The following is a 113,840-nucleotide window of genomic DNA, read 5'->3' on the forward strand; positions in this document are numbered from 1 at the left end:
TGCGGCGCTCCGAGGTTCCAGCGAACCTCTTTGAGTTTCTTTAAACCGAATTTATCGGCGCCAAAGGCACCGTTACGTAGACCCGTCTCTTGCACGAAGAACCTCCTCGAACCCGCGTATCTCGATCGCGCGAATGCCGCTAAACGCGCTTCTGTCGCGGTGACCACTGAATATAGCCTTCCGGCTCCGGTCCGGCGACCTAATACTTGGCAACGCCGTGCTTGCCAAGCCGATCCCGCGCATTTTGGTTTATTCCAGCCAAGGCTTTGATCTGGATCAAACACTTGTTGCGGCGCGGGGCGTTTAGCAGCGCTCAACACGCGACCATCAGCCGCGCGATAGCGCTACCATTTGGTTTGCGCCGCACAATCCACAGTAAAGCTCAGCGGGTCGCACCCTCGCCGATCAACGCAAACGGCGCCCAGAACGCCGGATAGGCATTTCGGGGCGAGGAAGGGTCGTTGAGATAGGCCAGCATCGACTGGCGCAGCGCCTCGGCCCGGCCAAGCTTCGGGTCAGCCTTGAGCCGATCGAAGGTCGATGTCGTCAGCCGCGTGGCGGCCGCGGAATCCACCGCCCAGTGCGACACCAGCAATGCACGCGCGCCGGCATAGAAGAACGATCGCGCCAATCCCGAAAGCGCTTCGGCGCCGGGCTTGTCGCCGGCGATCGTGTTGCAGGCTGACAGCACCACCCAATCGGCGTTGAGTTTCAGCTGCGCCACTTCGCTCGACGTGAGCAGGCCGTCGTCGAGTTCGGACGGCTGCTTCGGAATGCTGAGCACCAGCGAGGGCTCGGCGATCCCCTTCACGTCACCGGCGACGAGACCGTGGGTCGCGAAATAGACGATGCTGTAATTGGCAAGCGGGGCGCGCTTCACATTGGTTTCGCTGGCGTTCTCGCCGAGATGAATATCGCTTGCGGAAACGCCGAGATCCTTTGCGACCGCATTGAGTTCATCGGCGGTATCAGGCAGTTGCGACAGCACGCGCGAGAGCCGCGCGCGATCGACACCGGCGCCTTGCCAGAAGTCGGTATAGGCGACGTTGGTGACGCCGCGCGCCGCGGACTTGATCGCCGCCGGCCTGGCTGCGCCGCGCTTGTCGCCAGTGCTATCCTGCAACGGATTGAACAGCGGATCGCCGAAACCGGTCATCGGTTTGGTGGTTTGATCCTTGCGGGCAATCGCCCGCAGCGTCTTCAGGCTTGCGACCGACGGCAACACCGACACCGCGTGACGCTTGAGCAGCCAGGCGGCATCGCGATAACCGTCAAGTTTTTCCGGGATCGCGGCCGGCGGCTTCTCCGTCACCAGCAAATGAAACGGCAGCGCCGTCAACGCGCCGGTGGGGACAATCAGAAGGCTGCGCTTGTCCTTTATCCGCGTCTCGACGCGGCCCAGCAGGTGGTTGTACAGCCAATGGGCGGATTCGAGATTGAACAGCGTGGATTTGCCGGACGCATCGCTGGCATTGGCGATATCCAGTCCACGGCGGAAATCGGCGACCAACTCATATAGCCCTTCCGAGCCACGCCCGATCGGGGACCAGTCAAATCCCTCGCGCGTGATCGCGATGGCGTAGCTGTCCTTTACCGTGGCCGTGAGAAGCACCATCGCCTCGTCGCCTGATAACAGCGACTGAATCTCCTTCACCGTCATCGGCAGCGGATTCGACAGCGCGGCGTAGTCGGGAAATTCCGCAGACAAGGTCTTTTGCAACGACGGGCGTTCGGTCGAAATGGCGGCAAGCCTGGCCTTGGTCTTCTGCTCGGCAGCAAGGTCTCGCTTCGATCGCTCTTTCGAGACCGCCGCCACCAGAGCCTTGTCCAGCGCTTCCGCTTCCGCGGCGAGATCCTGATCCCGGCGAACCAGTTCGGCGAGCCGGTCGTTGCCGGCGGCCAGCCGCACCGCCAGCTTGTTGACGGCTGATGCTGCCGACGACTGGGTGCCGTGCTGGATCGCATTGAGCATCGCATCCAGCGCCTGATCGGTCGGGATCAATTTGTTGCGCTCCGCGTCCGCGAGCACGGGAAGAACGGCGCGGAGCTCCCCGCGCCCGCTCGCGATCAGCCGCTGCGCCAGCGGCAACGCCTTCTCCGGGTAACCTGTATTTGCTTGGAAGAGCGCCAGATTGTTCATGGATCTGGCGGTATCGGGATGATTGGGGCCGACCGCGCGTTCACGGATCGCCAATGCCCGCTCGAAAAGCCGCTCGGCATCACGGACGCGGTCTGTCGGCCCATCGTAAAGCTCCGCCAGATTGTTCAGCGAACGCGCCACGTCGGGATGATCGGGGCCGAGTACTTTCTCGCGGATCGCCAGCGAGCGCTTGATCAGCGGCTCCGCTTTGGCAAAGTGGCCTTCGACCTTCTCGACCTGACCCAGATTGTTCAGAAGCGTCGCGACCGCCGGATGCTCCGGACCCGCCGCTTTCTCATAGATCGCCAGCGCGCGCCTGAACAACGGCTTGGAGTCATCGTGGCGGCCCTGCTTCTCGTAATGGGTGCCCAGATTGTTCAGCGACTGCGCGACGTCGGGATGCCCGGACCCCAGCGACCGCTCACGGATCGCCAGCGCCCGCTTGAACAGCGGCTCGGCTTCGGCGTAGCGCTCCTGGCGCTGATAGAGCGCAGCGAGATTGTTTAGCGCCGCAGCGATCTCCGGCGACTCGGCGCCAGCCGTCTTCTCCAGGATCGCAATGGCCCGCCTGGACAGCGGCTCGGCTTCAGCGTCCCTGCCCTGACTGCCATAGAGCTGCGCCAGATTGTTCAGCGCGGCTCCAACGTCGCGATGCGCGGGGCCGTACTTCTTTTCCAGGGATTCGACCTGCCCCTGCGCCAGCGCAACAGCTTCGGCATATTTTCCGGCGCGGCTGAGCTCGTTGATTTTGGCGCTGACCGCCGCGGTCTCGCTCTTTTGCGCCGAGGACGGCGCACTGAGGCAAGTTGTCGCCAGCAGCGCGAGGCACAGCGAAAATACCAATCGATTGCGGGAATTCATGATGCGGACTTTGACCTTTGGCCATCTCGACGCGGGCGTCGATTAGGTCGCGCGAATAGCCGCAGCCGTTCAAACTCCGCTTTTGCAAATTCCGCTTTCGCGTGGCTGCTTAGGGTTTGGCGGGCTCTTTGGCCCGCGCCTCGCCCGCCAGCCGGACCAGCATCTTGCGCAGGGCGGTCCCGTTGGTGACCCGTTCCGGGAAATCCAGCCGCAGCGTGGCGGAGCCTGCCTGCATGTCCATGCCATCGGGGTCGCAGCCGGTGCAGGCCCAGTCGGCGCTGTCGGCCCCGAGCAGGCGCGTGGCGTAGAGGTTCATCGCCTCGCGGTGGTCCTCGTTCATGTGCTCCACGGCGCCCTGCTCGGCCTCCAGCAGCCCCTCCGCATCGCTGATATCGGTCAGGAACTGCTGGGGGGTCAGGTCGATGATCCGGCCAAAGCCGGCGACCAGATGGGCGCCTATGGGCACGATCCGGAAGAACGAAAAATCCCTAAAGTCTACAAAGACTTCCGCGGATGGATGGGCGTTGAGGTAGCGCCGGCGCAGGATCTCACCCTGGTCGCCTGTGGCCTCCTCGGCCCGCCCTGCCAGCATGATCCGGGCGCCCTCCAGGGGGTCGCCCGCGGCGCGCTCGTCCAGCATCAGTGAGACCCTGCTATCGGCAAGGATATTCCTGGTGTGCAGCGCCAGCCGGGAGATCAGCAGGATTGGCGACGCATCAAAATGACAGGCGATATTGACCAGCGAGCAATAGGGATCGCCGCTGCCGGCCATCAGGGTTCCCAACGCGCCCTGCCGGCTGCGCCGCAGCAGCGAGCGGGCCAGTTTGGAAGGGTTAAAATCAGCCGTCGGTTGCATGGGTTTTTCCAGCCATTTTACTGCAAAAAGGCCCTTTGCTCAGGCCTTGAGGGTGCTATATGGGTGCTACGCATCGTCCGCGGAATGTTTTTGCGGAACTCGGTCACACTTCAGCCCAGCTTGCATTGCTCGTAGACCGAATACGAAGCCCATTTATACGGCGCATGGCTGGATTGCCCGCCGTTTAAGCCACTTCTCTTTCGAAAGCAGGCTCATGCCCACAATCGCCTTGGTCGATGACGACCGCAACATTCTCACTTCCGTCTCGATCGCGCTCGAAGCCGAAGGCTATCGCATCATGACCTATACGGATGGTGCGTCGGCGCTCGATGGTTTCCGCACCTCGCCGCCGGACCTTGCGATCCTCGACATCAAGATGCCGCGCATGGACGGCATGGAGACGCTGCGGCGGCTGCGGCAGAAGTCCGATCTGCCGGTCATCTTCCTCACCTCCAAGGATGAAGAGATCGACGAATTGTTCGGCCTCAAGATGGGCGCCGACGATTTCATCCGCAAGCCGTTCTCCCAGCGCCTGCTGGTCGAGCGCGTCAAGGCCGTGCTGCGCCGGGGACAGCCCAAGGATCCGACCGCCGCACCGAAGGAGCCGGATGCACGTGCACTCGACCGCGGCCTGCTGCGAATGGATCCGGAGCGTCACACCTGCACCTGGAAGAACGAGCCGGTGACGCTGACCGTGACCGAGTTCCTGATCCTGCAGGCGCTGGCGACGCGGCCCGGTGTGGTGAAAAGCCGCAACGCGCTGATGGACGCGGCCTATGACGATCAGGTCTATGTCGACGACCGCACCATCGACAGCCACATCAAGCGGCTGCGCAAGAAGTTCAAGGTGGTGGACGACGATTTCGAGATGATCGAGACGCTCTACGGCGTCGGCTATCGCTTCAAGGAAGCCTGATCTGCACTTCTGGTCTTTTTTGTTTGAGCATGATCTTTTCGGAAAACCGGTGTCCACTTTTCCGGGTCATGCTTGAGCGGCTCGTTAACTGACGCCTTGGCGCGTCTGGGGTAGGATTGAGCGCGCGAGCAGCGCTTGCAGGGACAGTCGAGACAACCGGCAGTTTTAGCCATTGCTAGATCGAACGCAGCCTGATCGAGGCCGGAACAACGAGGATGCATCTGCGTCCCTCGATCGGGATTACGTTGCCGACGACAAGGCGCAGAGCCAGGGCTGGCGGCGGCCGCTGGGCTGGTTGCGTCGCGCCGGACAATTCTTCTTTGCACTCTCTTTCTCCAGTCTCACCCGCCGTATCGTCTCGCTCAATCTGGCGGGCCTCGTCGCGCTGGTGGCAAGCATCCTCTATCTGTCGCAGTTCCGCGCCGGCCTGATCGAGGCGCGCGCGCAGAGCCTGCTGGTGTATGCCGAGATCATCTCCGAAGCGATCGCGACCTCGGCCACCGTCGAGGGCGGCACCATCACCGTCGATCCCGACCGCCTGCTCGATCTGAAGCCCGGAGAAAGCTATGGCATCCCGGACGAGTATTCCGACTTTCCGATCAACCCGGAGCGCGTCGCGCCGGTGTTGCGCCGCCTGATCGCGCCGACCAAGACGCGCGCACGTATTTTCGACCGCGAAGGCGGGCTTATCCTGGACAGCCGCAATCTGTTTGCCCGCGGCGACGTGCTGCGGTTCGAATTGCCGCCACCGTCGGCCGACAAGCCCAATATTGCGGAGCGGACGCTGACCGCGATCCGCACCTGGTTCAATCGCGGCGATCTGCCGATCTATCGCGAACTCGGCCCCGAGGGGGGCAAAGGCTATCAGGAAGTCGCGCAATCGCTGGGCGGTCAGAAGAGCAGCATGGTCCGCGTCAATGAGCGCGGCGCGGTCATCGTGTCGGTCGCCGTGCCGGTGCAGCACTTCCGCGCGGTGCGTGGCGCGCTGATGCTCACGACCCAGGGCGACGACATCGACCAGATGGTCGGCGCCGAGCGCTGGGCGATCCTGAAAATCGGCGGCGTCGCCTCCGCCGTCATGATCGTATTGTCGCTGCTGCTGGCGAGCACGATCGCAGGTCCGGTGCGGCGACTGGCCGACGGCGCCGAGCGCGTTCGCCGCCGCATCCAGACCCGTGTCGAAATTCCCGACTTCACCCGCCGCCGCGACGAGATCGGCCATCTTTCCGGCGCGCTGCGCGACATGACCAACGCGCTCTATAGCCGCATCGAGGCAATCGAGATGTTTGCCGCCGACGTCGCCCATGAGCTGAAGAACCCGCTGACCTCGCTGCGCTCGGCGGTGGAAACGCTGCCGCTGGCGCGCAATGAAAACAGCCGCGCGCGGCTGCTCGCCGTCATCGAACACGACGTCAGGCGGCTCGACCGGCTGATATCAGACATTTCCGATGCCAGCCGCCTCGATGCCGAACTGCAGCGGCAGGATATGGCGCCGGTCGATTTCAGGCGCTTGCTGACGACGCTGACCTCGGTCGCCAATGAAACCAAGCTCGGCCACGACGTCTCGGTCGAGGCGCGCTTCGAGGGCCGCACCCCGACCGATACCTTCTCGGTGCCCGGCCATGATTCGCGGCTCGGCCAGGTCATCTCCAACCTCCTGTCGAACGCTCAATCGTTCTCCCACGCCGGCGGCAAGGTGCGCATCGTCTGCCGCCGCGTCCGTTCGGAAATCGAAATCGTGGTCGACGACGACGGCCCGGGCATCGGCGAGGATGCGCTCGAGCGCATCTTCGAGCGCTTTTACACCGACCGGCCGCATCAGGGTTTTGGCCAGAATTCCGGCCTCGGGCTGTCGATCTCCAAGCAGATCATCGAGGCCCATGGCGGGCGTATCTGGGCGGAAAACCGGTCCGGTCCGGCCGACGCCGACGGCAACCCGACGGTCGCTGGCGCGCGCTTCGTGGTCAGGCTGCCGGCGCCATGACCGAGAATGTCAGCGTGCACGCCTCCGCCGTGCTGGTTGGCGACCGCGCCGTCCTGATCCGCGGGCCGTCGGGTTCCGGCAAGTCACGGCTGGCCTTCGACCTGATTCTGGCCGGCCGTACCGGCCAGGTTCCACCGGCCATTTTGGTGGGCGATGACCGTGTCCATCTCGACACACTGGCCGGAGAATTGTGGGTCCGCCCGGCGGCTGAGTTGGCCGGCCTGATCGAAATCCGGGGCCTCGGGATTCGCCGCTGTGATTGCGTCAGCGAGGCGGTAGTCGGTCTGGTTGTCGATCTCGCGGCTGATGACGCGGAACGGCTGCCACCGCCCGAAGCCCTTGTCGTCGACCTTAATGGTGTTTTGATACCGAGAATCCCTGTCGGAACCGGCTTTCAGCCCCTTCCGCTGGTTGTCGCCGCGCTGACGACAACTGAAAGTTCACCTTCCGGTAATAATACGGCCGATTGTGTGAAGGGGTTTGGTAACCATATAAGCCCCACTATCGCGACCGAATAAGACCGGCGCAGGCTCCCCTCTCTTGCCACCGATTTCCGGGAGAATAGCCAAGATGCCCTCTTGCGCGGGGCCTCTGGATGGTCAAAGTGGCGCGTTCGTGCGGTGCACCAAAAGCACCCGCGAGGAGTTTCCGATGATTGGTCTAGTGCTTGTGACCCATGGGCGCCTTGCCGACGAGTTCAGGGCGGCGCTCGAACATGTCATGGGTCCGCAGAAACAAATTGAAGCGATTACGATCGGAGCCGAGGACGACTCCGATTTGTGTCGAAGCGACATTATCGAAGCGGTGAATCGCGTCGACAGTGGCGATGGAGTTGCTATCCTTACCGACATGTTCGGTGGCACCCCCTCCAACCTGGCGATCTCCTGCATGAGCCGCCCCAAGGTGGAAGTACTCGCAGGTATCAACCTTCCCATGCTGGTGAAGCTTGCCAAGGTGCGCGAAGAGCGCTCGCTTCCGGATGCCATCGCGATGGCCCAGGAAGCCGGTCGCAAGTACGTCACCATCGCCAGCCGCGTACTCGCCGGCAAATGAGCGACGAGGCCGCGCCCGGAAACGACGTCGGGCCGAGCGTGCCGGCCGGCGCCATTTCCCGCGAACTTCTCATCATCAACAAGCGCGGACTGCACGCGCGCGCGTCGGCCAAATTCGTCCAGATGGTCGAGCGGTTCAACGCCGAGGTCTGGGTGACGCGTGGCAACGAGACCGTCGGCGGCACCTCGATCATGGGATTGATGATGCTGGCCGCCGGCCCCGGCACCACGGTGACGGTTTCCGCCACCGGCCCCGAGGCGCAGGCCGCGGTCGATGCGATCGCGGGTCTCGTCGCCGACAAGTTCAACGAAGAAGGCGTTTGAGGCGCTTTGGTTAAGCCGAAGCCCGCACACTCCGCCGTCATCCTGAGGTGCGCGCTCTTGCGCGCCTCGAAGGATGGGCCGCGGGCTGTGTCCATCCTTCGAGGCTCGCTGCGCTCGCACCTCCCGAGCGAACGCAATTGCGTTCGTCCGGGGATGACGGAGATCAAAACGGATTGGTGACGATGCCGCCGTCGGCGCGCAATGCGGCGCCGTTGGTGGCGCTGGAGGCCTTCGAGCAGACGTAGCAGATCAGGTTGGCGATCTCCTCGGGCTCGGCATAGCGCTGCAACAGCGAGGCCGGCCGCCGTTCGCTGAAGGTGCGCGCGACGAGGTCGTCGACGGTCGTTCCCATGCCCTTGGCACGCGCGGCGAGGCGCACCGGCGCCATCTCGACCCAGGTCGGCCCCGGCATGACCGAATTGACGGTCACGTTGGTCGCCTTGGTGAGTTCGGCGGCGCCGCGCGCCACGACGAGCTGGGCGGCCTTGGAGAAGCCGTAGTGAACCATCTCCTTGGGAATGAAGACGCCGGATTCGCTGGAGACGAACACGACGCGGCCCCAATCCTTGTTGTCCAGCATCCGCTTCAGATAATGCCGGGTGAGCCGCACGCCGCTCATCACGTTGACCTCGAACATCCTCGTCCAGTCGGAATCCTCGATATCGAAGAATCCTTTCGGCTCGTAGATGCCGAGATTGTTGACGAGGATGTCGACTTCGGGAAATTGCGCTGTAAGCGCGGCGCAGCCTTCGGCGCCTCCGAGATCGATCGCCGCCGAGTGCACCTCGGCGGCAGGCGCAGCTTGCCGGACCTTTGCCATGGCCTCGGTGACAGCAGCTTGCTCGCGCCCGTTGACGATGACTTCCGCGCCCATCTGGGCAAGCCCGATGGCGGTTGCGAGCCCGATGCCGCGCGTCGAGCCGGTGACGAGCGCGGTCTTTCCAGTCAAATCGAGATTCATGCGTTCCCCCAAATTTTCTTGCCCAAATCTTCTTGTTCGCCGCCTATTTCTTTTCCGGCGGCACCACAATCACGTTCCAGATCGTGGCGGGGCCCGGCCCCCCTGAGAAAAACCTGCGCGTGGTGACCACCATACGCTCGCCATTGGCAGCATGGGCATTCATCCATGCCTCGCATTTTTCCAGCTTCCAGTCGCCGGTTTCGCAGATCCCGATGAAACCGGATCGCTTGGCCTCTTCGAGCGAGGTCAGGCCCGATGACCACGGCTCGTACGGCGTCAGGACCGCCGGATGATCGGCGCTGTAGAATGTAACGGGGTGGCCGATATCGCTGTAGGCCGCCACCACCGGCAAGGCTGAGAAGAACCGCCGGTGCCAGACTTCCGTCAGTTCGCGGGCGAGTTCGGAGCGCGCCCGGTAGCTGGCGCCCTCGTTGCGATGCTGGCCGGCATCATAGGCAGCGATCTGCGGCGATGCGATCAACACCGCCAATGTAAGCACCAGCCAGGTCGCGGTCAGCCGCAGCAACGCGATGCTCCGCACCCGCAACGCCGGGATCGCGATCAGCGCCAGCGGCGCCAGGAAGAACAGCGGGATGCCCCAATCGGTCTTGATATAGACCTGGAACAGCACTGCGCCGAGTGGCGGTCCGATCGCGACCACCGCCTGGATCAGCCAGACATTGAGTGCCTGCGTGGTGTTCACGCTGGCATTCGCACCGCGCGACCAGAACGCAAAAGACGGCTTGCGCCAGCGCGACGGCCACGCCAGCGCTACGCCCGCCAGCACCACCGGCAACGCCAGCAGCGCCAGATTATGGCCGACATAACCGAGCGCGAGGTTGTCGATCATGCGGCGGTCGCTGATCGAGTAGATTTCGCCGGCATAGGTGAACGGGACGAAATTCACGTCCCTGAGCCAGAGGAAGTGCGGGACCATCGCCACGACGAGCACGAAGATGGCCACCCACGGCGCCGGCGAGCGCAGGAATTGCAGGCGCTGCGGGTGGATCAACGCGGCGAGGCCGATGGCGCCGATCATGGTCAGCGCCCAGTATTTGGTCATCAGCGCCAGCGCGCCGGCGATCCCTAGCAACCATCCGGATTTCACGCTGCGCTTCTCGAATGCGTCGAGATAGGCCAGCACCAGAAGCGGCAGCGTCACCAGCTGCAGCAGGTCCGGATTGTACTTGAAGCCCTTGAAGTTGAAGATCGGATAGAGCGCGAGCATCACCACGACGAGGAAGGCGCGGCGGTGATCGACCACGCGCAGCGCCAGCAGCCAGCAGATCACGAGCCCCAGGCCCAGCGTCGCCATCGCCAGCGCATAGGTCGCCCAATCGGTGACCGGAAACACCCTGAACCAGGCGCCCGCCACCCATCCCGACAGCGGCGGATGCTTGCCATAGCCGAGCAGGAACTTCTGGCCCCAGCCGAACGCCTCGGCGACGTCCATATGGATGTCCTGGCCGGTCTTCAGATTGACCAGGATCAGCGTCCAGAGCGCGGCATGGACCACGGCAAAGCCGCTCACCAGCCACAAAGCGCCCTTGGGGTCGCTGGCGCATGAGGCCAGCCATGCCGCCAGCCGCCGGACGGACAATCTGCGCCGGGAACGCGCGGCGGCGGGTAAAATTGATGCAGTCGACATGGAGGAGTGCGTAGCGCGTTTTTGGCGCGCGTGGAATCAGCTTGGCGTGAAGAATGCCCCTTAAAATACAGCAATATGGTTGCCGCACGGGGATGTGAATGCTATCCCGCGCCCCATGACAACTGCCCCGATTTCCAACATCCGCAACTTCTCCATCGTCGCCCATATCGACCATGGCAAATCGACGCTGGCCGATCGCCTGATCCAGACCACCGGCGGGCTGACCGATCGCGAAATGGCGGGCAAGGAGCAGGTGCTCGATTCCATGGATATCGAGCGCGAGCGCGGCATCACCATCAAGGCGCAGACGGTCCGGCTGAACTACCGCGCCAAGGACGGCAAGGATTACATCTTCAACCTGATGGACACGCCGGGCCATGTCGACTTCGCCTACGAAGTCTCGCGCTCGCTGGCGGCCTGTGAAGGATCGCTGCTGGTGGTCGACGCCAGCCAGGGCGTCGAGGCGCAGACGCTCGCCAACGTCTACCACGCGCTCGACGCGGGTCATGAGATCGTGCCGGTGCTCAACAAGGTCGACCTGCCTGCGGCCGAACCGGAAAAGGTCAGGCAGCAGATCGAGGATGTGATCGGCATCAGCGCCGCCGACGCGGTGATGATCTCGGCCAAGACCGGGCTTGGCATTCCCGACGTGCTGGAAGCCATCGTCACCCGCCTGCCGCCGCCGAAGGGCGACCGCAACGCGACGCTGAAGGCGCTTCTGGTCGATAGCTGGTACGACGTCTATCTCGGCGTCGTCGTTCTCATTCGCGTCGTCGATGGCGTGATGAAGAAGGGCAGCCGCATCCGAATGATGGGTACCAACGCCGCCTATGACGTCGAGCGCGTCGGCTTCTTCACCCCGAAGATGACGCAGATCGACGAACTCGGCCCCGGCGAGATCGGTTTCATCACCGCCGCGATCAAGGAAGTCGCCGACACCCGCGTCGGCGATACCATCACCGACGACCGCAAGCCGATCACCGACATGCTGCCGGGTTTCAAGCCGGCGATCCCCGTGGTGTTCTGCGGCCTGTTCCCGGTCGATGCCGACGACTTCGAAACGTTGCGCGCGGCGATGGGCAAACTGCGCCTCAACGATGCAAGCTTCTCGTTCGAGATGGAGACGTCGGCGGCGCTCGGCTTCGGCTTCCGCTGCGGCTTCCTCGGACTGCTGCATCTGGAGATCATCCAGGAGCGGCTGTCGCGCGAATTCGATCTCAATCTGATCGCGACCGCGCCGAGCGTGATCTACAAGATGCACCTGACTGACGGTCAGGAGATCGAAATCCACAATCCCGTCGACATGCCCGACGTGGTCAAGATCGCCGAGATCCAGGAGCCATGGATCGAAGCCACCATCCTGACGCCGGACGAATATCTCGGCAGCGTGCTGAAGCTTTGCCAGGACCGCCGTGGTTCGCAGAAGGAGCTGACGTATGTCGGTTCGCGCGCGATGGTGAAGTATGATCTGCCGCTCAACGAGGTCGTGTTCGATTTCTACGACCGGCTCAAATCGGTCTCGAAGGGCTACGCCTCGTTCGATTATCATCTGACCGACTACAAGCCCGCGGATCTCGTCAAGATGCAGATCCTCGTCAACCTCGAGCCGGTCGACGCGTTGTCGATGCTGGTGCATCGCACCCGCGCCGAAGGCCGCGGCCGCGCCATGGTCGAGCGGATGAAGGAACTGATCCCGCCGCACATGTTCGTGATTCCGATCCAGGCTGCGATCGGCGGCAAGGTGATCGCCCGCGAGACCGTCCGCGCGCTGCGCAAGGACGTCACCGCGAAATGCTACGGCGGCGACATCACGCGCAAGCGCAAGCTTCTGGAGAAGCAGAAGGAAGGCAAGAAGAAGATGCGGCAGTTCGGCAAGGTCGACATCCCGCAGGAAGCCTTCATTGCCGCGCTGAAGGTGGATAGCTGAGGCGCGCTTCGCGCAGTTTGCCCGCTGGCTCAACGACCTGCGCCGCCCAAATCCTGGCGGTGAGATGCGAAAACCTGTGACCGGCCATTCGTCCGCCGCCTTGCTCTGCCGCGGCGGATAGGTCACCATCGTCCCGCGCACACAAAAAATACTACAAGCGCGAGGAAACGCATGAGCAAGCCCGCCGGTTTCTCCCAGTCCGGCTCCTCCTATGGCTGGATCGTCGTCGGCGCAGGCGCGCTGATGACCTGTGTCGGCTTCGGCACGATGCTGTCGCTGGCGGTGTTCCTGCAGCCGATCGCGACGGATACCGGCTGGTCGGTCAGCGGCGTCTCGGCGGCGGCGACGATCGATTTCCTTGCCATGGGATTTGCGGCGTTCTTCTGGGGCGCATTGTCCGACCGGTTCGGAACCCGCATCGTGGTTTTGGCCGGCGCCGTGCTGCTGGGTATCGGCCTGGTCGGCGCGAGCCAGGCCGCAGACCTCTGGCAATTCCAATTTTTCTTCGGCGTACTGATCGGGATTGCTGCGGGGAGTTTCTATGCGCCGATGGTCGCGGTGGCGAGCGCCTGGATCGAACATCGCCGCAGCCTTGCAGTGGCGCTGGTGTCGGCCGGCATGGGCGTATCGCCGCTGACGATCGCGCCATTCGCAAGCTATTTGATCACGACCTATGACTGGCGCACCGCGATGCTGGTGATCGGCATCGCATCCTGGGCGCTGTTGATCCCGGCTTCTTTCCTGGTGCGTCCAGCGCCGGAAGCCGCAGCACCTGCGAGCGACGGGACGGACGCGCCGGAAATACAGTGGTCCGTCGGACAGGCGTTGCGGACCCCGCAGTTCATCACGCTGGCACTGGCGCATTTCGCCTGTTGCGCGGCGCATTCGGGGCCGATCTTCCACATGGTGAGCTACGCGATGATCTGCGGCATCGCGCCGCTGACCGCCGTCACCGTCTACAGCCTTGCCGGATTCTCCGGACTTGGCGGCCGGCTGCTGCTCGGCGTCATGGCCGACCGCCTCGGCGCCAAGCCGGTGCTGGTCGGCGGACTGTTCGTGCAGGCGATGTCGGTCGCGACGTATCTCGCGGTCGGTCAGCTCGGCGAGTTCTATGCGCTGTCGGTGATCTTCGGACTCGCCTATGGCGGCGTGATGCCGCTCTATGCGGTGCTGGTACGCGAATATTTCGGCGCGCGCATCATGGGCACGGTGTTCGGCGCGGTCTCCGCCTTTGCCAGCCTCGGCATGGCGTTGGGGCCATTGGCCGGCGGATGGGTGTTCGACACTTTCCACGCCTATAACTGGCTCTACGTCGGCTCCTTCGCGATCGGCATTACCGCGGTCGCGGTGGCGCTGAGTTTTCCGTCGGCGAAGCGGCCATCGCAGCCATCGCTCGATCTCGGACGTGCCGCGGCTTGAGGTGCGCGCCTTTGAGATGCATGCCTGGCGCCGCCTTGATCGGGGACGGCGGATGGGCCACCATCGCCCCTCGCGCAAACAAAACAAGACAATGCGAGGAAGCGCATGAACAAGCACCCCGGCCTCGACCTCGTCGAGCGCGCGCGCATGCTGCAGCCATTGATCGCGCGCGACGCCGACGAAATCGAGCGGACGCGGCGGCTGACGCCTGATGTAACCGAGGCCCTGATCGAGAACGGGCTTTATCGTTCGTTGCTGCCGCAGAGCCTCGGCGGCGCCGAATTGCCGCTCGAGATCTTCATGCAGATGCAGGAGGAAATCGCCAAGGCCGATGCCTCCACCGCCTGGTGCCTCGGCCAGTGCAGCGTCTGCGCCATGACCGCCGCCTATCTCGACGCCGATGCCGCCAGCGAGATTTTCAACGTCGCGCCCGGCATCCTCGCCTGGGGCGCGATCAAGCATGAAGTGCAGGTCGTGCCCGGCGGCTACAAGGCCAGCGCGCGCTGGGATTTTGCCAGCGGCTCCCGGCAGGCGAGCTGGCTCGGCGCCCATGTCAGGATCGTCGAGGCCGACGGCAGTCCGCGGCGCAAGGCGGACGGTACGCCTGAGATCCGCACCATCCTGTTTCCGGTGGCTGATGCCACGATGTATGACGTCTGGGACGTCATCGGCCTGCGCGGCACCGGCACCGATTCCTACTCGGTCGACAACCTGTTCATCCCGGACAAGTTCGCGGCGCTGCGCGACGATCCTGCGGCGCTTCGCGAACACGGCCCGCTCTACAAGCTGTCCACCAACATGGTGTTCAGCATGGGCTTTGCCGCGACCTCGCTCGGCGTCGCGCGCGCGACGCTGGATGCCGCCACCGATCTGGCGCGCGGCAAGACGCCGCAAGGGCTCAAGGCGATGCGCGATAACAACGCCGTGCAGGGCCTGATCGGGCGCACCGAGGCGAGCTTGCGCGCCGCGCGCGCCTATCTCTACACCACCGCGGCTGAGGTCTGGCGCGATCTGGCGCGCGGCGACGCCATCACCGAACAGCATCGGATCGCGCTGCGGATCGCCGCGACCTGGACCATTCATCAATCGGCCTCCGTGGTCGACACCGCCTATCACATGGCCGGCGCCACCGCTGTCTTCAGCGCCAACAAGTTCGAACGGCGTTTTCGCGACATGCACGCCATCGCGCAGCAGATCCAGGCCCGCGATACCCATTACGAAGATGCCGGCAAGGCGATTCTTTTCGCCAATCTCGACACGCCGCCGACGGCGCGCTGATGGGGCTTGCGAAGAAAATGGCCGGAACGAAAGCTGCAAAAAAACAGCCCGCGAAAAGCCCGGCTTCCGCCGTCGAAGCCGTCTTCGACGCCTATCCCAAACCGGTGAGGACAAAATTGCTGGCGCTGCGCCGGCTGATCTTCGACACCGCGAAAACCACCAAGGGCGTCGGCGCGCTGGAAGAGACGTTGAAATGGGGGCAGCCGAGCTATCTCACGGCGGAGACCAAAAGCGGCAGCACGATCCGGATCGACCAGGTCAAGGCTGAGGCCGGGCAATACGCGGTCTACTTCCATTGCCAGACCAATCTGGTCGAGACCTTTCGCGAGCTTTATCCGGAGCTGCGCTATGAAGGAAACCGGGCCATCCTTCTTGGCGCCGAGGATAAGGTGCCCGAAGCCGAGTTGCGCCACTGCGTGGCGCTGGCGCTGACGTATCATTTGGGGAAGCGCAAGGGCGCGGGCGCGAAGTAATCTCCACCGTCATTGCGAGGAGCGCACAACGCTCGCTCCGAGCGTCGTCCCGAAGCGAATCCACTGTCGTCCCGGCGAAGGCCGGGACCCATACCCACCACCGATAATTGTTTTGCACGCTGGTCGTCATCTTCCTTTTTTCAATAACGGGGGCCGCGGCGTATGGGTCCCGGCCTTCGCCGGGACGACAAAAATTATTCTCGCGGCGCATTGCGCCCGAGCTTTGCCAGAAACTTCCTTGCCCTCTAATCGAGAGGGCGCAGGGAAGACCGGGTGCGCGCTGCACCCGCGGTCTCGCGTGCGGTTTGCACAAAACAAAATGCACACGAGCATACAGGGCAGCGGAGAACACCCGGCCTTCCCTGCGCAATGGCTTTACGGCTTATGCCGTGCTCTCCCCGGAGACGAGTTCTTGGTTGACTCCGTCGCCGCCGTTCAGCTCTCGCCTACCCGACAGCTTGACACCTGCAACGGATGCCAGGACCACACGGTTTTGCCGTACGCTTATCCACGCCGTCGTCGAGGCGTAAACCAGCGTCCACCGCAACCCGCCCAACGTCCGTGACGACGGCCGACGCCCTCTGAGTGGGACGGGATGGCCAAACATATGCACCTGATTTGTGTTCTGGTAAACAGAAATATTTTTTTGATTTGGGGCTTGACACGATTTCCGTAAATCAGAACTGATTTGCCCGTCGGGTTGTTTTGTCGCAGCCAACCGTCATTGCAAGCGGAACATTCGCCACTCGAATTTCGAGGCCTGCAAGTGCGCTCACATGAAAAAAACACACAAACACATCAGATTAAGAACACACAAACAAATCAGATTGCACTTGCCAACGAAAATGCGGCGGGAACAATCCGGTCCTGTCGGCATTATTGTCAACGCTTCGAATTCCGGGAGACTTCCATGAAAACGGCAAAGATCATGCTGGCTGGACTGGCCGCCCTCACCCTCGTTTCAGCGGCCTCAGCCCAGCAAGCGATGACAGGAACGGTCACGCGAATTGACCGGACCGACGGGACGATCGCAATCCAGTTGCACCGGACTCCAACGCAGAGCGGCACCGTCGGCGCCAACACCGACGGTGCTAAAACAGAGGGTCCTGCCGAAGAGCTCAAGACCAAGATCCAGGGCAATCTGTTGAACGTCCTGCACGCCGGCGACCGGGTCAAGTTTACGCTCACCGACGCGGGGGGGAGCAAAACCATCACCAACGTCGAGCGACCGTAACTGACGGGCACGCACAGCCGAATCGAAACGCAAAAAGGGCCGCGGCAAAACCGCGGCCCTTTCTCTTGGACTTTCTCTTGGACTTTCTCTTGGAAGGGTCTGTCGTTACTCGGTGCAGACCTTGGTCGTCTTCATGCCGGTTTCGGCCTCCGTCTTGGTCTTGTAAATGCCGTTGTCGACGACGACGGTGGTCGTGCTGGCCGGCTTGGTTTCGACCACGGTGCACTTCTTCGTGGTGCTGTCGCGAACGACGTAATATTCGGCAGCCATCGCGGTCCCGGCTACGCTCGTTGCGGCAAACGCCAGTGCGCCGATCATCAGAAATTTCTTCAAGGCATCCTCCTCCGATTTCTTAGTGATGCCATCAGCAACCCGCGGAGAAACCGGATGTTCCATTTTTTCCCGAATGGTTTGCACTTGCCGGATTCCATCCTGGCCTATGCACAGCGAGCCGGCCCGGTAACAGATCGGGAATAGTCGGCAATACCGCCCACTATAGACCTCGGTCTTTCCGGCGAGCGGAACAAACATATGACCGGGAACTTATAGACGTGATCGCAATCATGCGATGGAGGACGACTGAATGAGACGCATCGCATTGATTGGCTGCGCACTGCTGCTGGCAATGACCGCATCCGCTTCCGCCAGGCTGGGGATTGCGCCGCTTACCGTGCCGGATGACGGGGTGACCCAGGTCAAGCACGGACGTGGGCACGGTCACGGACATCGCATGGGCCGCGGTGGCCGGGGTCATCATTACGGTTGGGGCCGTGGGCGCGGGCACCATTACGGCTGGCGTCATCATCGTCGTCACTACTGAAACGCGGATTCGCCGGGTGATGCATTCATCGATCCATTGCCCCGACGAAAGCAGGCACCGGCGGTATGGACGGTCGCGCCGACAGGCGCGGCCAGTTCAGTTTCCTGACGCCGGTCAGCCCAATTCCATCTCGACGGCGATCCGGATCAAGTCGGAATGGTTCTTGGCGCCGAGTTTCTGCTTCAGCAGCGAGGTGGTGTTGGCCACGGTCTTGTAGGAAATATCGAGCGCGTCGGCGACTTCGACGATTTTGTCGCCGCGGCCGAGCAGGCGCAGGATTTCCAGTTCGCGCGCGGTCATTTGCGAGGCCGGATTGGCCTTGATGGAAGCGCCCGAGAACGTCACTGCCTCCGCCAGTTGCGGCGAGATGAAATTTTCTCCCGAAGCCACCTTGCGAACGGCCTTTACCAGCGTCCGCGGATCGTCGCCCTTGGCGACGTAACCCTGCGCGCCCATTTCCACCGCGCGAACCACGAAGGCAGGGTCGTCATTCATGCTGAACATGATGATTTTGGCGTCCGGATCCTCCTTGCGGATCCGTCGCATCAGCTCAAACCCCGAGACGTCGGGAAGTTTGATGTCGATGATTGTGACATCCGGTCGTCGCGTCATAAAGGCCTTGTGACCGGATTTTGCGTCCGCGGCGTCGTCAATTTTCACCGTCGCGTCCGAAGCGAACAGCGAACGGCAGCCGGAAACGACCACGGGATGGTCGTCGACGATCAGGATCCTGGTTGCCGATTTGGCGATGTTCTGCATCCTTGCAGCCCCTTTTGGGATAAATAGGCATTTCGCGATAATTGAAAAGAGAAACCTGCGCTACGGGAGTTAGAATAGTCCGAATGTGGCAGAATCTTTCCCTTCGCATGCGGCTAATTCTCCCGCTCGGCACCATGTTCGTGGCCGCGCTGCTGCTCGGGGCCCTCTCGCTGCAGCTTTTCGCGCCGGCACAACTGGTGGATGAAAGCGAGCCGGCATCGCGATCGGCAAAGGTGGTTGCCGAGGCGCTCAACAGCGCGCTGCTGACGTCCGCCAACCCGCGGCAAACGCTCGACGCATTTGTGCAGGCGCTGGGCACATCCGAAGCCATCCGCTTCCGCCGTACCGGTATCGAGACGACCACGCCGTCGCCGGCGGAGATACACCCCTCCCTTGGACGCGTGCCGCACTGGTTCGTCGATCTTCTCGGCCTGCCGGAGATCGGCGCCTCGTTTCCGGTGAGGATCGATGGAAAGCAGGTCGGCGACATCCTGTCTTCACCCGATCTTTCAGCCGACATCTACGAGAAATGGGTCGGCTTTCTCGCCCTCGTTTCATCCGTCATCGCCCTGATGCTCGTGACCGGCATTATCGCCTATTTGACCGCAGGAACCGTGGTCGACGCGCTGCGGAATTTGGGTGAAGGCCTGACCCGGATGCGGACGGGGGACTATCAGCACCTGATCGCAGCGACGGGGCCGCCGGAGATTCGCAAGAGTTCCGAATTGGCCAATGAACTCGCACGCACACTGAACCAACTGAGCCAGGACAATCGCAGCCTGCTGCGGAAGGTCGTCTCGCTGCAGGACGATGAGCGCCGCGACATCGCGCGCGACCTGCATGACGAACTCGGGCCATTGCTGTTCGGGATCCGGGCCAACGCGGTGGCGCTACAGGATGGCGCGGCACAGCACAGGAAACTCGGCACTTCGGTCGAGGCGATGCTTAAGTCGGTCGAGGCGCTGCAACTTGCGAACCGCCGTATCCTCGACCGGTTGCGGCCGCTTCATATCCAGGAGCTGGGGCTGGAGAAAAGTGTCCAGACCCTGCTGCAATATGCGCGATCGCAGGCGCCCGGCCTCAAGCTGAATGTGCGGATCGATCCCGCTCTGAACGACGTCGATGGGCTGCTTTCCCAGACCATCTACCGGGTTATCCAGGAAGGCGTGACCAATGTCCTCAGGCACGCAAATGCCAGCGCGATCAGCGTGGAGGCGACGATCGAAGGAAACCAGGTATTGGTGGAAATTTCCGACGATGGCGTTGGATTTACACCGGACCAGCCCTTTGGCCGTGGATTGACGGGAATGCACGAGCGCGTCCGGGCCCTGAGCGGGACATTCGAATTCAAGCGGCAGAACAGTCGGACCTACGTCCGGTGCCGTCTGCCAGCTGGCGTGTGAGGCGCACCGCTGGCCCTGGGATTCAGCGAACGATGCACGCGAAAGAACATCAGGTGGAAAGCTGGCGTGGCGACCGCGTAGTCACCAGGTGCGATCCGGCGCACCAGCGACATCCAGCGCGGTTGCCGGCGCAAACGGGGCGCAGCGTGTTTGCAGAATCTTCCCGGCCGCGTCAAACGTGAAGACAATGCGAACGGGCTTACCTTCGGAGTTCAGGTAATCGAGCATGACCCCGTCGGCAGACGGCGTGATCTCTTCCAGTCCGAAGGCATTGGGCGAGAACGCCTCGAGCCGGGGCCGCCAATATGATTCAAGCGCGGCCCGGCCCGCACAGGTGTTTCCGTCATCGCAGTCACATTCGAGGCTTGCCTCGGGCGCGTACAGGTCGAGCAGCGGGCCAAGCTCATGTCGCCGGCAGGCATCGAGCCAATCGACGACAACAGCCACCTGATCGATATCGTTGGCGATATCCTTGGCAGCACCCTCGGCAATTTCCTTGGGCTGGTTCGACATGTCCATTGGCTGCACCGACCGGTTAGCCGCAATTCAGTTGGAACCAAAAACAGTTTGGGTCCGCGGAAGTTCCAGGCGTGGGGCAGTCAATGTGCGCCATGCCGACGCTCGCCGTGCCGCCTTTTCCGCGCGGCGGCCGCGGCAGATACCGATTGAGGACAACCGCGCTTGCGAGCAAGCAATCTCTGGTAGCGGCAATCCGTGCAAACGGTGAGCACGCGGATTCAAGCGTGGCAGCGCATTTGCACCTTGCAGCCACACGCTGCATGCGTCGCGCGTCTGCCTACGCCACAATGCGGATTGACTAGCCTCCGACGCCGCGCCCATAATCCCGATGCAAGGGGCTTTCTGCACGTACCGACCACAAGAGTCGTGACAGTCTGGTGCAAAGGCGGGGTAACGGGCTTGTCGGCATCGCGGCGTCCAATGTTCGGCGAGCAACAGCGCTTCATGCTGTTTCTCATTGCGCCGGCGGCACTCCTGATGCTGCTGTTTCAGGTGCTGCCGATCGTGATCGGCGCCAATGCCAGTTTTCGCGACTGGGCGCTCTATAACCCGAAGAAGATCTGGGTCGGCTTCAGTCACTATTACGCGGTGCTGTCGGATCCGGCGTTTCTCTACGTCGTGCTGCCGAACACCTTCCTGTTCATGATCCTGAGCGTGGCCGGGGCGCTGGTGGCGGGACTGGCGCTGGCGCTGCTGCTCAACCGCCCGTTTCGTGGGCAAAAGCTGGTGCAGACAATTCTGCTGGTGCCGCTGATGGTGGCGCCGGTCGTCGCCGCGATCATGATCCGCTGGATCTTCAACGACCAGTTCGGCATCGTCAACGCGGTGCTGGAGGCGATCGGACTGGAGGGCCAGCCGTGGCTGGTGCAGCGCTGGAGCGCCTTCGGCATCATCCTGCTCACCGACATCTGGCTGTGGACGCCGTGGTTCACGCTGCTGCTGCTCGCCGGATTGCAGAGCCTGCCGAAGGAGCCGTTCGAGGCCGCCGCGATCGACGGCACCACGACCTGGCGCGTGTTCAGATTCCTGACCCTGCCGATGCTGCGCCCTGTCATCGTGGTGTGCGTGGTGATCCGCGCCATCGATGCCTTCCGCACCTTCGACATCGTGTGGACGCTGACCGGCGGCGGGCCGGGCCGCTCGACCGAGCTGTTCAGCCTCTATGCCTATGTGCACGCGTTCCTCAACCTCGATCTCGGCCGCGGCTCGGCGGCGGCGATCATTGGCGGGCTCATCATCCTCGTGATCGGCGTGGTGCTCTACCGCCTCGTCGACCGCATCGCAAAGGCATGAGCCCAAGAAACTTAGCCCAGGGAATTTCCAATGCCGATCGTAACCCGCCCCGATTTCCTGCCGGGATTGCCGAAATGGAGCCGCAAGACGCTGTTCGCGCTGGCGCTGTTCGGCATCTGCTTTGCGTTCGCTTTTCCGGTGCTGTGGCTGATCCTGACCTCGCTGCGGCCGGAGTCCGGCGTCTATTACGTCCATCGCGGCACCGAGTTCACGCTCGGCAGCTTCGCCGAGGTGCTGAGCGACGACCGCATCGTGTCGGCCTTCCTCAACAGCGCGCTGATCTCGACACTGGCGACCATCTTCTCGCTGCTGGTCACGGTATCGAGCGGTTACATGCTGTCGCGCTTCACCGGGCCGGCGTCGCGGATCTGGTTCGGGACGATCTATGTGTTCCGCTGCGTGCCCTATATCTCCTGGGTGCTGCCGCTCTACTTCGTGACCCAAAGCTGGGGCATCTACGACACCTATACCGGCCTGCTGCTGCCGCATGTCGCGGTGCATATCTGCTTCTTCTCATGGCTGATGAAGGGATTTTTCGACGGCATCGATCCCAGCATGGAATACGCCGCGATGATCGACGGCTGCACGCGGTGGGGCGCCTTCATCCGCGTCGCAATACCGTCGGCGCTGCCGGCGATCTCGGCGCTGGCGGTGCTGTGCTGGCTGTTCACCTGGAACGAATTCCTGTTCGCGCTGATCCTGACCGGCAACCGCGTGCCGATGATCACGGTGGTGATGGCGCAGTTCGTCACCGAGATGGGATTGCGCTGGAATTTGATGGCGGCGACCGCCGTGATGGCGCTGGTGCCGGCGTTCCTGGTGGCGCTGTTCGGGCAGAAATATGTGATCCGGGGACTGCGTATCTAGAAACGACGGGGACGCTGAATACGACGAGGGAAGAACACCAAAAACGAGGGAGGGAAGCGATGAAGCAACTGACAAAACTGGCTGTCGCAACGACGGTGGCCCTGTGGTCCGCCGCGGGAAGCGCTGATGCCCAGGTGACCGAACTGCGGATCGGCTACCAGCCGAGCCCGATCCAGGATGCCTCGATCGCGATGTTCGAGGCCTGGGGCGCCAAGAACAACGTCAAGATCGTCAAGGTGCCGAATTCCTACGGCGTCTATGTCGAGAAGATGACGGCGTCGCTGACGTCGAACTCCGACCAGTACGACGTGATCTGGCACAATGACGATTGGGGCCAGACCTGGGCGCATCTGCTGGAGCCGACCGACGACGTCGCCGCCAACAAGTTTGCCGACAAATGGAGCATGGCGCCGGTCGTGTTCGCCAACGCGCAAGGCCAGAACACGGTCGTGCCGATGGGCCAGACTTTCAGCGTGTTCTTCTACCGCTCCGACCTCGTCAAGCCGGAAGACGTGCCGAAGACGCTGGAGCAACTCGTCACGACGAGCAAGAAGCTGCAGGCGGACGGCAAGGTCAAGTTCGGCTATGTCGGCGGCATGTCGATGAACAACAGCTGGTTCAGCTGGTTCTGGTCGATGTGGGGCAACAATTGCGACGTGCTGCTGCCGCCCTATGAGCGCGACAACGCCAAGCTCGCCGCGAACGGGTGGAAATCGGGCATGACCGAGCCGTGCATGCAGAAGACGGTCGAATACTGGTGGGATGCGATCAACACCCACAAGATCGTGCCGCGCGGCATGCCGGCCTACGACCGCAACGAGGCCAACGCCGTGTTCATGGCCGGCGACGCCGCGTTCACGGTCGCGGACTCGCTGTGGTGGGGCACGTTCAACGATCCGGCCAAGTCGAAGATCGCAGGCAAGGTGGCCGCCACGCGCTTCCCGCTCGGTCCCGACCGCGCCAGGCCGTTCGCCTGGGACGATATCTGGGGCTGGGCGATCCCGAAATCGATCGCGCCGGAGCGCAAGAAGGCCGCCAAGGCGATGCTGGAAGCCATGATGCTCGACAAGGAAGGCCAGAAGAAGCTGTTCAAGCTGACCGGCGCGCCGCCGCCCAACACCGAGTTCTGGGCGGAGATCGCGGCGGAAGATGCCTTCATGAAGCTGCTCAAGGAATCGGTGCTGGATTCGCCGGACAAGGTGCGCGGCGCCTATTACTTCCCGCAATGGCCCGCCGTGCACAAGGCGTTCAACGACACCGTCACCAAGGCCGTCACCGGCAAGCGCGAGGACATCGCCAAGGTGCTGGCCGAAGGCGCGCCGCTGGTCAGCAAGGCGGCGCAATAAGTCGAAAGCAATATCCCGCCGCGGGAAGTCGCGGCGGGATTGTTTTGGGTCAACAGGATCTTTTTATTGACGCGCTTTCTTCACGCGAACCGGTATCCACTTCGCTTGAAAACGCTCTGGTAGGGTAACGGCAGGTAAATGGCAGCGATTTCACTCAGCAAGCTCAACAAGCATTATGGCTCGCTGTTCCACGCCGTAAAGGACGTCGATCTCGAGATCGCCGACAAGGAGTTCGTGGCGCTGGTCGGCCCGTCCGGCTGCGGCAAGTCGACGACGCTGCGCATGATCGCGGGGCTGGAGGACATCAGTAGCGGTGACATCCGCATCGGCAACCGGGTCGTCAACGACCTGCCGCCGCGCGACCGCGACATCGCGATGGTGTTCCAGAATTACGCGCTCTATCAGCACATGAGCGTCTACGACAATCTCGCCTTCGGCCTGCGCAACAAGAAGACTTCGGAAACCGAGATCAAGGCCGCGATCGACCGCGCGGCAAACATGCTCGGACTGCACGAATTGCTGGCGCGCAAACCGAAGCAATTGTCCGGCGGCCAGCAGCAGCGCGTCGCGCTCGGCCGCTGCATCGTGCGCAATCCCGAAGTGTTTTTGTTCGACGAGCCGCTGTCGAACCTGGACGCCAAGCTGCGCGCGCAGATGCGGATCGAGATCAAGCGCCTGCACGCCGCCATTCCGACCACGTCTGTTTTCGTGACCCACGACCAGGTCGAGGCCATGACGCTGGGCGACCGGGTCGTGATCATGCGCGACGGCCGGGTGCAGCAGGTCGGCACGCCGCTGCAGGTCTACGGCAAGCCCGCCAACAAGTTCGTCGCCGGCTTCATCGGCGCGCCGGCGATGAATTTTGTCAGCGTCACCGTGCGCAGCGATGGCGGCGCGACGACGGTCGAGGCTGATGGCCTCAAGCTGACGGTTAGCGGCGCGGATGCGCGTGCGCTCGCGGCCTATCATGACAAGCCCGTGATCATGGGGGCGCGGCCCGAACATCTCGCCCTCGGCGAGGGCGCGCCGGACGCAAGCTTTGACGCCCATGTCGAGGTCGTCGAGCAGCTCGGCTCCGAGATCCTGCTCGAGACCCGCGTCGGGAGCCACGGCATCACGGTGGCCCGGGTGCCCGCGGAAACGGTGATCGCGCGCGGCGATCAGGTCCGCGTCTCGGCCCAGCCCGGCCGGCTGCATTTCTTCGATCCGGAAACGGAATTGCCGATTACGGGGTAATCGTGCTCTCACGATCTTGTCATGGCCGGGCTTGACGCCGCCATCCATCCTCTTCGAAAGAGTCTTGCGAAGGTGATGGATTGCCGGGTCAAGCCCGGCAATGACGGAAAGAGGGTGTCGTCCCCCTCACCGCTTCACGGCGCCGGTCGGGCTGGCAAACCCTTCCATGGTCCGGATTCGCTTTTCCAGCCACCAGCCATATTCGGGCGCCCAGTCCTCGAACTTGCGGTTGATGCCGAGATCATGGGCCCAGTGATGGGCGATATTGGGGTTGTACTGCGATTGCCGGCCGACCGCGATCAGATCGGCCTGGCCTTTTTCCAGCACCGCTTCGGCCTGCTCGGCTTCGAGGATGATCCCGACAGCCATGGTCGCGATGTCGACTTCCTTGCGGACTCTTTCAGCATAAGGCACCTGGAAACCGAGGCCGCGCGGCACCTGCGCGGCCGTCGCCGAACCGGAAATGCCGCCGGAGGAACAGTCGACCACGTCGACGCCGCGCGCTTTCAACTCGTGCGCCAGCGCCACCGTGTCATCCATGTTCCAGCCGTTCTGCGCGCCATCGACCGAGGACACGCGCACGAACAGCGGCATCGTATCAGGCATTTCGCGCCTGACAGCCTCGACGATGTCGAGCGGCAGCCGCATCCGCCCCTGGCGGTCGCCGCCATACTCGTCGTTGCGGGTGTTTGAAATCGGCGACAGGAACGAGGCCAAGAGATAGCCATGGGCCATATGAACCTCGATCACGTCGAAGCCCGCCTTGACCGCATTCCCTGCGGCGTTGGCCCAGGTCTTCACCATGGCGCGGCAGTCTTCGGTGGTGAGCTGGCGCGGCGTCAGCCATCCCGGCGCCACCGGCTCGCTGGTCGGACCGACCGGCTGCCATAATTTGGCGCCGGCCTTGATCTCTTCTTGTGTGAGCGGCCCCATGCCGTTCATCGCCTTTTGCGAGGACGATTTGCGGCCGCCATGCGCGAGCTGAAGGCCGATCGCGGTGTTCTCGCGCTTCATGAAAGCGATCAGCGGCTTGAAACTTTCGACCTGGGCCTCGTTCCAGATGCCGAGATCGAACTCGTTGATCAGGCCGACTTCCTCGACGCCGGTGGCCTCGACAAAGACAAGACCAAAACCGCCGAGCGCGTAACGACCGAGATGCACCTGATGAAACATGCCGCAGGTCGCGCCCGGATCGGCGCGGTAATGCACCATCGGCGGCACCACCAGGCGATTCTTCAGCGTCAGATCGCGGATTTTGAGCGGCTGGAACAGCAGGGGGCGTGCGGGATCGGCGGAGGGCGCGTCGGACATCGGTGGCCTGTGGCGTGAACTGCGGTAGCGAATGATCCATCATTTGAAATCCACGGTCCAGCCAGCCCTTGCATGTCATGCATGCAGCGACGCTTCGGCCCCCTAGTCGCCACCGACAACGACATCGAGGCCGGCGGCCTTCAGTGAGGCGATGGTCGCCTCAAGATGGGTCCGGTCTCGGGTTTCGATGACAACCTCAAGCACCACCCCCTTGGCCGGCAGGTCGGTGAAGATGCGTTGATGCGACACCTCGACGATATTGGCGCCTGCCTTAGCCAGGACGGCGACAACCGTGCCGAGCTGTCCGGGCCGATCCACGATGTCGAACTTCAGCTTCGAAAGCCGGCCTTCCCTCGCAAGTTGACGCGTCAGTACACCGGACAGGAGCCGCGTGTCGATATTGCCTCCGCTCAGCACCAGGCCGAGCGAACGGCCCTTGAAGCGGGCCTGATCGGCGAGGACGGCCGCCAGGCCCGCCGCCCCCGCGCCTTCGGTCACCGACTTCTCGATGGTGATGAAAAGGCTCAACGCGTGCTCGATCTGCTGTTCGGTGACGAGTACGATATCATCGACGAGCGCGCGCACGATGTCAGACGTGATCTGACCGGGCGCCTTGACGGCAATGCCCTCCGCGAGCGTATCACCGCGCATCGCAAGATGTTTTCCCTTGATGAGGTTGTACATCGAGGGATAAAGCGCGGCCTGAACGCCGACGATCTCGATATCCGGCTTGAGGCTCTTGGCCGCAACGGCCATGCCGGATATCAGGCCGCCGCCCCCGATTGGAACGACCAGGACGTCGAGATCGGGCACCGAAGCCAGCATCTCGAGCGCGATAGTACCCTGACCCGCGATGATCTTGGGATCGTCATAGGGATGGATATACGTCAAACCCTGTTTCCGACCGTAGTCGGTGGCGAGCGTGGCGGTATCCTCCAGCGTCGCCCCACCCTCGATCACGGTCGCACCGTGCCGGCGCGTGTTCTCGATCTTCACCATCGGTGTGCCCACCGGCATGAAGATGGTTGCAGGGATCGAGAGGCGGGCCGCGTGATAGGCCACGCCCTGTGCGTGGTTGCCCGCCGAGGCCGCTGTCACACCGCGCCGCCGTTCGTCGGCCGATAACGCAGACAGCCGATTGAGCGCGCCGCGCTCCTTGAATGTCGCCGTAAACTGCAGGTTTTCGAATTTAAGCCATATGTTCGCGCCCGTGATGTCGGACAACGTACGGCTGGGCTCGAAGCTCGTCCGCTTCACGAAGCCGGTGAGCACGCCTGCCGCCGTCTCGATATCGCCAAGGGTAACCGGCAGGTGCGCGAGGGAAGCTTTCAACGTCTCGGTCATGGTCATCGAATCTCTGCCGACACATTCCACGCACCAAGGGCGAAGACGGAGACGGCGGGTTACGCTACCCGACCCACCCTATGAAGCTATTTCAAGAAAAAATACAGTGGCTTCGTAGGGTGGGTTAGCCGAAGGCGTAACCCACCGAGTAAGGGACGAGGATGGTGGGTTACGCTCCGCTAACCCACCCTACGACACCACGAAGCTACGAAGCTGCGCCCCGCCTTTGCGCGCGCCACCACACGCCGAAGGCGATCACGACCGCGGCCGCCAGGCTGAACCAGGTGATGGCGTATTGCATGTGGTCGTCCTTGAGATGGACATTGAGCGGCCCCGGTTTCGGAATGCCGCTCTCGGGCCGAGGGGATTCCAGATCGATATAAAACGGCGCGACATTCTTGCCGCCCTCGCCCCAGCCGAGCGCGCGCGCCATCGCAAGATGATCGCGGGTGAACCACAGCCGCTTGGTGATATTTTCCGACGGCGTCAGCGTGCCGGCGGCTTCGGGAAAACGGAGATAGCCGGTGAATTTGACCGGCTGGCCGGTGACGAGACGGCCGACCGCGCGGTCTTCCTGGGCACGGTCCTGCATCGTGTTCTGCACGAAGCCGGTATTGACCGCGACGATTGCCCCATCGGCGGTTTGCGCCGGCAGGAACGCCCAGGTGCCCGGGCCGGACACGTCGTTACGGACCGAAGAGCCGGAGCTATAGACCATCACATCGGGAAGCCGCGCGTAAGTTCCGGTGAAACTGACGCGGCGGAATTCGTCTTTGGCCGGTGTCAGCGTGCCCCATTGCGCCTGTTCCGGCAGCGCCTTGGGCGCATCGGCCAGCCTTTCGTTCAAGGCGGCGATCAGCGCGTGCTTCTGGACGCGCCGCTGCAATTGCCAGATCCCGAGACTGAGGCAGGTCACGATCATCACGAGCGTGAAGATGGCAAAGCCGAGCGTACCACGCCGCCGCGCAACAACGCCGGTCATTTCGGCTCGCGGTCGATCAGGCGGCCGGGCGCGGCCTTGTGATGGTACTGCAGCGCGATCAGCAGCGACTTCATCGAGCGCAGCGGCAACAGCGTGGTCGCCAGAATCAGCGGTAGCCACAGCGCCGCGTGCAGCCAGAACGGCGGCTGGTATTTGATCTCCACGATCAAGGCCGATCCGACCACGATCGCACCGGCGATCATGATGATGAAGATCGCCGGCCCGTCGCCGGCGTCGATGAAGGCGTAATCGAGCCCGCAGGCCTCGCAGTTCGGTCGCAAATCGATGAAGCCCGCATAGAGCTTGCCCTTGCCGCAGCGCGGGCAGCGGCAAGCGATACCGCGCAATGCGCTCTCGGTCAGCGTGGGAAGCGTCTCGGTCATTTGTATCCACCTTCTCCCGCAAGGGAGAAAGTGCACTCCATAGCGCTCTATGCAGATCCACGCAACTCTACTAAGTAATTGTATTTGCTAATTTTATCTACGCTGCGCGACAGCGGGCTCCGTGTTCCTCCACTCCCATATTCGGAACATCTTGAGGACACCATGGCCCGCCAGACGCGTTCTGCATCACTGGAAAATCGCACGCAACGCGCCCTTGAAGCGACTGCCCCAAGCGGCACAAACGGGAGGTGTGCATGACCTTAATGGATGGAAAGTTTGGAGAACTCAGTACCTTGCAACGACGGGACCACCAAACCGGTACGCAAGTCCTATCATTCCAATGTGCGTATTGAGTTTCAAATCCGTGGCTACCGTCACAACTGAAACACCGGGGGATACCAGCACCAGCGAATTGCTCCACGTTCCGAAGTCCGAGTAACGATACTCAGCACGAAGCATCCAGTTTGCGAAGATTTTCGCGTCGATGCCGACTCCGGCCGTCCAGCCCGTTCGGGTGGAGCTGTTCGTCGCCGTCGTAAGAAGCGGGATTGGCGTTGGTCCGCAAAGCGGATCAGTAAAGCTGGTTTCGCAGGTTATGGAGTTGGAGAAGTTCTGGAACGCGATACCGCCAGTCCCATAGAGCAGAACATTGGGAGCTACCAGATATCCGAGCCGACCCCGCACATTCGCATCCCATCGAGCTTTCACGCTCGATACGTTGAGGCCGGGGCCCGGGACACCCAGAATGCAGGTGACCGTGCAGCCGGGCGCGCCCACCGTCGTGACGGTACCATCAAAATACGCGGCATCGAGAACAATGCCGGCAACCCATTGAGGCGCGAACTGATAGTCGTATCCTGCAAAGCCGCCGTAGCGACCGTTTGAGGAGCGAAAGCCTCGAGGCGAACTACCGTCTACCGTTGGGGGAGGAATTACAAAGCCCGGCGCGACAACGCCAATCGACGTCGTGGTCCAATTGGCGTTGGCCTGCTCGCCGCCGAGCGAGGCTCCAATATAAAAGCCTGTCCAGGTCGAAACCACTGCTTCGGGCGCGTTATACCGAGGGGCTTTCACAGCCATGTCGGCAGCGGATGCGCCCATGGCGCTGGCCGCGAGAACGGATACTGCCAAAGCAAGTTTTTTCATAGAAGGCCCCGAGCACTCGTTGAACAGCACAACCAAAGCTTAGACGGGTTCATCGTGCCCAGATGTATCGTTCAAGCCACAGTCGGGACATTTCGGTCGAGCATGCGGAACCCTGCTCCACTCTTGCCAACGCGTCCGCCTCGCCAGGCGACCGGCATCGGGGTGTTGGTAGCCGACGAGCAACATTCCTGCGCCGACATATCCGGAAGGCTACGGATGGTGGCGGTTTGCCGCCCGTGGTGGGCGGCCACAGGACCAGCATCAGCCTTGAAGAGCAATTTGGAGCAGCTTGAATGAACTTTCCAGGAAGCGCGGCGCGACGCCAGCGGTGGCGCCTCGCAAGGATCGGCCCCCGACGGTCGGGTTGAGCGTCATCCGATCATATCAACCGGTCGCTTTGCAAAAATCCCTCGCCGTGTAAAAAAACCGCCTTGCCCCGTGATACCACCACCCCACTCTTTGGAAAAGAAATCTGGATTCTCTTTTCGAAAGGTGAAGTATCTTCTCGTTGACAAAAACCTTGTGCAGATTCCTGGGGGCGCCGTCTGTTTCAACAGGAACAATTTCGGCATCATAAATTAGGCCATGCAATTCCGCGAAGATCATGGCTTCGATGACCAATATATCAATGAAGTACTTTTTATGTTTGTCATCACCACGAAATTTCGTGCTTTGCGGATGATACTTTCTGGTTGCCATCCACGCATAGATCGCTCCTGAATCAAACAGAAAAGCGGCGGCGGCTTCTATGCCGTCCTTGTCTTTTACCGCAAGCGCGAACGCTTTCTGACGACGGACACCATTCTCGATGAGTGCCTCTGCAATGCTCAGCGGGGCATAGCTCTGCGCGCCATTACTGGTAAGATTGCTCTGGTAAAATTTACAAAAGTCAGACGCCGAGATATCCTCTATTTTAGCTTGTTCCAATACGGTTCTGTATCTAGTTCTTCCGTCTCTTGAAATGGTTTTCAGTACTTTTTCTCTGGCTTGCGCATACGCGTCACGCTCATAATTTTGTTTGCTGGGTGAACGGACGTATTTGGGTATTTTGATGCATTCAAACCCGGCTTTGATGAACGCATCGCGAATGATGCCGGAATCATCATCCAGGATGAATTGGCAGTAACCAATCGATCTAGGTAGCTGCTTTATAATATCGGCAATCGCACCTCGTTTCTCTTCATCACTTATGTGCTTGTCGAGAAAGACGAATGAGCTGAGCCGTCTCCAGTTATCTAAACTTGTTATCCTTGGAAAAATGCCCAGTACGTTTGTTTGGCAATACGGAAAAGCGCATATCAGCTTGCCGGCTCTGTTGAATGCTTTGGCTACCCGGTGCTCCTTCCGGTACGCGATATCTACGAACCAGGGCTGGGAAAAGATCGATACCTCGTCCGGGTGTGCGCCCGCGATCCAATCGCGCTTGCTACTCTTCGGCACGAGCGTCGCCGCCAAAAGGCGGCTCCTCCAATTTTCGAAATTCGCGATGTTCAATATCTTCCGGCGTTAATCGTTCAGTCTATCGGCACGCGCGGGAGCTCCCCCGACCGCCCGGTAGCCTGTTCAGAGTATTCGGGGGACGACGCAAGAGTGAGTGCGCAGAAGGATTACCCAAACCGGCAAGCCGCTCCGGCCAGCGCTGAACCGGTCTCCATGCTGTCAAGATCCGAGACTTCACCCGTCGGTGACCGTGTCGGCATGAGGATGGTTAACGCCCGGCGATACACGCATCCCGATCGTTAGCCCAAAAGGCAAACGAAAGAAAAAGGGCGGCCCTGCGGCCGCCCTCTTGTAACCAAATGATGCCAGATCAATGCGCGGCGTGCCCGACAGCGTCAGCGCCGCGGAACCAGACATAGATGCAGATGAACAGGAACAGCCAGACCACGTCGACGAAGTGCCAGTACCAGGCGGCGAATTCGAAGCCGAGATGCTGGGTCGGCGTGAAGTGTCCGGCATAGGCGCGGAACAGGCAGACCAGCAGGAACACGGTGCCGACCAGCACGTGGAAACCGTGGAAGCCGGTCGCCATGAAGAAGGTCGCGCCATACATGTTGCCGGAGAAGTGGAATGTGGCGTGGGCGTATTCATAGGCCTGCACGCAGGTGAACAGCGCGCCGAGCACGACGGTGAGGATCAGGCCGTATTTCAGGCCCTTGCGATCGCCTTCCAGCAGCGCGTGATGCGCCCAGGTCACCGTGGTGCCCGAGGTCAGCAGCAAGAGCGTGTTGAGCAGCGGCAGATGCCAGGGGTCGAAGGTCTCGATGCCCTTCGGCGGCCAGGTGCCCGGCACGCTGCAGGCGCCCGCCGCGGTGCCGGCGCCACAGCCGAACACCGCGTCGCGGGTGGCGTGGATGGCATCGGCCGGGAACAGCGCGGAATTGAAGAACGCCCAGAACCACGCGACGAAGAACATCACCTCGGAGGCGATGAACAGGATCATGCCGTAACGGTGGCTGATCTGCACCACGCGGGTGTGGTCGCCCTTGAACTGGGCTTCGCGGATCACGTCGCCCCACCAGCTCGCCATGGTGTAGAGCACGCCGATGGTGCCGACACCGAACACGATCGGCGCCGCCGCGTACATATGGTGCATCCAGCCGACGGCGCCGACGGCCATGATGAAGGCCGAGATCGAGCCGACGACCGGCCACGGGCTCGGATCGACGAGGTGGTAGTCGTGATGCTTCGCGTGCGCCGTAGCCATTGCGGTCTCTCCGTTAGCGGTGCCGTATCCTTCGGCACATCTTCGTCTCAAAAATTCAAAGTTGGGAATTTCGAAAGGCCGAAATTCCCAAAGTTACAGGCTTCCCTTGCGCTTGTCCGGCTCGCCCGAAGCCACTGGCTTCGGCGCCGGATCACGCACGGGATAGAAGGTGTAGGACAGCGTGATGGTGTTCAGCCCGTCATTTTCGCTGTCGGCGATCAGCGCCGGATCGACGTAGAACACGACCGGCATCTCGCGCTTCTCGCCCGGCGCCATGGTCTGTTCGGTGAAGCAGAAGCAGTTGATCTTCTGGAAGTATGCGCCGACCGTCAGCGGGGTCACGTTGTACGCGGCCTGGCCGACCGTGGGTCGCGCCGCCTGGTTGGTCACATTATAAAATACGGTGACGACCTCGCCGATCCTGACCTCGATCTCGTTCTGCTCCGGCTCGAACTTCCACGGCAGGCCGGCGCCGACATTGGCATCGAACCGCACCGAGATCTTGCGCGCCAGCGGGCCCTGCGAAGGCGCCGAGGTGGCGACCTGGGTAGTGCCGTTGAAGCCGGTGGCGCGGCAGAACCAGTTATAGAAAGGAACGGCGGCATAGGCTGCGCCGACCATGAACACCACGACGAAACCGCAGATCGAGGCCACCATCGCATCGCGCGTCAGGCCGCGGCGCGAAGCCTTGCGGCTTGCCTCCGGTTCCCCTTGCGCGATCGGTTGGTTTGCCATCTCCACCACCCTACATTTCCAGTTTACATGGGCCGAACTAGAACGGCCGGCCCCTTGACCATGGTGACGGCGAAGAACAGCACGACGAGCACGAGGAGCGCGAGCGCAATCGCGACCGACCGCTGGCGCCGGCTTCTTTTCTGCGCCTCGGTGAGGACGATTCCATCTGGCATCCGCTTGTCGTCCATTCCGGTCCCATGCGCCCCCTACCCGATCAAAGCCATGACGCCGCGCACCACGACTTCGAGCAGCAGCGTCGCGAACAGCGCGAACAGGTAAAGGATCGAGAAAGCAAACAGCCGCCTGGTCGCACGCAGCGCCTCGGTACCTTCGCGGCGGCGGTAGACGTTGATCGCCAGCGCCATCATGCCGGCGCCGAGCACCAGCGAGGTGATGCCATAGATCGCGTCGAAATAGCCGAGCGGCCAGGGGGCGACAGCGATCGCGACCAAAACGACCGTATAGAGCAGTATCTGCAGCCGGGTCGCGTCGGGGCCGGCAACGACCGGCAGCATCGGCACGCCGGCACGGGCATAATCGTCGCTGCGGAACAGCGCCAGCGCCCAGAAATGCGGCGGGGTCCAGAAGAAGATGATCAGGAACAGCAGCACCGGCTCCATCGACAGCGAGCCGGTCGCCGCGGCCCACGCCACGACAGGCGGCAGTGCGCCGGCCGCGCCGCCGATCACGATGTTCTGCGCGGTCCAGCGCTTCAGGAGCATGGTGTAGATCACGACATAGAAGAAGATCGTGAACGCCAAGAGCCCGCCCGCGAGCCAGTTGACGAGGATGCCGAGCGTCATCACCGAGAAGAACGCCAGGATCAGCCCGAACGCGGTCGCCTCTTCGCGCGTGATGCGGCCGCGCGGGATCGGCCGGTTGGCGGTGCGCGACATCAACGCGTCGATATCGCCCTCATAGGCCATATTCAGCGCACCGGAGGCGCCGGCGCCGACCGCGATGCAGAGGATGGAAGTGAACGCCAGGATCGGGTGGATATGGCCGGGCGCGATCACGAGGCCGACCAGTGCGGTGAAGATCACCAGCGACATCACCCGCGGCTTCAGCAGCGCGAGGTAGTCGCCGACCTCGGCCTCGGAAATCCGGGGCAACTCGATGGCGTTGTGATCGACGACCGACAAGATTGATCTCGCTAGGTTCTAGGCCGCGGCGCGCCCGAAGGAGCGCGCCGCGAATTGGAGGTTTATTGCACCCGCGGCAGCACTTCGAACTGGTGGAACGGCGGCGGCGACGACAGCGTCCATTCCAGCGTGGTGGCGCCGGGGCCCCACGGATTATCCGCCGCCTGCTCCTTCTTGATGAAGGCATCGATCACGCCATAGATGAAGATCAGCACGCCAAAGCCCGAAACGTAGGAGCCGAGCGAGGACACCAGGTTCCAGCCGGCGAACGCATCCGGATAGTCGATGTAGCGGCGCGGCATGCCTGACAGGCCAAGGAAGTGCTGCGGGAAGAACACCAGGTTGACGCCGATGAAGGTGACCCAGAAGTGCAGCTTGCCGATGGTTTCCGAGTACATGTAGCCGGACATCTTCGGGAACCAGTAGTACCAGCCGGCGAAGATCGCGAACACGGCGCCGAGCGACAGCACGTAGTGGAAGTGCGCGACGACGTAATAGGTTTCCTGCAGCACGCGGTCGACGCCGGCATTGGCCAGCACGACGCCGGTGACGCCACCGAGCGTGAACAGGAAGATGAAGCCGATCGCCCACAGCATCGGCGTCTTGAACTCGATCGAGCCGCCCCACATCGTGGCGATCCAGGAGAAGATCTTCACCCCGGTCGGCACCGCGATCACCATGGTGGCGGCGACGAAATAGGCCTGCGTCGCGCTGGACATGCCGACCGTGTACATGTGGTGCGCCCACACCACGAAGCCGATGCCGCCGATCGCGACCATGGCGTAGGCCATGCCGAGATAGCCGAACACGGGCTTCTTGGAGAAGGTCGAGACGATCTGGCTGACCATGCCGAAGCCGGGCAGGATCAGGATGTAGACTTCGGGATGGCCGAAGAACCAGAACAGATGCTGGAACAGCAGCGGGTCGCCGCCGCCGTCGGCGGAGAAGAAGGTGGTGCCGAAATTGCGGTCGGTGAGCAGCATGGTGATCGCACCGGCCAGCACCGGCAGCGACAACAGCAGCAGGAAAACGGTGACCAGGATCGACCAGACGAACAGCGGCATCTTGTGCAGGGTCATGCCCGGCGCGCGCATGTTGAAGATGGTGGTGATGAAGTTGATGGCGCCGAGGATCGACGAGGCGCCGGCCAGATGCAGCGCCAGGATCGCGAAATCGACCGCCGGTCCCGGATGGCCCGAGGTCGACAGCGGCGCGTACATGGTCCAGCCCGCGCCGACGCCGTTGGCGCCCGGCTCACCCTCGACGAAGGTGGACATCAGGAGCAGCGCGAACGAGGCCGGCAGCAGCCAGAACGAGATGTTGTTCATGCGCGGGAACGCCATGTCGGGCGCACCGATCATCAGCGGCACGAACCAGTTGCCGAAGCCGCCGATCATCGCCGGCATCACCATGAAGAAGATCATGATCAGGCCGTGCGAGGTCACGAACACGTTGTAGGTATGGGCTTCGTGGAACAGCTGGACGCCGGGATACATCAGCTCGATGCGGATCGCGATCGACATCGCCGCGCCAATGACGCCGGCGATGACCGCGAACACCAGGTACATCGTGCCGATGTCCTTGTGGTTCGTCGAATAGACGAAGCGCCGCCATCCGGTCGGATGTGCGTGCGCGTGGTCATCATGGGCGTGATCGTGGTGTGTCGCTGCGCCTGTTGCCATGTTCAAATCCTGCCTTGCAGTCCCTTTTCGGACCTTGCGGTCCCGTCGCCCTTGTCCCGTTGCGCTTGAAGCTGCCCGCTTACTGCGCCACCGCGCCACCAGCCGAGGCGTACGAATTCGCCGGGTTGGTCGCATATTTCTTCTTCGCGGTTTCCACCCAGGCCGCGAATTCCTGATCGCTCACGACCCGCACCGCGATGGGCATGAAGGCGTGATCCTTGCCGCACAGTTCGGAGCACTGGCCGTAGAACATCCCGGTCTTGGTGGCCTTGAACCAGGTCTCGTTCAGACGGCCGGGGATGGCGTCGATCTTGATGCCGAAGGCCGGCACCGCGAAGGCGTGGATGACGTCCGCACCCGTGGTCAGAACCTTGACCACCTTGTTGACCGGCACCACCATCTCATTGTCGACGCCGAGCAGCCGGGGCTTCTTGTCCGCGGCCATCAGCGAATCGAACTCGAACTTGCCGTGATCGGGATAGGCGTAGCTCCAGTACCACTGCTTGCCGGTCGCCTTGATGGTGAGATCGGCCTTCGGCACGTCGAGCTGCAGAAACAGCAACCGGAACGACGGCACCGCGATCGCGACCAGAATCAGCACCGGGATCAGGGTCCAGGCCACTTCGATCAGGGTGTTGTGGGTGGTCTTGGAGGGGACCGGATTGGCCTTGGCGTTGAATTTCACAACAACCATCACCAGCAGCACCAGCACGAACAGCGTGATGATGGTGATGGTGACGAACAGCCAGTTATGGAACCAGATGATGTAGTCCATGACCGGCGAGGCTGATTCCTGCAGGGTCCATTCCCACGGCGCTGGCTGCCCCAATTCGGCTGACGCCGTACCGCCGGCGACAAGGGCCATGCCCGCCACCGCAAATCCCAGCAACCGCCGGCCAATCTGGCCCTTCGACATCTTCATGCCGCTCGCGCTCCCTTGATAAATCCCCAAAGCATCCCCGCCGGATGGCCGGAAATGCCGCACGATCCGCCCCTACAAACAGCCCGCCGGAGGTGGCTTGGATGCACACCTCAAAAGTACCGGGGCCAAATCGCTAGAACGCTTCGAAATCCAGCCTCTCAAACCATAATTCGCAGGCTCTCGCAATGCAGTAGTGGGGACCAAAGCCATGCGTCACCGGCTAATCTCTGCATGTCAGGTTTTCCCGGTGAATCAGGCAAAACCCGCCTTTTTGTCCAGCTGCGCCGCTTGACAGGCGGATTACTGGATGTACGCAAAGGCAGGGTGCGCCGCGGGGACCTGATTCGCCGCTGAAGCACCCTTCCCGGCTTAGTATTAGGCTTGGCATCAGGCTTGGGAATTGCTTCGAGATTTAGCGAAAGACCGCCTTCAAGGCGCCGTCATTACGTATCAGTCCGAGTAATCATTCAGAGGATCGACCCGGATGAGGCGTTCGAAACATCAGGCAGGACGCAAGCCAGGGCCAGGCCGCTGGCTGGGCGGACTGCTCGCCACCGCGCTCCTGCTCGGCCTGACGGAGGCTGCCAGCGCCCAGGGCGCGGTGCGCTCGGTCCATGGCGACTGGCAGATCCGCTGCGACACCCCGCCGGGCGCCCAGGGCGAGCAATGCGCCCTGATCCAGAGCGTGGTAGCCGAAGACCGCTCCAACGCCGGCCTCACCGTGATCGTGCTCAAGACCGCCGACCAGAAGAGCAAGCTGATGCGGGTGGTGGCCCCCTTGGGCGTGCTGCTGCCCTCCGGGCTCGGCCTGAAACTGGACAATCAGGACGTCGGCCGCGCCGGTTTTGTCCGCTGCCTGCCCAATGGGTGCGTTGCCGAGGTCGTGATGGACGAAAAACTGCTCGGCCAGCTCCGCACCGCCAAGACCGCGACCTTCATTATCTTCGAGACCCCGGAAGAGGGCATCGGCTTTCCGCTGAGCCTGAACGGGATCGGCGAGGGGTATGACAAGCTGCCGTGAGGGGCCGGGCGCTCGCCTCAACGTCCGCTTCGCTTAGGCTTTCCGACCACGGCGCAGCCCAAGGGTTCTTCCGCCGACAAAAAAGCGCCGCCAAGGTAGATCCCCCCGTCATTGCGAGCCACCGGGTCGCAATGACGCGGAACGACACAGTGACCTCGCTCACAGCCGAGGCAACGGCAATCCCGCCAAGGTTTCCCCATCAACGCGGAGGAGACCGCCATGACGAATGACCAAACGTTCGAGACCCGTGCAGACGCTGCGAAAAGCGAGCTGACCGGGGAGCAACTCGACATCGTATCCGGCGGCAAATGGTTTGAAATCGTGCGCGTCGAGCACAGTGTGAAGTCCCCGCGAGACGCGGCGTCAGGATTGGCAACCGGGCGCCGCCAGCACTAACCCTGATCTGATTGGGCGTCGTCAGATTTTCGCCGTCAGGTTTTCGCCGTCAGGTTTTTCTTGGCCCTGCCGCTAGAACAGCAGCCCCATCAAAATCAGGTTTTCGTAGCTGCCATCGACCAGGATGGCCTCGCGCTGCACGCCTTCGATCTCGAAGCCGACCTTCTTGTAGAGCGCGATCGCGTTCACGTTGTTTTCCCGGACCGTCAGTTCGACCCGCTGCAGCCCGAAGGCCTGTGCGGCGCCGAGCGCCTGCGCGATCAGGCGCTTGCCGATGCCCCGCCCCCGGAATTGCGGCAAAAGGCCCATGCCGAGAACGCCGTTATGGGCATAAATCGGCCTTGGCTTCGGGGTCACGTCGCACCAGCCGATGACTTCACCGCCCGACAGCGCGACAAATTGCGGATAACCCTGTTCGATGATGTCGAGAATGAACGCCCGCGTCGCTTCCAGCGGCGGGGCCTCCAGGAAGGACAGATAGCGCCGCTCCCGCGCCACGATATCGAGGGTCCGGTGAAAGCTGTCGATATGGCCTTGCGTTATCGGAACAATTTCGATCGTAGCCATCGTGCCTGCAACGTGTTGATCCAGCCTCTCGCGAAACTACGAGGAAACAACTATCTTGGTTGCACCCCTCCGACAACGGACTGAATGTAATGACCAACTCCCCCGCTACAACCTCCCTGATCGACCGCGCCAACCTCGACCGCGATTCCGTCCGCCGGGAGATCGCGCGCGGGCTCGAAGGCGCCGACGACGGCGAATTGTTCCTGGAATATGGCCAGACCGAAGCGCTGATGTTCGACAATGGAAGGCTGAAGCAGGCGACCTACGACACTTCGCAGGGTTTTGGCCTGCGTGCGGTCAAGGACGACGCGGTCGGTTACGCGCATTCCTCCGACGTCTCGCTGCCGGCGCTGATCCGCGCTGCGGACGCGGTCGCAGCGGTCCGTGGCGGCTATTCCGGCAGCTTTGCCGCCGCCCCCGCTCACACCAATGTGAGACTCTATGGCGACGACAATCCGCTGGATGCGCCGGGTTTTGAGGCCAAGGTGAAGCTGCTCGCCGAAATCGACGCCTATGTGCGCGACAAGGACCCGCGCGTGCGGCAGGTGACGGCCAGCCTCAGCGCCACCTGGCAGGTGGTGGAAATCCTGCGGCCCGACGGCGAAAGCTACCGCGACATCCGCCCCCTGGTGCGGGTCAATGTTTCCGTGGTTGCCGGCCAGGGCGACCGGCAGGAAAGCGGCAGCAAGGGCTATGGCGGCCGCGAGGGCTATGCGCGCTTCATCGAGACCAAGGCCTGGCGCGATGCCGCCGACGGCGCGATCCGCGAAGCGCTGGTCAATCTGGAATCGGTTCCCGCCCCCGCCGGCGAAATGGACGTGGTGCTGGGGGCCGGCTGGCCCGGCGTCATGCTGCATGAAGCGGTCGGCCACGGGCTCGAGGGCGATTTCAACCGCAAGCAGACCTCGGCTTTCGCAGGCCTGATGGGCAAGCAGGTCGCCGCCAAGGGCGTCACCGTGGTCGACGACGGCACCATGGCCTCGCGGCGCGGCTCGCTGTCGATCGACGACGAGGGCACGCCGACCAACCGCACCGTGCTGATCGAGGACGGCATTCTGGTCGGCTACATGCAGGACCGCCAGAACGCCCGGCTGATGAACATGAAGCCGACCGGCAACGGACGGCGCCAGAGCTACGCCCATGTGCCGATGCCGCGCATGACCAACACCTACATGCTGTCGGGCGGGCGCGACCCCGCCGAAATCCTGGCCTCAGTAAAGAACGGCATCTACGCCGCGAATTTCGGCGGCGGCCAGGTCGACATCACCTCGGGCAAATATGTGTTCCAATGCACCGAGGCCTACAAGATCGAGAACGGCAAGATCGGCGCGCCCCTGAAGGGCGCGATGCTGATCGGCAACGGCCCGACCGACCTGCATCGCATCACCATGGTCGGCAACGACCTCTCGCTCGATACCGGCATCGGCACCTGCGGCAAGAACGGCCAGGGCGTGCCGGTTGGCGTCGGCCAGCCGACGCTGCGGATGGAGCGCATTACGGTCGGAGGAACCGGCTAGTGACGAGCGAAAACGAAACCACGGTCGCAAAACCTTCGAGTTGGCGCGCGCAGGTCGCGCAACTCGCCGCCATCGTGATGGTGGTGTTCGTCGCCAAGGGCGCCTTGGCCGAACCGTTTTACGTACCGTCCGGTTCGATGGAGCCGACGCTGCTGATCGGCGACGCGCTGCTGGCGTCAAAATTCCCCTATGGCTACGGCGCGGCGTCGCTGCCGATCCAGATCACGCTGCCGGAAACCGGCCGCCTGTTCGGCGAGACGCCCAAGCGCGGCGACGTCGTCGTGTTCCGCTGGCCCGGCGACCGCTCGCAGGCCTGGGTCAAGCGCGTGGTCGGGCTGCCCGGCGACCGCATCCAGATGCGGCAGGGCCAGCTCTTCATCAACGACCATGCTGCGACCTTGAAGCCGGATGGCGTGGGTGAAGCCGAAGACGACCGCGGCGGCAGCGAAAAGGCCTATCGCTATGTCGAGACGCTGCCAAACGGGGTCACGCATGCGATCTTCAAGATGCGCGACAACGGCCGGCTCGACAACACGCCAGAGGTAACCGTGCCGACGGGAAAACTGTTCGTGCTCGGCGACAACAGGGACAATTCCGCCGACAGCCGCGTCGCGGTGCGCGACGGCGGCGTCGGCCTGTTGCCGACCGACAATTTGATCGGCCGCGCCGACGCTGTGGTCGGCTCCTGGGATCTCGGCATCCGCAGCCAGCCGGTCTGGACCTGGCTGTCCGGCTTTCGCATGGCGCGGTTTTTCACGTCGGTGCATTGAGAAAGCGTGACCTTCGACGACGTCAGGACGTTCGCGCTGCTGTGGGACGAGGTCGAGGACGGCACGTCCTACGGCACACCGGCGCTGAAGGTGCGCAAGAAGCTGCTGGCGCGGCTCCGCGAAGACCATGACAGTCTTGTCGTGTTCGGCGTTCCCCATGGCGAGCGCGAGATGCTGGTCGAAAGCCAGCCGGGGATTTTTTACTTCACCGACCACTACCGCGATTATCCTATCGTGCTGATTTGCCTCTCGAAGGCCAAGCGCACCATCGTCGAGCCGCTGCTGCGCCGGCACTGGCGCACGCTGGCGTCGAAGAAGGCGGTGAAGGAATACGACGAATCATAGGATAATCCCGTCATTGCGAGCTGCGTAGGGTGGGCAAAGGCGCGCCAGCGCCGTGCTGCACCATCTTTGTTCGACAACTGGAATGGTGGGCACGCTTCGCTTTGCCCACCCTACGGGGCCACGGCAGAGCGATGAACCAGGACGAATTCCTCAACCTTGCGCTGCGCAATCCCGCCAATCAAATCATCGCCGAAAAGCTGTTCGAGCTGGCGCTGCCGGATGCCTGGATCGTGGCGGGATGTCTGGTGCAGACGGTGTGGAACGTGCTGACCAGGCGCGATGTCGGTTACGGCATCAACGATTACGACGTGTTCTATTTCGATCCCGATACATCCTGGGCGGCCGAGGACGCCGTGATCCGCAGGCTGCACGGCGCGCTCGGCAAGCTCGACGCCAAGGTCGAGGCGCGCAACCAGGCGCGCGTTCATCTCTGGTACGGCGAAAAGCATGGCCTGCCCTACCCGCCGCTGCGCTGCTCGACCGAAGGCATCGATCGGTTTCTGACGAGGAATACGCAGATCGGCATCCGCGGCACGCGCAATGGCTACGACGTCTATGCGCCCGATGGTTTCGACGATGCCGCCGGCCTGATCGTGCGGCCCAATCGCGGCCCGAATTTTTCGCCCGAGAGTTATGCGGTAAAGGCGGCGCGATGGAAGACGCTGTGGCCGGAGGTGACGGTGCTGCCGGTGGAGGATTCACTCGACCGTCGTCCCGGCGAACGCCGGGACCCATAACCACAAATGTTTGTGGTGGGTGCGATGGAGCTCCAACGCGTCGCAAAATCAACAACGGTGGTTATGGGCCCCGGCTCAAGGCCGGGGCGACGGAGAGTTTCTACCGCACCACGCCAGAGGTAAACCCGGCCTTGCGCCGCGGCGGCTTGATGTCTTTTTTCAGGAAGCAATGGCCTTCCGTGCCGGCATAGCCCGGCCGCGCATAGGTCCAGGCCCGGCACTTGTTGTCGGCGGTGCAGGCGGCCTTGCAGGCGTCGTCGCCGTCCTTGCTCTTGACGTCGAAATTCTTGTAGTCGCCGCCGAACCGGTCGATCGAGGTTTCGATCGCGCTGTTCCTCGGCTCGACCACGCCGGCGCCGCGCACGCCGGAGACGCAGCAACTGTCCTGGACGCGCGCCGGGACGTTGCTCTTGAGCCAGCACACCGCGCCGCTGGTCAGGTCGGTCGGATAGTTGAAACTCCACGACCGGCAACGCTTGTCGCGTTCGCACACCAGCGCGCAGTCGGCCGGATCGCCCGAGATCACCGGCGAACTCAGATAATCGCCGCCGGGGCGGTCGAAATTGGCCTGCGCCGCGGCTGGGCGTGCGGGTGCTGCCGCCGCCAAAAAGGCGAGCGTCACCAAACACGCCCTGAGCAGGCGGCCTATCCCCATGTGATTGCTTTCGAATGCGCGCGTTCCGAAGGTTGCCATTGGAGCGGCATCAACCTGTACGGCGGATGAACGGCCCAGAAACGCGGCAACGAGCCGAGCGTGATGATCTCATCACGCTCTATCCTTTTGTTTGCGCACGATCTTTCTCGGAAAACCGGTACCCACCCCGCATCAAGTGCGGGGCATGCTTTACCGGATCATGCGCTAGAAAGCGTATTCCTTGTAGGCCGGTTCCACGGAGCCGCCCCAGGCGCCGTTGAATTTCTCCAGCATCTCTTCGGCCGGCGTGCGGCCGGATTCGAGGATCCGCTCCAGCGGCTCGAGGTGACGGCTTTCGTCACGGCCGAGGTGATCGATGCGGCTGCGTCGCCGCAAGCCGGCATGCGACAGCTTCACGCATTCCCGCGCGATTTCGAACAGATAGCGGTCGCGGATCCGGGCCTTGAAGCCGAAGCGCGGCACGTCGTCGCGCAGCGCCTGACGCTCTGCCGCCGTCCAGTGCTTCACGAGATCCCATGCCGCGTCCAGCGTCGTGTCGTCGTACAAGAGGCCGACCCAGAACGCCGGCAGCGCCGGCAAACGGCCCCACGGCACGCCATCGGCGCCGCGCATTTCCAGATAACGTTTCAACCGTACTTCCGGGAAAATCGTCGAGAGGTGATTGGCCCAATCCGACAACGTCGGCCGCTCGCCGGGCAAGGAACTGTTCCTGCCGTCGAAAAAGGCGCGGAACGACGAGCCTGACACGTCGATATAGCTGTCACCGCGCTTGACGAAATACATGGGAACGTCGAGCGCATAGTCGACCCAGCGCTCGAAACCCATGCCGTCCTCGAACGCCCAAGGGATCATGCCGGAACGCGCATTATCGGTATCGCGCCAGATTTCCGAGCGGAATGACAGGAAGCCGTTGGGCTTGCCTTCGGTGAACGGCGAATTGGCGAACAACGCGGTCGCGATCGGCTGCAGCGCCACCGATACCCGCAGCTTCTTGACCATGTCGGCTTCGGAGGAGAAGTCGAGATTGGTCTGCACGGTGCAGGTCCGGTACATCATGTCGAGGCCGTATTGGCCGACCTTCGGCATGTAATTGGTCATGATCTTGTAGCGGCCCTTGGGCATCAGCGGCACCTGCGACCGCGACCATGACGGCGTCATGCCGAGGCCGAGAAAACCGATCCCCAAAGGGGTCGCGATCTCGCGCACCTGCGCCAGATGCGCCATCAATTCCGCCTGGGTCTGGTGCACGGTCTCGACCGGGGCGCCCGACAATTCGAACTGCCCGCCGGGCTCCAGCGAAATCGCGCCGCCGCCGGTGACGTCGTACAGCCCGATGATGTTGCCGTGCTCCATGATCGGCTCCCAGCCGAGCAGAAGCTGCATGCCCTCCAGCAGCGCGCCGATGCCGCGCGCGCCTTCGTATGGCACGGGGTGATAGCCCTCGAGCGTGAACGGGGTCTTCTCGTGCTCGGTGCCGATGCGGAATTCCGACGGCGGCTTCACGCCGGCCGCCAGCCACGCCACGAGTTCGTCGCGCGATTGCAACGGCGTCATATCGATTTGGTCACGCGCCATAAAAAATCCGGATCTTTGGCGATTCGACCGAACGCGCCGTGTGGCAGGGAGCATTGCGGACAGCGTTGTCCGCAAAAACGATAAGATGAAGGCGTATCATCGGGCGGGAACGCCGTCTCGCGCGGCGACTGCCCTGACTTCGCTGCACGAGCAGCCCAGCCGGTCGAGCAGACCGCAGAGCTTGATGGCGTCGGTGTCGGACAGTTTGGAGCCGACGTGTTTTTCGATCGCGGCGGAATAGGCGCTCCACATTTTCTTCTGCAGCTCGCGTCCCGTCTCCGTGATCTCGACGAACTGGCCGCGCTTGTCGATCTTGCATTCGCGCCGCGCCGCCAACCCCTCGTCGACCAGACGGTCGATCAGGCGCGAGGTCGAGTATTGCGGGATCAGCATCTGCTTCTCCAGCTCCACCGGGCGCATCTCGCCGGACGGCGCGCGCGACAATTCCAGCAGCGCGTCATACCAGGCGAGCGGCGGGAAGCCCGCCTTCTTCAAATCCTGCTCGACGGCGTCCAGCACCCGGCTCTGCACCCGCATCAGGCGGATCCAGGCGTTGGTCGCCTCGGTCGATGGTTTGCGTTTCATGGTCTGGTCCGTATCCGTCACAGGTCCGTGTCTGTCACGGGTTAGTGTACCGCACTAAATGCAGCTGCATCAATCTTGACTATTACATGCAGATGCATTTAGTCGTTCCGCGGCCCCAAGCCAAGGTTTCCAAAGGCAAGAACTTCCAAAGGGAGAAAATCCAATGAAATTGTACTATTCGCCAGGCGCCTGCTCGCTGTCTCCCCATATCGCGCTCCTGGAGGCCGGTCTCCCCTACGATCTGGTCAAGGTCGATTTGCGCGCCAAGAAGCTGGAAAACGGCGACGACTATCTGACGGTCAATCCGAAGGGCCAGGTGCCCGCGCTGGCGCTCGACTCCGGCGAATTGGTCACCGAAGGCCCGGTCATCGTCCAGATGATCGCCGATAAAGCCGCGGACAAGAATCTTGCCCCCACCCGCGACCACGCCGATCGCTACAAGCTGCAGGCCTGGCTCACCTATATCAACAGTGAACTGCACAAGAACATCGGCCCGCAGTTCAGCCCGGTGCTCTCCGATGACGCCAAGGCATTCTTCAAGGACCGGGCGATGGGCAAGTTCAGATATGTCGATGGCGAGCTCGCCGGGAACGACTACCTGATGGGCAAGCAGTTCAGCGTGGCCGACGGTTACATGTTCACGATGCTGTCTTGGGCCGAACGGATGAAATGGGATCTCGCGGATCTCTCCAACCTGATGGCCTACAAGGCCCGCGTCGGCGCACGCCCGAAGGTCCAGGAAGCGCTGACCAAGGAAGGCTTGCTGAAGGCGGCGTAAGCGGTTTTTATATCGGAGATAGGAAGAGGGCCGGATCGATGATCCGGCCCATTGTTTTACCCCGCGTCGTCCCGGCGAAGGCCGGGACCCATACTCCGTGACGTTGATTGTTGTAGAAGGTCTCTAACGCCGGCGCTCTTACCGATGGGCCGCGGCGTATGGGTCCCGGCCTTCGCCGGGACGACAACTTTTTTACGCAGCAACCCACAACAAGAACCCATCAGTATCGCGCCGGACTGAACGCCGATGGATCGGTAAACGTCGCCTCGCCGCTCATCATCTCGGCGAGCAGGCGGCCTGTGGTGGGGCCAAGGGTGTGGCCGTGATGACCATGCCCGAAATGCATCCACAGGCCTTTGTGCTTCGGTGCAGCCCCCACGACCGGCAGCATGTCGGGCATGCAGGGGCGGACCCCGCTCCAGGGTTCGGCCTCCACCGCGGTGCCGAGATCGACAAGCCGCCGCGCCGCCTGCTCCGCCCGTTCGAGCTGGCGCGACTGCGACGACCTTTCCGGTCCCATCAATTCGGCGCCCGACGTAATCCGCAATCCCTTCGCCATCGGCGCCATGGCGTATGCGAATTCGGGGTCGTGCAGCGGCAGATTGAGCCTGCCGCCGCCGCTGAAATGCCGATGGTAACCGCGCTTGCGCAGCATCGGAAAGCGATACTCGAACTTTTGCAATAGATCGGGAGACCACGGACCGAGCGACACCACGGCCGCCTCGGCGTCGATCGGGCCATCATCCGACTGAACCGTCCAGCCGGCAGGACTCGGCGTCAACGTGGTCGCATCCCCGTTGACGAAGGTGCCGCCTGCGCGTGTGAACAGATCGGCATAGGCCGATACAAGCCCGCCCGGGTCCGAGACCGTCCATGGGTCGCGCCAGTGAACAGCCCCCGCCCCGGTCTCGTTAAGCCCGGGCTCGGCCGCGGCAAGCTGTGCCGGGCTGATGATTTCCGATCGCACACCGAATTCAGCCGCCAGCATCTCGGCGACCAGCGCCACTTCATCCAGCGCAGCCTGGGTGCGGCGCAGGGAATGATAGCCGCTTCGCTGCACCAGATTGTCCGCGCCGGCTTCCCGGATCAGCACGTCATGCTCGCTTGTCGCCCGTGCGATGATCCGCGCGTAGGCCTGCGATATTTGCTGGTGCCGATCCGGAGCGGAATGCCACCAGTACCGCAGCAAAGGACCAAGATGCCGCGGCAGCCATTTTACGCGGTAATGGACATCGTTGGCGCGCCCTGTTGCGATCGCCGCCAGCGTCGCAAGATCGCGCGGCATCGGATAGGGCCGCACCGCTTCGGCCTGGATGAAGCCGGCGTTACCGTAGCTGGTCTCGCGGCCGGGCTGATTGCGATCGAGCAGCACGACCGACCAGCCGCGGCGCTGTAACTGCAGCGCGGTTGCGACCCCGACCATTCCGGCGCCGAGAACAATCACACTTCGCATTGTTGCGATCACCTTTGCATACGTCAGCGACCTGTCGCCAAGTCCTGCTTCAAAGTCCTGCTTCAAAGTCCTGCTTCAACCAATCTACGAGCAGCTGTACCAGATCGCGACAGTGAAAAAAGCGCGGATGCCCTGCGCAGAATGGCGCTTGACGCCTTGTAGCCTATGGACGACAAATGCCGCTCGTGACTGAGGTGCGTCATAAAGAGCTGAGAGTGGCGGAGACATTGTGGTGACCAAGACAACACGATTTGATGCCGCCGACTATCTCGACACTGAGAAGCGTCAGATTGCCTACATTGCGGCGGCGCTCGAATCCGGTGACGCGGATTTCGTGCGTGACGCGCTTGGCCTTGTTGCGCGCGCGCACGGCATGGCCGGAATTGCAAAGAAGGCCGGCCTGAATCGCGAAAGCCTCTATAAGGCGCTCGGTGAGACCGGAAATCCGGAGTTCGGCACCGTCATGCGCATCGTTCAAGCCCTTGGTCTGACCCTTTCGGCACGCCCGGCGGCGAGCGGAAGGACGCCAAAACCGCGCCGGGTCGCGTAAGCGCGCACAAAACTCTATTCACAAAATAAGGGCCGGATCGATGGATCCGGCCCTTTTTGTTTTAACTGGCGTGCTCTTTCCACATGTCGTCCCGGCGAAGGCCGGGACCCATAACCACAAATGTTCGTGGTGAATGCGACTGCTGCCGCTGCCAATTCCATAGGACACGGCGTATGGGTCCCGGCCTTCGCCGGGACGACGATAGGTTAGCGTTACGCCGCCGCCAGCTTCTTCGGCGGGAAGCGGCCATAGAACGTCTCGCCCTTGGCCGCCATGTCCTCCAGCAGTTTTGGCGGCGTGAAGCGGGAGCCGTATTTGGCCTCTAACTTGTGGCAGAGTTCGACGAACTTCCTGGTGCCCATGAAGTCGATATAGGACAGCGTGCCGCCGGTGAACGGCGCAAAACCGAAGCCGAGGATCGAGCCGACATCGGCCTCGCGCATGTCGGTGATGACGTGATCCTCCACCGTGCGTGCGGCTTCCACCGCCTGCACGACGAGGAAACGCTGCTTCAGTTCCTCGATGTCGAGCGTGTCGGGGTCGAGCTTCTTCGGCTGCAGATCGGCAAGTCCCGTCCACAGGCTCTTCTGGCCCTTGCCCTTCTCGGGATAGTCGTAGAAGCCCTTGCTGTTCTTGCGGCCGAGACGGCCCTGTTTCTCGACCAGCTCCACCATAAGCTTCTTCTGGTCGGGGTTGATCGAGTTCGGCCCGAGATCGGCTTCGGTCGCCTTCATCACCTTGAGCCCGAGGTCGAGCGCCACTTCATCGGAGAGCGACAGCGGGCCGACCGGCATGCCGGCCATCTTGGCGCAGTTCTCGATCATCGCCGGCGGCACGCCTTCGAGAAACATCTCGTTGCCTTCGGCGATGTAACGGCCGACGCAGCGGTTGGCATAGAAGCCTCTGCTGTCGTTGACGACAATGGGCGTCTTGCCGATCATCCGCGTGTAATCCAGCGCCGTGGCAAGCGCCGCATCGCCGGTGTTCTTGCCGACGATGATCTCGACCAGCATCATCTTCTCGACCGGCGAGAAGAAGTGGATGCCGATGAACTTGCCCTGGTCCTTGAACTCCTCAGCCAGCGAGTTGATCGGCAGCGTCGAGGTGTTGGAGGCGAAGATCGCGCCATCCTTCAGGAGCGGCTGCGCCTTGGCGTAGGTTTCGGCCTTTACTTTCCGGTCCTCGAACACGGCCTCGATGACGAGGTCGCAGTCTTTCAGCACGCCATAGTCGGCGGTGGCGCTGATGCGCGACATCACGGCGTCGCGGTCGCTTTCCTTGGCGCGGCCCTTCTTGATGAGATCGTCGATCATGGTTTGGGCGTGGCCCTTGCCCTTGTCGGCGCTGGCCTGGTCGCGGTCGATCAAGACCACGTCGATGCCGGCCCGCGCGGAGACATAGCCGACGCTGGCGCCCATGAAGCCGGCGCCGATCACGGCGAGCTTTTTCACTTTGGTCGGCGGCACGTTTGGCGGACGGCGCGCGCCCTTGTTCAGTTCCTGCATCGACAGGAACAGGCTGCGAATCATCGCGGCGGCTTCGTTGGAGCGCAGGATCTGCGTGAAGTAGCGCGACTCGACGCGGAGCGCCGCATCGATCGGCAACTGCAGGCCTTCGTAGACGCAGCTCATGATGGCGCGCGCCGCCGGGTAATTGTCGTAGGTCTCGCGGCGGTAGATCGCGTTGCCGGCCGGGAACATCTGCATGCCCGCCTTGGAGAACACCGGGCCGCCGGGAAGCTTGAAGCCCTTCTCGTCCCAGGGCGCGACGGCCTTGCCGCCGCCCTTGATCCAGTCCTTCGCCGCCTTGATCATGTCGGCGGGCGGGACGATGGCGTGAATGAGATTGAGCGCCTTGGCGCGGGTGAGGTTAACAGCCTCGCCCTTGAGCAGCAGCTGCATCGCATCGGCAGGCTGCACGATACGCGGCACGCGCTGGGTGCCGCCGGCGCCGGGGAACAGGCCGACCTTCACTTCGGGCAGGCCGAGCCGGGTCTTCGGGTTGTCGGCGGCGACGCGGTAGTGGCAGGCCAGCGTCAGTTCAAAACCGCCGCCGAGCGCCAGACCATTGATCGCGGCGACCCACGGCTTCCCTGAAATTTCGATATTGCGATACACCTGCGAGAAGCGGCGGCTCTGGTCGAACAGCATCTGGTTGGCGGCCTCTTCGCCCTTGGCCTTGAGCAGATCGGCATATTGATGGGCCATGCCTTCGAGCATCGACAGATCAGCGCCGGCGCACAGCGCCTCCTTGCCCGAGGTGATGACGACGCCCTTGACGGCGGCGTCGGCGGTGGTCTGCTTGACGATCTCCTCGAGTTCGGTGGCCGAGGTCTCGTCGAGCACGTTCATCGAACGGCCGGGCGTGTCCCAGGTGACGAGCACGATGCCGTCGGCGTCGGTTTCCAGCTTGAAATTCTTGAAGGCCATGTTGGTCGCTCCCAATGCGATTGCTGCGTAGGGTGGGCAAAGGCGCGCTTCGCGCCGTGCCCACCATTTTCATTCGGTGCTTGTGATGGTGGGCACGCTTCGCTTTGCCCACCCTACGAATTGCCGTCGCCTAGACCCGCTCGATGATGGTCGCGGTGCCCATGCCGCCGCCGATGCACAGCGTCACCAGCGCGGTCGACTTGTTGGTGCGCTCGAGTTCGTCGAGCACGGTGCCGAGGATCATCGCACCTGTCGCGCCCAAGGGATGGCCGAGCGCGATTGCGCCGCCATTGACGTTGATCTTGGAGCTGTCGATGTCGAAGGCCTGCATGTAGCGCAGCACCACCGAGGCAAAGGCCTCGTTGAGTTCGAACAGGTCGATGTCCGACTTCTTCATGCCGGAGCGCTCGAACAGCTTTTCGGTGACGTCGACCGGGCCGGTCAGCATCATCGCGGGCTCGGAGCCGATATTGGCAAACGCGCGAATCCGCGCGCGGGCCTTCAGGCCATGCTTGGCGCCGGCTTCCTTGCTGCCGAGCAGCACGGCGCCCGCGCCGTCGACGATACCGGAGGAGTTGCCGGCGTGATGCACGTAATTGATGCGCTCGACTTCGGGGTGCGACTGGATCGCGACCGCATCGAAACCACCCATCTGGCCCATCGCCACAAATGACGGCTGCAACTGGCCGAGCGACTGCATCGTCGTTGAGGGGCGCATATGCTCGTCCTTGGCGAGGATGGTGAGGCCGTTGATGTCCTTCACCGGCACCACGGAGTTCTTGAAGCGGCCCTCGTCCCAGGCCTTAGCCGCGCGCTGCTGGCTCTGCACCGCGTAGGCGTCGACGTCATCGCGCGAAAAGCCGTATTTGGTGGCGATCAGATCGGCCGAGACGCCCTGCGGCATGAAATAGGCCGGCACCGCCATCGAGGGATCCATCGGCCAGGCGCCGCCGGAGGCGCCGATGCCGACGCGGCTCATGGATTCGGCGCCGCCGCCGATCACGAGTTCATGCTGGCCGGCCATGACCTGGGCGGCGGCAAAATTCACGGCATCGAGGCCGGAAGCACAGAAGCGGCTGATCTGCACGCCGGGGACGGCCTGGCCGAGGCCGGCCTTGAGCGCCGCAAAGCGCGCGATGTCGGAGCCGGCCTCGCCGACCGGATCGACCACGCCGAGCACGACGTCGTCGACGACGTCGACGGCGAGATTGTTGCGCTCCTTCAACGCCCTTAGCGGCACGGTGGCCAGCGCCAGCGCGGTCACTTCATGCAGCGAGCCGTCGGCCTTGCCGCGGCCGCGCGGGGTGCGAACGTGATCGTAGATATATGCCTCAGGCATGGTTTTCTCCCGTTTCGGTGCAGGCCCTGGTCGAGCCAGACGAATTTCAGATTATTCCATCGTCATTGCGAGGAGCGTAGCAACGAAGCAATCCATGCTTCCTTTGTGGGTCTATGGATTGCTTCGCTGCGCTCGCAATGACGATGCGTATTTGCAGGACGCTTCAGAACGCTTCCGCCGCCAATTCCATGGTGGTCGCGCAGCCGGTCTGGATGCGCGCAAGGTGCACCGTCGTTTCCGGCAGCATCCGCTCCATGAAGAAGCGCCCGGTCACGAGCTTGGTGGTCAGATAGGGCGTGGCCCCGCCGGACGCAATCTTGTCCTGCGCCACCTTGGCCATCCGCGCCCACATATAGGCAAAGGTGACGAGGCCGAACAATTGCATGTAGTCGGTGGCGGCGGCGCCGGCATTGTCGGGCTTGGTCAGCGCGTTCTGCATCAGCCAGCCGGTGGCCTGTTGCAGATGGCCGAGCGCGGTCGAGAGTGGCGTCACGAACGGCTTCATCGCCTCGTCGGCACCGTGCTCCTTGGCGAAGGTTCCGACCTCGCCGAAGAACGCCATCACGGCGCGGCCGCCGTCGCGCGGCAATTTGCGCCCGACGAGATCGAGGGCCTGGATGCCGTTGGCGCCTTCATACAGCATGGCGATGCGCGCATCGCGCACGAACTGCTCCATGCCGTGTTCGGCGATGTAGCCGTGGCCGCCATACATCTGCTGCGCCAGCACCGAATTCGAGAAACCGACATCGGTCATCACGCCCTTCATGACCGGCGTCATCAGGCCCATGTGGTCGTCGGCTTCCTGGCGATCCTTCGGGTCGCTTGAGCGGTGGGCGACGTCGCTCTTCAGCGCGGTCCACACCACCATCGCGCGGGCCGCCTCGTTGAAGGCGCGGATCGTCAGCAGCACGCGGCGCACGTCGGGATGCACGATGATCGGATCGGCCGGCTTGTCCGGATCTTTCGCGCCCGTCAGCGACCGGCCCTGCAGGCGCTCGCGGGCGTAATTGACCGCGTTCTGATAGGCGACCTCGGATTGCGCGAGGCCCTGCACCGCGACGCCGAGGCGGGCCTCGTTCATCATCACGAACATGCCCTGCATGCCCTTGTTCTCTTCGCCGATCAGCCAGCCGGTGGCACCGTCGTAATTCATCACGCAGGTGGAATTGCCGTGAATGCCCATCTTGTGCTCGATCGAGCCGCAGGACACGCCATTGCGTGCGCCGAGCGAACCGTCGGCATTGACCAGCACCTTCGGCACCACGAACAGCGAGACGCCCTTGATGCCTGCAGGCGCGCCTTCGATGCGCGCCAGCACCAGATGGATGATGTTGTCGGCGAGATCGTGCTCGCCGGCCGAGATGAAGATCTTGGTGCCCGTGATCTTGTAGCTGCCGTCGGCCTGCTTGGCGGCCTTGGTGCGGAGCAGACCGAGATCGGTGCCGCATTGCGGCTCGGTGAGGTTCATGGTGCCGGTCCACTCGCCCGCCACCATCTTCGGCACGAACATGTTCTTCTGTTCGGGCTTGCCGTGCACCATCAATGCCGCGGTCGCGCCCATAGTGAGACCGCCATACATCGAGAACGCCATGTTGGCCGAGCTCTGGAATTCGGTGACAACCTGGCTCAGCGTGACCGGCAGCCCCTGCCCGCCATATTCTGACGGCGCCGACAGCCCGAGCCAGCCGCCTTCGGCGACCTGCTTGAAGGCTTCCTTGAAACCTTTCGGCGTGGTGACGCGGCCGTCATCGTGGCGGACGCAGCCTTCGAGGTCGCCGACCCGGTTGAGCGGCTGCAGCACTTCTTCGGAAAGCTTGGCCGCTTCATCGAGGATCGCTTCGCGGACATCCGCGGAAGCGTCGGTAAAACCCGGGAGGTTATCGTAGCGGTCGATCTGGAACACGTCGTTGAGCAGGAAGGTGACGTCTTCAACGGGGGCTTTGTAAGTCGGCATGGTGTTCTCCCGGCAGGGACAGAATGAATTGGCTGATACGTTTCAGATGAAGGTTGGCAGGCCAGCAGGCGCTTTACGTTCCTTAAAGATGGGACCTTATCCGGTTCCGGACGACGCGGCCTCACTGTTTTGCGAGTTGCGCGCCCATCAATTGATGCAACAGGTTCATCGCCTTGAGCGGCCGCACCATCACCTTGAAATGCGTAATCTTGCCATCCGCGAAGGTGATGATGTCGACACCGTTGATCACGATGCCGTCGATTTCTTTTTCGAATTCGAGCACGGCGCCATTGTCGCTGCGCCATTCGCCGACATATCTGAATCCCGGGCCGCCCAGCACTTTCTCGGCGCTCGACAGATATTTGAAGGTGATGTCACGCCCGCGCTGCGGGGTATGGACCACGGGACTCTCGAACACCGCGTCGGGGTGCAAGAGATCCCACAGCGCCGCCTGGTCGTGCGATTTCATGTAGCCGTACCATTTGTCGAGGGCGGTTATGGCGGCAGTCACGGTCATGAAGCGTCTCCGATCGGCTCTAAACGGGGTTCAGCCCAATCTTTATGCACGTTGACGCATATGCAACTTTATGCATAAAGTCAACGCGGCAATTGGTCGGGAGACTGGGCCCCTTCTACTTTGCATGGGGTTGTTTTCACGATTTTTGAAAGGGTCGGCGTTTGGCGCTCGGTGACGCAATCCTTGCTTGTCTGACGGAACGTCCGATGTCGGGCTATGAGCTCGCCAAGACGTTCGATTCCTCGATCGGGTTCTTCTGGAAAGCCGACCACCAGCAGATCTATCGCGAACTCTCAAAACTCAGGGATCGCGGCCATATCCAGGGCCACGAGGTGGTCCAGTCCGGCAAGCCCAACAAGCTGGTCTATACGCTGACACAAGAGGGCCGGGCCGCGCTGAGGCACTGGGGCGCCCGGCCGAGCAGCCCGCCAATGATGAAGGACGACCTCCTGGTGCGGCTGTGCGCGCTCGACAGCTTCGATATCGAGCCCTTGCGCGCCGACCTGATGGCGCGGCTGGAACATCACCGCGACCGCTACGCGCGCTACGAGCGCATTCTGAACAAGCTGTTTCCGACCGGCAAAGCCACCTCCGTCGCCGATACCGGCAAGCTGCTGGGACTGCGCATCGGTCTGCGCCACGAACAAGCTGTGGCGGAATGGTGCGAAGAGGCGATCGAGACCCTGGCCGCCGTCGCGAAACCTGCTCCCGTCCTGCTGCTCGAAGACACCAGCCGCGAAAGCAACGGCTGAGCGGCAGCGGAACCCGGCTGATCGGGTTCCAAGTTAACTTTCGGGCCGTCCGGCCCCATTCCTTAACCCGTTATTTACCGTAACGCGAAAAAGTCAGGTTCTGAGGCAGACGACCTGCGCGAAATTCGATTGTCTCCTGGGTGGGACGCGCGGGGAGGCTGAAGGCGCAGGAAGCGCCGGAGTCAGAACCGGACGAGAGCATGAATTCGCGCGTATCGTGGAGTGTAGAGGGCATCGATCCATCGGTCCGCGAAAGGGCCGAGGCTGCCGCGCGGCGCGCTGGCATGTCGCTGAGCGACTGGCTCAATTCCACCATCGGCGATTCCGCCCCGCCGAATTTCCGTGCGTCCCATGACGAGCAGCCGGCGATGCCGAGCGCGGAGAGCCGCGAGGTTGCGGACATTCACCAGCGGCTCGATTCGATCACCCGGCAGATCGATCAGATTTCCCGTCCCGCCCCGCGCAGCGACGCGCCCCGAACCGAAGCGCCCCGCGCTGAGCCGACCGTCGCGCGGCAGCTGAATGACGCCATTTCGCGGCTCGATGCGCGGCTGTCACAGATTTCAAACCACGCGCCGCGCCAGCCGACAGTGCAGGAACGGCAGCGCCAGGCCGAGATGGTCGAACGCGCCGCGGCGCAAGTCTATCGTCCCTCGCCGCCGCTGAGCCCGGCGTCGTTTGATTCGGCGATCGCCGAAATCGTCGCGCGCCAGAACGAACTGGACGGCGTGCCGTCCCGGCCGATGCCGCCGCGCAGCGCGCCGCCGATGGCGGCAGGTGTGCAGCCGATGGCCGCAGGTATGCCGCCGATGGCGCCGAGCGCCCCTGCCATGGCTTATGCGCCACCGATGCAGCCGCCTGCGCCGGCGCCCACACCTGCTCCGATGGTGCCCTCCGGCCCGGATTTTTCGTCGCTGGAGCGGCATCTGCTCAAGATCACGAGCCAGATCGAGGCGCTGCAGCGCCCCGACAATGTCGAGCAATCGATTGCAGCCTTCCGCACCGAGCTTGCCGATATCCGCCGCGCCATTACCGAAGCGATGCCGCGCCAGGCGATCGATTCGATCGAGAACGAAATCCGCTCGCTGTCGCGCCGGATCGACGAAACCCGCCAGAACGGCACCGACGCCAACGTGCTGGCCAACCTCGAGCGCGCGCTCGGCGAAATCTACGACGCGCTGCGCTCGCTCAAACCGGCCGAGCAGCTCGCGGGCTATGACGACGCGATCCGCAATCTCGGCACCAAGCTCGACCTGATCCTGCGTACGAACGACGATCCGTCGACGGTGCGTCAGCTCGAAGACGCGATCTCGGCGATGCGGGCGATCGCCTCCAACGTTGCGTCCAACGATGCGCTGGCACGGGTTTCCGACGATCTGCATGCGCTGTCGGCCAAGGTCGATCAATTGTCCCGCGCCGGCGACAACAGCGAGTCGCTGGCCAGCCTCGAAGCGCGCATTGCCGCGCTGACCTCGTCGATCGAAACACGCGAGCGGCCGGTCGCAAGCGACAATTCCGAATATATCGAAGGCGCGCTGCGCTCGCTGTCCGAACGCCTGGATCGGATCCCGGCCGGCAACGACAATGCTTCGGCGTTCACCCATCTCGAACAGCGCGTGACCTATCTGCTGGAACGGCTGGAGACCTCCGGCGGCGCAGGCGGCTCTGGCGGCGGGAATCTCGGGCGCGTCGAGGAAGGGCTGCAGGACATCCTGCGCCATCTCGAACACCAGCATGCGAATTTGGCCAGGCTCGCCGACAACACCAGCAGCTATGCGGCGCCGCAGTCGATGGATTCCGGCATCGTCGAAGCCGTCAAGCGCGAGCTGTCGGACATCCGTTTCAACCAGTCGGAAACCGACCGCCGCACCCAGGATTCGCTGGAGACGGTTCACAGCACGCTCGGCCATGTGGTCGATCGGCTGGCGATGATCGAAGGCGATTTGCGCGCTGTTCGCGCCGCACCGCCCGTGGCAGCGCCCGCCCCCGGTTCATTCGAAGCCCCGGCAGAAGCACCGCGCGCGGCGATGCCGCCATCGAACTTTGCACCGCCGGCCTATGTCCCTCAGGCTCAGCCGCAGGCGTTTGCGCCGCAGCCGAAACCGGAATTGCCGAATCCCGCAGCCTCCCAGGAGCATTTTGCCGCCGCGCCGCGCGACTTCCATCCCGCGGAGCCGGTAGCGCCGCCGGCCATTCCGCCGATGACGCCGCGCGCCATCAGCGAAATCCTCGAGCCGCACGCAGCCCCGCCGCGCACCGCGATCGCCCCGGAATTGCCGCCGGATCATCCGCTGGAGCCGGGCACACGGCCGACCGCACGGGCTTCGTCGCCATCGGAGCGGATCGCCGCGTCGGAAAGCGTGATCAACGAAATTTCCGCGGCCGCCAAGGAGCCGGTCAGTTCGTCGAGCTTCATCGCCGCCGCCCGCCGCGCCGCGCAGGCCGCTGCCGCCGCGCCCGCCAACGAGAAGGCGGCCAAGGCCGCTGCGAAGGCTAACTCGAAGGCCGCCAAGGTTACCGCCATCGACAAGGGCAAGACCGACGGCAAGGAGCCGTCGAACATCACTTCCAAGATCCGCTCGCTGCTGGTCGGCGCGAGCGTATTCGCGATCGTGCTCAGCACCTTCCAGCTGGCGATGACGCTGCTCGACACCGGCAGCGCGCCGCAAATACCGCAGATGGAATCCACCGATCCGGCGCCGGCCTCAAAAGCCCCGGCCGAGAGCAGCGCCAAGCCCGCCATGCCGGCACCGACTGGGCCCTCCATGATGTCGCCCGCCCCGATCGGACGGCAATCGAACAACTCCTCCGCACCGAACACGCTGGATGGCGCGCAAGTCGCTATTCCCCAATCCACGATTCCTCAGGCCATTATTCCTCAAGCCGCTATTCCTCAGACCGCGATCGCGCCACAGGCGGCGATGTCCATCCCGCCACAAGCGGTGATGTCGCCGATCAACGCCGGCGACATCACCGGCGCGCTCCCGGCCCTGCCGGCCAATGGCAAGCCTGGAGCGGTGCAGGTGCCGACAGGCGAGCAACTGCCCGATGGCATCGGCGGGCCGATGCTGCGCGCCGCTGCGCTGAAGGGCGATCCGGCGGCAGCGTATGAAGTCGGCGTGCGCTATGCCGAGGGCAAGGGCGTAGCAGCCAATCTCGACGAAGCCGCGAAATGGTATGACCGCGCGGCGCAAGCCGGCGTGGTGCCCGCGATCTTCCGGCTCGGCACCTTCTACGAGAAGGGCATGAGCGTCAAAAAGGACGCCGATGTCGCGCGGCGTTACTATCTGCAGGCGGCCGAACGCGGCAACGCCAAGGCGATGCACAATCTGGCCGTGCTCGACGCCGATGGCGGCGGCAAGGGCGCCAACTACAAGGTCGCGTCGCAATGGTTCCGCAAGGCGGCCGATCGCGGCGTCGCCGACAGCCAGTTCAACCTCGGCATCCTCTATGCCCGCGGCATCGGGGTCGAGCAGAACCTCGCCGAATCCTTCAAATGGTTCAGCCTCGCGGCCGCGCAGGGCGACGCGGATTCCGGCCGCAAGCGTGACGATATCGCCAAGCGCCTCGACGCCCAGTCGCTGGCCGCGGCCAAACTCGCAATCCAGACCTTTACGCCGGAGCCGCAGCCCGACGCCGCCGTCAATGTCGCAACCCCGGCCGGCGGCTGGGACCCGGCGCCTGCGCCCGCAGCTGCGACCAAACCCGCCGCCAAACAGGCTTCGACCAAGCGCGCCGCGGTCCGTTGAAGTCGCCGGCGGCGCCGCTGGCATCGCCCCGATAATCCCTCCATATAAAGCCGTATGATCTGACGGGGCCAGCGTGGCCTCGCACGGCTTTGCAGTGAGGATCGATTGTCTGCCGAAGAGGGTCAGGACGGAGAAGGCCGTTTCCGAAGGTCGCCAACCGGGCCTTCGGTCGCGCCGCCGCGCAAGCTGGCCGAGCAGTCCGCGCCTTCGCCCTGGCGATCTGCTCCGCCGCCGCCTCCTCCTCCGCAGCAACCGCAAACGGCGCGCAGCCAATGGCCGTTCGGGTCGATTCTCATCTTCGTGCTGCTGGTTTCCAGCATCGCCATTCAAGCCTATCGCGACCTCTCAAGGCCCGATGCCTGGGATTACTGGAAAGACCAGTATAGCTCGCCAAGCCTGACGTCCTCCGTGGTCGCCAAACTCGATCTCGATGGCGCCGCGCGTGACCGGCGCGCCCTGTTCATCAAGGGAGAGATTGGGCCCGCGGCGGCAAAGTGGTTCCGTGATAGGCTGGACGAGGCCCAGCTTGCGGCCGGCGACGTGATCCTGATGTCTTCGCCCGGCGGCGATTTGAATCAGGCCGCGATCATGGGCGAGATCATTCGCTCGCGCGGACTGATCACGGCGGTCGGCACCGCCGATGCCGCGGGCCGCGTCAAACCCTCCTATTGCGCCAGCGCCTGCGTGCTGGTCTATGCCGGCGGCAAGAGCCGCATCGGCGTGTCGGGCTCAGGCTTGGGCGTGCATCGATTTACCACGACAAAGCAAGTGGATGATCCGCTCGCCGAAGCCCAGAAGATATCAGGCGCGGTGCTGGGCTATATGACCAAAATGGGGGTTTCATCGTCGGTCGTGCAGGCGATGTCCGAGACCAAGGACATCCGCTGGCTTGCGCCCAAGGAGGCGCTCGCCATGAACCTCGTCACCGATCCGGTGGGGAAGCCCTGATTGCTGTCGTCCCGGCCTTGAGCTCAGATGTGCAATTGCACATCGGGGGACCCATAACCACCGGCCGCAATTGATTTGCGCGCTGAGCCTTATCTTCCTTGTTCAACAAGGCAGGCCGCGGAGTATGGGTCCCGGCTCAAGGCCGGGACGACGAAAATTATCCCCCCCCGCCGCGCATATGTGCAGGTGCGGCAAATAATTGCCTTCCGGGGCATTCTTTAGTCCCCCCTGCCACTGATCTGGGTTATGCAAAGACGCGGCAACCGGTCCGCGTGCGCTGACCCTGCGCGCCAATCGGATTCCACTGCCGGCAAATGCTCGAAACCATGCCCTGGGCGGCCGTTAGGCCAGGTCAGCGGCAGACAACGAGAAGCAGACGCGCGTGCAGCTCTACCTTCCGATCGCCGACATTCCGGTCAATGTTTTCCTCATCCTGGCGATGGGCGCGGCGGTTGGTTTCGTCTCCGGCATGTTCGGCATCGGCGGCGGCTTCCTGATGACGCCGCTGTTGATCTTCGTCGGCATCGCGCCCGCGGTCGCGGTCGCCTCGGTCGCGAGCCACATCGCGGCTTCCTCCTTCTCGGGCGCGATATCCTATTGGAGGCGACGATCCATCGATCCCATTCTGGCGGCGGTCTTGTTGACCGGCGGTACCGTCGGGACGGCGCTCGGGGTCTGGACGTTTACGCTGCTGCGCTCGCTCGGCCAGCTCGATCTCTTGATCGCGACGTCCTACGTCATCCTGCTGACCACGGTCGGCGGGCTGATGTTCTGGGAAGGCCTGCGCGCGCTGCTGCGGGCCCGGCGCGGCGGTGCGGCGACGATACGCCGCCCCGGCAGCCATGGCTGGATTCACGGCCTGCCGCTGAAGATGCGTTTCAAGCGCTCGAAGATCTACCTGTCCGTGATCCCCGTCGTCGTCATCGGCCTGATCATCGGCTTCATCGGCGCCGTCATGGGCATCGGCGGCGGCTTCATCCTGGTGCCGCTGATGATCTACGTGCTGCGGGTGCCGACCTCCACGGTCGTCGGCACCTCGATGGTGCTGACGCTGGTGACGATGATATTCGCTACCCTGCTGCATGCGGTGACCAACCATCTGGTCGACGCCGTGCTGGCGCTGATCCTGATGATCGGCGGCGTGACCGGCGCCCAGTTCGGCGCCCGCGCCGGCCAGAAGATCCGCGGCGAACATCTGCGGCTGCTGCTCGGGCTTCTGGTGCTCGCCGTCGGTATCCGCTTTGCCGTCGAACTGGTGATCCGGCCGGCTGATCTGTTCACGATCCGGGAAACGGGAGGCGGGGTATGATCGCGCGCGCCTCGCTAATCGTGGCAAGTCTCGTGCTTGGCGCCGCGCTCGCCATTTCGCCGGCCTGCGCCGAGCGGCTGATCGTGTCGGTGTCGAACCATCGCGTGACGGTGACGCCGAATTATTCCGGCGAGGAACTGGTGCTGTTCGGCTCGGTCGAAAAGGATGCCCAGACGCCGGCCGGCCGCAACAATTACGATCTGGTCGTGACCGTCAGCGGACCGCGCGCCGACATGGTGACACGGCGCAAGGAGCGCAAGTTCGGCATCTGGATCAACACCGACTCCCGGCAATTCCTCAAAGTGCCGACGTATCTGGCGCTGTTTTCCAACCGGCCGTTCGACGACATCGCGTCACCCGAAGTGCAGCGGCGGCAGCAACTCGGCCTCAACAACGTGCTGCTGACGCAGCGCGTCGGCCCTGATTTTGCCGACGTGGTGCCCAACGACCCGTTCCGCAGCGCGTTCGTGCGCCTGCGCAAACAGCACGGGCTGTATCGCGAGGAACAATCGGCGGTGACGTTCCTGACGCCGACGCTGTTCCGCACCGGTATTCCGCTGCCGGGCGAAGTGCCGATCGGCACCTACGACGTCGAAATCAAGCTGTTCGCCGACGGCGCGCTGGTCACGCGCACCGAAACCGCGTTCGAGATCGTCAAGGTCGGTTTCGAACAGTTCATCGCGAACGCCGCCCACAACAATGGTCTTGCCTATGGGCTGGTGACGGCCTTCATGGCGCTGATGACGGGCTGGATGGCGTCGATCGTGTTCCGGAAAGATTGAATCCCGACGTGGCTCGGATGAGCGAAGCGACATCCGGGCCGGTCTCGCGTTGGCTCCCGGATATCGCTGCGCTCATCCGGGCTACGATCCATTTCGCCAACAGGCTGACTGGCATCGACGCGTTCACGCAGCACCAGCGGCTTTGCCGGGCCGCGTCACCAGATAAATCCCGAGCGCCACCGGAATGATCCCAAGCAGGTCGCGGAATTCGACGTGCTCGCCGAGCACGAGGAAGGCGAACAGCATGCCGAGCGGCGGCATCAGGAAGTGATAGGCGCTGGCAGCGGTGGCGCCGCAGACTTTCAGCAGGTGGAACCACAAGAGATAGGCCAGGACCGATCCGCCCAGCACCAGGAAGGCGAATGCGCCGAGCAGCCGCGCGCCCGGCACGATGTCGCTGACGCTGGAAAACGTGAAGGCGAACGGCAGCAGCGCCAGGCCGCCTGCGAGATTCTGCACGCCGTTGCCGACCCAGAGGCTGCCCTTCGGCGCCAGCACCTTGAACAGGATGGTGCCGACCACGATCGAAGCCAACGAAGCCAGCGTATAGAGAATGCCGTGCCAGTCGTCGGTACCGACAGACATGCGGTGCCAGACGATGAAGCCGACGCCTGATATGCCGAGCAAGAGCCCCGTCACCTTGCGCCAGGTCAGCGCCTCGCCGAGAAACACCGCGGCCGCCACCGCGGTGAACACCGGATTGGCGCTGACGATCAGGCCGCCGAGGCCGGCGGATACGGTTTTGAGGCCGGTGTACCCGAGCCCGAGATAGAGCGCGTTGTTGGCGACGCCGAGCACGGCAAACACGGCCACGTCGCGCCAGCTGAGTTGCCAGCCTTCGTTGCGCAGTGCGGATATGCCGAGGATCAGGACGCCCGCGAGCGAAAACCGCGCCGTGAGCAGGATCAGCGGCGGACAATCGGTGACGCCGATCTTGCCGGCGACGAAGGCAAAGCTCCAGAGCAGGCAGAACAGCGTGATGGTGAGCGGCAGCCAGTTGAAACCGGTGCGGGGAACGGAAATCGACGGCGCGAGCGACATGGAAGTCTCCTTTGCCCATGATGTAGGCTCGCGCCTTGATATTTAGAAATTAAATGATAAACTGACGTCCAGTGGATTTATAAATACCCCTTTCTTGAAGGGTGGTGACGAGCCATGGCCATGCTCGATCTGGAACTGCTGCGCAGCTTCGTCTCGGTGGTGGATTCCGGCGGCTTCACCCGCGCGGGCGAGCGCGTCCACCGCACCCAGTCGACCGTCAGCCAGCAGATCAAGCGGCTGGAGGAGGACGTCGGCCAGCCGCTGCTGAACCGGAGCGGCAAGGACGTCACGCCGACCGAGGCCGGCGAACGATTGCTATCCTATGCGCGGCGGCTGCTGTCGCTGGCGGAAGAAGCCCGCGATGTGCTGACGCGCCCCGGCAGTGAAGGCGCGATCCGGCTCGGCGTGCCCGAAGATTTTGCCGCCTACCGGCTGGCGAAATTGCTGGCGGCGTTTTCACGCTCGCATCCCGGCTTGCGGATGGATGTCCGCTCCGACCAGAGCACTTACCTGAAGCGCGACCTCGAACGCGGCGAACTCGATCTGGCGCTGTTCAAGCGCGCCGCCGGCGAGAAGGTCGGCATCGCGGTGTGGCCCGAACGCGTGCACTGGGTCACCAGCAAGAGCCGGCCGCGCGACACCACCACGGGCTCGGTGCCGCTGATCGGCTTTCCCACCGGCTGCCTCTATCGCTCGCGCGCGATCCACGCGCTGGAAAGCGCCGGCCGCGCCTGGCACATGGCCTACACGTCCTCCAGCCTCTCCGGCATCCAGGCCGCGGTTGCCGCCGGCATGGGGCTGAGCATCCTGTCCGAAATGGCGATCCAGGCCGACCACCGCGTGCTGACAGCGAAAGACGGTTTTGCACCGATCGACCGTACGGAAGTCGCGCTGGTCGCCGCACCGGATGCCAGCCCCGCCACGTTGCGGCTCGCCGATCGGCTGGCGGAGTTTTGCAACGCGGTGCAGGCGAAGGCGGCTTAGTTAACTCGGTGCGCTCCCTCTCCCGCTTGCGAGGCTGGGGAGGGAGAGCCGCCAAGTAACACATGCCGAATGGTGCGTCGGGGATCAGTTTACTTTCATGTTGCCGGCGCCATCGCGGTCACCGGCAGGGTTGTATCCGGAGTCGTGCAGGTTCTTGATGTACACCCGGTGAGAAGGGCCATCGGCCGGGGCAAACCCCTCAGCCATGGAAGCGTTGGCGTCGTGGGGGTGGCGGCGCTGCGTTCCAGCCACCCTGGCTCCGGCATGTGCATTGTACGCACCGTTTTCAAAATTCGCAGTGCTCGCACCTGCTGCGCCGCCCGGCTCCGCCATCATCTTGCTGGCGGGGGTTGGGACGCCTTTGTTCAGGTAATCGCGATCCGGATACATTGCGCAGTCCGTGCACTGCGCAAATGCCGCGGACGTCGCTGCGGATGTCAGGGCGATCGACATCAAAGATGCGGCAACGAGTGTTTTGTAGTTCATGGTATTTGCTCCATGGTTAAGCGAGTCTCAGCTCGCCTTGATTTTGTAATCGACCTGTTGTCTCGGCGGGACAAGCCCGCTCTCCCGCTTAGGTCTTATGCGTTTTTCGAAGCAGTCGATGGAGCTCGCCGACGCACTTGGAGTCAGCACCGAGATCCTCGTGATACAGAGGCGAAAGGCCGCAAATCCATGTGCGGCTGTCGATGTTGGGCACAGAGCTGTTGCGCCAATCAACAATGGCTCACCACATAGTGAATTAGCGCTGACTCACTATTTCAAATCTGCGACTGCCGAAATCACGAACGTGTCAACCGTATTACGAAAAGGTAAGTTGGCTCGTATCAAAGGTGAGCTACGATTCGCTCTCGTGAATTTCGCATGAACAATTTGCCGCGTCTCGCGGTTCACCTCACAGGAAACGAGGAAGCGGTCATAGAGCGACGGAAGCAGCGTCGTTCTCTTAATAACACCGCGACGCTGCGATCGCGTGCAGTCTGTTGTCGCCGAGCACGTGCGCCATCAGGCATGGAGTCTGGAAGATCTTCGCAAACGCCGGATCGCGGATGCTGAGGCCGCCGGTATAGGCGCCGAACGCCGGCATGACCGCGCGTTCGCCGTCGCAGGCGAAGCATCGCCGCTCCATCGAACGGCCGCGAGTGGCGACGCGGGCCTTGGGGTGCAGATGGCCGGCGATTTCACCTGACGCGCCCGTGGGCTCATGGCGGAACGTGATCTTGCCGATCGCGACTTCATTGGCGACGACGCCGCCGAGATCGGACGGCAAGGCCGGATCGTGATTGCCCGCGATCCAGATCCAGTCGCGCCGCGCCTGCATCGCTGACAACGCCTCGCGGTCGGGCACCGACAGCCGTTCATGCGCGTCGCGGTCGTGAAAACTGTCGCCGAGCGCGATCACCATGCGCGGATCGTGCCGGGCGATCACGGCCGCAAGCCGGCTCAGCGTCGCCACGGTGTCGTAGGGTGGCAGCAGCACGCCGCGCGCGGCGAAGCTGGAGCCTTTTTCCAGATGCAGGTCGGAGACGACCAGCAGGCGCTGTTCCTGCCAGAACAGCGCGCCGGAGAGATCGGCGAGGAAAGTGACATCCGCAATCGCAACCTTCGAAACCCGCGCCATTTGATCATCGTCCGAAGATTGCGCCGATGCCGTCACGTTCTACCCTGTCGCTTCCTTGACGAGTTCCGCGGCGGCTTCCGCCAGCAACTCGTCGGCCGCTTCGCCATAAACTGACTCGCGGCCGATTTCCAGCATCACCGGCACCGCCAGCGGCGAAACACGGTCGAGTTCCCGATGGATGATTCGGCCCTGAATACGCGACAGCATATCACCGAGCCGCTTGAGATCGAGCAGCCCGGTGGCGGCGTCGGCGCGCGCGGCGCGCAGCAGCACGTGGTCGGCCTGGTGTTTGCGCAGCACGTCGTAGATCAAATCGGTCGAGAACAGCACCTGGCGGCGGGATTTTTCCTCGCCGGTGAAGCGCCGCGCGATCAGGCCGGATATCACCGCGCAGGTGCGGAAGGTGCGCTTCATCAGCGCGGATTCGGCAAGCCACGCCTCGAGATCGTCGCCCAGCATGTCCGGATCGAACAGCGCGTTGAGATCGAGCTTGCCCTGGCGGATCATGAACGACATGTCGCCGAGCCCCCACACCGCGACCGCATATTCATTGGCGACGAAGCCGAGCGGCCGCACCCGCGCCCGCTCCATCCGCCGCGTCAGCAACATGCCGAGCGTCTGGTGCGCCAGTCGCCCCTCGAAGGGATAGCAGATCAAATAATGCTTGTTGCCGCGTGGGAAGGTCTCGATCAGCAGTTCCCGCACCGCCGGCACGCGCGAAAAATGCCGTTGCAGCGACAGCCAGTCGCGCACCTGATCGGGCAGCGCGTTCCAGGCACGCTTGTCGTCGAGCAATTTACGCACGCGCTCGGCGAGATAGGTCGACAACGGAAACTTGCCGCCCATATAAGACGGCACCTTGGCATCCGCGTCGTTGGCACGCGAGACGTAGACCTGATCTTCGGCGAGCGCCTCATAGCGCACCACCTCGCCGCCGAACACAAAGGTGTCGCCGACCACCAGTCCCTCGATGAAGTATTCCTCGATCTCGCCGAGCATCCGCCCGCCGCGTCCAAGTGGGCCTAATGATCCCGAGCCGCCGCCGCGCGAACGCACCAGCCGGACTTTGAGCATCGGTTCTTCGACGATGGTGCCGACGTTGAGGCGATAGCTCTGCCGCACGCGGGGATTGGCGACACGCCAGCGGCCTTGCTTGTCCTGCTTGATGCGCGCGAAGCGCTCATAGGTTTTCAGTGCGTAACCGCCGGTGGCGACGAAATCGACCACGTCGTCGAAATCGGTTCGCGTCAAACCAGAGTAAGGCGCCGATGTCAGCACCTCCGCATAGAGCTCATCGGAAAGAAACGGCTCGCCGCAGGCGCATCCCAATACGTGCTGCGCCAGCACGTCGAGCGCGCCAGTGCGCAGCGGCGGGGTATCCTGCGCATTCTCCGCGATCGCATCGATCGCAACCGCGCATTCCAGCACCTCGAAGCGGTTGGCCGGCACCAGCACGGCGCGCGAGGGTTCGTCCAGTCGATGGTTGGCGCGGCCGATCCGCTGCATCAGCCGCGAGGACCCCTTCGGCGCGCCGACATTGATCACGAGGTCGATGTCGCCCCAGTCGATACCGAGGTCGAGCGAGGAGGTGCAGACCACGCCGCGCAATTTGCCGGCCGCCATCGCGTCCTCGACCTTGCGGCGCTGCGCGACGTCGAGCGAGCCGTGATGCAGCGCGATCGCCAGGCCATCGTCGTTCATGCGCCAGAAATCCTGGAACAGCATTTCGGCCTGGCTGCGAGTGTTGACGAACACCAGCGTGGTCTTGTTGCGCTTGATCAGCTCGTACATTTCGCCGAGCGCATGGCGGGCGCTATGCCCCGCCCATGGCAGACGTTCTTTGGTGTCGAGCATCTCGACCACGGGCGCCGCGGCGCCGCCGGCGACTACGATGTCGGCGGCTTCGATCTTGCGGTCGCGCTGCGGCACCAAAAACCGCGCCAGCGATTCCGGCTCGGCCACCGTCGCCGACAATCCGATGCCGCGCATTTCGGGCGCCAGCCGCCACAGCCGCGCCAGCCCGAGCGACAGCAGATCGCCGCGCTTGGAGGTGACCAGCGCATGCAATTCGTCGAGCACGATGCGCTTCAACGAGCCGAACAAGAACGGCGCATCGTCGGACGACAGCAGCAGCGCCAGTTGCTCGGGCGTGGTGAGCAGAATGTCCGGCGGATAGCGCCGCTGCCGCTGCCGGCGCGACACCGGCGTGTCGCCGGTACGGGTCTCGACCTTGATCGGCAGGCCCATCTCGGCGATCGGCGTCTCCAGGTTGCGCGCGATATCGACCGCGAGCGCCTTCAAGGGCGAGATGTAGAGCGTGTGCAGGCCGCCGGTGCGTTTGACGCCGCGGCCGGTGGAGATCAGTTCGGGGCGGGATGATTTTGCCGCAAGCTCGCTCTTCTCCCCTCCCCCCGCGCGCGAAGCGCGTGGTGGGGAGGGGTCGGGGGTGGGGGGTAGCGCGGCAGACTCGGTATTGGCATGGGAACGCGCGGAGACACCCCCCACCCCCGACCCCTCCCCACCGCTACGCGGAGGGAGGGGAGAAGAACGCATCGCGGATGACAGAGCAGACAACTCCACCAATGTCGGCAAAAAACCCGCCAGCGTTTTGCCGGCGCCGGTCGGCGCGATCAGCAGCGCCGAGCGATCTTCACGGGCCTTGGCCAGCAGTTCCAGCTGATGTTCACGCGGCGACCAGCCGCGCGACGCAAACCACCGAAGGAAGCGCTCGGGCAGCGGCGCGGCCGGCTCGGCCGATATGGCGGGTAGGATTCGGGGCGGCACAAAACAAGAACTAAGCCGTCAGGGCCGCTACGTCGAGGGGTGTTCGTTGGTTCTCGTCATTCCGGGATGGTCCGAAGGACCAGACCCGGAATCTCGAGATTCCGGGTTCGATGCTGCGCATCGCCCCGGAATGACGACAAACTACTCCGTCACCGGCTTGTCGGAAATATCCCAGTCCTTGCCGTTGAACTGCGAGATGAAGAGCGTCTTCATCGGCGTGTAGTCTTCCGGCGTGTAGCTGAAATTGACGCCGTCGAGGAAATACGGCGAGTGGAAGCCGGCCAGCGTCGTCGCCTGTTTCAGCACATTGGCGCGGGTCAGATCGTCGCCGCAGCGGCGCAGGATTTCCGCCATCGACGCCACCTGGCCGTAGCCGGCGAAGGCGATGGTGTTGTCAGGATCGACATTGGGCAGATATTTCTTGCGCAGCGCCTCGAACGCCATCACGTCGGGATCCTTTTCCCAGCGCGGCACGCCGACTTCCTTGGCGTAGCGGATGGCGACGATGCCGGTGGCATTCTCGAAACCGGCGGCGCTGAGGATCGAACGTCCGGTCGATCCCGCCGACAGCAATTGCAGCGGCTTCCAGCCTAGCTCGACCACCTTGCGGATCGACTGCGACGACGCCTTGCCGGTCGAGATGTTGTAGAAGACGTCGGCGCCCGATTTGGAGAGATTGATCAGCTGCGAATCGATGGTCGGCTCGGTCAGATCGTAGCTCTGCTCCATGATCACCTTGGCGGTGCCGCCGGCTTCCTCCAGAACCTTCTTGAACGGCGCCAGGAAATCGCGGCCGAAATCGTCGTTCTGGTAGAGAATGCCGATTTTGGCGTTCGGCTTCGTGGCCACGACGTATTTGGCGAGGATGCGCGCTTCGGTCGGGTACAGCGGCAGGCCCGCCATGGTCCATTTGAAATTCTTCGGATCGTTCCATTTCGACGCGCCGGTATTGAGCATCAGCTGCGGCACGCCCTTGGAGTTGAGATATTTATGCACGGCGGTCTGCGGCGCGGTGCCGAGCGAGCCGAACAGCGCCAGCACTTCGTCATTCTCCACCAGCCGCCGCGTCGCTTCCACGCATTTCGGCGCGCTGTAGCCGTCGTCCATGGTCAAGAACTTGACCTTGCGGCCGTTGATGCCGCCCTTTTCGTTCAGCATCTGGAAATAGGCCTCGCCGACCCGGCCGAGCACGCCGTAGAGCGAACCCGGGCCGCTGTGCGGCACGGTCTGGCCCAGCTTGATTTCGGTATCGGTCGCGCCCGGATCGTATTTTTTCTCGGCCGCCCACACGAACGGGGCGGGCATGGCGGCGGCAGCGAGACCGGCAAGAGCGGTGGCACCGAATTGGCGCCGGGTCTGTTTGTTTTTCATGCTGTTACTCCCTTATAGTTGTTCTTCATTGGTTATTGTCTGAAACCTGAATGCAGTGATCTGTCATTCAGTTCGCGCGGATCGAAATTGGCTTCGACTTGCGCTGCGTGAGCCGGTATTCCCGGCATTACTGGTCCCGGCCTACCCATTGGTTGTGAGATTCCGGCTGCCCGGTTCCTTCCGCCAGTGCCCGAACTTCGTCGAATGCGGAATGGACATGCTTTTGCACCAAGGCCGCCGCCAGGGTTTCGTTCCTGTCAGCAATGGCGGCCACGAACTCCTGATGATCACCCAGCGAACGGCGGCGAATGACAGGGGATGAGAAGTACTTCTGCCGCCACTGAAAGCTCATGAGAAACAAAGGCGTGAGCGTTCGAACGATGATAGCATTCTGGCTGGCCGCCGCCATTGCCAGATGAAACTCGACGTCTTCATTGGCGACATTGAGTTCGGCCTGCACCCGACTGTAATAATTGGCGACCAACCCCCGCAACCTGTTGAGATCGGCATCCGTCCTGCGCGCGCATGCGAGGCGGATCGCATGGGTTTCAAATATGACGCGGGCCTCGCTCACATCGCGCATGGTGCGCTCGTCAAACGGCAAATCCAGATTGGCCTGGATGACCAGGGAATCGAGCCCGCTGTCTTCGAGCGCGTTGCGCAGGAAAATGCCGGACTTCGGCCGGCGCTCGGTCAGCCGCAGCGCATCAAGAACCGCCAACGCTTCCCGCACCGAACTGCGGGTGACGCCAAAGCGATCTGACAGCTCGCGCTCTGACGGCAGCCGGTCGCCCTTCTGCAATCGGTGATGGCGGATGAACTCGATCGTCCGCTTGACCGCTCTCGATCCTTCGCCTGCCTGCTGCGGCACCGTCATCTGATCCTACCAATCTGGTAGGTCCAGATTGGTATATCCCTTTAGGTTTGTCCAGCCCGCCCCGCGGGGGGCATCGGGTTCATTCCCCTAGAGCAATTCTGGCGGTCAGCCCTTGGCTGCGACCGCCACCAGGCCCGGTACCGGGATGTTCTCCTCGGTGCGCGCCGAGCGATCTTCGAGCAGGGATAAATTCAGACCGGCCGCTTCCACCGCTTCGCGCACATGGGCTGCCGCGTGGGCATAGCGCAGCCCTGCGCCGAGAATGACGCCTTCGCCGGCATGCGTCTCGGTCGTGAAGGCGAACAGGCCGCCGGCGGCGAGCACGCGGCTTGATTCCGCCAGCACCGGCGCGAGATCGGCGACATAGATCATCACGTCGGAGGCCAGGATGAGATCGGCGCTGCTGTCAGGCCTCGCGCGCAGACCTTGCACGATGTCGCCGACTTCAAGCTCCGCATAAAAGCCGGTCGAGCGGGCCTTCTCGATCATGCGCGGCGACAGATCGATGCCGATGAAATGATCGACCTCTTTGGCGAACGCCGTCGCGACGAGCCCGGTGCCGCAGCCGAGATCGATGGCGCGCTTGAAGAAGGCGGGCTTGCGGGCGGCCGCGCGCACCGACAGCACCGCCCTGAACAGCAGGTCCGGGCCGCGATAACCGAGATCGTCCACCAGCGCGGAGTTGAACCGCTGCGCGTATTGATCGAACAGCACCTGCACATAGCCTTGCGGCATCGCGGCCAATGGTTCGGCGCCGAGGCGCATCAGCCGCAGGCGGGCGCCATGACGATCATCCGGATCGCCGTCCCACGCCTTGCGAAACGCCGCGATCGCCGCATCGCGCTCGCCGAGCGTTTCTCTGATATCGCCGAGCGTGAACCAGGCGGTGACGAAACTCGGCGCCAAATCCGTCGCCTGCAGCAGCAGGTCGGCGGCGCCGGGCAGATCGCCCTTCAATTGCAGGTCGCGCGCAAAATCATAACGGCGATCGGCCATCAGATCGCCGGAGGTCAGGAATATTCGCGTGGGCATGGGCTCTATGGGGCAGGTAAAAATCGGGGCAATACGCCCTATATAACCAAGATGCGTCCACAAGACATCCTGCTGCCAGCTCCCGCCGGTTTGTGCTGCAAGCCAGGCGGCTTCCATATCGACCCGGTTCGATCAGTGGAACGCGCCGTGATCACCCACGGCCATTCCGACCACGCCCGCCCAGGCCATGGCGCGGTTCTGGCGACGCAAGAGACGCTCGACATGATGCGGCTGCGCTATGGCGATAATTTCGCAGGCTCCACGCAGGCGATCGCCTATGGCGAGGAAATCAGGCTCGGCGACGTCACCGTCAAATTCCATCCCGCCGGCCACGTTCTGGGCTCGGCGCAGATCGCCGTCACCTGCAAGGACACCTGCATCGTCGCCTCGGGTGACTACAAGGACGCTTCGGATCCCACCTGCACGCCGTTCGAAGTGGTGCCCTGCGACGTCTTCATCACTGAAGCAACGTTCGGCCTGCCGGTGTTCCACCATGGCAACGCGGCCGATGAGGTAAAGAAGCTGCTGGCCTCTGTGGCGCTGTTCCCGGAGCGAGCGCATCTGGTCGGCGCCTATTCGCTCGGCAAGGCGCAGCGCGTGATCGCGCTAGTGCGCGAGGCCGGTTACGACGCGCCGATCTACCTGCATGGCGCGATGGAAGCGATCACGCACTATTATCAAAGCCGCGGCGTTGCGCTCGGCGAGCTTCGTCCGGCCAAGGGCGTAAAGAAGGCCGACCTCGCCGGCACCATCACGCTGGCGCCGCCGTCGGCGACCTCTGACATCTGGACGCGGCGGTTTCCCGATCCGGTCACGGCGTTTGCCTCGGGCTGGATGCGGGTGCGGGCCCGCGCCCGCCAGCGCGGCATCGAATTGCCGCTGGTGATTTCCGATCATGCCGACTGGGACGGGCTGACCGCGACCATCGAAGCCACCGGCGCCGGCGAGATCTGGGTCACCCACGGCCAGGAAGATGCGCTGGTGCATTGGTGCAAGACCAAGGGCCTCGCCGCGCGGCCGCTCGATCTGGTCGGCTACGGCGACGAGGACGAGCACGAGGCGCCACCCCCTGAAGGTACCGAAGCATGAACCGCTTCGCCGAATTGCTGGATCGCCTCGCCTATGAGCCCGGCCGCAACAACAAGCTGCGGCTGCTCACGGCGTATTTTCGCGAGACTGATGATCCCGACCGCGGCTATGCGCTGGCGGCGCTGACCGGCGCGCTGTCGTTCAAGCACGCCAAGGCCGGCCTGATCCGCGACCTGATCACCGACCGCGCCGACCCCGTGCTGTTCGGCCTGTCCTATGATTATGTCGGCGATCTCTCCGAGACGGTGGCGCTGATGTGGCCGAAGGCGGCGTTGCCCGGCCATAACAACCCGCCCCCGCCAACCCTTTCCGAAGTCGTCACCACGCTGCGCACCCTCGGCAAGACCGAGCTGCCAAAACAGCTCGCGCGCTGGCTCGATGAGCTCGATGAAACCGGGCGCTGGGCGTTGCTAAAGCTCGTGACCGGCGCGATGCGGATCGGCATTTCGGCGCGGCTCGCCAAAACCGCCGCCGCCAATCTCGGGGGCAAGGACGCCCATGACGTCGAGCTGATGTGGCCGGGATTGAGCCCGCCCTATCTCGACCTGTTCGCCTGGCTCGAGGGGCGCAGCGAAAAGCCAGTCAATCGCGATCCGACACCGTTCCGCCCGGTCATGCTGGCGCATGCGATCGAGGATTCGGATTTTGCCAACCTCGATCCAGCCGACTTCATCGCCGAATGGAAATGGGACGGCATCCGCGTGCAGGCGGTGAGCGGCCGCGACGAGCGCGGCCACATCCAGGCGCGGCTTTATTCGCGCACCGGCGAGGACATCACCAAGAGTTTCCCGGACCTCGTGCCGGCGCTGCATCTGCAAGGGTCTTCAAGTTTCGCCATCGACGGCGAATTGCTGGTGCTGCGCGACGGCCGCGTGCAGACGTTCAACGTGCTGCAGCAGCGCCTCAACCGCAAAGTCGTCTCGCCAAAACTGATCAAGGAGTATCCGATCCATCTGCGCGCCTATGACCTGCTCGGCGACGACGAGAACGATTTGCGCGAGCTGCCGTTCGTCGAGCGCCGCGCGCGGCTGGAGGCGTTCGTCAAAAAGCTTGACGATGCCAGGATTGACCTATCGCCGACGGTCGCCTTTGACAGTTGGGACGCGCTGACGGCGGCGCGCGCCGATCCGGCCCAAGCCGGCGCCGGCGAGGATGCCGACGCCGTCGAGGGCGTGATGCTGAAGCGCCGCGATGCGGCCTATCTGCCGGGCCGCCCCAAGGGCCAATGGTGGAAGTGGAAGCGCGACCCGCATCTGATCGACGCTGTCCTGATGTATGCGCAGCGCGGCCACGGCAAGCGCTCGTCCTATTATTCGGACTACACGTTCGGCGTCTGGACCTCGGGCGAGGACGGCGAACAGTTGGTGCCGGTCGGCAAGGCCTATTTCGGGTTCACCGACGAGGAACTGCTGCAGATCGACCGCTTCGTCCGCCGCAACACCACCGAAAAATTCGGGCCCGTGCGGCACGTCGTGCACGAACCCGACCAGGGACTGGTGCTGGAAGTCGCCTTCGAGGGGCTGGCGCGCTCGCCGCGGCACAAATCCGGCGTCGCGATGCGGTTTCCGCGCATCAGCCGGCTGCGCTGGGACAAGCCGCCGCGCGAGGCCGATCGGCTGGAAACGCTGGAGCGGATGCTGAAGAGTGACGCCAGCATTACCGCAGCGTAATCCCGCAGCCCATTGACGTCTGAAGGCGGGTTCCCCATTTGCTGTCCGCTATAGTAGATACTTGTTTGACGCGTTTTCTTCACGCGAACCGGTATCCACTTCGCTCGAAAACGCTACAATGCGCGGGCGTGACCCGCAGGAGAGATCGATGCCCAACGACGTCAGGGATTTGCCGGCCAGCAATGATGGCCTGAACCGCTTTCTCGGCGGCTCGCCGCTGGCGGTGGCATTCCGGCTGATCCTGCTGTCGGTCCTGGTCGGCGTCGTGCTCGCCGCTGTCGGCTTCGATCCCTGGAACATCCTGCACAGCATCCGCATGCTGTTCCAGCGGCTCTGGGATCTCGGCTTTGACGCCGTCAACTGGCTGTGGCGCTACTTCCTGCTCGGCGCCGTGATCGTGATTCCGGTCTGGCTGTTGTCGCGGCTGTTCGGCAGCCCGCGCGGGCGCTAAATCTCCTCGCCAAGGGACCGCAGCCGATGCAACTGCAATTTATCGGCTGCGGCGACGCACTTGGCTCCGGCGGACGCGCCAACACCTGCTTCCATGTCACCGGCGCCAGCGTCAATTTCCTGATCGATTGCGGCGCCTCGTCCCTGCCGGCGTTGAAGCGGCTCGGTGTCATCAGCGACGGCATCGACCTGATCCTGATCACGCATTTCCACGGCGACCATTTTGGCGGACTGCCGTTTTTCCTGCTCGATGCGCAGTTCACCCGCCGCACCCGTCCGCTCGTCATCGCCGGTCCGCAGGGAATCGAGACCCGGCTGACGCAGTTGATGGAGGCAATGTTCGAGCATTCCTCAAGGACGAAGCAGCGCTTCGAACTCTCCGTCGTCGCGCTCGATCCCGAAGAAAGCCGCAGCTTCGGCGCGGTCAAGGTGACGCCCTATCCTGTCGTGCACGGCGAATCCGGTGGACCATTCCTGGCCTACCGCATCGAGGCCGAGGGCCGTGTCATCGCCTATAGCGCCGACACCGAGTGGACCGAAACGTTGATCCCCGCCGCGCGTGAGGCCGACCTGTTCATTGCGGAGGCGTACTATTACGACAAGATCGTCAAAAACCATCTCAGCCTGAAAACGCTGGAAGCGCATCTGCCCGAGATCAACGCCAGGCAGTTGATCCTGACGCATATGAGCGACGACATGCTGGGGCGGCTGGGTTCGCTTTCCTACTCCACCGCAAGCGACGGTCTGGTGGTCGAGCTGTAAGCATGCATTCGCCGGCCGCTCCCTCGAAAGTCACGACGGCACAAATGTTTGCCATCGCGGGTCCCGCGATGATCGCGAACCTGACGACGCCGCTGATCGGCATCGTCTCGACCACGGCGATCGGGCGGCTCGGCGATGCCACGCTGCTCGGCGGCGTGGCGGTCGCCTCCGTGCTGTTCGACTGCCTGTTCTGGCTGTTCGGATTCCTGCGCATGAGCACAGTCGCGTTTACAGCGCAGTCGCTCGGCGCCGGCGACACCCAGGAATTACGCGCCATCCTGCTGCGCGGCTTCATCGCCGCAGGGCTGGTCGGCGCCGCGCTCATCCTGCTGCAGATCCCGCTCGCCAGCCTCCTGCTGGAGGCGATGGGCGGCAGCGAAGGCGTCACGCGCGCGGCGAAAACCTACTTTGCGATCCGGATCTGGTCGGCGCCGCTGGCGCTCGGCAATTATGTCATGCTGGGCTGGCTGATCGGACAGGCCCGCGCCAGGCTGGCGCTCGGCACCCAGATCACCATCAACCTGATCAACGCGGCAGCGACCGCGCTCCTGGTGCTGGTGCTCGACCTCGGCATCGCCGGCGCGGCGATCGCAGCCGTGATCGCGGAAGCGGCCGGGCTCCTGCTCGGCATTATGATCGCGCGGCGTCTTTCCCATGGGCAACCGGCCATCTCGCGCGCGACGCTGCTTGACCGCACAAAACTGACGCGGTTGCTGGCGGTCAATCGTGACATCCTGATTCGCACCGCGGCCTTGATCGCGGCCTTCCTGTTCTTCACCGCACAAGGAGCCCGAGCCGGGGACCTGACGCTCGCGGCCAATGCGGTGTTGAACAATTTCCTGATGATCAGCGCCTTCTTCCTCGACGGCCTTGCCAATGCCGCCGAACAGCTCTGCGGCCGCGCCTACGGCGCCCGCGACAGAAGCGGTTTCGCCGGCGCGGTCAAACTGGTCGTGATCTGGGGCTTTGGCTTTGCGCTCGCCGTCGCCGCCGTCTTCGCACTGTTCGGCCCCTCCCTGATCGACGTCATGACGGCGAGCGTCGACGTGCGGCGCATCGCGCGCGATTATCTGCCGTTCGTGATCTTCGCGCCGCTACTCGGCGTGTTCGCCTTTGCCTTTGACGGGGTCTATATCGGCGCCACCTGGGCGCGCGACATGCGCAACCTGATGCTGCTGTCGCTCCTGATCTTCCTTGGCGCGTGGCTGGCGCTGCGATCGTTCGGCAATGCCGGGCTGTGGGGCGCGCTACTGGTGCATTACGCGGCCCGCGGCGGGCTTGAGGCGCTGCGCTATCCGGCGTTGTTGAGGAAGTCGTTTGCGGAAAAGCCTGTGTAATCCGTCATCCTGAGGTGGCCGTGCGCAGCGCGGCCCTCGAAGGATGCACGGCCACGGGCCGTCTATCCTTCGAGGCTCGCTTGCGCTCGCGCCTCAGGATGACGGATCACATGGACTACTGCACCGGCCATTCCTCGGCGGTGATCGTCGCGGCATCGGCGCCGACGATTTCCGCCAGCGAGTCGCGCCCCGTGCGCAGCAAGGTCGAGGACAGATCGTTCTTGATGTCCTCGACCAGCCCGAGGCCCTTGTAGATCAGCGACGAGTAGAGCTGGATCAGGCTGGCACCGGCGCGGATTTTTGTGAGTGCGGCACCTCCACTATCGATGCCGCCGACCCCGATCAGCGGGAAGGCGCCTTCGGCACGCACATAGGTTTCCGCGACCATCCGCGTCGACAGCCGGAACAACGGCCGTCCCGACAGGCCGCCCTGCTCCTTGGCGCGGCCCGATTCGCGCAAGCTCGAGGGCCGCGCCAGCGTGGTGTTGGCCACGACCATGCCGTCGACCCGGCGCGAGCGCGCGATGTGCACGACATCGTCGAGTTCGGCCAGACTCAAATCCGGCGCGATCTTGAGCAGCACCGGGGAATCGCCGGCATTCTTGCGCACCCGCTCGCGCGCATCGATCACCCGGGCGAGGAGATCGTCGAGCGCGGCCGATTGCTGCAGATTGCGCAGGCCCGGCGTGTTCGGCGAGGAGACGTTGACGGTGAAATAGCTCGCGACCGGCGCAAAGGTCTCGATCAGCTTGACGTAATCGGCGGTGCGGTCGGCCGAATCCTTGTTGGCTCCGACATTGACGCCGACGATGCCGGAAAGATGCGCGCGCGAGGCGAGTCGCCGCAGCACAATCTCCGCCCCGTCATTGTTGAAGCCCATCCGGTTGATCACGGCCTCGTCGCGCTCCATCCGGAACAGCCGCGGCCGCGGATTGCCGACTTGCGGTTTCGGCGTCACCGAGCCGATCTCGACGAATCCAAATCCCAGCCGCAGCAGCGCGTCGGGCGCCTCCGCGCTCTTGTCGAAGCCCGCGGCCATCCCGATCGGATTGGGAAAGTTGAGGCCGAAGGCGCGCACCGCCAGCTTCGAATCGTCCGGCTTCGGGCGGATCGGCGGCAGCAGCCGCAGGCCCTGGATGGCCATGCGATGCGCATCCTCCGGATCGAACCAGCGCAGCAGCGGCAGTGAAAAGGCGTCGAAGGCGCGGATCACGGCGCAAGCTCCGGAATGTCATGATGGCCGTCGGACCGCGCCCGCATGTCGAGGATGGCGGTGACGGCGCCGAGATCGAGTTCGCCATAGAGATGCGGGAACAATTCGTCGTTGCGCGAGGGCTCCCAGCGCAATTCATCCCCGAGCGCATCGGCGTCGACCGCGATCAAAAACAGCCCGGTCTGGCCGAAATAATGTTTCCGCGCGGTTTCGGCGACCTGGGAGGCTGTGGAAAAATGGATGTAGCCGTCGCGCAGATCGTCCGCGCTGCCCCGATAGACGCCTTGCCGCTCGGCCTCGCGCCAGGCCGAGGCGGAGCTGATTTTGTAGATCGTGGGCACTCGCCGGCATTCCCTGTTTGTCGTTGAGTCTCTTGGGATTTTTCCCGGGATTCCGGGTCGGGCGCCGACCGTAAAGGCGGCTGGGGCTGAACTCAAGCGCCGCCGCGCCGTTCCGACCAGCATGGAATTTGCGGAAACCTCGGGTTTCAGGCAATAATTCCTAAACCCGACTTTGAGTGATCCCATGGCCAAACCATCCAAAGCCCGCATTCTCACCCACGGCCAGGTCTGGACCGCGCTCGACCGGCTCGCCGAGCGTGCCGGGCTGTCGCCCTCGGGCCTCGCCAAGCGCTCCGGCCTTGACCCCACCACCTTCAACAAATCCAAGCGCATCACGGGCGACGGCCGCGAACGCTGGCCCTCGACCGAATCGGTCTCCAAGGCGCTGGCCGCCACCAATTCCTCGATCGACACGTTTGTGCAGCTGATCGGCGACGGCGCGCGCAGCCAGCAATCAGTGCCGATGCTCGGCTTTGCCCAAGCCGGCAGCGGCGGCCATTTCGACGACAGCGGTTTTCCCGCCGGCAAGGGCTGGGACGAGGTGGCGCTGCCCGCCGCGGACGACGAGCACGCCTATGCGCTGGAAATATCCGGCGATTCGATGAAGCCCGCCTACCGCGACGGCGACATCATCGTGGTCTCGCCGGGCACACCGATCCGGCGCGGCGACCGCGTGGTGGTGAAGACGAGCGACGGCGAGGTGATGGTGAAGGAATTGAAGCGCCGCACCACCAGGACGCTCGAGCTGCAATCGCTCAACCCGACGCAGGCCGACCGCGCGCTCGACGCCGACGACGTCGAATGGATCGCGCGGATCGTATGGGCGAGCCAGTAGGGTTGTCCCCGGCTCCGGATGTCCTGCAGGACCTGCTGGAAGATTCGCTTCGCATCGTTTTGTGCGGGATGGCCGCGGGGACGGCGTCCGCCAAAGCCAGGGCTTACTATGCGCACAAGCAGAACAAGTTCTGGAAGATTTTGCACGAGACCGGGCTGACGCCGGCGCTGCTGCAGCCGCACCAGTACCGCGATCTGCTGCAGTATCGGATCGGACTCACTGATCTCGTGAAGACGCACTCGGGAATGGATCACGAGATCCCGCTATCCGAACTGCGACTGGATGCGCGATCTCGCCTGAGCAATTCGGTTGCGGCATTCCGGCCGAAATTCCTGGCGTTCACGAGCAAGGCGGCCGGACAGGGGTTTCTCGGCGGCAAGCGCGAATACGGCGAGCAGGCTGAGCGGATCGCCGACACACGAATCTGGATCCTGCCCTCCACGTCAGGCGCCGCGAACGGAAGCTGGCGGCCGGAAGTGTGGCACGCGTTTGCGGATCAGGTGCGGGCTGCTGCGGGGTGAGCAACGCTGCCGATTGATCGTCGCCCCGGCGCAGGCCGGGACCCATACCGCGAGGTGCGGTTTGTTTTGCGATGTAGCGGACGCCTTCGCTCACAACAGGCGCCGGTGGCTATGGGTCCCGGCCTTCGCCGGGACGACAGCAACTACTACGTCGCGTAATCCGGCTCTTTCCGATCAAGCATGCGCTTTAGCGCATCGAAGTGCCGCTGTGCCGGGGTCGGTCCCTTGTAGAGACGCTCGTCCTTGTATTCGCGCTGGGTCTTCTCCACCACAGGTGCGGGAAGCTGCTTCAGCTTCTGCCCGGTCCACATCGCGTAGATCTGCACCTGCGCGGCGCGCTCGACGTAATAGAGCATGTCGTAAGCCTCGGCGACGGTCGCACCGACCGTCGAGATGCCATGATTGGCCATGAACAGCACCTGCTTGTCGCCGATCACCTTCGCAAGGCGGGCGCCCTCGGCGGGATCGACGGCCGGGCCGGTATATTCGTCGTCATAGGCGATGGCGCCTGACAGGCCGACCTCGGTCTGGCCGATCTCCTTGATGCGGGGATCATCGAGGCGCGTCAGCGCGCTGGCATAGGGCATGTGGGTGTGAAACACCGCTTTGGCCTGCGGCAGCGCCTTGTGGATCGGGGCGTGGATGCAATAGCAGGATCGCTCGACCTCACCCTCGCCGCGCTTGACCTCGCCGTCATCGATGCCGACTTCCATGAAGGACGAGGCGGTGACCTCGGACCAGTGCATGCCGAACGGGATCTGGTAATAGCGGTCGCTGCGGCCCGGCACCGTGTAGGTCAGATGGTTGAAGATGCCTTCGGAAAAACCCTGGTTGAAGGCGAGACGATGCGCCGCGGCCAGATCGACCCGCGCCTGCCACTCCTCGGCGCTGCTGTCATTGTGCATGTTCGGCGAAACCAACTGCATACGTCTGCTCCCATTGTTGCCCGCCCCTCGATCGGGGGCTTGATGGCGGGAGTGTAGCGCAATTCGGCGCAGGCCGCGGCTGAAATTGCGGCGGGCCTGCCATCCGGATTTGCGGCGCTGCGTCGCGGTAGGGCGATGCGCTGCAAAGCCCAACTCTATCGTCGTCCCGGCCTAGTGCGCAGTTGCGCACGGGGGCCGGGACGACAATAACTCTACGCCGACCTTGCCAGCGCGCCGTCGATCATCGCCACGGCGTTGGCCAGACCATACACCGCGACGAATGAGCCGAAGCGCGGGCCTTTTTCCTGACCGAGCAGCACCTGATAGAGCATGTTGAACCAGTCGAGCGAAACGCCCGGCCGGCCATCCTTGCCCTTCTTGACGAGATCGAGGAACGGCTCGCGGCGGCCGATCTCGTAGACCACGTTCTGGATCTCTTCCGCCGTTGATGTCGCCGGCAATTGCGACAGCGCGTCGCGCAGATCCTGCAACGCGACCCGCTCACCATCGGTCGGCTCACGGAATTTTTTGGTCGGCGCCACGAAGTCGCGATAATAATTGATGGCGTAACCGACCAGCGCGTCGAGCTTCGGATGCGTCTGCGGCGTCACGCCGGGACGATAGCGTCCAATAAAACCCCACAGCGTTTCGGCGTTCTCCGCATTCGACGACGACACCAGCGTCAACAACAGCTGGAACGTGACCGGCATGTCGGCCTTCGGGGGCTGGCCGGAATGCATATGCCAGACCGGATTGGAAAGCTGCTGCTTGGCGTCCTGCCGCGGAAAGCCTTCGAGGAACTGCTGGTAGTCGTCGACGGCGCGCGGAATCACGTCGAAATGCAGGCGCTTCGCCGCCTTCGGCTCGCGGTACATGAACAGCGACAGCGATTCCGGCGACGCATAGCGCAGCCATTCGTCGATGGTGAGCCCGTTACCCTTCGACTTGGAAATCTTCTGGCCCTTGTCGTCGAGGAAGAGTTCGAAGTTGAATCCCTCCGGCGGCGTACCGCCGAGCGCAGAACAGATCTTGCCTGACAGCTTCACTGAGTCGATCAAATCCTTTCCGGCCATTTCATAGTCGACGCCAAGCGCGTACCAGCGCATCGCCCAATCCGGCTTCCATTGCAACTTGCAGTGGCCGCCGGTAACGGGAACGGTGATGCTTTCCTTGGTCCCCGGGTCTTCATAGGAGATCGTGCCTGCCTTGGCGTCATGCGCGGTTACGGGCACGTAGAGTACGAGGCCGGTGCGAGGGCAGATTGGCAAGAACGGCGAATAGCTGGCCGCGCGCTCCTCGCGCAGGCTCGGCAGCATGATCGCCATCACCTTCTCAATCCGCTCCAGCATGCGCAGCAGCGCGGCGTCGAACTTGCCCGAAGTGTAGTAGTCGGTTGCGCTGGCGAATTCGTAGTCGAAGCCGAAGGAATCAAGGAAGGCACGCAGCCGCGCATTATTATGCTGGCCGAAGCTCGGATGGGTACCGAACGGATCCGGCACCTTGGTCAAGGGCTTGCCGAGATTGGCTTCCAGCAGCTCCTTGTTCGGCACGTTGTCCGGCACCTTGCGCAGGCCGTCCATGTCGTCGGAGAACGCCAGCAGCCGCGTCTTGATCTTGTCCTCGGTCAGCACGCGAAAGGCATGGCGCACCATGGTGGTGCGCGCGACCTCGCCGAAGGTGCCGATATGCGGCAGCCCCGACGGGCCGTAGCCGGTCTCGAACAGCACCTCATCCTTCGGGCTCTTTTTCAGCCGCGCGACAATCGCTTTCGCCTGCTCGAACGGCCAGGCGTTGGATTGTTCGGCGAGCGCGCGCAAATCGCTCGGGTTGGCGGCAAGGTCGATGGTGGACATTTAAACGAGCTTTCTCCGAAGGGCAGGGAAAGAAGAGAAGGAAACGGGCAATATAGCCGTCATTGCGAGCGAAGCGAAGCAATCCATGGAGCAACAAGGGAAGAGTGGATTGCTTCGTCGCTTCGCTCCTCGCAATGACGGCTGATGGTTGGCAGCCTAAAACGGGCTGATGGAAAAATAACGCAGCCACAAATCCGTATAGCGGCCTTTTTCCCAGAGCCGGAACAGCGCCCAGTTCAGCGACTGCCGCAGCAGATCGTTGCCCTTGCGGACCGCGATGCCGATGCCCTCGCCGAAATAGCGGCTCTCGACGAACGGCCCGCCCGAGAAGGCGCAGCATTCGCCCGAATCGGTGCCGTTGATCCAGAACGCCAGCGCGATCGCGTCGCCGAAGATGAAATCGACCTCGCTCCGCCGCAAAGCCAACCGCAGCGCCTCGTCATTGGGGTATGATTTGATCTCGGCGTCGGTGAACATCGCCTTCAGATAGGCCTCATGCGAAGTGCCGCCGATAGCGCCGATCTTCTTGCCTTCGAGATATTCGGGACGCACCTCCGGCATGACAGCGTCGCGCCGCGACACGAAGCGCGCCGGCGCGCGGTAATAGGGGTCGGTGAAATCGATGCGGGCGCGCAATTGCGGCGTCACTGCCATCGACGCGATGATGGCGTCGCCGCGGTTGCTGGTGATAGCGTCGATCAGGGTCTCGAACCGGCGCATCTGGATGGTGCAGGTGACCTTGATCTCGTCGCACAGCGCGCGCGCCAGATCGACGTTGAAGCCGGCCGGATTGCCGTCGGGGCCGGTGAAGTTGAACGGCGGATAGTCGGTCTCGGTCAGGAACCGGATCACGGTCAGGCGCGACAAATCGGGCCGGTCCGGACGCCGCCTCGGGTCCCAGAAGCCTGGCACCGCCTGCGGCGCCGCCTCGACCGCGGGCCGGGGCGCGGTTTGTGCGGACACCTCACCGGGCAGCAAAACGGCCAGCGCAGCCGCGATCGACATCCCGGTCAGCAGGCTGCGGACGGATTTTGGCAATCTGGCGCTTTGTAACAAGGCTGGCTGGTGGGGCATTGCCGGCGTTTTGTTGTGGAATTGGATGGCCTTATAGACCATCCGGCATCCGATGCGAGGCCGTTTTGCGGGGCTTTGGTACGGCTCAGAGGTATTTCTTCAGATCGGTCGCGGCTTCCTGGGGCGTCCGTTTCAGGTTGAACGGCGAGACGAAGCGGCCGTCGCGATCCATCAAATAGATCAGCGCGGTGTGGTCCATGGTGTAATCGCCGTCCTTGAGCGGGACCTTCTTGGAATAAACCCGGTAGGCCGACAGCACCTTGGACACCGCCTCGGGGTTGCCGGTCAGGCCCTTCAGATGCGGATCGAAGCTGGAGAGATAATCCTTCATCGCGGCCGCGGTGTCGCGCTCCGGATCGACCGAGACGAAAAAGGCGTTGACCCGGTCGGCGTCCTTGCCCATCGCCTTCAGCACTTCGGAAATCTCGAACAGCGCGGTCGGGCACACATCAGGGCAATGGGTGAAGCCGAAGAAGATCAGCGTCGGCCGGCCCTTGAGATCCTTGTCGGTCACGGTCTGGCCGGCCTGGTCGGTCAGTTGAAACGGCCCGCCGATCGCGGCCGGCGCCGTGACGGTGCGCAGGCCGCCCAGCGCCCACAGCATGATCAGGAGGCCAACCAGCAGGCTGACGGCAAAGGATGCGACAATCACCAGCGGTCGGATGCTCCGGTCCATGCAAAAAATTTCCCTATGTCCGGATCAGAAGCAGGCCGAAATACCGGCGGCGATCATTTCAAAGAACACCGTGGTCCCGTAGTGGAACCACAGCGCTGCGGCGCCGCACACGGCAAGCCCGCCGAGGCTGGCGGCGCCCCAGACGATCGCAGACGCCACCCTGCCCTGCGGCCGGGGTGCCGCGATCATCCCGTGCTGGGTGGAAATCGGCTGAACCATGGGGTTCAGATAGGGCCAGTTCCAGGACCAGGCAAGCGCCATGGAAGCGCGGCCGATCACGTCATGCGGAGGAATATCTGCCGTTTCAGCGCGACGCCGGGCGATCTCAGGGAGACGCCGGGGCGATCGCAGTGCGACGCCGGGATCTCAGTGCGACGCCGGGCGATCTCAGCGAGACGCGGGCTTGATCGCGGACGCCTGGGCGTCGAGATAGCAGGGCTTGAACATCGCCTGCAATTGCTTGCCGCGCAGGAAGATCATGCGCTGGGTCAAGCCGCCGCGCTGGGCGATCCAGCGCCGGATTGGCGTCGGGTACATCGAATACAGCATCTGGGTGGCTTCGGCGTTGGTGATCGCCCGGCCGTTGGCGCCGAAATCCCAGGCGGCATGGAAACCGAGATTGGCGTGCGAGGTGACGCAGATCTTGTCGTGGGGAACGGCGCCGAGAACGATGGTGCAGGCCGAGGCGCACAGGCCGTCGATGATCACCATCTCGCCGGAACTCCGCAGGCCCTGGTATTTATCGACATAGGTGCCGATCCGGCCGCCGCGATCGTCGGCGATCCGGACCACCGCCTGGCTCGATACAACCCCTGCCAGCAGCAGCACCGCCGCAAGCAACCCCGTCGCCAGCTTCATATCCCAGCCCCAGTCCTGAAACGTCGAACCCGAATCTGATTGTCTTAGTGATGCAAGACTTCGCGAGCGTCGTTCGAGACCGTGATTTTGTCTAGGCGGCTGGAGCCGCTCAAAACAAATTCAAATTAAGTGTTGCAACGGCGCTGCACCCGAGGTGAGAAAAGGTCCCAAACTGGAACAAGTTAACGTTTCCACGGTGGCGGCTTCGCCACAGGCAAGGGGCATTTGCCGTTGACCGCGCTGGATGGCGTGGCTTGAATCAACATCGGAGCGTTTTCCAGCGAAGTGGGCACCGGTTCGCGCGATGAAAACGCGTCAAAGCGACAAACAGAGCCCCTTTCCGATTTCAATCGGAAGGGGGCTCTGGGTTGGGGGAGGACATGGATGGCAGAGGACGCAGACGTGATCGTGGTCGGCGGCGGGCTGGCCGGCCTGGTCGCGGCATGTGAAATCGCCGACGCCGACAAGCGCGTCATCGTGATCGACCAGGAGGGCGAACAAAGCCTTGGCGGTCAGGCGTTCTGGTCGTTCGGCGGCCTGTTCCTGGTCGACAGCCCAGAACAGCGCCGGCTCGGCATCAAGGACAGCTACGATCTGGCGCTGCAGGACTGGATCGGCACCGCGGGCTTCGACCGCGACGAGGATCTCTGGCCGAAGAAGTGGGCGGAGGCCTATGTCGCGTTCGCTACGGCTGAGAAGCGCGACTGGCTGCGCGCGATGGGCCACCGTATTTTTCCTGTGGTCGGCTGGGCCGAACGCGGCGGCTATGACGCGATGGGGCACGGCAATTCGGTGCCGCGCTTTCATGTCACCTGGGGCACCGGCCCGGGCATCGTCGAGCCGTTCGAACGGCGCGCCCGCGAGGCGCAGAAGAACGGCCGGCTGACTTTCAAGTTCCGCCACCGCGTCGATGCGCTCAGTATCACCAACGGCACCGTCGACGGCGTCAGCGGCTCGATCCTCGAACCCACCAATGTCGAACGCGGCCAGAGCAGCTCGCGCCAGGTCACCGGCGATTTTAGCTTTCGCGCCCAGGCAGTGATCGTTGCCTCCGGCGGCATCGGCGGCAATCACGATCTGGTCCGGCAGAACTGGCCGAAGCGCCTCGGTGCGCCGCCGAAATTCATGATCTCGGGCGTGCCCGAACATGTCGACGGACGGATGATCGGGATCACCGAGGCTGCCGGCGCGCGGCTGATCAACCGCGACCGGATGTGGCATTACGTCGAGGGTATCAGGAACTGGTCGCCGATCTGGCCGCGCCACGGTATTCGCATCCTGCCGGGTCCGTCATCCCTATGGTTCGACGCCACGGGAAAACGGCTGCCCGCGCCGCTGTTTCCCGGCTCCGACACGCTCGGCCAGCTGCACTACATCATGTCGACGGGCTACGATTATTCCTGGTTCATCCTGACCCAGAGCATCATCAAGAAGGAGTTCGCGCTGTCAGGCTCGGAACAGAACCCCGACCTCACCGGCAAGAGCTGGCGCATGACCATCAAGCGCGCCACCAACAAGGGCGCGCCGGCGCCGGTGGAAGCATTCAAGCAAAAAGGCGCCGACTTCATCGTGCGCGATAATCTCGCCGACCTCGTCAGCGCCATGAACGCGCTCAGTGGCGACAATCTGCTGCAGCTCGATCACATCAAGCGCCAGATCGAGGCGCGCGACCGCGAGATGACGAATCCCTACGTCAAGGATGCGCAGGTGATGAACATCCACAATGCGCGGCGCTATATCGGCGACAAGCTGATCCGCACCGCCAAACCGCATCGCATCCTCGACCCCGAGCATGGTCCGCTGATCGCGGTGAAACTCAACATCCTGACCCGCAAGACGCTCGGCGGCTTCGAGACCGATCTCGACTCCCGCGTGTTCGGCACAGGCGGCGACATCATCAAGGGGCTGTACGCTGCCGGCGAGGCCGCCGGTTTCGGCGGCGGCGGCGTGCACGGCTATCGCTCGCTGGAGGGCACGTTCCTCGGCGGGTGTCTGTTTTCGGGGCGGAATGCGGGACGCGCGGCGGCGAAGGCGGCGGGCTGACAAGGCCGCAGAATACCTGGGCGATCGAAGCAGTTGCTGCGGCCGTTCCGGCCTACTTGCGCGGGGGATACTTGCCATGATGCCGAAGATCATATGGGCTCTGTCCATCGCGGCCGCTGTGATGGCCGGGAGCGACGTCCCCGCCCGCGCCCAGGCCAACGCCGCCGCGCCGGCGCCGTCACCCGCCAAACTCGAGCGCCTGTCGCAATTTTTCGAAAACGAAGTGACTACCGGGAAGCTTCCCGGCGCGGTCGTGCTGATCCAGCAGCATGGCCGGCCGGTCTATCTCAAGAGCTTCGGCGTTCGGGACGTCGCCACCAAACTGCCGATGACGCCTGATACGATCTTTGCCATCCATTCGATGACCAAGCCGATCACCAGCCTGGCTGCGATGATGCTGATCGACGAAGGAAAACTGGCGCTGGCCGACCCGGTGTCACGATACATTCCGTCATTTGCCGCCACGAAAGTCGGCGTGGAATCCAAACCGAAGGACGGCAACCCGATCCTGGAACTCGTGCCGCCGAACCGGCCGGTGACGATCGAGGACCTGCTCCGGCATACGTCCGGCATCACCTATGAATACATCGGCAGCGAATTGATCATGAAGGCCTATACGGACGCGAATATCTTTGAAGGACATTTCAACAATGCGGAGTTTGCCGAACGTATTGCCCGCCTGCCACTGGCGAGACAGCCCGGCACACTCTGGCGCTACGGCCATTCCACCGACGTTCTCGGACGCGTCATCGAAATTGTCTCCGGCAAATCGCTGTACCACTTCCTGAAAGAGCGCATTCTCGATCCGCTTGGCATGACCAGCACGAAGTTCGTGCTGCAGGGCTCGGCTGAAGCGGCGCGCATGGCCGAGCCGCTGCCGGGCGATACCGTCCTGCGTATGTCGGGGGAGGAACGGCGCAGGCACGCCGAATGGGAGTCAGCCGGCGGCGGCCTGCTCTCGACCATCACGGATTATGCACGATTTGCGCAAATGCTGCTGGGCGGCGGCAAGCTGGACGGCAAGCAGTATCTCAGCCCCGCCGCGTTCAAGCAGATGACGTCAGACCAGATCGGACCGGGCTCCGGCGTCGGACGCGATTACTATTATTTTCCCGGCGATGGTTTTGGCTACGGCTATGGCCTTGCGGTTCGCGTCGAACCGGGAAATGCGAAGCCGCCGCCGGCAGGTTCGATCGGCGAACTGAAATGGGATAGCGGCAGCGGAACATACTTCGGCGTCGATCCCAAACTGGACATGGTCTACATCCTCATGGAGCAGACCCAGCTGGAACGCTCACGCATCACCCCGGCCTTCAAGGCGCTGGTGTATGACGCGTTCGAAAAATAAGTGACCTCAGCGGCGAAGCAGTGGGCTGATCGCCGGCAGAACTCACCGCGCATATCCGGCGACGCCGTCCCACAGCAATTTCAAGGCCGTGACGACAAGCAGCGCGTAACAGGCGCGGTAGAGCTGCACCTGGTCGAGGCGCTGATGCAACCGCCAGCCGGTCCAGACGCCGGCAAAGGCGACGGGTATGCCAAGCAGCATCATCGTCACCAGGGCCTGCGAGAGATGCCCGATCAGCAGCCAGGGCCCGACCTTGATGAGGTTGCCGACGGTGAAGAACATGCTCGTCGTGCCGGCATACATCTGCTTGGAGAGCCCGAGCGGCAGCAGGTACATCGCCAGCGGCGGGCCGCCGGAATGGGCGACCATCGTCGTCACGCCCGACGCGCCGCCGGCCAGCAGCGCCGTGGCCGGCGAACGCGGCCGCACCGAGACGCCGGCGCCGCCGCGCAGCCACAAGCCGGCAAACACCAGGGTGATAAGCGCCATCACGATCTCGATCGCGTGGCGGTCGAGATCCCTGAGCACGAAGAAGCCGACGCCGATGCCGACCAGAAGACCCGGCAACAAAATCGAGAGGTCCGGCTTCGACCACGTCGACGGCTTCCAGTAGCGCAGCGCGAAGACATCCATCGCCACGAACAGCGGGGCCAGCATCGTGCCCGCATCGATCGGGTTCATCACCAAGGCCAGCAGCGGAATGCCGATGATCGCGAAGCCACCGCCGAAAGCGCCCTTCATGAAGCCGATCACGAAGATTCCGGTCGCGGCAACGCAAAGTGTCGCTGGCTCAATCGTCATGAAGAATCCGGTGCGGACATCGATCCTCCACCATCGATCACATGACTTTTTGCGTTGCAATCGGACAATTGCACTCCGTGCAATATCGTCGGCCGCCCGCAGCGCTCCGGCAAAGCCAAACCAACCCGGCTTTAAGTTGGATTCCCCGATACGTGACAATTTGAGCGGCCTTCATTGCCAAGAACGCAGTAGCCGATCGCGCCCCGGCGCGCTAAGGAGGCGCGCCACTTTAAAAAACGGAGAACACCATGTCAGTCCAGCGTTTCGAAACCGGCCCGCGCATGAGCCAGGTCGTCGTCCACGGCAACACCGTCTATCTCGCGGGCGTCGTCGCCAACAATGCAGCCGGCGAAAGCGTGACCAAGCAGACGCAGGACGTGCTCAAGACCATCGACGGCCATCTCGCCAAAGCCGGGACCGACAAGTCGAAGCTTCTGTCGGCCACGATCTACATCACCGACATGAAAACCTTCCCGGAAATGAACGCGGTGTGGGACGGCTGGGTGTCGGCGGGCAACACCCCGGCGCGCGCCACGGTCGAGGCCCAATTGGCGTCCCCGCAATACAACGTCGAGATCATGGTGGTTGCGGCGAAGTGATTTTTCGCGGCGCGAGGGTTTGCCTGCCCTCGCGCCGTACCTTTCCTTGATCCGTATCTCAATGACCGCGTTTCCTTGACCTCTGAGGTAATCGAAACACGCGCGCGAACCTTCGATAAAGGGTCAGCCGATCCATTCGGCCGCAACGAAGGAGAGCCCCATGACCGACGCGCAGACCATTGCCAACAGTTACATCGATTTGTGGAACGAGCGAACCCCGGCCCGCCGCCGCGAGATCCTCAGCCAAAACTGGGCCAGAGACGCCCGCTATGTCGACCCCTTGATGAGCGGCGACGGCCATGACGGCGTCGATGCGCTGATCGCAGGCGTGCAGCAGCGGTTTCCGGATTTCAAATTCAAGCTGATCGGCGAGCCCAATGGGTACGGCGACCACGTCCGGTTCTGCTGGGGCCTCGGCCCCGACGGCGCTGACAGCCCGATCAAGGGCACGGATTTCGCCGTGCTGAGCGACGGCCGCATCCGCAGCATCACCGGCTTCCTCGATCAGGTGCCGGCGAGCGCGTGAGCGAAAGGCTGTGCGGCTGCCTGGATACTTCCAGGTAGCCGCCGACGCGCCCCAAATTATTTCGGGAACCTCTTGGCCTTTGCCGCATCCAACCCCAATACATTGCTATTGGTGGAACCATCATGCGTCAGGCCCACACGCCTCATATTCCGCCCGTCGACACTGGTGACCTCGACCTGATCCGCCGGGCGCTGGCCCGCGACGAGACCGCGGCTCGCGCCATCATGCAGGCGAACAACCGCCGGCTCTACCGGCTCGCCCGTGGCATCCTGCGCAATGATGGCGAGGCCGAGGACGTCGTGCAGGAAACTTACGTCCGCGCCTTCACGCATCTGGAGAGTTTTCGCGGCGATTCCAGCCTGGCGACCTGGCTGGCGCGGATCGCGATGAACGAGGCGCTGGGACGATTGCGCCGGCAGCGGCCGGGCGTGGAACTGTCGTCGTTGCCACAGGGCACGCTCGAAGCCCAGATCATCCAGTTTCCCCGCGCCGCCGCAGACGACCCGGAAAAATCCATGGCCCAACGTGAAATTCAGCATGTCGTCGAACACGCCATCGACGAATTGCCGGAACCGTTCCGGCTCGTCTTCATCACCCGGGTGATCGAGGGCATGAATGTCGAGGAGACCGCCGAGATTCTGGGGCTCAATCCTGTGACCGTGAAGACGAGGCTGCATCGCGCCCGCGTCATGCTGCGCGACAATGTCGAGAAGAAGATCGGCCCCGTCGTGATGGACGCGTTTCCGTTTGCCGGCAGGCGCTGCGAACGGCTCACCGATGCGGTGCTGAACCGGCTCGGCTTAATCTGATTTTTTCGGGAACCTCCGGCCACCTGCGCCATCCAACTCCTGTGCAATCAACTTGAAAGCCGACCGCTCGCGTCGGCGCCACAGGAGTGTCACACCATGTTCGTTCGATTGAGCGCGGCGATTGCCGCATTGAGCCTTTTGGGCGGCGCCGCACTGGCGCAGGGCGCAAAGCCCACCGACCCGCAGATCGCGCATATCGCCTACACCGCCGGCGTCATCGACGTCGCCGCCGGCAAGCAAGCGATCACCAAGGCCAGCAACAAGGACGTCAAGGCGTTCGCGGAGGGCATGGTGCGCGACCATGAAGCCGTGAACAAGCAGGCGCTCGACCTCGTCAAGAAGCTGAAGGTCACGCCCGAGGACAACGACACCAGCAAGACGCTCTCGAAGCAGGCCGCGGACAAGCTGGCCGAACTCGGCAAACTGAAAGGCGCCGACTACGACAAGGCCTATATCGCCAACGAGATTGCCTACCACAAGGCGGTCAATGGCGCGCTGGAGACACTGCTGATCCCGTCAGCCAGCAATGCCGAGCTGAAGAGCCTGCTGCAGACCGGCCTGAAGCTGTTTCAGGGCCACCAGCAGCACGCCGAACACGTCGCCGCCGGCCTGAAGTAAGGGAGACTGCCATGCTGCCGAGACGCACGTTTCTCATCGGGACCGCCCTGCTATCGGGCGCCATCGCCATCCCGGCGCATGCCGCAACCATCCAGATCGTGATGGACAATCTCGTGGTGTCGCCGGCGCAGGTAACCGCCAGGGTCGGCGACACCATCGAATGGATCAACAAGGACATCTTCGCCCACACCGCCACCGCGCGAAACGGCGATTTCGATGTCGCCATGCCGCCGAAGAAGACCGTGACGTCGGTGCTGAAGAAGGCCGGCACGGTCGAATATTACTGCCGCTTCCATCCCAACATGAAGGCCGTGCTGACGATCGCGCCGTAAGCCGGTAGCCTCGTCAGGTCAACGTCCCTCGCTGCAACACCATCGCCAGCCGCACCGCGACGGCGGCCTGCCAGACCGGATAGAGCACCGAGGTGAGATCGAGATCGAGCGCGCTGTCGACCGCCATCAGCGTGCCGGCCAGCGTGCCCGTCAGCAGCATCCGCATCCATAACGCCGCATCGCGCGGCCCGGCCGGCAGCAGCGCGATCGCCAGCGCCATCAGGCCGGCGCCGACGAAACCGCCGGCGAGGCCCGCCAGCACGTTGCGCATCATCTTGGAGGCGCCATAGGCCTGCATGTCGATCCAGATTGCGGCGTTCACCGCGCAGACGAAAGCGACCATGGTGACAATGCCGGCAAGCAGCGCCGCCCAAACCGGATTGGCGCTGCAGCGCCGGACCACGAAGAAGACGAGCACCGCAAACGGAACCGCCACCAGCGCCATGCGCAGATTGCCGGAACCGCCGGTGAACTTGTCGATCAATTGCGGCGTGAGCGGCGTCAACAGGCCCGACAGCAGACCGCCGGCAGCGATGACAAGCAAATTGTTTCGGGAGGTGTTGTCGGCAGCGATGGCCTGGGTCAACGCGTTCGCCTCCATCTCTGCGGCAGCGCAATTTAGCACAATAGTACTTGTGATTGTAGTCGCGCACAGCGCGAGGCCGGTTCACAAATAAAAGCCGCGCCAACCCGAAGGTTGACGCGGCCATGGCCGTTCTGTTGCCAGGTGGACCAACCCCGAACAGGTTACGCCGCGAGGCGCACTTCGTTCAATGCAACGTTATCGTTTGCATTTAGGTTTTTGACCCGATAACGGCGGTATCATGCCGAGCACAATTCAGAACTTCTTTGCGACCATCGATCCTGGTTCGCCCCCGCCATAGCAGCCTTGGGATTTTGCCTTGCGGCGAAATCGATCTCACCGAAATGAGACCTTTAAGCTCAAGCTGCTAAGGTGGAGGCGCCGGGTACTGCCCCCGGGTCTGCCCGCAGTCCATTCTAAGGTTCAGCGCCATCGTCTTGCGACGGGTGGACTCTACGCGGGATCGGTGAGGAGCACAATGGGCGCTATGCGGCGAGGTTCCGTGCGCTCTTCCGTTTGCTCCAGAACCACCAACCAAATAGGAGCCACCATGCCCCTACCACCGCCCACATGATTGGCGCGATCTTGGATTCAGCCTCCTGATTTACAGTTTTCCAAACATCGAAGCCATCAACAAATGCGAGACGAAGCGCTTTGTCCTCAACAGCCGAACACTCTGCACCAGCCTTTGGCTTCTTAGTACGGGTGCCGAGTAGTCGCTTGTTCGCTCGATCAATCGTGTAGACATACTCAACACACTCAGTGTCCGTACGAAACAGGATCGTCGTGTTATCCCACTTAGCGATGTCGTAGCTGTACGTCTCCAAATTCAGGATGTTGCCGAATGCGATTTCGGCTTGAGCTACAGTGCATGTCTTCTCATCCCTCATACATCGGATCTTAGAAGTCTGAATTGGAAATGCTTGTCGGGCATTCTCCATCGTCCATGTACCGGACGCGACCACGTACCCGCGATCCCATGAGTCTGTGTATACAGAGACGCCGGAGCGCGGCATCACGGGATTATGGGCAGCAATGAGCGAATTCGCTCCGATGACAATGGCTAGAGTCCCGGCGAGAGCAATAATGAGAAATAGTATGCCCCAGCCTATCGCCTTGAGAAATCCCACGTCACCCCCGATTTCCTAAAGCCCAGCAAGGCCGATCAGCGCAGTGCAACCTACCTCGCCTCATTCTGTTAGCTGGCAGCAAGGCGTCGTGCTAAATTCATACGAACAAGCTTTCGGAAGCGATCGGATGGTAACGACGGATCAACGCGACGAAGCAGCGCAACGACATTAAAAACAATGAAGAAGGGCGTTATCAAGAATCCGTGGGGCGACCACCAACCAGCAACCGCGCAGAACATCAAATCGTTCAAATGTCTTTGGCGAGCGCAATGTTGACAAGCCACGTAGGCACCAGTTTCCCATCTTGAATAAATGAGAGCAGACCAAATTCGATAGGATTGGTGGACATCAACACTGTGGTTGTGACCACAACTATTGCATGGCCCTCTATGCGACTGTTCTACAATTGAGTCGATCTTGGCTTGAGGAACTTTCTCAAGATAGCCGAGCATGATCTTGCCGCGATCACAACAATGACCGGTGCAGTATCGATACGAACCATCCTTGATCGATCCACCTCGATAAGATGTTCCGCAGTAATCGCATGTTGCCATAGGAGCCCCCTCCCGTTTTCAACTTCTACGGCGGCATCTTTCAGACAACAACATCCAAGTGTACGCTGTCAAACTTACGTTTGTGGTTCAATGCCCGCTTTGAGATGAGCTAACGGTTTGGAGCGGGCGAAGGGAATCGAACCCTCGTATGCAGCTTGGGAAGCTGCCGTTCTACCATTGAACTACGCCCGCGAACGCATTTGCGTCCCCCTGATTAGCCGACCCCGGGCGTTCCGCCAAGCGGTACCCGCGCCTTCCCGCCCCAGGCCCTTAACGGCTTACAAAGATTCCAGATGCGCGCTTTGATGGCGGTGTTATGATCCTGCCGGGGTTGGTGGCGTATGGCGGGGCGTGGCTACAGCATTTTTGACACGGGGATCGGCCGGTGCGGGATCGCATGGGGCGAGTTCGGCGTTATGGGCGTGCAGCTCCCGGAAGCCCGCGAGATCGACACAAGACGGCGGCTGTTCCAGCTTTATCCCGACGCCCGCGAACTACGCCCTCCCGAAAATGTCGCCATCGCGATCGAAGGCATCGTGGCGTTGCTGCGCGGCGGCTACAGCGACCTTTCCGATGTCGCGCTCGACATGACCGGGATTCCCGCCTTCAACCAGCGCGTCTATCAGCTCGCCCGCACCATCCCGCGCGGCGAGACCCGTACCTATGGCGAGGTCGCAAGTGCGCTGCGCGCCTCGGGCGCGGTGTATTCGGTGGCGCAGGCGATCGCCCGCAACCCCTTCATGATCATCGTGCCCTGCCATCGCGTGCTCGAGGCCGGGCACTATGCCGACAAGATCTCGCCGAACGGCGGCGCCATCTCCAAGCGCCGGCTGCTGTCGATCGAGGGCACCCACCCGACCGCCAGCAAGACCCTGTTCGACGTGCTGCTGCCGGTTGCGCCGCCGCGCCCGCCTACCTAAATTTACGGGATGGCCGCGACCACGCTGCTCGAGCGCAAATCCATTTCGGTATCCGATTTCCGCTGCAGCGCGGGACCCGGCGATAAGCCTTTTGCCGAGCAGCACCGCTGCCACTCGATTTCCTATGTCCGCAAAGGCAGTTTCGGCCTGCACTGCCGCGGCAAGTTCAGTGAATTGGTGGCGGGATCGGTGCTGATCGGCCATCCCGGCGACGAATATACCTGCACCCATGACCACGTCTGCGGCGACGAATGCCTCTCCTTCTTCCTGGGGCCGGAACTGGTGGATGCGATCAGCGAAGCCAGGAATATCTGGCAGATCGGCTCGGCGCCGCCGCTGCCGGAACTCATGGTGCTCGGCGAGCTCGCGCAGGCGGCGGCAAATGGCAACAGCGACATCGGCCTCGACGAGATCGGGCAGGTATTCGCCAGCCGCTTTGTCGAGGTGGTCTCCGGCAAGCCACGTAAAGCTGGTCCCGACGCCGCCCGCGACCGCCGCCGCGCGGTGGAAACCGCGCTGTGGATCGATGCCAATTCGCACCGCGAAATCGACCTGGAAGATGCCGCCGCGCAAGCCGGCATCAGCCCGTTCCACTTCCTGCGGCTGTTCTCGAACGTGGTCGGCGTCACCCCGCATCAATATCTGCTGCGCTCTCGGCTGCGCCATGCGGCGCGGCGGCTCGCCGATGACGACAGCCCGATCACCGCTATTGCCTATGACGTCGGCTTCGGCGACCTCTCCAATTTCGTGCGCACCTTCCATCGCGCCGCCGGCGCCTCGCCGCTGCGGTTCCGCCAGGCCTCACGGGGGAAGCGCAAGATTCTCCAAGAACGGCTTGCCCTCAACTAGCTAGGGTTTCTCCAGGTTGCGCGGCATTCCCGCGCGCACTTCTCACTGGAGAACAGCAATGTACGACCACATCGGATTACGCGTCGGAAATCTCGACGCCAGCGTACGCTTCTATACGGCAGCGCTCGCACCCCTCGGCTTTGTGCTGTGCTCGCGCGATGATTCCGGCGCCGGCTTCGGGCCAAAGGGCGAACCCGCGCTCTGGCTGCATCTGCACAAGGGCACTGCCGGCACCGGCGCCCATGTCGCGTTCCGCGCGCCCGACCATGCCGCGATCAAGCAATTCCATGCCGAGGGCCTGAAGGCCGGCGGCCGCGACAATGGCGGCGCGGGCGCGCGCGCGGATTACAGCCCGACTTACTACGCGGCGTTCCTGATCGATCCTGACGGCAACAATGTCGAGGCGGTTTGTACGTAGGCCACTTCATCCCTCCCTCACCGTCATTGCGAGGAGCGAAGCGACGAAGCAATCCATACTTGCTTTGCCGCACTATGGATTGCTTCGCTTCGCTCGCAATGACGGAGCTAACACCTTCCACCCTCATTCGAAGGACTCCTCACCATGGCTTCCATCCACAAGGACATCATCATCGACGCCAATCCCAATGACGTCTGGGACGCGGTGCGCGATTTCGGAGCGTTGCATACGCGGCTGGTGCCCGGCTTCGTGCTCGACACCCGCCTCGACGGCGACGCGCGGATCGTGACGTTTTCCAACGGCACGGTGGCGCGCGAACTCTTGGTCGATTGCGACGATGCGCGGCGGCGGCTGGTCTATGCTGTCATCAGCGAACGGATCAAACAGCACAGCGCCTCGGTGCAGGTGACCGCGGAAGGCAACGGCCGCAGCCGGCTGGCGTGGACCGTCGACGTGCTGCCGCATGAAATCGCGACCTACATGAACGCGCAGATGGATCAGGCGGCGCTGGCGATGCAGAAGGCGCTTGGGAAAGCCGCGGCATGATTTCCGCGTTTCTCGAAGCGCTCGGCGCGGTCGGTCCCTCAGCCGACCGCGCCGGCAAGATGGATCTCTACGGACGCTTTGTCGGCTCCTGGGATCTCGACGTCAGGCAATTTGCCGACGACGGCCGCGAGCGCCGCCGCGCCGGTGAATGGCATTTCGGCTGGGCGCTGGAGGGGCGCGCGATACAGGACGTCTGGATCGTACCGCCACGCGGCGAAGGGCGCCACGGCGACGCCACCGCCAAGATCAATTCCTACGGCACGACGCTGCGGGTCTACGATCCGGATATCGATGCCTGGCGGATCCAATGGACCGACCCGGTGGCGCGAAGTTTTCTGCAGATGATCGGCCGCGCTGAAGGCCGTGACATCGTGCAGCACGGCACGCGGCCGGACGGCCAATTGATGCGCTGGAGTTTTTCCGAGATCACACCTAACTCGTTCCTGTGGCGCGGCGAGATCTCCGCGGACAACGGCGCGAGCTGGCGTGTCAATAGCGAGTTCACCGCCCGACGCCGAGCACCGTGATCTGTCGCACAGATCAGCCTTTCGCCCGCTCCTAGCGTCACCATTTGCGCCCGGATGGCACCGCCTCCGCGGGCCGCGGCGCATTGGGAGGTCGAACCATGACTGGAACTGACAAGGTTATGTGTCAGGCGGCCACGCTGCTGCTGCTGTTTGCCCTGACGACGACGCCGGCGAAAGCGCAATTCGCCGACTTCGGTGGCGGTGGAGGTGGCGGCGACGACATGATGACGCAGATGGCGCCGATGCTGGACATGATGAAGGCGAAGATGGGCAAGCGCCGCTTCGGCATGATGATGCAGACCATGGGCCCGATGATGGGCCGCATGATGGAAGGTGGCGGCGGTGGTTTTGGTGGCATGATGGGCGGCGGTGGAATCCCCGGCGGCTTCGGTGGCGGCTATGGCGGCGGCATGGCCAACGGCTATGGCGTCAACATGGGTGGCATGGGCGGCGGCGACATCATGGGCATGCTCGGCGGCGCCGGCGGCGGCGAGATGATGAGCATGATCCCGCAGCTGATGCGCATGGCCAATATGGGCGGCGGCGGCCGTCTCAGCCGGCGGCACCGGCGACGGTAAAGCGACGTCAACGCCTGAACTATCTCCGTCATCCTGAGGTGCGCGCTCTTGCGCGCCTCGAAGGACGACGGCCCATCTGCGACCGATTCATCCTTCGAGGCTCGCTGCGCTCGCACCTCAGGATGACGGAGATGCAGTTACGACAACGCCGGACGAGCCTTCGCAAGGGGACCCCGCTTCGGTCCCCACCGCGTCAGGATCACGCTTGCGCAGGACAGCAGGCCGAGCAGCATCATCGATGCGGCCGTCAGCATGAAGTAGTCCGTGGCGGTGGCATCGTGTGTCGACAGCCACCAGCCGCCGATGATGATGAACACCAGACGCGCGGTCTGCGCCAGCACGGGGCCGAGCACCTTGGCCGCGCCCTGCGATGAAAAATAGCAGGTCGTGGCAAGGCCAAGGAATGCATACATCGGCGCCGCCGTAGACAGATACTGCCGGCTTGCGGCGCGCACGCCCGCATTGTCGGTGAAGAGATTGACCCAGATGTCGGGGAAGATCGCGATCAAGGTCGCCAACGCGCCGACCCCGACAAAGGCCACGCCGCCCGCGATCCAGCAGATCCTGCGGGCTCGCGCGATGCGTTTCGCGCCGATCGCCATGCCGACCATCGGCACCGTCGCGATGCCGACCGCGAAGGCGATCGACGTCAGCATGAACTCGAGCCGCGCGCCGATGCCGTAACCGGCCAGGATCTCGGTGCCGAAACCCGCCAGCATGTAGGTGAATATGCTGATCGTCAGCACCGACTGCAGCGGCGAGAAGCAGGCGATGGCGCCGACCTTGAGGATGTCGATGAACATCGCCCAGCGAATCCGCAGGCCGATGAGCTTGGGAACGACGCGCGCACGGCCGGAAAATAGATACCACGTCATCACGGAGATGCTGACCATAAAGGCGATCAGCGAACCGGCGGCGACGCCGCGCATGCCGAATTGCGGAATCGGCCCGAGGCCGAGACCGAGCGTGCCGCCAAGGATGATCTGGCAGACGGCGGAAATAAGCATCAGCAGCGACGGCAGTTTCATGTTGCCGGTGCCGCGCAGGATGCCGGCCATCGTGTTCATCAGCCACGGCACGACGGCGCCGCCGAAAAATATCTGCGTGTAGCCGATCGCCTGCGTCAGCACGTTGCCGCGGCCGCCGAGCAATTCCAGCAACTTGGGGCCGAAGATCAGCATGCCCAGCATGAAGACGAGCCCGAAGCAGAGGCCGATCAGCAAGGCATGCGCGGCGAGCACCGACGCCCGCTCCGTGTCCCCGGCGCCGAGCGCACGCGCGATCGCGGATGCGACACCGCCGCCCATGGCGCCGCCCGACATCGTCATGGTCAGGATCACGCAGGGAAACACCAGCGCCATCGCGGCCAGCGATTCCACCCCTAACCGGCCGATATAGGAGGTCTCGGCGATCACCACGCAGGTGCCGGCCGAGAGCGCAATGACGTTGGGCCAGGCGAGCCACAGCAGCGTGCGCAGGATCGGACCGTCGATCAGCGCGTTCTTCGCCGGCGGCGGCGGTGGCGGCAGCGGGCGTTCTTCCTCGTCGACGGGAATTTCGGCAACGCCGATATCGGACATTTCTGCTCCCGCGCGCGAAAGGCAACCTTAAGGTCGCGCGCCCATTCAATATTTTGGGCGCATTATCTCGCTGCGCCGAGCTGTTTCCTAGCACGGCAAGGCCCGATTCCGCGTGCGCGCAACGCAATGGGGCCCTGCGCGATTGCAGGCGAGCGCGCTCCCTTTAGCCAATCGACCAGACGAACGGTGCCTTTCCACCGGTTGACGGCTTCAAATGGACCGGAATATGGCGGCCGCAGCCGGCCGCCAGGCCCTCGAACAATCCCTGCAGGACACTGGCGCAGGCCGGGTGATAATCGCCGACATCGGCCATCAGCTTCCAGCTTTGCTGCCGGATTTCGAACGTGCCGTCGGACTCGCTGATCTCAACCGCATCATCCTGCGCCTCGAACAGCGCACGCAGGAAGCCAGCAAATTCCTTCGGCCCGCCGCGGCGCGCCCCGAGGTTTTGCGCGATCTCGTCGAAATATTGCATGCCGATCAGCTTGCCGGTGAGGTGCAACAGATATCGGGCATCCTCCGGGCCGAAGCATTGCACCATCACGGGAGCCGCGGTCTTCACATATTCCATCGCGTAGTTGCGATAGGCCTTTTCCAACCGCGGCTTCGGCCAGCTTGCAACAGGCAATGCCGGCGCGGTGGTGGGATCGAAGCGCGGCGCTTCGAGATGCCGCGCGAACACCATCCGCGCATCTGACTCGAGCGGATGATCGTATTCGCAGTAATAGCCTTCGAGGCCGTCCTGGCCGTCGACGCTTTGCTTGGTGCACACGAAGCCGAGATTCAAATTGCCGAGCGCCACGCCGTTATTGCCGTGCCATCCCCGCAGCATCGCGCGCGACACTTCGCCGGGCACGCCGCAGATCGCCGTGCCCCGCCAGATCCAGCGCGGCGGCGGATAACGGATCCAGGCCTTGCGATCGGTCTCGTACATGTACTCGACATGGACGCCGCCGATCCAGTTGGAGAGATAGTGATACTGCGCAGCCGCGACCGCCGGCGGCAGATGGCTGAGCCCGAGTTTTTCCAACCCCGGCAGGAAGCGTTCCTGCTGCTGGCGGCGAAACACCCGGAACACGAATTCGGCGGCGTCCGCCGTGCCGCGGCGGGAGACGACGGTGAGAACGAGGCCGGTGAAAAACGCGTGATAGAGATCAGCGATGCTGCGCCACTTCGCCCATTGCGCTTGCTGCGCGCGGTCATCCTTCGCCTCAGTCATCGCCATCCCGGTTCCCTTCTCTTTCCGCAAGCAGGCGTTGCGGTTCAATTCACGCGAATTTCATGGCAGGCACCGCGAACAATGGCCGGCTTTCCGCATTGGTGGAACGATATGCACCGCATTGTACATCGATATGCAAGGAGCCGTCATGCATAGCCATCTTCGGCTGGCGCTATGTCTGGGAGCGCTGGCGCTTCCTCTCGCCGCCTGTAACGAACAGGCTCCGTCGGGCTCCGCCGACCAGACCTATGGTCCCTCGCCCCAGCTACCATCGCCGCAAACCTCGTGGATACCGACCGTCAACATCGCCGCCGCCAAGGGCTGGCCCGAAGGCGGCAAGCCCACCGCCGCCAACGGCATGGCCGTGAATGCCTTCGCCAGCGGGCTCGAACATCCGCGCACGGTCTACGTGCTGCCAAATGGCGACGTGCTGGTGGCCGAGTCCAACGCCCCACCGAAACCGGACGGCGGGGGCATCAAAGGCTTCTTCTTCAAGTGGGCGTTAAGCCGGGCCGGCGCCGGCGTGCCGAGCGCCAATCGCATCACGCTGTTGCGCGACGCCGATGGCGACGGTACCGCTGAAACCCGCAGCATCTTTCTGAGCGGACTGAACTCGCCGTTCGGCATGGTGCTGGTGGGCGATGATTTCTATGTCGCCAATACCGACGCGATCATGAAATTTCCCTATCACGCCGGCGACACCAGAATCACCGCACCGGGCGAGAAGCTCGCCGACCTGCCCGCGGGCACCCTCAATCATCACTGGACCAAGGACCTGACCGCCAGCCCCGACGGATCGAAGCTTTATGCGACCGTCGGCTCCAACAGCAACATCGGCGAGAACGGCATCGAGGCCGAGAAGGATCGCGCCGCCGTATTGGAGGTCGATCGCGCCAGCGGCACATGGCGGGTGTTTGGCTCAGGCCTGCGCAATCCGAACGGACCTGCATGGAATCCACACACCGGCGAACTCTGGGTGGTCGTCAACGAGCGCGATGAACTCGGCAACGATCTGGTGCCTGATTACATGACCTCGGTGAAGGACGGCGCGTTCTATGGCTGGCCCTACAGCTATTTCGGCGACCGCGTCGATACCCGCGTCGAGCCGCGACGTCCCGACATGGTCGCCAAGGCAATGGCGCCGGACTACGCGCTCGGCGCGCATACCGCTGCACTCGGGCTGGCGTTCAACACGGGCGATCTGTTTCCGCAAGCGATGGCGGGCGGCGCTTTCATCGGCCAGCACGGCTCGTGGAATCGCAAGCCGCGCGCCGGCTACAAGGTGATCTTCGTGCCGTTCGAGGGCGGCAAGCCTTCCGGCAAGCCGCAGGACGTGCTGACCGGCTTTGTCAGTGATGACGGCGAAGCCCGCGGACGTCCGGTCGGCGTGCGGCTCGACAAGCAGGGCGCGCTATTGGTGGCCGACGACGTCGGCAACACGATATGGCGCGTGACGCCTTCGATGACGTCGGCTGCGCGGTAGGCACCAACCACCGTCATTGCGAGGAGCGTCGCGACGAAGCAATCCATCTTTGCTTGTGAGCATGGATTGCTTCGCTTCGCTCGCAATGACGAGGGTGAGAATTACAACCGGAAATGCTTGCTCAGCTTCAGGCCCTGCGCCTGATAGTTCGAGCCGATGCGCTGGCCGTACATGGCGTCGGGCCGCGCCAGCATCTTTTCATAGACCAGACGGCCGACGATCTGGCCGTGCTCGAGGATGAACGGCACTTCGCGCGAGCGCACTTCCAGGACGGCGCGCGAGCCCTGCCCGCCGGCGCCGGCATAGCCAAAGCCGGGATCGAAGAAGCCGGCATAATGCACGCGGAATTCGCCGACCAGAGGATCGAACGGCACCATCTCGGCGGCGTAATCCGGTGGAATCTGCACCGCCTCTTTCGAGGCCAGAATATAGAACTCGCCGGGATCGAGGATCAGGCTGCCGTCCGGGCGCGCCGCGATCGGCTCCCAGAATTCGTCGACCGCATAGCCGCCGCGGCGGTCGACATCGACCACGCCGGTATGGCGCTTGGCGCGGTAGCCGACAAAGCCGCCGGAATTCGCGCCGCTCAGATCGACGCTCAGCGCCACGCCATTGGCGAGATCGGCGTCGTCGATGTCGACCAGCCGCTCAGCCTCATGCAGCGCGTCCAACTCGTCCGCGTTGAGGATGGCGTCGCCGGTGCGGAAGCGCACTTGAGACAGCCGGGATCCCTCGCGCAGCAGCACTGGAAACGTCTTCGGGCTGATCTCGGCATAGAGCGGCCCGTGATAGCCGGCGCCGATCATGTCGAAGCGGCGGGTGCCGTCCGCGATCACGCGGGTGAACACGTCGAGCCGCCCGGTCGAGCTCTTGGGGTTGGCGGCGGCGACGATCTCCGGCGGCAGCGCGAGGCTCTCCAGCAGCGGCACGATGTAGACGCAGTTGGTTTCCAGCACCGCCCCGTCAGTGAGGTCGATCTCGTGCAGTTTCAGCTCGTCGATACGCTCGGCGACCGTCGCACCCGGCCCCGGGAGGAAGCTCGCGCGTACCCGGTAGGCGATGTCGCCGAGGCGAAGATCGAGGCTTGCGGGCTGGATCTGGCTCTCGACAAAGGGATAGGCCGGCAGGATCAGGCCCGCATCCGCCATCGCCGCGATCATGCGGTCGGGCAGAATTCCGTTGGCGTCGGGCGGCAGCGTGAAAGGCACGGCGGTCCTCAAGGGAGCCCGGGAGGATGACCCAGATGTCATCCAAACCTCATAAATATGGGCATTTAGGGGTTATCCGATGGCCGGCTTGACGAAAAGGGCGCGAGGGAATATCAGCATGACTTATCCCGTGGTGATTTGAGCCGGCCGGCTTGCAGCCACGTTAAATAAGTCGCTAAACAGGCCGGGGACACGTGTGATCCCGGCCTGTGGAAATTTTTCCAGGCCGGTTTTTTGTGACCATTTTCAATGGTGGTCACGACGGAGGTCACATGCCTGAGGCTAAGTCTACCACCCGCTATCGTCCCGAAACCCGCCTTGTCCATGGCGGCACGCTACGCTCGCAGTTCGGCGAGACGTCCGAGGCGCTGTTCCTCACCCAAGGCTACGTCTACGACAGCGCGGAGCAGTGCGAGGCCAGGTTCAAGGGCGAGGAGCCCGGCTTTATCTATTCGCGCTATTCCAATCCGACGATTGAGATGTTCGAGCGCCGCATGATCCAACTCGAGGGCGCGGAAGCCGCGCGCTCGACCGCGACCGGCATGGCCGCGGTGGCGACCGCGATCCTCGCACCGCTCCGGGCCGGCGACCACGTGGTCGCTTCGAAAGCCCTGTTCGGCTCCTGCCTTTACGTGGTGCAGGATCTCTTGCCGCGCTACGGGATCGAGACGACGCTGGTCGACGGTCTTGATCTCGACCAATGGCAGCGCGCGTTGCGGCCGAACACCAAGTCCTTCTTCCTGGAGAGCCCGACCAATCCGACGCTCGACGTGCTCGACATCCCGGCGATTGCCGAGATCGCGCACAGTGGCGGCGCACGGTTGATCGTGGACAATGTGTTCGCCACGCCGATCTGGCAGAGCCCGCTGACGCTCGGCGCCGACGTCGTTGTCTACTCCGCCACCAAGCACATCGACGGCCAGGGCCGCTGCCTCGGCGGCATCATCCTGGCCTCGGAAGCGTTCGTCGCCGAGCACCTTCATAACTTCATGCGCCATACCGGCCCGTCGATGTCGCCGTTCAACGCCTGGGTGCTGCTCAAGGGACTGGAGACGCTGGCGGTACGTGTACGCGCGCAGACCGAGACCGCGGGCAAGGTGGCCGATGCGCTGGCGAAGCATCCGAAGATTTCGCGGCTGATCTATCCCGGCCGTGCCGATCATCCGCAGGCCGAACTGGTGAAGCGGCAGATGCGCGCCGGCTCGACCCTGGTCGGCTTCGAGGTCAAGGGCGGCAAGCAGGCCGCGTTCCGCTGCCTCAACGCGCTGCAGATCTCGCGGATCTCGAACAATCTCGGCGACGCCAAGAGCCTCGTCACCCATCCGCCGACCACGACGCATCAGCGTCTGACGCCGGAGGCGCGCGCCGAACTCGGCATCAGCGAGGGCTTCATTCGCTTCTCCGCCGGGCTCGAGCATGCGGATGACCTGATCGAGGATTTCGAGGCCGCGCTGGAGAAGGCGTGAGGTGCTTGCCACCAACACCATCGTCGTCCCGGCCTTGAGCCGGGACCCATAACCACAGGGTCGTGTGAGTTAAGGAAGTCGTCGACCACTGCCTTTTAGCCGCACGGCCGCGGCGTATGGGTCCCGGCCTTCGCCGGGACGACGGCGGTGTGTAACGGCAACACGGCTACATCGGCCGGTACGTCCGCACGTTCGACGGCACGTTGACGCCGAGCTTGATCTGGCCGACCGAGCGGATGATGTCGTCGCCGAGCAGCTGCGCGAAGCAGGCGTAGCCCCAGTCGCTCATGTGCAGGCCGTCGGCGATGACGAAATTGTCCATCGGGATCGCCTGCTTCTCGTGCCAGTCGCGCATCACCTCGAAGCGCGGGAAGATGCCGACCTTGCGCAGTTCGGCGACCTTGTTGAGCAAATTGATCATCTTGCCCGCGCTCTCCGCGCGTTCGTTGACGCGCGGCGAATATTGCGGATCGATCAGCACCAGATCGGCGCCGGTCGCCTGAATGCGCGCGACACCGTCTTCCACCAGCTTGATGGTCTCAGCCGGATCGAGATTGCGCAGCACGGCATTGGTGCCGACCTGCCAGATCACCAGGTCCGGATGCATGTCGATGACCGAGGTCTGCAGGCGCTTCATCATTTCAGGCGCGTCCTCGCCGCCCTGGCCGCGATTGATCACGGTGATGTCGGCGGTCGGATATTGCCGGTGCAGCTGCGCTGCGAGGCGGTTGGGATAGTTGAATTCCGGCGAGGTCGCGCCGAAGCCCGCGGTCGACGACGATCCGAACGCGATGATCACCACCGGCTCGCCCGCGGCCAGCTTGCCCGCGACACGCGGCAGCGATCCCATCTTTTTGGCGCCACCCTTCGGCGGCAGGCAGGGAACACGGCTGAAGATGTCGGCGGCCGATTTCGCGACCTCTTTGGCCTTGTCGATCGCCTTGCCGGTAACGCTCCTCTGCGCCGCCGGACCGGACGGCTCGGCGGCCGCCACGCTGCCCGCACCCGTGGTCGACGCCGCCGGCGGCTTGGCGGCTTCAGTTTTGGCCGTGTCGGACAGCGTCGCCTGCTGGGCGGTCTGGGTCGCCTGCGCCTGCACCGGCAAAACGGACGCCGGCATCAGTAGCACCATCGCCGCGATGGCGAACGCTGCCAGCGATGTCGACGGCAAAAAAGGGCAGTAACGACTCATTTACGCTAGTTCCTCAATTCTGCTGGGCCGGGTTCACATGCGCCGCGTCGATCACGAATTTCGACAGCGCGCGGCCAAGGCAATCGTGCACCCGCTTGGCCAGGTCAGGGCCATGCGACGTGGTGGACAGGTCGAAATCTCCGGCGTCGCTCCAGTGCCGCATCATGGCGAAGCGGTCGAACAAGGGAATGTCGTGCTGCTGCGCCACCACACGGATATTATCCAGGTAGGGCGGCGCGGAAATCATCGTTTCAGTGCGCGGGCTGTATTGAAGATTCATCAGGATCACGTCGACCCCCGCCTTCTGCAACGCAGCAACGCCCTCTTCGACACCGGCGCGGAAATCATCGGGATCGATCGATCGGATAGCATCGTAGGTGCCGGTCTGCCAGATAACCAAAGTAGGCTTCTTTAGCTCGACCAGCTTAACAAGTCCGCCAGCGACCTCTTCGGCCGTCTTCTTGACCTGTAGTTCTACGGATACGTTCACGGCGACTTTCGGCAGCGCCTCCTTCAACATCGCCTGCAGCCGGCCGGGATAGGCGCTGGCTTCGGACGACGGGATGCTCGACGACCGGCTGCCCACCACCAGAATTTCCAGCCGGCGGTCGCCGGCAATGGCCGTCTCGACCTTGGGCAACTTACTCTCGGACGTCAGCAGATAGGCCGGAACCTCGCAATTGGCAGGGGCATCCTCGGCGCGCACGGGAGCCACGGCCAGCAAGCCGGCAATCAAGGTCAGCCCCAGGATCATCACCGGGTTGGACTTCATCAGCCCCCTCCCGCCATATCGGCGTTGCCAACAGCGCCCTTTTTCTTCGAGGCATTCTTGTCGGCGGAATGCTTGTACCACGAAATGACCCACGCCATGCCGGACATGATGAGTACCCCGGCGAGGCTGATCAGGAAATGCAGCCCCGCTCCACCGGAGATTTCGGCCAGCACGAAATGCCCGGCAAAGGCGAGGAAGACGCCGAGGCAGAATATCTCAAGCGAATGCTGCCCGCACAGGATCAATGGTCGCAGCCAGGGCGATTTCAGCCCTGGCCAGTCCTTGTGCAGGAAGCGGACGGTGATCGCCGCCAGCGCCAGGAAGTGCGCGAACCGCAGTACATCCAGATCGGTCTTGGTGATCGGGTACATCCACTGCTCGATCAGCTTCGGCATGAAGCGGCTCAGTTGCGGGATGTGCCAGGTCAGCGTGACGAAGAAGGCGGCCAGCAGATAGGCAATGCAGATCCACATGGTGATCCGCGAGGAGAGGATCGCCGACATCCGCTCGGCGCCGCCGAGCGCGCACCAGGCGCCGAACACGAACAGCAATTGCCATGCGAACGGATTGAAGGCCCAGAATCCGTTCGGATAGGCCGACAAATACAGATCGAACTGCCAGGTCGCCGCGTAGAGCGCCACCGACAGCGCCAGCGAGACGTCGGGCCGCCACTTCATCAGCCACAGGATGAGGGGCAGGAACAGCATCAGCACGATATAGAGCGGCAGCACGTCCATGTTGACGGGACGGAATCTCAGCAGCAAGGCCTGGATGATCGTGACATCCGGCTGCTTGAGGAAATCCATGATCCCCATTTCTTCCGAATACAGCGGGTTGTTGAAATTGGTGGCGACGTAGGAAATCTCCGCCAGGAAGATCGTGAACAGGAACACATGCGCCACGTAGATCTGCCAGACCCGCCGCATGATGCGGGCGGTGGCGATCACGAAGCCGGATTCCAGCATGGCGCGGCCATAGACGAACGCCGCGGTATAGCCGGAGATGAAGATGAAGATCTCGGTGGCGTCGGAAAAGCCGTAATTGCGGATCGTGAACCAGGTCAGGATGTTCGCCGGCAAATGATCGATGAAGATCAGCCACAGCGCCAGCCCGCGAAACAGATCGAGCCGCAATTCGCGCTCGCCGGCCGCCGGCAGCGTGATCGCCGGCGCGGAGGCTACCGCGGCGTTACTCACGGATGGTCCGGCAATTTGATCGGCAATGGACGACATCGGGCACCGTTTTGGCAGCGAATCTGACGCAAATTGCACGGCACGAGGGCACAATATCGGCCCCCCAAGCACGCAAGACAAGCCAGATACGGCGATCCGGACCGCGCGGGTGCGCCTTAGGGCGAAACTGTGTTGAAACAAGGATGGAATAGCGTGGACGCCCCGCCCCTGCCGGCCGGCCCCGCGATTGGTTCCATCGGCTTTCTTCGCTATGATGCGGCACAGGATTCTGGAAGCTTTTATTCATGTATCGCGCCGTCACCCGTCAGATCGAAGTCACCGTCGAACCGAACTTCATGCCGGAGCACCCGTCGGTCGCGAAGGGCCAGTATTTCTGGTCCTACACCATCGTCATCACCAATTCGGGCAATGAGACGGTGCAGCTGCGGACGCGGCACTGGATCATCACCGACGCCACCGGCCGCAAGCAGGAAGTCCGCGGCGAAGGCGTGGTCGGCGAGCAGCCGGTGCTGGCCCCCGGCGAACGCTTCGAATACACCTCCGGCGTGCCGCTCCCCACCGCGTCCGGCTTCATGACCGGGCGCTATCAGATGGTCAACGAAAGCGGCGAGAAATTCGAGATCGACGTGCCGACATTTTCGCTGGATAGCCCGGATAACAAGCGGGTGTTGAATTAGGGGGCAACGCACCCTCCACGCGTCGTCCCGGCGAACGCCGGGACCCATACCGCGTGATTTCTCGATAGAGCCTCGGTAACAGAGACCGTTCGCCAAACTTCTTCCTGTGGTTATGGGTCCCGGCGTTCGCCGGGACGACAGCGTTGCTTGTTGTCGCACCGAGGTCCAAACGTGGCTGCGCGTCCTCGCGACGCATGGCGCCCGAGCTTTGCCAGAAACTTCCGCGCCCTCTCATCAAGAGGGCGCAGCGAAGACCGGGTGCGCGCTGCACCCGCGGTCCCGTGTGCGGTTAGCACTAAGTAGGCTGCACACGAGCATACAGGGCAGCGGAGAACACCCGGCCTTCCCTGCGCAATGGCTTTACGGCTTATGCCGTGATCTCCCCGGAGACGAGTTCTTGGTTGACTCCGTCGCTGCCGTTCAGCTCTCGCCTACCCGACAGCTTGACACCTGCAACGGGTGCCAGGACCACACGGTTTTGCCGTACGCTTATCCACGCCATCGTCGAGGCGTAAACCAGCGTCCATCGCAACCCGTCCAACGTCCGTGACGACGGCCGACGCCCTCTGAGTGGGACGGGATGGCGATAGATGCGCACTGATTTGGGTCGGCCGACAACAGAACTATTTTTGATTTACGGAAATTTTCTGCTTGACACGATTTCCGTAATTCAGAACTTATTTGCCCGTCGGGTTATTTTGCCGCACCTCTCTCCGTCATTCCGGGGCGATGCGCAGCATCGAGCCCGGAATCCATCGGGCGGCCTGATGGATTCCGGGCTCGCGCTACGCGCGCCCCGGAATGACGGAGAGAGTCTTCGCGTGGTCCCGGATGTCGCTGCGCTCATCCGGGCTACCTGCTCTTCGTGCAACGACCGCTACCACGGACGGCCGCAACAGGAACCAAAACCCACACCATCCGTTGAAGGTCCGAAACCAAACCCTCGCCGGAGATTGTAATGGCCCCTCGCGCCTATTGGAAAGGCTCGCTGAAGCTTTCCCTCGTGTCATGCCCGATTGCGCTGTATCCGGCCTCGACCTCGGCCGAGAAAACCCGCTTCCACATGATCAACAAGGAGACCGGCAACCGGCTGAAGCAGCAGATGGTCGATAGCGAGACCGGCGATGTCGTCGAGAGCGACCAGAAGGGCCGCGGCTACGAGTTGAAGAAGGGTGAGTATGTCGAGGTCGAGAAAGAGGAGCTGGAGGCGGTCCAGATCGAGAGCAATCACACCATCGACATCGACAGCTTCGTGCCCCGAGACGAGATCGACAAGCGCTATCTCAACAACCCCTATTATATCGTACCCGACGGCAAGGCCGGTATCGACGCCTTTGCCGTGATCCGCGACGCCATGAAGGACCAGGACCGCGTCGCACTGGCGCGCATCGTGCTCACCAACCGCGAACACGTCATCGCGATCGAACCGCTCGGCAAGGGCCTGCTCGGCACCACGCTGCGCTACCCCTACGAGCTGCGCGACGAGGACAGCTATTTCGACGACATCAAGAGCCCCAAAATATCGAAAGACATGATCGAACTCGCCAGCCACATCCTCGATACCAAGGCGGCGCATTTCGATCCGTCCAAGTTCAAGGACGAGTACGAAAACGCGCTGAAGGCGCTGGTCCGCCGCAAGGCCTCCGGCAAGCCGCTGAAGGCCGCCCCGCGCGAGGAGAAGGCGGATAACGTCATCAACCTGATGGACGCCCTGAAGCAGAGCCTGAAAGGCAAGGCAGCCACCAAGCGGCGGGCGAGCGCGCCGGCCTCGCGCCGCGCGCCGCAACGGCGCGCGGCGAAGAAGGCGCACCGGTCGGCCGCGCGGGCCCGCAAGGCGGGGTAGCCCTCAATCCCTCCGTCATTGCGAGGAGCGTAGCGACGAAGCAATCCACAGTTGCTCTGCCGCGCCATGGATTGCTTCGCTTCGCTCGCAATGACGGTGTAGAACGCCTACTTCTTCGCCTTCCGCTTCTTCGACGTCTTCCGCTTCTTGGCTGTCTTCCTGGCCTTCTTCGGCACCTTCTTGCCCTTGGCGCGCGCCTCGGAAAGTCCGATCGCGATCGCCTGCTTCTTGCTCTTCACCGTCCTGCCGGAGCGGCCACTCTTCAAGGTGCCAGCCTTGCGTTTCTTCATTGCGCGCTTGACGTCGGCCGAAGCCTTCCTGGAATATTTTCGTGCCATGGATTACCTCCCGGTGTCCGGGAAAATAATCGTCGCATTGCACGAAGGTTCCGGCCCGCAACCCTCAGGCCACCGCGGCATGGAGTTCGGCTGAGGTCTTCGCGGCCCGCAGTCGCGCGAGCGTATCCGGCGATCTCAACGTCCGGGCTACCAGCGCCAAAGCTGTGAGCGCTTCGCTCTCCACTGCCGCAGGCAACAGCAGGACGAACACCACGTCCACCGCCCGTCCGTCGATGGCATCAAATTCGATGCCCTGCTTCAGCTTTGCAAGCAGCCCATAGGGCCGCTTCAAGCCCGTCAGCCGGGCGTGAGGAATGGCGATGCCATTGCCGGTCCCCGTTGATCCCAGTTCTTCCCGCTTCAGGAGATGCGACGTGACCTGATCGACCGCCAAGCCGAGATTGGCGGCGGCCATGGCCGCCAATTCCTGCAACAGCGGCCCCTTCTGCGAGGCCCGAACGTCGATCATGACGTCGGTTGGCGATAGCAGATCGGAAATCTTCATCGTAACTCCGGGCGGATCGCCGCGTTAGAGCGGGATGACTTCTCTTCGTTTCCTCATCCCTCTCTAACTCTTTGTTTGTGCATGATCTCATCGGAAAACCGGTACCCACTTTTCCGGATCATGCTCTAATCCGGCGCGCGCAGCCGATAGCCTATTCCGGTTTCAGTCAGAACGAATTGCGGGCGCTCCGGATCCGCCTCGATCTTCTGTCGGAGCTGCCGCACATAGACGCGGAGATATTGCGCGTCGGTCAACTCATCCCACAGCTCCTTCAGCAGGAATCGGTGGGTCAGCACCTTGCCGGCATGCTGCACCAGCACGCGCAGCAATTCATACTCCTTGGGTGACAATTTGACATCCTTGTCACCCACCTTGACGATCCGGCGCACAAGATCGACCGAAAGATCGCCCGATCGGAATACCGGCCGCTCGCCCTGCACCTGCAACTGGTGGCGCAGCGCCGCCCGCATCCGCGCCAGCAACTCATCCATCCCGAACGGCTTGGTCAGGTAGTCGTCGGCGCCAAGGTCGAGCGCCTGCACCTTGCCGACCTCGTCGCCGCGGCTCGACAGCACCACGATCGGAACGCTCTCGTTGCGGCCACGGATCATGCGCAACAATTCGTGGCCCTGGATGTCGGGCAGGCCGAGATCGAGGATGATCAGCGCCGGTCCCTCGGCCAGCTTTTCCAGCGCAATCTTGCCGTTGGAGGCCTCGAGGATGTCATAGCCTTGCGTGCTCAGCCCCATCCGCAGCAGCTTGCGGATCGGCGGCTCGTCATCGATGACCAGGACTTTGATGGGCGCGGCGTTCATGCGGCTGTATCCAGAGAGTTGGACGCCGCCGGGATCGGCAGGCGAATGGTCAATACCGCGCCGCTCCGGTCAAGCCGGTTGGCGGCCGAGATCGTGCCATGCATCGCCTCGACGAAGCCGCGCGAAATCGCCAGGCCGAGGCCGGTGCCCGGGCGGACATGATCGCCCTTTTGCGCGCGATGGAACTTGTCGAATATCATATCCAGCTCCTCGGGCGTTATGCCATCGCCTTCGTCAATGATTTGCAGGGATACCCAATCCCTTTCCCGCGAACTCCTGATCGAAATCGTGGTATTGGCCGGCGCATATTTCGCCGCGTTGTCCAGCAGATTAAAGAGCACCTGTTCGAACAGCACCGCGTCAAGCTGCAGCATCGGCAAGTCGGCGGCAAGCTCAAGCGAAACCTTGTGGCCTCCAAGAATCTTGCTGGCGCGCCGAAGCACGCTGCCGACGATCTCGCCGATATCATGCAACGCCGTGTTCGGCACCACGGCGCCGGATTCCAGCTTTGTCATGTCGAGAAGATTGGCGATGAAGCGGTTGAGCCGTTCGGACTCGTCGATCACGGTTGCCAGCAGGTCGCGTTTTTCGGTGTCGCTCAGGCCGCTGTCAAGGTCCCGTATCGCGCTTGCGGCGCCGAGCACCGAGGCCAGCG

Annotated in this window: 109 protein-coding genes, 1 tRNA gene, 1 other RNA gene and 1 riboswitch (1 of these 112 running past the window's edge); of the genes, 53 read left to right on the top strand and 58 right to left on the bottom strand. The window is 63.1% G+C overall.

The window, feature by feature from the left end; translation table 11 throughout:
• Positions 1–382: 382 nt before the first annotated feature.
• Both JQ629_RS05410 and JQ629_RS05415 read right to left on the bottom strand, forming a co-directional pair.
• Positions 383–3,001, bottom strand: a complete 2,619-nt coding sequence (locus tag JQ629_RS05410; protein WP_212411689.1) for a CHAT domain-containing tetratricopeptide repeat protein — start codon at positions 2,999–3,001, stop codon at positions 383–385.
• A gap of 109 nt (positions 3,002–3,110) precedes the next feature.
• Positions 3,111–3,857, bottom strand: coding sequence for a HugZ family pyridoxamine 5'-phosphate oxidase (locus tag JQ629_RS05415; protein WP_212411690.1), 747 nt, complete (start codon positions 3,855–3,857; stop codon positions 3,111–3,113).
• A 214-nt stretch (positions 3,858–4,071) separates the two neighbouring features.
• Between JQ629_RS05415 and JQ629_RS05420 the strand changes: the two genes are divergently transcribed.
• The 5 genes from JQ629_RS05420 to JQ629_RS05440 all read left to right on the top strand — a co-directional run bounded on the left by JQ629_RS05420 (position 4,072) and on the right by JQ629_RS05440 (position 8,133).
• Complete coding sequence (locus JQ629_RS05420) at positions 4,072–4,773, top strand: response regulator transcription factor (RefSeq protein ID WP_016843287.1); 702 nt, start codon at positions 4,072–4,074, stop codon at positions 4,771–4,773.
• Positions 4,774–4,945: 172 nt separating this feature from the next.
• The gene (locus JQ629_RS05425) at positions 4,946–6,757 is read left to right on the top strand and encodes a sensor histidine kinase (protein WP_212411691.1); all 1,812 of its coding nucleotides are present in this window, start codon (positions 4,946–4,948) and stop codon (positions 6,755–6,757) included.
• Positions 6,754–7,275 (top strand): HPr kinase/phosphorylase, encoded by a 522-nt coding sequence (locus JQ629_RS05430; RefSeq protein ID WP_212411692.1) that lies wholly within the window; start codon positions 6,754–6,756, stop codon positions 7,273–7,275. Before JQ629_RS05425 ends, JQ629_RS05430 begins: the two co-directional genes overlap by 4 nt.
• A 133-nt stretch (positions 7,276–7,408) precedes the next feature.
• Positions 7,409–7,810 carry a PTS sugar transporter subunit IIA gene (locus tag JQ629_RS05435; protein WP_021076632.1) on the top strand — a complete coding sequence of 134 codons (402 nt, stop codon included), beginning with the start codon at positions 7,409–7,411 and terminating at the stop codon, positions 7,808–7,810.
• Positions 7,807–8,133, top strand: coding sequence for an HPr family phosphocarrier protein (locus tag JQ629_RS05440; protein ID WP_212265809.1), 327 nt, complete (start codon positions 7,807–7,809; stop codon positions 8,131–8,133). Before JQ629_RS05435 ends, JQ629_RS05440 begins: the two co-directional genes overlap by 4 nt.
• A 163-nt stretch (positions 8,134–8,296) precedes the next feature.
• Here the strand turns inward: JQ629_RS05440 and JQ629_RS05445 are convergent, their stop codons facing one another.
• Together JQ629_RS05445 and JQ629_RS05450 are read right to left on the bottom strand one after the other, a co-directional pair.
• Positions 8,297–9,094 carry an SDR family NAD(P)-dependent oxidoreductase gene (locus tag JQ629_RS05445; RefSeq protein WP_212411693.1) on the bottom strand — a complete coding sequence of 266 codons (798 nt, stop codon included), beginning with the start codon at positions 9,092–9,094 and terminating at the stop codon, positions 8,297–8,299.
• Positions 9,095–9,137: 43 nt separating this feature from the next.
• Entirely contained in the window at positions 9,138–10,742 is a 1,605-nt protein-coding gene (locus JQ629_RS05450; RefSeq protein WP_212411695.1) for a glycosyltransferase family 39 protein, read from the bottom strand.
• 115 nt (positions 10,743–10,857) lie between these two features.
• Here JQ629_RS05450 and lepA point away from each other — a divergent pair, with 115 nt between their 5' ends.
• The 5 genes from lepA (at position 10,858) to JQ629_RS05475 (ending at position 17,073) form a co-directional block, all read left to right on the top strand.
• Positions 10,858–12,669 (top strand): translation elongation factor 4, encoded by a 1,812-nt coding sequence (lepA, locus tag JQ629_RS05455; RefSeq protein WP_212265806.1) that lies wholly within the window; start codon positions 10,858–10,860, stop codon positions 12,667–12,669.
• A gap of 171 nt (positions 12,670–12,840) precedes the next feature.
• Positions 12,841–14,088 carry an MFS transporter gene (locus JQ629_RS05460; RefSeq protein WP_212411697.1) on the top strand — a complete coding sequence of 416 codons (1,248 nt, stop codon included), beginning with the start codon at positions 12,841–12,843 and terminating at the stop codon, positions 14,086–14,088.
• 105 nt (positions 14,089–14,193) lie between these two features.
• The gene (locus JQ629_RS05465) at positions 14,194–15,366 is read left to right on the top strand and encodes an acyl-CoA dehydrogenase family protein (protein WP_212411699.1); all 1,173 of its coding nucleotides are present in this window, start codon (positions 14,194–14,196) and stop codon (positions 15,364–15,366) included.
• A gap of 17 nt (positions 15,367–15,383) precedes the next feature.
• Entirely contained in the window at positions 15,384–15,839 is a 456-nt protein-coding gene (locus JQ629_RS05470) for a DUF1801 domain-containing protein (protein ID WP_212411702.1), read from the top strand.
• Positions 15,840–16,749: 910 nt separating this feature from the next.
• Entirely contained in the window at positions 16,750–17,073 is a 324-nt protein-coding gene (locus JQ629_RS05475) for a hypothetical protein (RefSeq protein ID WP_212265257.1), read from the top strand.
• Between the two features lie 105 nt (positions 17,074–17,178).
• On the opposite strand, the gene JQ629_RS05480 is transcribed toward JQ629_RS05475, so the two are convergent.
• Positions 17,179–17,391, bottom strand: a complete 213-nt coding sequence (locus tag JQ629_RS05480) for a hypothetical protein (protein ID WP_502752478.1) — start codon at positions 17,389–17,391, stop codon at positions 17,179–17,181.
• Between the two features lie 616 nt (positions 17,392–18,007).
• The gene (locus JQ629_RS05485) at positions 18,008–18,652 is read right to left on the bottom strand and encodes a response regulator transcription factor (protein ID WP_212411704.1); all 645 of its coding nucleotides are present in this window, start codon (positions 18,650–18,652) and stop codon (positions 18,008–18,010) included.
• A gap of 83 nt (positions 18,653–18,735) precedes the next feature.
• Between JQ629_RS05485 and JQ629_RS05490 the strand changes: the two genes are divergently transcribed.
• Positions 18,736–20,055: an ATP-binding protein gene (locus tag JQ629_RS05490; RefSeq protein WP_212411705.1), complete on the top strand. Its 1,320-nt coding sequence runs from the start codon at positions 18,736–18,738 to the stop codon at positions 20,053–20,055.
• A gap of 81 nt (positions 20,056–20,136) precedes the next feature.
• Here JQ629_RS05490 and JQ629_RS05495 read toward each other — a convergent pair whose 3' ends face one another.
• Positions 20,137–20,574 carry a nuclear transport factor 2 family protein gene (locus JQ629_RS05495; RefSeq protein ID WP_249134841.1) on the bottom strand — a complete coding sequence of 146 codons (438 nt, stop codon included), beginning with the start codon at positions 20,572–20,574 and terminating at the stop codon, positions 20,137–20,139.
• Between the two features lie 420 nt (positions 20,575–20,994).
• Between JQ629_RS05495 and JQ629_RS05500 the strand changes: the two genes are divergently transcribed.
• The 4 genes from JQ629_RS05500 (at position 20,995) to JQ629_RS05515 (ending at position 25,316) form a co-directional block, all read left to right on the top strand.
• Complete coding sequence (locus tag JQ629_RS05500; protein WP_212411708.1) at positions 20,995–21,867, top strand: carbohydrate ABC transporter permease; 873 nt, start codon at positions 20,995–20,997, stop codon at positions 21,865–21,867.
• 30 nt (positions 21,868–21,897) lie between these two features.
• On the top strand, positions 21,898–22,734 hold the full coding sequence (locus JQ629_RS05505) for a carbohydrate ABC transporter permease (RefSeq protein WP_212411710.1): 837 nt from the start codon (positions 21,898–21,900) through the stop codon (positions 22,732–22,734).
• A 59-nt stretch (positions 22,735–22,793) separates the two neighbouring features.
• On the top strand, positions 22,794–24,080 hold the full coding sequence (locus JQ629_RS05510) for an ABC transporter substrate-binding protein (protein ID WP_212411712.1): 1,287 nt from the start codon (positions 22,794–22,796) through the stop codon (positions 24,078–24,080).
• 138 nt (positions 24,081–24,218) lie between these two features.
• On the top strand, positions 24,219–25,316 hold the full coding sequence (locus JQ629_RS05515) for an ABC transporter ATP-binding protein (protein WP_212411714.1): 1,098 nt from the start codon (positions 24,219–24,221) through the stop codon (positions 25,314–25,316).
• Between the two features lie 126 nt (positions 25,317–25,442).
• Here the strand turns inward: JQ629_RS05515 and JQ629_RS05520 are convergent, their stop codons facing one another.
• The 12 genes from JQ629_RS05520 to coxB form a co-directional block, all read right to left on the bottom strand.
• On the bottom strand, positions 25,443–26,627 hold the full coding sequence (locus JQ629_RS05520; protein ID WP_212411716.1) for an NADH:flavin oxidoreductase/NADH oxidase: 1,185 nt from the start codon (positions 26,625–26,627) through the stop codon (positions 25,443–25,445).
• Positions 26,628–26,729: 102 nt separating this feature from the next.
• Positions 26,730–27,971, bottom strand: coding sequence for a threonine ammonia-lyase (locus JQ629_RS05525; protein WP_212411994.1), 1,242 nt, complete (start codon positions 27,969–27,971; stop codon positions 26,730–26,732).
• A 205-nt stretch (positions 27,972–28,176) separates the two neighbouring features.
• Positions 28,177–28,953 (bottom strand): SURF1 family protein, encoded by a 777-nt coding sequence (locus JQ629_RS05530; protein WP_212411717.1) that lies wholly within the window; start codon positions 28,951–28,953, stop codon positions 28,177–28,179.
• Positions 28,950–29,336 carry a DUF983 domain-containing protein gene (locus JQ629_RS05535; protein WP_212036687.1) on the bottom strand — a complete coding sequence of 129 codons (387 nt, stop codon included), beginning with the start codon at positions 29,334–29,336 and terminating at the stop codon, positions 28,950–28,952. Before JQ629_RS05535 ends, JQ629_RS05530 begins: the two co-directional genes overlap by 4 nt.
• A 285-nt stretch (positions 29,337–29,621) precedes the next feature.
• On the bottom strand, positions 29,622–30,482 hold the full coding sequence (locus JQ629_RS05540) for an outer membrane protein (protein WP_212411718.1): 861 nt from the start codon (positions 30,480–30,482) through the stop codon (positions 29,622–29,624).
• Between the two features lie 384 nt (positions 30,483–30,866).
• Positions 30,867–31,937 (bottom strand): hypothetical protein, encoded by a 1,071-nt coding sequence (locus tag JQ629_RS05545; RefSeq protein ID WP_212411719.1) that lies wholly within the window; start codon positions 31,935–31,937, stop codon positions 30,867–30,869.
• Between the two features lie 355 nt (positions 31,938–32,292).
• Positions 32,293–33,189 (bottom strand): cytochrome c oxidase subunit 3, encoded by an 897-nt coding sequence (locus tag JQ629_RS05550; RefSeq protein ID WP_212411720.1) that lies wholly within the window; start codon positions 33,187–33,189, stop codon positions 32,293–32,295.
• 93 nt (positions 33,190–33,282) lie between these two features.
• Positions 33,283–33,924, bottom strand: coding sequence for a cytochrome c oxidase assembly protein (locus tag JQ629_RS05555; RefSeq protein WP_212411721.1), 642 nt, complete (start codon positions 33,922–33,924; stop codon positions 33,283–33,285).
• 23 nt (positions 33,925–33,947) lie between these two features.
• A complete protein-coding gene (locus tag JQ629_RS05560; protein WP_192735385.1) occupies positions 33,948–34,112 on the bottom strand; it encodes a cytochrome c oxidase system small membrane protein in 165 nt (54 codons plus the stop codon).
• An 18-nt stretch (positions 34,113–34,130) separates the two neighbouring features.
• A complete protein-coding gene (locus JQ629_RS05565; RefSeq protein ID WP_212411722.1) occupies positions 34,131–35,066 on the bottom strand; it encodes a heme o synthase in 936 nt (311 codons plus the stop codon).
• 62 nt (positions 35,067–35,128) lie between these two features.
• Positions 35,129–36,748 (bottom strand): cytochrome c oxidase subunit I, encoded by a 1,620-nt coding sequence (ctaD, locus tag JQ629_RS05570; RefSeq protein WP_212411724.1) that lies wholly within the window; start codon positions 36,746–36,748, stop codon positions 35,129–35,131.
• 79 nt (positions 36,749–36,827) lie between these two features.
• Complete coding sequence (gene coxB, locus JQ629_RS05575; RefSeq protein WP_212411726.1) at positions 36,828–37,670, bottom strand: cytochrome c oxidase subunit II; 843 nt, start codon at positions 37,668–37,670, stop codon at positions 36,828–36,830.
• A gap of 484 nt (positions 37,671–38,154) precedes the next feature.
• Between coxB and JQ629_RS05580 the strand changes: the two genes are divergently transcribed.
• Both JQ629_RS05580 and JQ629_RS05585 read left to right on the top strand, forming a co-directional pair.
• The gene (locus JQ629_RS05580; RefSeq protein WP_249133544.1) at positions 38,155–38,691 is read left to right on the top strand and encodes an invasion associated locus B family protein; all 537 of its coding nucleotides are present in this window, start codon (positions 38,155–38,157) and stop codon (positions 38,689–38,691) included.
• A 219-nt stretch (positions 38,692–38,910) separates the two neighbouring features.
• Positions 38,911–39,087: a hypothetical protein gene (locus JQ629_RS05585; protein WP_212411728.1), complete on the top strand. Its 177-nt coding sequence runs from the start codon at positions 38,911–38,913 to the stop codon at positions 39,085–39,087.
• Between the two features lie 72 nt (positions 39,088–39,159).
• Here JQ629_RS05585 and JQ629_RS05590 read toward each other — a convergent pair whose 3' ends face one another.
• A complete protein-coding gene (locus JQ629_RS05590) occupies positions 39,160–39,654 on the bottom strand; it encodes a GNAT family N-acetyltransferase (protein WP_212411730.1) in 495 nt (164 codons plus the stop codon).
• Positions 39,655–39,743: 89 nt separating this feature from the next.
• On the opposite strand from JQ629_RS05590, the gene tldD reads away from it, so the two are divergent.
• The 4 genes from tldD (at position 39,744) to JQ629_RS05610 (ending at position 43,023) form a co-directional block, all read left to right on the top strand.
• Positions 39,744–41,171, top strand: a complete 1,428-nt coding sequence (gene tldD, locus JQ629_RS05595) for a metalloprotease TldD (protein WP_212411732.1) — start codon at positions 39,744–39,746, stop codon at positions 41,169–41,171.
• Complete coding sequence (gene lepB, locus JQ629_RS05600) at positions 41,171–41,941, top strand: signal peptidase I (RefSeq protein WP_349631211.1); 771 nt, start codon at positions 41,171–41,173, stop codon at positions 41,939–41,941. Before tldD ends, lepB begins: the two co-directional genes overlap by 1 nt.
• Before the next feature lie 6 nt (positions 41,942–41,947).
• Complete coding sequence (locus JQ629_RS05605; protein WP_212411734.1) at positions 41,948–42,286, top strand: MmcQ/YjbR family DNA-binding protein; 339 nt, start codon at positions 41,948–41,950, stop codon at positions 42,284–42,286.
• A 131-nt stretch (positions 42,287–42,417) separates the two neighbouring features.
• A complete protein-coding gene (locus JQ629_RS05610) occupies positions 42,418–43,023 on the top strand; it encodes a nucleotidyltransferase family protein (protein ID WP_212411736.1) in 606 nt (201 codons plus the stop codon).
• Between the two features lie 100 nt (positions 43,024–43,123).
• On the opposite strand, the gene JQ629_RS05615 is transcribed toward JQ629_RS05610, so the two are convergent.
• From JQ629_RS05615 to JQ629_RS05625, 3 genes are all read right to left on the bottom strand, one after another.
• Complete coding sequence (locus JQ629_RS05615; RefSeq protein WP_212411738.1) at positions 43,124–43,678, bottom strand: PAN domain-containing protein; 555 nt, start codon at positions 43,676–43,678, stop codon at positions 43,124–43,126.
• A gap of 204 nt (positions 43,679–43,882) precedes the next feature.
• Positions 43,883–45,253, bottom strand: a complete 1,371-nt coding sequence (locus JQ629_RS05620; protein ID WP_212265282.1) for a glutamate--cysteine ligase — start codon at positions 45,251–45,253, stop codon at positions 43,883–43,885.
• A 96-nt stretch (positions 45,254–45,349) separates the two neighbouring features.
• Positions 45,350–45,838 (bottom strand): MarR family winged helix-turn-helix transcriptional regulator, encoded by a 489-nt coding sequence (locus JQ629_RS05625; RefSeq protein ID WP_212265283.1) that lies wholly within the window; start codon positions 45,836–45,838, stop codon positions 45,350–45,352.
• A 163-nt stretch (positions 45,839–46,001) separates the two neighbouring features.
• On the opposite strand from JQ629_RS05625, the gene gstA reads away from it, so the two are divergent.
• Positions 46,002–46,616, top strand: coding sequence for a glutathione transferase GstA (gene gstA, locus JQ629_RS05630; RefSeq protein ID WP_212411740.1), 615 nt, complete (start codon positions 46,002–46,004; stop codon positions 46,614–46,616).
• A 220-nt stretch (positions 46,617–46,836) separates the two neighbouring features.
• Here gstA and JQ629_RS05635 read toward each other — a convergent pair whose 3' ends face one another.
• Positions 46,837–48,069, bottom strand: a complete 1,233-nt coding sequence (locus JQ629_RS05635) for an NAD(P)/FAD-dependent oxidoreductase (protein WP_212411741.1) — start codon at positions 48,067–48,069, stop codon at positions 46,837–46,839.
• A 229-nt stretch (positions 48,070–48,298) separates the two neighbouring features.
• Between JQ629_RS05635 and JQ629_RS05640 the strand changes: the two genes are divergently transcribed.
• Positions 48,299–48,619 carry an addiction module antidote protein gene (locus JQ629_RS05640; protein ID WP_212411742.1) on the top strand — a complete coding sequence of 107 codons (321 nt, stop codon included), beginning with the start codon at positions 48,299–48,301 and terminating at the stop codon, positions 48,617–48,619.
• Between the two features lie 212 nt (positions 48,620–48,831).
• Here the strand turns inward: JQ629_RS05640 and JQ629_RS05645 are convergent, their stop codons facing one another.
• From JQ629_RS05645 to JQ629_RS05660, 4 genes are all read right to left on the bottom strand, one after another.
• Entirely contained in the window at positions 48,832–51,048 is a 2,217-nt protein-coding gene (locus JQ629_RS05645) for an FAD-dependent oxidoreductase (RefSeq protein WP_212411743.1), read from the bottom strand.
• A 130-nt stretch (positions 51,049–51,178) separates the two neighbouring features.
• Positions 51,179–52,387 carry an acetyl-CoA C-acetyltransferase gene (locus tag JQ629_RS05650; protein WP_212411744.1) on the bottom strand — a complete coding sequence of 403 codons (1,209 nt, stop codon included), beginning with the start codon at positions 52,385–52,387 and terminating at the stop codon, positions 51,179–51,181.
• A 163-nt stretch (positions 52,388–52,550) separates the two neighbouring features.
• Complete coding sequence (locus JQ629_RS05655) at positions 52,551–54,341, bottom strand: acyl-CoA dehydrogenase C-terminal domain-containing protein (protein ID WP_212411745.1); 1,791 nt, start codon at positions 54,339–54,341, stop codon at positions 52,551–52,553.
• Positions 54,342–54,462: 121 nt separating this feature from the next.
• Complete coding sequence (locus JQ629_RS05660) at positions 54,463–54,858, bottom strand: nuclear transport factor 2 family protein (protein ID WP_212265289.1); 396 nt, start codon at positions 54,856–54,858, stop codon at positions 54,463–54,465.
• Between the two features lie 161 nt (positions 54,859–55,019).
• On the opposite strand from JQ629_RS05660, the gene JQ629_RS05665 reads away from it, so the two are divergent.
• The 5 genes from JQ629_RS05665 to JQ629_RS05685 all read left to right on the top strand — a co-directional run bounded on the left by JQ629_RS05665 (position 55,020) and on the right by JQ629_RS05685 (position 62,398).
• Entirely contained in the window at positions 55,020–55,610 is a 591-nt protein-coding gene (locus JQ629_RS05665; RefSeq protein ID WP_212411746.1) for a PadR family transcriptional regulator, read from the top strand.
• 200 nt (positions 55,611–55,810) lie between these two features.
• Positions 55,811–59,359: a tetratricopeptide repeat protein gene (locus JQ629_RS05670; RefSeq protein WP_212411747.1), complete on the top strand. Its 3,549-nt coding sequence runs from the start codon at positions 55,811–55,813 to the stop codon at positions 59,357–59,359.
• Between the two features lie 105 nt (positions 59,360–59,464).
• Complete coding sequence (locus JQ629_RS05675) at positions 59,465–60,307, top strand: COG3904 family protein (protein ID WP_212411749.1); 843 nt, start codon at positions 59,465–59,467, stop codon at positions 60,305–60,307.
• A gap of 382 nt (positions 60,308–60,689) precedes the next feature.
• Entirely contained in the window at positions 60,690–61,616 is a 927-nt protein-coding gene (locus JQ629_RS05680; protein ID WP_212411751.1) for a sulfite exporter TauE/SafE family protein, read from the top strand.
• A complete protein-coding gene (locus tag JQ629_RS05685) occupies positions 61,613–62,398 on the top strand; it encodes a TIGR02186 family protein (protein ID WP_212411753.1) in 786 nt (261 codons plus the stop codon). The genes JQ629_RS05680 and JQ629_RS05685 overlap by 4 nt, the downstream gene beginning before the upstream one ends.
• 123 nt (positions 62,399–62,521) lie before the next feature.
• Here JQ629_RS05685 and JQ629_RS05690 read toward each other — a convergent pair whose 3' ends face one another.
• On the bottom strand, positions 62,522–63,439 hold the full coding sequence (locus JQ629_RS05690; RefSeq protein WP_212411755.1) for a DMT family transporter: 918 nt from the start codon (positions 63,437–63,439) through the stop codon (positions 62,522–62,524).
• Positions 63,440–63,559: 120 nt separating this feature from the next.
• Here JQ629_RS05690 and JQ629_RS05695 point away from each other — a divergent pair, with 120 nt between their 5' ends.
• Positions 63,560–64,423: a LysR substrate-binding domain-containing protein gene (locus tag JQ629_RS05695; protein ID WP_212411996.1), complete on the top strand. Its 864-nt coding sequence runs from the start codon at positions 63,560–63,562 to the stop codon at positions 64,421–64,423.
• A gap of 84 nt (positions 64,424–64,507) precedes the next feature.
• On the opposite strand, the gene JQ629_RS05700 is transcribed toward JQ629_RS05695, so the two are convergent.
• The 6 genes from JQ629_RS05700 to JQ629_RS05725 form a co-directional block, all read right to left on the bottom strand.
• The gene (locus JQ629_RS05700; protein WP_212411757.1) at positions 64,508–64,909 is read right to left on the bottom strand and encodes a hypothetical protein; all 402 of its coding nucleotides are present in this window, start codon (positions 64,907–64,909) and stop codon (positions 64,508–64,510) included.
• Between the two features lie 460 nt (positions 64,910–65,369).
• Positions 65,370–66,044 (bottom strand): ligase-associated DNA damage response endonuclease PdeM, encoded by a 675-nt coding sequence (pdeM, locus tag JQ629_RS05705; protein WP_212411759.1) that lies wholly within the window; start codon positions 66,042–66,044, stop codon positions 65,370–65,372.
• Between the two features lie 39 nt (positions 66,045–66,083).
• The gene (locus JQ629_RS05710) at positions 66,084–68,828 is read right to left on the bottom strand and encodes a ligase-associated DNA damage response DEXH box helicase (RefSeq protein ID WP_212411761.1); all 2,745 of its coding nucleotides are present in this window, start codon (positions 68,826–68,828) and stop codon (positions 66,084–66,086) included.
• A 141-nt stretch (positions 68,829–68,969) separates the two neighbouring features.
• Positions 68,970–70,199, bottom strand: coding sequence for an ABC transporter substrate-binding protein (locus tag JQ629_RS05715; protein WP_212265298.1), 1,230 nt, complete (start codon positions 70,197–70,199; stop codon positions 68,970–68,972).
• A gap of 127 nt (positions 70,200–70,326) precedes the next feature.
• Positions 70,327–71,076, bottom strand: coding sequence for a FadR/GntR family transcriptional regulator (locus JQ629_RS05720; protein ID WP_212411763.1), 750 nt, complete (start codon positions 71,074–71,076; stop codon positions 70,327–70,329).
• A gap of 105 nt (positions 71,077–71,181) precedes the next feature.
• A complete protein-coding gene (locus JQ629_RS05725; RefSeq protein ID WP_212411765.1) occupies positions 71,182–72,108 on the bottom strand; it encodes a class I SAM-dependent DNA methyltransferase in 927 nt (308 codons plus the stop codon).
• Positions 72,109–72,159: 51 nt separating this feature from the next.
• Between JQ629_RS05725 and JQ629_RS05730 the strand changes: the two genes are divergently transcribed.
• The 5 genes from JQ629_RS05730 to JQ629_RS05750 all read left to right on the top strand — a co-directional run bounded on the left by JQ629_RS05730 (position 72,160) and on the right by JQ629_RS05750 (position 77,416).
• On the top strand, positions 72,160–73,197 hold the full coding sequence (locus JQ629_RS05730) for a ligase-associated DNA damage response exonuclease (RefSeq protein ID WP_212411767.1): 1,038 nt from the start codon (positions 72,160–72,162) through the stop codon (positions 73,195–73,197).
• Positions 73,194–74,867: an ATP-dependent DNA ligase gene (locus JQ629_RS05735; protein ID WP_212411769.1), complete on the top strand. Its 1,674-nt coding sequence runs from the start codon at positions 73,194–73,196 to the stop codon at positions 74,865–74,867. The genes JQ629_RS05730 and JQ629_RS05735 overlap by 4 nt, the downstream gene beginning before the upstream one ends.
• A 148-nt stretch (positions 74,868–75,015) precedes the next feature.
• The gene (locus tag JQ629_RS05740) at positions 75,016–75,318 is read left to right on the top strand and encodes a DUF6460 domain-containing protein (RefSeq protein ID WP_192735422.1); all 303 of its coding nucleotides are present in this window, start codon (positions 75,016–75,018) and stop codon (positions 75,316–75,318) included.
• Positions 75,319–75,344: 26 nt separating this feature from the next.
• Positions 75,345–76,079, top strand: a complete 735-nt coding sequence (locus tag JQ629_RS05745; protein ID WP_212411771.1) for an MBL fold metallo-hydrolase — start codon at positions 75,345–75,347, stop codon at positions 76,077–76,079.
• Positions 76,080–76,081: 2 nt separating this feature from the next.
• Complete coding sequence (locus tag JQ629_RS05750; protein WP_212411773.1) at positions 76,082–77,416, top strand: MATE family efflux transporter; 1,335 nt, start codon at positions 76,082–76,084, stop codon at positions 77,414–77,416.
• 115 nt (positions 77,417–77,531) lie between these two features.
• Here JQ629_RS05750 and JQ629_RS05755 read toward each other — a convergent pair whose 3' ends face one another.
• Together JQ629_RS05755 and JQ629_RS05760 are read right to left on the bottom strand one after the other, a co-directional pair.
• Entirely contained in the window at positions 77,532–78,629 is a 1,098-nt protein-coding gene (locus JQ629_RS05755) for a quinone-dependent dihydroorotate dehydrogenase (protein WP_212411776.1), read from the bottom strand.
• A complete protein-coding gene (locus JQ629_RS05760; RefSeq protein ID WP_212265307.1) occupies positions 78,626–78,970 on the bottom strand; it encodes a DUF952 domain-containing protein in 345 nt (114 codons plus the stop codon). The genes JQ629_RS05755 and JQ629_RS05760 overlap by 4 nt, the downstream gene beginning before the upstream one ends.
• 184 nt (positions 78,971–79,154) lie before the next feature.
• Here JQ629_RS05760 and JQ629_RS05765 point away from each other — a divergent pair, with 184 nt between their 5' ends.
• Positions 79,155–79,805, top strand: coding sequence for a S24 family peptidase (locus JQ629_RS05765; RefSeq protein ID WP_212411778.1), 651 nt, complete (start codon positions 79,155–79,157; stop codon positions 79,803–79,805).
• Positions 79,790–80,326: a mismatch-specific DNA-glycosylase gene (locus tag JQ629_RS05770; RefSeq protein ID WP_212411779.1), complete on the top strand. Its 537-nt coding sequence runs from the start codon at positions 79,790–79,792 to the stop codon at positions 80,324–80,326. Before JQ629_RS05765 ends, JQ629_RS05770 begins: the two co-directional genes overlap by 16 nt.
• Before the next feature lie 146 nt (positions 80,327–80,472).
• Here the strand turns inward: JQ629_RS05770 and JQ629_RS05775 are convergent, their stop codons facing one another.
• From JQ629_RS05775 to JQ629_RS05800, 6 genes are all read right to left on the bottom strand, one after another.
• The gene (locus JQ629_RS05775; protein ID WP_212411780.1) at positions 80,473–81,252 is read right to left on the bottom strand and encodes a class II aldolase/adducin family protein; all 780 of its coding nucleotides are present in this window, start codon (positions 81,250–81,252) and stop codon (positions 80,473–80,475) included.
• A gap of 212 nt (positions 81,253–81,464) precedes the next feature.
• Entirely contained in the window at positions 81,465–83,105 is a 1,641-nt protein-coding gene (locus JQ629_RS05780; protein WP_212411781.1) for a lysine--tRNA ligase, read from the bottom strand.
• A 156-nt stretch (positions 83,106–83,261) separates the two neighbouring features.
• Positions 83,262–84,110, bottom strand: coding sequence for an ABC transporter substrate-binding protein (locus JQ629_RS05785; RefSeq protein WP_249134854.1), 849 nt, complete (start codon positions 84,108–84,110; stop codon positions 83,262–83,264).
• A gap of 154 nt (positions 84,111–84,264) precedes the next feature.
• Entirely contained in the window at positions 84,265–84,855 is a 591-nt protein-coding gene (locus tag JQ629_RS05790) for an SCO family protein (protein WP_212411783.1), read from the bottom strand.
• 24 nt (positions 84,856–84,879) lie between these two features.
• The gene (locus tag JQ629_RS05795; protein ID WP_249134866.1) at positions 84,880–85,116 is read right to left on the bottom strand and encodes a hypothetical protein; all 237 of its coding nucleotides are present in this window, start codon (positions 85,114–85,116) and stop codon (positions 84,880–84,882) included.
• Between the two features lie 126 nt (positions 85,117–85,242).
• Positions 85,243–85,713: a hypothetical protein gene (locus JQ629_RS05800; RefSeq protein WP_212265314.1), complete on the bottom strand. Its 471-nt coding sequence runs from the start codon at positions 85,711–85,713 to the stop codon at positions 85,243–85,245.
• 384 nt (positions 85,714–86,097) lie between these two features.
• Here JQ629_RS05800 and JQ629_RS05805 point away from each other — a divergent pair, with 384 nt between their 5' ends.
• Together JQ629_RS05805 and JQ629_RS05810 are read left to right on the top strand one after the other, a co-directional pair.
• Positions 86,098–87,756 carry an FAD-binding dehydrogenase gene (locus JQ629_RS05805; protein ID WP_212411784.1) on the top strand — a complete coding sequence of 553 codons (1,659 nt, stop codon included), beginning with the start codon at positions 86,098–86,100 and terminating at the stop codon, positions 87,754–87,756.
• A 76-nt stretch (positions 87,757–87,832) separates the two neighbouring features.
• Entirely contained in the window at positions 87,833–89,104 is a 1,272-nt protein-coding gene (locus tag JQ629_RS05810) for a serine hydrolase domain-containing protein (protein ID WP_502752428.1), read from the top strand.
• A gap of 42 nt (positions 89,105–89,146) precedes the next feature.
• Here the strand turns inward: JQ629_RS05810 and JQ629_RS05815 are convergent, their stop codons facing one another.
• On the bottom strand, positions 89,147–89,905 hold the full coding sequence (locus JQ629_RS05815) for a sulfite exporter TauE/SafE family protein (protein ID WP_212411786.1): 759 nt from the start codon (positions 89,903–89,905) through the stop codon (positions 89,147–89,149).
• A gap of 248 nt (positions 89,906–90,153) precedes the next feature.
• Between JQ629_RS05815 and JQ629_RS05820 the strand changes: the two genes are divergently transcribed.
• From JQ629_RS05820 to JQ629_RS05840, 5 genes are all read left to right on the top strand, one after another.
• Entirely contained in the window at positions 90,154–90,504 is a 351-nt protein-coding gene (locus JQ629_RS05820) for a RidA family protein (protein ID WP_212265317.1), read from the top strand.
• Between the two features lie 160 nt (positions 90,505–90,664).
• Positions 90,665–91,030, top strand: coding sequence for a nuclear transport factor 2 family protein (locus JQ629_RS05825; protein ID WP_212411788.1), 366 nt, complete (start codon positions 90,665–90,667; stop codon positions 91,028–91,030).
• 122 nt (positions 91,031–91,152) lie between these two features.
• A complete protein-coding gene (locus JQ629_RS05830) occupies positions 91,153–91,839 on the top strand; it encodes an RNA polymerase sigma factor (protein ID WP_212411790.1) in 687 nt (228 codons plus the stop codon).
• Positions 91,840–91,935: 96 nt separating this feature from the next.
• Positions 91,936–92,457, top strand: coding sequence for a DUF4142 domain-containing protein (locus tag JQ629_RS05835; RefSeq protein WP_211997931.1), 522 nt, complete (start codon positions 91,936–91,938; stop codon positions 92,455–92,457).
• 11 nt (positions 92,458–92,468) lie between these two features.
• Positions 92,469–92,789, top strand: a complete 321-nt coding sequence (locus JQ629_RS05840; RefSeq protein ID WP_212411792.1) for a cupredoxin domain-containing protein — start codon at positions 92,469–92,471, stop codon at positions 92,787–92,789.
• Positions 92,790–92,802: 13 nt separating this feature from the next.
• On the opposite strand, the gene JQ629_RS05845 is transcribed toward JQ629_RS05840, so the two are convergent.
• The 4 genes from JQ629_RS05845 to JQ629_RS05860 form a co-directional block, all read right to left on the bottom strand.
• The gene (locus JQ629_RS05845) at positions 92,803–93,375 is read right to left on the bottom strand and encodes a hypothetical protein (RefSeq protein ID WP_212411794.1); all 573 of its coding nucleotides are present in this window, start codon (positions 93,373–93,375) and stop codon (positions 92,803–92,805) included.
• A 118-nt stretch (positions 93,376–93,493) separates the two neighbouring features.
• Positions 93,494–93,855, bottom strand: a transfer-messenger RNA (tmRNA) gene (gene ssrA / locus JQ629_RS05850).
• Positions 93,856–93,857: 2 nt separating this feature from the next.
• A complete protein-coding gene (locus tag JQ629_RS05855; RefSeq protein WP_212411796.1) occupies positions 93,858–94,502 on the bottom strand; it encodes a hypothetical protein in 645 nt (214 codons plus the stop codon).
• 672 nt (positions 94,503–95,174) lie between these two features.
• A tRNA-Gly gene (locus tag JQ629_RS05860) sits at positions 95,175–95,248 on the bottom strand.
• 149 nt (positions 95,249–95,397) lie between these two features.
• Here JQ629_RS05860 and JQ629_RS05865 point away from each other — a divergent pair.
• The 6 genes from JQ629_RS05865 (at position 95,398) to JQ629_RS05890 (ending at position 98,894) form a co-directional block, all read left to right on the top strand.
• Entirely contained in the window at positions 95,398–95,976 is a 579-nt protein-coding gene (locus JQ629_RS05865) for a methylated-DNA--[protein]-cysteine S-methyltransferase (protein WP_212411798.1), read from the top strand.
• Between the two features lie 9 nt (positions 95,977–95,985).
• Positions 95,986–96,825 carry a helix-turn-helix transcriptional regulator gene (locus tag JQ629_RS05870; RefSeq protein ID WP_212411800.1) on the top strand — a complete coding sequence of 280 codons (840 nt, stop codon included), beginning with the start codon at positions 95,986–95,988 and terminating at the stop codon, positions 96,823–96,825.
• 58 nt (positions 96,826–96,883) lie between these two features.
• Positions 96,884–97,243 (top strand): VOC family protein, encoded by a 360-nt coding sequence (locus tag JQ629_RS05875; RefSeq protein WP_212411802.1) that lies wholly within the window; start codon positions 96,884–96,886, stop codon positions 97,241–97,243.
• Positions 97,244–97,387: 144 nt separating this feature from the next.
• Positions 97,388–97,789 (top strand): SRPBCC family protein, encoded by a 402-nt coding sequence (locus JQ629_RS05880; protein WP_212411804.1) that lies wholly within the window; start codon positions 97,388–97,390, stop codon positions 97,787–97,789.
• Positions 97,786–98,316 (top strand): hypothetical protein, encoded by a 531-nt coding sequence (locus JQ629_RS05885; RefSeq protein ID WP_212411806.1) that lies wholly within the window; start codon positions 97,786–97,788, stop codon positions 98,314–98,316. Before JQ629_RS05880 ends, JQ629_RS05885 begins: the two co-directional genes overlap by 4 nt.
• A 98-nt stretch (positions 98,317–98,414) precedes the next feature.
• Positions 98,415–98,894: a hypothetical protein gene (locus JQ629_RS05890; RefSeq protein WP_212411808.1), complete on the top strand. Its 480-nt coding sequence runs from the start codon at positions 98,415–98,417 to the stop codon at positions 98,892–98,894.
• A 137-nt stretch (positions 98,895–99,031) separates the two neighbouring features.
• Here JQ629_RS05890 and JQ629_RS05895 read toward each other — a convergent pair whose 3' ends face one another.
• Both JQ629_RS05895 and JQ629_RS05900 read right to left on the bottom strand, forming a co-directional pair.
• The gene (locus JQ629_RS05895; RefSeq protein ID WP_212411809.1) at positions 99,032–100,474 is read right to left on the bottom strand and encodes an MATE family efflux transporter; all 1,443 of its coding nucleotides are present in this window, start codon (positions 100,472–100,474) and stop codon (positions 99,032–99,034) included.
• 163 nt (positions 100,475–100,637) lie between these two features.
• The gene (locus JQ629_RS05900) at positions 100,638–101,693 is read right to left on the bottom strand and encodes a hypothetical protein (protein WP_212411998.1); all 1,056 of its coding nucleotides are present in this window, start codon (positions 101,691–101,693) and stop codon (positions 100,638–100,640) included.
• A gap of 148 nt (positions 101,694–101,841) precedes the next feature.
• Here JQ629_RS05900 and JQ629_RS05905 point away from each other — a divergent pair, with 148 nt between their 5' ends.
• A complete protein-coding gene (locus tag JQ629_RS05905; protein ID WP_212411810.1) occupies positions 101,842–103,176 on the top strand; it encodes a PQQ-dependent sugar dehydrogenase in 1,335 nt (444 codons plus the stop codon).
• Between the two features lie 101 nt (positions 103,177–103,277).
• Here the strand turns inward: JQ629_RS05905 and JQ629_RS05910 are convergent, their stop codons facing one another.
• Entirely contained in the window at positions 103,278–104,426 is a 1,149-nt protein-coding gene (locus JQ629_RS05910) for a 2'-deoxycytidine 5'-triphosphate deaminase (RefSeq protein ID WP_249133844.1), read from the bottom strand.
• A gap of 78 nt (positions 104,427–104,504) precedes the next feature.
• A riboswitch (SAM riboswitch) is annotated at positions 104,505–104,584 on the top strand.
• 72 nt (positions 104,585–104,656) lie between these two features.
• On the opposite strand from JQ629_RS05910, the gene JQ629_RS05915 reads away from it, so the two are divergent.
• Positions 104,657–105,850, top strand: a complete 1,194-nt coding sequence (locus tag JQ629_RS05915; RefSeq protein WP_212265332.1) for an O-succinylhomoserine sulfhydrylase — start codon at positions 104,657–104,659, stop codon at positions 105,848–105,850.
• A 166-nt stretch (positions 105,851–106,016) separates the two neighbouring features.
• Here the strand turns inward: JQ629_RS05915 and JQ629_RS05920 are convergent, their stop codons facing one another.
• The 3 genes from JQ629_RS05920 to JQ629_RS05930 are packed head-to-tail and all read right to left on the bottom strand — an operon-like array spanning position 106,017 to position 109,046.
• Positions 106,017–107,042, bottom strand: coding sequence for an SGNH/GDSL hydrolase family protein (locus tag JQ629_RS05920; protein ID WP_212411811.1), 1,026 nt, complete (start codon positions 107,040–107,042; stop codon positions 106,017–106,019).
• Positions 107,043–107,055: 13 nt separating this feature from the next.
• Positions 107,056–107,814 (bottom strand): SGNH/GDSL hydrolase family protein, encoded by a 759-nt coding sequence (locus JQ629_RS05925; protein ID WP_212411812.1) that lies wholly within the window; start codon positions 107,812–107,814, stop codon positions 107,056–107,058.
• The gene (locus JQ629_RS05930; protein WP_212411813.1) at positions 107,814–109,046 is read right to left on the bottom strand and encodes an OpgC domain-containing protein; all 1,233 of its coding nucleotides are present in this window, start codon (positions 109,044–109,046) and stop codon (positions 107,814–107,816) included. Before JQ629_RS05930 ends, JQ629_RS05925 begins: the two co-directional genes overlap by 1 nt.
• A 245-nt stretch (positions 109,047–109,291) precedes the next feature.
• Here JQ629_RS05930 and apaG point away from each other — a divergent pair, with 245 nt between their 5' ends.
• Both apaG and ku read left to right on the top strand, forming a co-directional pair.
• Entirely contained in the window at positions 109,292–109,684 is a 393-nt protein-coding gene (gene apaG / locus JQ629_RS05935) for a Co2+/Mg2+ efflux facilitator ApaG/CorD (RefSeq protein ID WP_212411815.1), read from the top strand.
• A gap of 958 nt (positions 109,685–110,642) precedes the next feature.
• Positions 110,643–111,527, top strand: a complete 885-nt coding sequence (ku, locus tag JQ629_RS05940; RefSeq protein ID WP_212411817.1) for a non-homologous end joining protein Ku — start codon at positions 110,643–110,645, stop codon at positions 111,525–111,527.
• Positions 111,528–111,634: 107 nt separating this feature from the next.
• Here ku and JQ629_RS05945 read toward each other — a convergent pair whose 3' ends face one another.
• The 4 genes from JQ629_RS05945 to JQ629_RS05960 form a co-directional block, all read right to left on the bottom strand.
• On the bottom strand, positions 111,635–111,865 hold the full coding sequence (locus JQ629_RS05945; protein WP_212266100.1) for a DUF6496 domain-containing protein: 231 nt from the start codon (positions 111,863–111,865) through the stop codon (positions 111,635–111,637).
• 64 nt (positions 111,866–111,929) lie between these two features.
• Positions 111,930–112,370: a PTS sugar transporter subunit IIA gene (locus tag JQ629_RS05950; RefSeq protein ID WP_212266099.1), complete on the bottom strand. Its 441-nt coding sequence runs from the start codon at positions 112,368–112,370 to the stop codon at positions 111,930–111,932.
• A 125-nt stretch (positions 112,371–112,495) separates the two neighbouring features.
• Positions 112,496–113,185 carry a response regulator gene (locus JQ629_RS05955; RefSeq protein ID WP_212411819.1) on the bottom strand — a complete coding sequence of 230 codons (690 nt, stop codon included), beginning with the start codon at positions 113,183–113,185 and terminating at the stop codon, positions 112,496–112,498.
• On the bottom strand, positions 113,182–113,840 hold the 3' end of the coding sequence (locus JQ629_RS05960; RefSeq protein ID WP_212411821.1) for a DUF4118 domain-containing protein. It continues 2,065 nt past the right edge of the window; only the last 659 of its 2,724 coding nucleotides appear in the window; its start codon lies beyond the right edge, outside the window — the gene reads right to left on this strand; the stop codon is at positions 113,182–113,184. The genes JQ629_RS05955 and JQ629_RS05960 overlap by 4 nt, the downstream gene beginning before the upstream one ends.

This window comes from Bradyrhizobium sp. AUGA SZCCT0222 (genome assembly GCF_018130205.1).
Taxonomy (GTDB): domain Bacteria; phylum Pseudomonadota; class Alphaproteobacteria; order Rhizobiales; family Xanthobacteraceae; genus Bradyrhizobium.

Bases quoted from the DNA above. Each gene is read 5' to 3' on its own strand.
- JQ629_RS05530 (WP_212411717.1), bottom strand. From the start codon at position 28,953: ATGACCGGCGTTGTTGCGCGGCGGCGTGGTACGCTCGGCTTTGCCATC.
- JQ629_RS05460 (WP_212411697.1), top strand. From the start codon at position 12,841: ATGAGCAAGCCCGCCGGTTTCTCCCAGTCCGGCTCCTCCTATGGCTGG.
- JQ629_RS05810 (WP_502752428.1), top strand. From the start codon at position 87,833: ATGATGCCGAAGATCATATGGGCTCTGTCCATCGCGGCCGCTGTGATG.
- JQ629_RS05660 (WP_212265289.1), bottom strand. From the start codon at position 54,858: ATGACCGTGACTGCCGCCATAACCGCCCTCGACAAATGGTACGGCTAC.
- JQ629_RS05670 (WP_212411747.1), top strand. From the start codon at position 55,811: ATGAATTCGCGCGTATCGTGGAGTGTAGAGGGCATCGATCCATCGGTC.
- JQ629_RS05580 (WP_249133544.1), top strand. From the start codon at position 38,155: ATGAGGCGTTCGAAACATCAGGCAGGACGCAAGCCAGGGCCAGGCCGC.
- JQ629_RS05500 (WP_212411708.1), top strand. From the start codon at position 20,995: ATGTTCGGCGAGCAACAGCGCTTCATGCTGTTTCTCATTGCGCCGGCG.
- JQ629_RS05560 (WP_192735385.1), bottom strand. From the start codon at position 34,112: ATGGACGACAAGCGGATGCCAGATGGAATCGTCCTCACCGAGGCGCAG.
- JQ629_RS05805 (WP_212411784.1), top strand. From the start codon at position 86,098: ATGGCAGAGGACGCAGACGTGATCGTGGTCGGCGGCGGGCTGGCCGGC.
- JQ629_RS05945 (WP_212266100.1), bottom strand. From the start codon at position 111,865: ATGGCACGAAAATATTCCAGGAAGGCTTCGGCCGACGTCAAGCGCGCA.
- JQ629_RS05775 (WP_212411780.1), bottom strand. From the start codon at position 81,252: ATGCAGTTGGTTTCGCCGAACATGCACAATGACAGCAGCGCCGAGGAG.
- JQ629_RS05470 (WP_212411702.1), top strand. From the start codon at position 15,384: ATGGCCGGAACGAAAGCTGCAAAAAAACAGCCCGCGAAAAGCCCGGCT.
- JQ629_RS05655 (WP_212411745.1), bottom strand. From the start codon at position 54,341: ATGCCGACTTACAAAGCCCCCGTTGAAGACGTCACCTTCCTGCTCAAC.
- JQ629_RS05895 (WP_212411809.1), bottom strand. From the start codon at position 100,474: ATGTCCGATATCGGCGTTGCCGAAATTCCCGTCGACGAGGAAGAACGC.
- JQ629_RS05730 (WP_212411767.1), top strand. From the start codon at position 72,160: ATGCGTCCACAAGACATCCTGCTGCCAGCTCCCGCCGGTTTGTGCTGC.
- JQ629_RS05615 (WP_212411738.1), bottom strand. From the start codon at position 43,678: ATGGGGATAGGCCGCCTGCTCAGGGCGTGTTTGGTGACGCTCGCCTTT.
- JQ629_RS05435 (WP_021076632.1), top strand. From the start codon at position 7,409: ATGATTGGTCTAGTGCTTGTGACCCATGGGCGCCTTGCCGACGAGTTC.
- JQ629_RS05905 (WP_212411810.1), top strand. From the start codon at position 101,842: ATGCATAGCCATCTTCGGCTGGCGCTATGTCTGGGAGCGCTGGCGCTT.
- JQ629_RS05650 (WP_212411744.1), bottom strand. From the start codon at position 52,387: ATGCCTGAGGCATATATCTACGATCACGTTCGCACCCCGCGCGGCCGC.
- lepA (WP_212265806.1), top strand. From the start codon at position 10,858: ATGACAACTGCCCCGATTTCCAACATCCGCAACTTCTCCATCGTCGCC.
- JQ629_RS05715 (WP_212265298.1), bottom strand. From the start codon at position 70,199: ATGAAAAACAAACAGACCCGGCGCCAATTCGGTGCCACCGCTCTTGCC.
- coxB (WP_212411726.1), bottom strand. From the start codon at position 37,670: ATGAAGATGTCGAAGGGCCAGATTGGCCGGCGGTTGCTGGGATTTGCG.
- JQ629_RS05880 (WP_212411804.1), top strand. From the start codon at position 97,388: ATGGCTTCCATCCACAAGGACATCATCATCGACGCCAATCCCAATGAC.
- JQ629_RS05700 (WP_212411757.1), bottom strand. From the start codon at position 64,909: ATGAACTACAAAACACTCGTTGCCGCATCTTTGATGTCGATCGCCCTG.
- JQ629_RS05485 (WP_212411704.1), bottom strand. From the start codon at position 18,652: ATGCAGAACATCGCCAAATCGGCAACCAGGATCCTGATCGTCGACGAC.
- JQ629_RS05465 (WP_212411699.1), top strand. From the start codon at position 14,194: ATGAACAAGCACCCCGGCCTCGACCTCGTCGAGCGCGCGCGCATGCTG.
- JQ629_RS05750 (WP_212411773.1), top strand. From the start codon at position 76,082: ATGCATTCGCCGGCCGCTCCCTCGAAAGTCACGACGGCACAAATGTTT.
- JQ629_RS05820 (WP_212265317.1), top strand. From the start codon at position 90,154: ATGTCAGTCCAGCGTTTCGAAACCGGCCCGCGCATGAGCCAGGTCGTC.
- JQ629_RS05480 (WP_502752478.1), bottom strand. From the start codon at position 17,391: ATGATCGGCGCACTGGCGTTTGCCGCAACGAGCGTAGCCGGGACCGCG.
- JQ629_RS05430 (WP_212411692.1), top strand. From the start codon at position 6,754: ATGACCGAGAATGTCAGCGTGCACGCCTCCGCCGTGCTGGTTGGCGAC.
- JQ629_RS05625 (WP_212265283.1), bottom strand. From the start codon at position 45,838: ATGAAACGCAAACCATCGACCGAGGCGACCAACGCCTGGATCCGCCTG.
- apaG (WP_212411815.1), top strand. From the start codon at position 109,292: ATGTATCGCGCCGTCACCCGTCAGATCGAAGTCACCGTCGAACCGAAC.
- JQ629_RS05590 (WP_212411730.1), bottom strand. From the start codon at position 39,654: ATGGCTACGATCGAAATTGTTCCGATAACGCAAGGCCATATCGACAGC.
- JQ629_RS05735 (WP_212411769.1), top strand. From the start codon at position 73,194: ATGAACCGCTTCGCCGAATTGCTGGATCGCCTCGCCTATGAGCCCGGC.
- JQ629_RS05515 (WP_212411714.1), top strand. From the start codon at position 24,219: ATGGCAGCGATTTCACTCAGCAAGCTCAACAAGCATTATGGCTCGCTG.
- JQ629_RS05645 (WP_212411743.1), bottom strand. From the start codon at position 51,048: ATGGCCTTCAAGAATTTCAAGCTGGAAACCGACGCCGACGGCATCGTG.
- JQ629_RS05920 (WP_212411811.1), bottom strand. From the start codon at position 107,042: ATGAGTCGTTACTGCCCTTTTTTGCCGTCGACATCGCTGGCAGCGTTC.
- ctaD (WP_212411724.1), bottom strand. From the start codon at position 36,748: ATGGCAACAGGCGCAGCGACACACCACGATCACGCCCATGATGACCAC.
- JQ629_RS05420 (WP_016843287.1), top strand. From the start codon at position 4,072: ATGCCCACAATCGCCTTGGTCGATGACGACCGCAACATTCTCACTTCC.
- pdeM (WP_212411759.1), bottom strand. From the start codon at position 66,044: ATGGCGCGGGTTTCGAAGGTTGCGATTGCGGATGTCACTTTCCTCGCC.
- JQ629_RS05415 (WP_212411690.1), bottom strand. From the start codon at position 3,857: ATGCAACCGACGGCTGATTTTAACCCTTCCAAACTGGCCCGCTCGCTG.
- JQ629_RS05510 (WP_212411712.1), top strand. From the start codon at position 22,794: ATGAAGCAACTGACAAAACTGGCTGTCGCAACGACGGTGGCCCTGTGG.
- JQ629_RS05785 (WP_249134854.1), bottom strand. From the start codon at position 84,110: ATGTCGATCGCGGCTGCGCTGGCCGTTTTGCTGCCCGGTGAGGTGTCC.
- JQ629_RS05770 (WP_212411779.1), top strand. From the start codon at position 79,790: ATGGGCGAGCCAGTAGGGTTGTCCCCGGCTCCGGATGTCCTGCAGGAC.
- JQ629_RS05790 (WP_212411783.1), bottom strand. From the start codon at position 84,855: ATGGACCGGAGCATCCGACCGCTGGTGATTGTCGCATCCTTTGCCGTC.
- JQ629_RS05635 (WP_212411741.1), bottom strand. From the start codon at position 48,069: ATGCGAAGTGTGATTGTTCTCGGCGCCGGAATGGTCGGGGTCGCAACC.
- ku (WP_212411817.1), top strand. From the start codon at position 110,643: ATGGCCCCTCGCGCCTATTGGAAAGGCTCGCTGAAGCTTTCCCTCGTG.
- JQ629_RS05695 (WP_212411996.1), top strand. From the start codon at position 63,560: ATGCTCGATCTGGAACTGCTGCGCAGCTTCGTCTCGGTGGTGGATTCC.
- JQ629_RS05740 (WP_192735422.1), top strand. From the start codon at position 75,016: ATGCCCAACGACGTCAGGGATTTGCCGGCCAGCAATGATGGCCTGAAC.
- JQ629_RS05620 (WP_212265282.1), bottom strand. From the start codon at position 45,253: ATGGCGCGTGACCAAATCGATATGACGCCGTTGCAATCGCGCGACGAA.
- JQ629_RS05525 (WP_212411994.1), bottom strand. From the start codon at position 27,971: ATGACCGAGACGTTGAAAGCTTCCCTCGCGCACCTGCCGGTTACCCTT.
- JQ629_RS05765 (WP_212411778.1), top strand. From the start codon at position 79,155: ATGGCCAAACCATCCAAAGCCCGCATTCTCACCCACGGCCAGGTCTGG.
- JQ629_RS05520 (WP_212411716.1), bottom strand. From the start codon at position 26,627: ATGTCCGACGCGCCCTCCGCCGATCCCGCACGCCCCCTGCTGTTCCAG.
- JQ629_RS05610 (WP_212411736.1), top strand. From the start codon at position 42,418: ATGAACCAGGACGAATTCCTCAACCTTGCGCTGCGCAATCCCGCCAAT.
- JQ629_RS05830 (WP_212411790.1), top strand. From the start codon at position 91,153: ATGCGTCAGGCCCACACGCCTCATATTCCGCCCGTCGACACTGGTGAC.
- JQ629_RS05745 (WP_212411771.1), top strand. From the start codon at position 75,345: ATGCAACTGCAATTTATCGGCTGCGGCGACGCACTTGGCTCCGGCGGA.
- JQ629_RS05540 (WP_212411718.1), bottom strand. From the start codon at position 30,482: ATGAAAAAACTTGCTTTGGCAGTATCCGTTCTCGCGGCCAGCGCCATG.
- JQ629_RS05840 (WP_212411792.1), top strand. From the start codon at position 92,469: ATGCTGCCGAGACGCACGTTTCTCATCGGGACCGCCCTGCTATCGGGC.
- JQ629_RS05955 (WP_212411819.1), bottom strand. From the start codon at position 113,185: ATGAACGCCGCGCCCATCAAAGTCCTGGTCATCGATGACGAGCCGCCG.
- JQ629_RS05800 (WP_212265314.1), bottom strand. From the start codon at position 85,713: ATGAAGCTGGCGACGGGGTTGCTTGCGGCGGTGCTGCTGCTGGCAGGG.
- JQ629_RS05690 (WP_212411755.1), bottom strand. From the start codon at position 63,439: ATGTCGCTCGCGCCGTCGATTTCCGTTCCCCGCACCGGTTTCAACTGG.
- JQ629_RS05475 (WP_212265257.1), top strand. From the start codon at position 16,750: ATGAAAACGGCAAAGATCATGCTGGCTGGACTGGCCGCCCTCACCCTC.
- JQ629_RS05865 (WP_212411798.1), top strand. From the start codon at position 95,398: ATGGCGGGGCGTGGCTACAGCATTTTTGACACGGGGATCGGCCGGTGC.
- JQ629_RS05925 (WP_212411812.1), bottom strand. From the start codon at position 107,814: ATGAAGTCCAACCCGGTGATGATCCTGGGGCTGACCTTGATTGCCGGC.
- JQ629_RS05900 (WP_212411998.1), bottom strand. From the start codon at position 101,693: ATGACTGAGGCGAAGGATGACCGCGCGCAGCAAGCGCAATGGGCGAAG.
- JQ629_RS05890 (WP_212411808.1), top strand. From the start codon at position 98,415: ATGACTGGAACTGACAAGGTTATGTGTCAGGCGGCCACGCTGCTGCTG.
- JQ629_RS05950 (WP_212266099.1), bottom strand. From the start codon at position 112,370: ATGAAGATTTCCGATCTGCTATCGCCAACCGACGTCATGATCGACGTT.
- JQ629_RS05835 (WP_211997931.1), top strand. From the start codon at position 91,936: ATGTTCGTTCGATTGAGCGCGGCGATTGCCGCATTGAGCCTTTTGGGC.
- gstA (WP_212411740.1), top strand. From the start codon at position 46,002: ATGAAATTGTACTATTCGCCAGGCGCCTGCTCGCTGTCTCCCCATATC.
- JQ629_RS05870 (WP_212411800.1), top strand. From the start codon at position 95,986: ATGGCCGCGACCACGCTGCTCGAGCGCAAATCCATTTCGGTATCCGAT.
- JQ629_RS05450 (WP_212411695.1), bottom strand. From the start codon at position 10,742: ATGTCGACTGCATCAATTTTACCCGCCGCCGCGCGTTCCCGGCGCAGA.
- JQ629_RS05815 (WP_212411786.1), bottom strand. From the start codon at position 89,905: ATGACGATTGAGCCAGCGACACTTTGCGTTGCCGCGACCGGAATCTTC.
- JQ629_RS05795 (WP_249134866.1), bottom strand. From the start codon at position 85,116: ATGGCGCTTGCCTGGTCCTGGAACTGGCCCTATCTGAACCCCATGGTT.
- JQ629_RS05505 (WP_212411710.1), top strand. From the start codon at position 21,898: ATGCCGATCGTAACCCGCCCCGATTTCCTGCCGGGATTGCCGAAATGG.
- JQ629_RS05725 (WP_212411765.1), bottom strand. From the start codon at position 72,108: ATGCCCACGCGAATATTCCTGACCTCCGGCGATCTGATGGCCGATCGC.
- JQ629_RS05910 (WP_249133844.1), bottom strand. From the start codon at position 104,426: ATGACATCTGGGTCATCCTCCCGGGCTCCCTTGAGGACCGCCGTGCCT.
- JQ629_RS05915 (WP_212265332.1), top strand. From the start codon at position 104,657: ATGCCTGAGGCTAAGTCTACCACCCGCTATCGTCCCGAAACCCGCCTT.
- JQ629_RS05930 (WP_212411813.1), bottom strand. From the start codon at position 109,046: ATGTCGTCCATTGCCGATCAAATTGCCGGACCATCCGTGAGTAACGCC.
- tldD (WP_212411732.1), top strand. From the start codon at position 39,744: ATGACCAACTCCCCCGCTACAACCTCCCTGATCGACCGCGCCAACCTC.
- JQ629_RS05585 (WP_212411728.1), top strand. From the start codon at position 38,911: ATGACGAATGACCAAACGTTCGAGACCCGTGCAGACGCTGCGAAAAGC.
- JQ629_RS05495 (WP_249134841.1), bottom strand. From the start codon at position 20,574: ATGGACATGTCGAACCAGCCCAAGGAAATTGCCGAGGGTGCTGCCAAG.
- JQ629_RS05550 (WP_212411720.1), bottom strand. From the start codon at position 33,189: ATGGCTACGGCGCACGCGAAGCATCACGACTACCACCTCGTCGATCCG.
- JQ629_RS05440 (WP_212265809.1), top strand. From the start codon at position 7,807: ATGAGCGACGAGGCCGCGCCCGGAAACGACGTCGGGCCGAGCGTGCCG.
- JQ629_RS05410 (WP_212411689.1), bottom strand. From the start codon at position 3,001: ATGAATTCCCGCAATCGATTGGTATTTTCGCTGTGCCTCGCGCTGCTG.
- JQ629_RS05685 (WP_212411753.1), top strand. From the start codon at position 61,613: ATGATCGCGCGCGCCTCGCTAATCGTGGCAAGTCTCGTGCTTGGCGCC.
- JQ629_RS05490 (WP_212411705.1), top strand. From the start codon at position 18,736: ATGTGGCAGAATCTTTCCCTTCGCATGCGGCTAATTCTCCCGCTCGGC.
- JQ629_RS05825 (WP_212411788.1), top strand. From the start codon at position 90,665: ATGACCGACGCGCAGACCATTGCCAACAGTTACATCGATTTGTGGAAC.
- JQ629_RS05555 (WP_212411721.1), bottom strand. From the start codon at position 33,924: ATGGCAAACCAACCGATCGCGCAAGGGGAACCGGAGGCAAGCCGCAAG.
- JQ629_RS05720 (WP_212411763.1), bottom strand. From the start codon at position 71,076: ATGACGGTGCCGCAGCAGGCAGGCGAAGGATCGAGAGCGGTCAAGCGG.
- JQ629_RS05780 (WP_212411781.1), bottom strand. From the start codon at position 83,105: ATGTCCACCATCGACCTTGCCGCCAACCCGAGCGATTTGCGCGCGCTC.
- JQ629_RS05885 (WP_212411806.1), top strand. From the start codon at position 97,786: ATGATTTCCGCGTTTCTCGAAGCGCTCGGCGCGGTCGGTCCCTCAGCC.
- JQ629_RS05875 (WP_212411802.1), top strand. From the start codon at position 96,884: ATGTACGACCACATCGGATTACGCGTCGGAAATCTCGACGCCAGCGTA.
- JQ629_RS05535 (WP_212036687.1), bottom strand. From the start codon at position 29,336: ATGACCGAGACGCTTCCCACGCTGACCGAGAGCGCATTGCGCGGTATC.
- JQ629_RS05445 (WP_212411693.1), bottom strand. From the start codon at position 9,094: ATGAATCTCGATTTGACTGGAAAGACCGCGCTCGTCACCGGCTCGACG.